Annotated in this window: 114 protein-coding genes and 1 pseudogene (2 of these 115 only partly in view); 61 read left to right on the top strand and 54 right to left on the bottom strand. The window is 61.8% G+C overall.

The annotated features are described in order from the left end of the window. Window positions 1-1074 carry the 3' portion of an AMP-binding protein gene (locus BLX89_RS13920; RefSeq protein ID WP_075291485.1) on the top strand. 564 nt of this gene lie to the left of the window's left edge, so the window shows 1074 of its 1638 coding nt (coding positions 565-1638); its start codon lies beyond the left edge, outside the window; its stop codon occupies window positions 1072-1074. Between the two features lie 269 nt (window positions 1075-1343). Continuing rightward, on the top strand, window positions 1344-2645 hold the full coding sequence (locus BLX89_RS13915; protein WP_143523616.1) for a calcium-binding protein: 1302 nt from the start codon (window positions 1344-1346) through the stop codon (window positions 2643-2645). 137 nt (window positions 2646-2782) lie between these two features. On the opposite strand, the gene BLX89_RS13910 is transcribed toward BLX89_RS13915, so the two are convergent. The 3 genes from BLX89_RS13910 to secA all read right to left on the bottom strand — a co-directional run bounded on the left by BLX89_RS13910 (window position 2783) and on the right by secA (window position 8569). After that, entirely contained in the window at window positions 2783-4054 is a 1272-nt protein-coding gene (locus BLX89_RS13910; RefSeq protein WP_075291483.1) for a GNAT family N-acetyltransferase, read from the bottom strand. A 1-nt stretch (window position 4055) separates the two neighbouring features. Further along, complete coding sequence (locus BLX89_RS13905) at window positions 4056-5444, bottom strand: lipopolysaccharide biosynthesis protein (protein WP_075291562.1); 1389 nt, start codon at window positions 5442-5444, stop codon at window positions 4056-4058. A 416-nt stretch (window positions 5445-5860) separates the two neighbouring features. Next, complete coding sequence (secA, locus tag BLX89_RS13900; RefSeq protein ID WP_075291482.1) at window positions 5861-8569, bottom strand: preprotein translocase subunit SecA; 2709 nt, start codon at window positions 8567-8569, stop codon at window positions 5861-5863. Between the two features lie 252 nt (window positions 8570-8821). Between secA and BLX89_RS13895 the strand changes: the two genes are divergently transcribed. The 6 genes from BLX89_RS13895 (at window position 8822) to BLX89_RS13870 (ending at window position 13195) form a co-directional block, all read left to right on the top strand. Beyond that, complete coding sequence (locus tag BLX89_RS13895; protein WP_075291481.1) at window positions 8822-9682, top strand: peptidylprolyl isomerase; 861 nt, start codon at window positions 8822-8824, stop codon at window positions 9680-9682. Between the two features lie 300 nt (window positions 9683-9982). Further along, window positions 9983-11224, top strand: coding sequence for a bifunctional glutamate N-acetyltransferase/amino-acid acetyltransferase ArgJ (argJ, locus tag BLX89_RS13890; protein WP_075291480.1), 1242 nt, complete (start codon window positions 9983-9985; stop codon window positions 11222-11224). Further along, entirely contained in the window at window positions 11224-12009 is a 786-nt protein-coding gene (locus tag BLX89_RS13885) for a GNAT family N-acetyltransferase (RefSeq protein ID WP_075291479.1), read from the top strand. The genes argJ and BLX89_RS13885 overlap by 1 nt, the downstream gene beginning before the upstream one ends. 1 nt (window position 12010) lies before the next feature. After that, the gene (gene mutT, locus BLX89_RS13880) at window positions 12011-12424 is read left to right on the top strand and encodes an 8-oxo-dGTP diphosphatase MutT (RefSeq protein WP_075291478.1); all 414 of its coding nucleotides are present in this window, start codon (window positions 12011-12013) and stop codon (window positions 12422-12424) included. Window positions 12425-12605: 181 nt separating this feature from the next. Beyond that, window positions 12606-12926 carry a hypothetical protein gene (locus BLX89_RS13875; RefSeq protein WP_075291477.1) on the top strand — a complete coding sequence of 107 codons (321 nt, stop codon included), beginning with the start codon at window positions 12606-12608 and terminating at the stop codon, window positions 12924-12926. 95 nt (window positions 12927-13021) lie between these two features. Continuing rightward, window positions 13022-13195: a Flp family type IVb pilin gene (locus tag BLX89_RS13870; RefSeq protein WP_075291476.1), complete on the top strand. Its 174-nt coding sequence runs from the start codon at window positions 13022-13024 to the stop codon at window positions 13193-13195. 20 nt (window positions 13196-13215) lie between these two features. Here BLX89_RS13870 and BLX89_RS13865 read toward each other — a convergent pair whose 3' ends face one another. Next, window positions 13216-14106, bottom strand: coding sequence for a methyltransferase domain-containing protein (locus BLX89_RS13865; protein WP_075291475.1), 891 nt, complete (start codon window positions 14104-14106; stop codon window positions 13216-13218). Between the two features lie 59 nt (window positions 14107-14165). On the opposite strand from BLX89_RS13865, the gene BLX89_RS13860 reads away from it, so the two are divergent. The 4 genes from BLX89_RS13860 to BLX89_RS13845 are packed head-to-tail and all read left to right on the top strand — an operon-like array spanning window position 14166 to window position 16555. Beyond that, window positions 14166-14960: a ComF family protein gene (locus BLX89_RS13860; protein ID WP_083637500.1), complete on the top strand. Its 795-nt coding sequence runs from the start codon at window positions 14166-14168 to the stop codon at window positions 14958-14960. 45 nt (window positions 14961-15005) lie between these two features. Continuing rightward, complete coding sequence (gene grxC, locus BLX89_RS13855) at window positions 15006-15263, top strand: glutaredoxin 3 (RefSeq protein WP_075291474.1); 258 nt, start codon at window positions 15006-15008, stop codon at window positions 15261-15263. A gap of 12 nt (window positions 15264-15275) precedes the next feature. Further along, on the top strand, window positions 15276-16130 hold the full coding sequence (locus BLX89_RS13850; RefSeq protein WP_075291560.1) for a carbon-nitrogen hydrolase family protein: 855 nt from the start codon (window positions 15276-15278) through the stop codon (window positions 16128-16130). Beyond that, window positions 16127-16555, top strand: coding sequence for a DUF1178 family protein (locus BLX89_RS13845; RefSeq protein ID WP_075291473.1), 429 nt, complete (start codon window positions 16127-16129; stop codon window positions 16553-16555). The genes BLX89_RS13850 and BLX89_RS13845 overlap by 4 nt, the downstream gene beginning before the upstream one ends. A 109-nt stretch (window positions 16556-16664) precedes the next feature. Here the strand turns inward: BLX89_RS13845 and BLX89_RS13840 are convergent, their stop codons facing one another. Together BLX89_RS13840 and BLX89_RS13835 are read right to left on the bottom strand one after the other, a co-directional pair. Continuing rightward, the gene (locus BLX89_RS13840) at window positions 16665-17222 is read right to left on the bottom strand and encodes an HNH endonuclease (RefSeq protein ID WP_075291472.1); all 558 of its coding nucleotides are present in this window, start codon (window positions 17220-17222) and stop codon (window positions 16665-16667) included. A gap of 95 nt (window positions 17223-17317) precedes the next feature. Beyond that, window positions 17318-17977, bottom strand: a complete 660-nt coding sequence (locus BLX89_RS13835; protein WP_075291471.1) for a DNA-3-methyladenine glycosylase family protein — start codon at window positions 17975-17977, stop codon at window positions 17318-17320. Between the two features lie 125 nt (window positions 17978-18102). Between BLX89_RS13835 and gluQRS the strand changes: the two genes are divergently transcribed. Then, the gene (gene gluQRS / locus BLX89_RS13830; protein WP_075291470.1) at window positions 18103-18990 is read left to right on the top strand and encodes a tRNA glutamyl-Q(34) synthetase GluQRS; all 888 of its coding nucleotides are present in this window, start codon (window positions 18103-18105) and stop codon (window positions 18988-18990) included. On the opposite strand, the gene BLX89_RS13825 is transcribed toward gluQRS, so the two are convergent. After that, a complete protein-coding gene (locus BLX89_RS13825; RefSeq protein ID WP_075291469.1) occupies window positions 18958-19878 on the bottom strand; it encodes a YihY/virulence factor BrkB family protein in 921 nt (306 codons plus the stop codon). The genes gluQRS and BLX89_RS13825 overlap by 33 nt on opposite strands. A 197-nt stretch (window positions 19879-20075) precedes the next feature. On the opposite strand from BLX89_RS13825, the gene BLX89_RS13820 reads away from it, so the two are divergent. The 9 genes from BLX89_RS13820 to BLX89_RS13780 all read left to right on the top strand — a co-directional run bounded on the left by BLX89_RS13820 (window position 20076) and on the right by BLX89_RS13780 (window position 26343). Then, window positions 20076-20912 (top strand): SDR family oxidoreductase, encoded by an 837-nt coding sequence (locus tag BLX89_RS13820; RefSeq protein ID WP_075291468.1) that lies wholly within the window; start codon window positions 20076-20078, stop codon window positions 20910-20912. Window positions 20913-20928: 16 nt separating this feature from the next. After that, window positions 20929-21132 carry a twin transmembrane helix small protein gene (locus BLX89_RS13815; RefSeq protein WP_075291467.1) on the top strand — a complete coding sequence of 68 codons (204 nt, stop codon included), beginning with the start codon at window positions 20929-20931 and terminating at the stop codon, window positions 21130-21132. Between the two features lie 13 nt (window positions 21133-21145). Beyond that, on the top strand, window positions 21146-21724 hold the full coding sequence (locus BLX89_RS13810) for a cob(I)yrinic acid a,c-diamide adenosyltransferase (RefSeq protein WP_075291466.1): 579 nt from the start codon (window positions 21146-21148) through the stop codon (window positions 21722-21724). Window positions 21725-21809: 85 nt separating this feature from the next. Further along, entirely contained in the window at window positions 21810-22145 is a 336-nt protein-coding gene (locus BLX89_RS13805; protein ID WP_075291465.1) for a type II toxin-antitoxin system RelE/ParE family toxin, read from the top strand. Further along, window positions 22142-22450 carry a helix-turn-helix domain-containing protein gene (locus BLX89_RS13800; RefSeq protein WP_075291464.1) on the top strand — a complete coding sequence of 103 codons (309 nt, stop codon included), beginning with the start codon at window positions 22142-22144 and terminating at the stop codon, window positions 22448-22450. The genes BLX89_RS13805 and BLX89_RS13800 overlap by 4 nt, the downstream gene beginning before the upstream one ends. Before the next feature lie 45 nt (window positions 22451-22495). Further along, the gene (locus BLX89_RS13795) at window positions 22496-23287 is read left to right on the top strand and encodes a rhomboid family intramembrane serine protease (protein ID WP_075291463.1); all 792 of its coding nucleotides are present in this window, start codon (window positions 22496-22498) and stop codon (window positions 23285-23287) included. A gap of 287 nt (window positions 23288-23574) precedes the next feature. Continuing rightward, window positions 23575-24321 (top strand): electron transfer flavoprotein subunit beta/FixA family protein, encoded by a 747-nt coding sequence (locus BLX89_RS13790; RefSeq protein WP_075291462.1) that lies wholly within the window; start codon window positions 23575-23577, stop codon window positions 24319-24321. A 26-nt stretch (window positions 24322-24347) separates the two neighbouring features. Next, complete coding sequence (locus tag BLX89_RS13785; protein WP_075291461.1) at window positions 24348-25271, top strand: electron transfer flavoprotein subunit alpha/FixB family protein; 924 nt, start codon at window positions 24348-24350, stop codon at window positions 25269-25271. A 199-nt stretch (window positions 25272-25470) separates the two neighbouring features. Beyond that, window positions 25471-26343, top strand: coding sequence for a 3-hydroxybutyryl-CoA dehydrogenase (locus tag BLX89_RS13780; protein WP_075291460.1), 873 nt, complete (start codon window positions 25471-25473; stop codon window positions 26341-26343). A gap of 3 nt (window positions 26344-26346) precedes the next feature. On the opposite strand, the gene BLX89_RS13775 is transcribed toward BLX89_RS13780, so the two are convergent. Beyond that, window positions 26347-26598 (bottom strand): type II toxin-antitoxin system VapB family antitoxin, encoded by a 252-nt coding sequence (locus BLX89_RS13775; protein ID WP_245292825.1) that lies wholly within the window; start codon window positions 26596-26598, stop codon window positions 26347-26349. Further along, window positions 26595-27263: a thiol:disulfide interchange protein TlpA gene (tlpA, locus tag BLX89_RS13770; protein ID WP_075291459.1), complete on the bottom strand. Its 669-nt coding sequence runs from the start codon at window positions 27261-27263 to the stop codon at window positions 26595-26597. Before tlpA ends, BLX89_RS13775 begins: the two co-directional genes overlap by 4 nt. 44 nt (window positions 27264-27307) lie before the next feature. On the opposite strand from tlpA, the gene argH reads away from it, so the two are divergent. From argH to BLX89_RS13750, 4 genes are all read left to right on the top strand, one after another. Continuing rightward, window positions 27308-28711 (top strand): argininosuccinate lyase, encoded by a 1404-nt coding sequence (gene argH, locus BLX89_RS13765; RefSeq protein WP_075291458.1) that lies wholly within the window; start codon window positions 27308-27310, stop codon window positions 28709-28711. 87 nt (window positions 28712-28798) lie between these two features. Further along, complete coding sequence (gene lptM, locus BLX89_RS13760) at window positions 28799-28993, top strand: LPS translocon maturation chaperone LptM (protein ID WP_075291457.1); 195 nt, start codon at window positions 28799-28801, stop codon at window positions 28991-28993. Window positions 28994-29009: 16 nt separating this feature from the next. Continuing rightward, window positions 29010-30278 (top strand): diaminopimelate decarboxylase, encoded by a 1269-nt coding sequence (gene lysA, locus BLX89_RS13755; protein WP_075291456.1) that lies wholly within the window; start codon window positions 29010-29012, stop codon window positions 30276-30278. Between the two features lie 196 nt (window positions 30279-30474). Beyond that, window positions 30475-33102, top strand: coding sequence for a TIGR02302 family protein (locus BLX89_RS13750; protein ID WP_075291455.1), 2628 nt, complete (start codon window positions 30475-30477; stop codon window positions 33100-33102). Between the two features lie 109 nt (window positions 33103-33211). Here BLX89_RS13750 and BLX89_RS13745 read toward each other — a convergent pair whose 3' ends face one another. From BLX89_RS13745 to BLX89_RS13735, 3 genes are all read right to left on the bottom strand, one after another. Continuing rightward, the gene (locus BLX89_RS13745; RefSeq protein WP_075291558.1) at window positions 33212-33571 is read right to left on the bottom strand and encodes a response regulator; all 360 of its coding nucleotides are present in this window, start codon (window positions 33569-33571) and stop codon (window positions 33212-33214) included. Between the two features lie 169 nt (window positions 33572-33740). Further along, on the bottom strand, window positions 33741-34286 hold the full coding sequence (gene hpt, locus BLX89_RS13740) for a hypoxanthine phosphoribosyltransferase (protein ID WP_075291454.1): 546 nt from the start codon (window positions 34284-34286) through the stop codon (window positions 33741-33743). A 169-nt stretch (window positions 34287-34455) separates the two neighbouring features. After that, window positions 34456-35151, bottom strand: a complete 696-nt coding sequence (locus BLX89_RS13735) for a hypothetical protein (RefSeq protein WP_075291453.1) — start codon at window positions 35149-35151, stop codon at window positions 34456-34458. 238 nt (window positions 35152-35389) lie between these two features. Between BLX89_RS13735 and ftsE the strand changes: the two genes are divergently transcribed. The 4 genes from ftsE (at window position 35390) to BLX89_RS13715 (ending at window position 38738) form a co-directional block, all read left to right on the top strand. Further along, on the top strand, window positions 35390-36049 hold the full coding sequence (gene ftsE, locus BLX89_RS13730) for a cell division ATP-binding protein FtsE (protein ID WP_075291452.1): 660 nt from the start codon (window positions 35390-35392) through the stop codon (window positions 36047-36049). Next, window positions 36042-37052 (top strand): cell division protein FtsX, encoded by a 1011-nt coding sequence (locus tag BLX89_RS13725; RefSeq protein WP_075291451.1) that lies wholly within the window; start codon window positions 36042-36044, stop codon window positions 37050-37052. The genes ftsE and BLX89_RS13725 overlap by 8 nt, the downstream gene beginning before the upstream one ends. Window positions 37053-37142: 90 nt before the next feature. Next, complete coding sequence (locus tag BLX89_RS13720) at window positions 37143-37835, top strand: YdcF family protein (protein ID WP_075291450.1); 693 nt, start codon at window positions 37143-37145, stop codon at window positions 37833-37835. 108 nt (window positions 37836-37943) lie between these two features. Next, on the top strand, window positions 37944-38738 hold the full coding sequence (locus tag BLX89_RS13715) for a lysophospholipid acyltransferase family protein (RefSeq protein WP_075291449.1): 795 nt from the start codon (window positions 37944-37946) through the stop codon (window positions 38736-38738). Between the two features lie 82 nt (window positions 38739-38820). On the opposite strand, the gene BLX89_RS13710 is transcribed toward BLX89_RS13715, so the two are convergent. Next, on the bottom strand, window positions 38821-39393 hold the full coding sequence (locus BLX89_RS13710) for a gamma-glutamylcyclotransferase (RefSeq protein ID WP_075291557.1): 573 nt from the start codon (window positions 39391-39393) through the stop codon (window positions 38821-38823). Window positions 39394-39547: 154 nt separating this feature from the next. On the opposite strand from BLX89_RS13710, the gene BLX89_RS13705 reads away from it, so the two are divergent. Beyond that, window positions 39548-40567, top strand: a complete 1020-nt coding sequence (locus BLX89_RS13705) for a DUF2125 domain-containing protein (RefSeq protein ID WP_083637498.1) — start codon at window positions 39548-39550, stop codon at window positions 40565-40567. 1 nt (window position 40568) lies between these two features. Here BLX89_RS13705 and BLX89_RS13700 read toward each other — a convergent pair whose 3' ends face one another. The 4 genes from BLX89_RS13700 to rpmB all read right to left on the bottom strand — a co-directional run bounded on the left by BLX89_RS13700 (window position 40569) and on the right by rpmB (window position 43834). Beyond that, window positions 40569-41495, bottom strand: a complete 927-nt coding sequence (locus BLX89_RS13700; RefSeq protein WP_245292831.1) for a prephenate/arogenate dehydrogenase family protein — start codon at window positions 41493-41495, stop codon at window positions 40569-40571. Next, window positions 41495-42595 carry a histidinol-phosphate transaminase gene (gene hisC / locus BLX89_RS13695; protein WP_075291448.1) on the bottom strand — a complete coding sequence of 367 codons (1101 nt, stop codon included), beginning with the start codon at window positions 42593-42595 and terminating at the stop codon, window positions 41495-41497. Before hisC ends, BLX89_RS13700 begins: the two co-directional genes overlap by 1 nt. Window positions 42596-42770: 175 nt before the next feature. Beyond that, window positions 42771-43409, bottom strand: coding sequence for a VUT family protein (locus tag BLX89_RS13690; RefSeq protein ID WP_075291447.1), 639 nt, complete (start codon window positions 43407-43409; stop codon window positions 42771-42773). Window positions 43410-43543: 134 nt separating this feature from the next. Beyond that, window positions 43544-43834: a 50S ribosomal protein L28 gene (gene rpmB, locus BLX89_RS13685; RefSeq protein ID WP_075291446.1), complete on the bottom strand. Its 291-nt coding sequence runs from the start codon at window positions 43832-43834 to the stop codon at window positions 43544-43546. A 338-nt stretch (window positions 43835-44172) separates the two neighbouring features. Here rpmB and BLX89_RS13680 point away from each other — a divergent pair, with 338 nt between their 5' ends. Next, entirely contained in the window at window positions 44173-44964 is a 792-nt protein-coding gene (locus tag BLX89_RS13680; RefSeq protein WP_075291445.1) for a DUF3108 domain-containing protein, read from the top strand. Window positions 44965-44991: 27 nt separating this feature from the next. Here the strand turns inward: BLX89_RS13680 and BLX89_RS13675 are convergent, their stop codons facing one another. Together BLX89_RS13675 and BLX89_RS13670 are read right to left on the bottom strand one after the other, a co-directional pair. Continuing rightward, window positions 44992-45558: an RloB domain-containing protein gene (locus BLX89_RS13675; RefSeq protein ID WP_075291444.1), complete on the bottom strand. Its 567-nt coding sequence runs from the start codon at window positions 45556-45558 to the stop codon at window positions 44992-44994. Further along, window positions 45555-46784, bottom strand: coding sequence for an AAA family ATPase (locus BLX89_RS13670; protein ID WP_075291443.1), 1230 nt, complete (start codon window positions 46782-46784; stop codon window positions 45555-45557). The genes BLX89_RS13675 and BLX89_RS13670 overlap by 4 nt, the downstream gene beginning before the upstream one ends. 126 nt (window positions 46785-46910) lie before the next feature. Here BLX89_RS13670 and BLX89_RS13665 point away from each other — a divergent pair. Continuing rightward, window positions 46911-47114, top strand: a pseudogene (locus BLX89_RS13665) (hypothetical protein); the annotation flags it as partial. A gap of 8 nt (window positions 47115-47122) precedes the next feature. Here BLX89_RS13665 and BLX89_RS13660 read toward each other — a convergent pair. From BLX89_RS13660 to BLX89_RS13645, 4 genes are all read right to left on the bottom strand, one after another. Then, complete coding sequence (locus tag BLX89_RS13660; protein WP_075291442.1) at window positions 47123-47398, bottom strand: hypothetical protein; 276 nt, start codon at window positions 47396-47398, stop codon at window positions 47123-47125. A 148-nt stretch (window positions 47399-47546) separates the two neighbouring features. Then, window positions 47547-47927: a DUF6481 family protein gene (locus BLX89_RS13655; RefSeq protein ID WP_075291441.1), complete on the bottom strand. Its 381-nt coding sequence runs from the start codon at window positions 47925-47927 to the stop codon at window positions 47547-47549. Window positions 47928-47956: 29 nt separating this feature from the next. Beyond that, entirely contained in the window at window positions 47957-48181 is a 225-nt protein-coding gene (locus tag BLX89_RS13650) for a hypothetical protein (protein ID WP_075291440.1), read from the bottom strand. Between the two features lie 123 nt (window positions 48182-48304). Beyond that, window positions 48305-48514, bottom strand: coding sequence for a cold-shock protein (locus BLX89_RS13645; protein WP_018902430.1), 210 nt, complete (start codon window positions 48512-48514; stop codon window positions 48305-48307). Between the two features lie 363 nt (window positions 48515-48877). On the opposite strand from BLX89_RS13645, the gene yddG reads away from it, so the two are divergent. Further along, on the top strand, window positions 48878-49768 hold the full coding sequence (yddG, locus tag BLX89_RS13640; protein ID WP_075291439.1) for an aromatic amino acid exporter YddG: 891 nt from the start codon (window positions 48878-48880) through the stop codon (window positions 49766-49768). On the opposite strand, the gene BLX89_RS13635 is transcribed toward yddG, so the two are convergent. Both BLX89_RS13635 and gloB read right to left on the bottom strand, forming a co-directional pair. Then, entirely contained in the window at window positions 49769-50206 is a 438-nt protein-coding gene (locus BLX89_RS13635; protein WP_075291438.1) for a cupin domain-containing protein, read from the bottom strand. It lies immediately after the preceding gene. Between the two features lies 1 nt (window position 50207). Beyond that, window positions 50208-50978 (bottom strand): hydroxyacylglutathione hydrolase, encoded by a 771-nt coding sequence (gene gloB / locus BLX89_RS13630; RefSeq protein ID WP_075291554.1) that lies wholly within the window; start codon window positions 50976-50978, stop codon window positions 50208-50210. Between the two features lie 185 nt (window positions 50979-51163). Here gloB and BLX89_RS13625 point away from each other — a divergent pair, with 185 nt between their 5' ends. Further along, the gene (locus tag BLX89_RS13625) at window positions 51164-51919 is read left to right on the top strand and encodes a class I SAM-dependent methyltransferase (RefSeq protein WP_075291553.1); all 756 of its coding nucleotides are present in this window, start codon (window positions 51164-51166) and stop codon (window positions 51917-51919) included. Between the two features lie 30 nt (window positions 51920-51949). Here the strand turns inward: BLX89_RS13625 and BLX89_RS13620 are convergent, their stop codons facing one another. The 4 genes from BLX89_RS13620 to BLX89_RS13605 form a co-directional block, all read right to left on the bottom strand. Continuing rightward, window positions 51950-52909, bottom strand: a complete 960-nt coding sequence (locus tag BLX89_RS13620) for an esterase-like activity of phytase family protein (protein WP_075291552.1) — start codon at window positions 52907-52909, stop codon at window positions 51950-51952. Between the two features lie 309 nt (window positions 52910-53218). Continuing rightward, window positions 53219-55123: a cobaltochelatase subunit CobT gene (gene cobT / locus BLX89_RS13615; protein ID WP_075291437.1), complete on the bottom strand. Its 1905-nt coding sequence runs from the start codon at window positions 55121-55123 to the stop codon at window positions 53219-53221. A 3-nt stretch (window positions 55124-55126) separates the two neighbouring features. After that, on the bottom strand, window positions 55127-56122 hold the full coding sequence (cobS, locus tag BLX89_RS13610) for a cobaltochelatase subunit CobS (protein ID WP_075291436.1): 996 nt from the start codon (window positions 56120-56122) through the stop codon (window positions 55127-55129). A gap of 77 nt (window positions 56123-56199) precedes the next feature. Next, window positions 56200-56838 (bottom strand): J domain-containing protein, encoded by a 639-nt coding sequence (locus tag BLX89_RS13605; protein ID WP_143523614.1) that lies wholly within the window; start codon window positions 56836-56838, stop codon window positions 56200-56202. 141 nt (window positions 56839-56979) lie between these two features. On the opposite strand from BLX89_RS13605, the gene BLX89_RS13600 reads away from it, so the two are divergent. Beyond that, window positions 56980-57261 carry a BolA family protein gene (locus BLX89_RS13600; protein WP_075291434.1) on the top strand — a complete coding sequence of 94 codons (282 nt, stop codon included), beginning with the start codon at window positions 56980-56982 and terminating at the stop codon, window positions 57259-57261. Window positions 57262-57504: 243 nt separating this feature from the next. On the opposite strand, the gene BLX89_RS13595 is transcribed toward BLX89_RS13600, so the two are convergent. Genes BLX89_RS13595 through BLX89_RS13585 form a run of 3 tightly spaced genes read right to left on the bottom strand, consistent with a single transcriptional unit; the run spans window position 57505 to window position 60505 of the window. After that, a complete protein-coding gene (locus BLX89_RS13595; protein WP_075291433.1) occupies window positions 57505-58812 on the bottom strand; it encodes an HlyC/CorC family transporter in 1308 nt (435 codons plus the stop codon). Next, window positions 58809-59921, bottom strand: a complete 1113-nt coding sequence (gene aroB, locus BLX89_RS13590) for a 3-dehydroquinate synthase (protein WP_075291432.1) — start codon at window positions 59919-59921, stop codon at window positions 58809-58811. Before aroB ends, BLX89_RS13595 begins: the two co-directional genes overlap by 4 nt. A gap of 5 nt (window positions 59922-59926) precedes the next feature. Further along, the gene (locus tag BLX89_RS13585; protein WP_075291431.1) at window positions 59927-60505 is read right to left on the bottom strand and encodes a shikimate kinase; all 579 of its coding nucleotides are present in this window, start codon (window positions 60503-60505) and stop codon (window positions 59927-59929) included. Between the two features lie 323 nt (window positions 60506-60828). On the opposite strand from BLX89_RS13585, the gene BLX89_RS13580 reads away from it, so the two are divergent. The 5 genes from BLX89_RS13580 (at window position 60829) to BLX89_RS13560 (ending at window position 64902) form a co-directional block, all read left to right on the top strand. Next, window positions 60829-60978: a hypothetical protein gene (locus BLX89_RS13580; RefSeq protein WP_143523612.1), complete on the top strand. Its 150-nt coding sequence runs from the start codon at window positions 60829-60831 to the stop codon at window positions 60976-60978. Beyond that, window positions 60975-61928 carry a site-specific tyrosine recombinase XerD gene (xerD, locus tag BLX89_RS13575; RefSeq protein ID WP_075291429.1) on the top strand — a complete coding sequence of 318 codons (954 nt, stop codon included), beginning with the start codon at window positions 60975-60977 and terminating at the stop codon, window positions 61926-61928. The genes BLX89_RS13580 and xerD overlap by 4 nt, the downstream gene beginning before the upstream one ends. Before the next feature lie 69 nt (window positions 61929-61997). Then, window positions 61998-62951: an acetyl-CoA carboxylase carboxyltransferase subunit alpha gene (locus BLX89_RS13570; protein ID WP_075291428.1), complete on the top strand. Its 954-nt coding sequence runs from the start codon at window positions 61998-62000 to the stop codon at window positions 62949-62951. A gap of 227 nt (window positions 62952-63178) precedes the next feature. Beyond that, window positions 63179-64663 carry a L,D-transpeptidase family protein gene (locus BLX89_RS13565; RefSeq protein ID WP_075291427.1) on the top strand — a complete coding sequence of 495 codons (1485 nt, stop codon included), beginning with the start codon at window positions 63179-63181 and terminating at the stop codon, window positions 64661-64663. Further along, a complete protein-coding gene (locus tag BLX89_RS13560) occupies window positions 64663-64902 on the top strand; it encodes a sulfurtransferase TusA family protein (protein WP_075291426.1) in 240 nt (79 codons plus the stop codon). Before BLX89_RS13565 ends, BLX89_RS13560 begins: the two co-directional genes overlap by 1 nt. Before the next feature lie 609 nt (window positions 64903-65511). On the opposite strand, the gene BLX89_RS13555 is transcribed toward BLX89_RS13560, so the two are convergent. From BLX89_RS13555 to BLX89_RS13545, 3 genes are all read right to left on the bottom strand, one after another. Continuing rightward, window positions 65512-66219: a DUF930 domain-containing protein gene (locus BLX89_RS13555; protein ID WP_075291425.1), complete on the bottom strand. Its 708-nt coding sequence runs from the start codon at window positions 66217-66219 to the stop codon at window positions 65512-65514. Window positions 66220-66280: 61 nt separating this feature from the next. After that, window positions 66281-67432 carry a CobW family GTP-binding protein gene (locus BLX89_RS13550; protein WP_075291424.1) on the bottom strand — a complete coding sequence of 384 codons (1152 nt, stop codon included), beginning with the start codon at window positions 67430-67432 and terminating at the stop codon, window positions 66281-66283. Between the two features lie 31 nt (window positions 67433-67463). After that, window positions 67464-68534, bottom strand: a complete 1071-nt coding sequence (locus BLX89_RS13545; RefSeq protein ID WP_075291551.1) for a D-alanyl-D-alanine carboxypeptidase family protein — start codon at window positions 68532-68534, stop codon at window positions 67464-67466. Between the two features lie 180 nt (window positions 68535-68714). On the opposite strand from BLX89_RS13545, the gene BLX89_RS13540 reads away from it, so the two are divergent. Continuing rightward, the gene (locus BLX89_RS13540) at window positions 68715-69878 is read left to right on the top strand and encodes a M20 aminoacylase family protein (protein WP_075291423.1); all 1164 of its coding nucleotides are present in this window, start codon (window positions 68715-68717) and stop codon (window positions 69876-69878) included. A 7-nt stretch (window positions 69879-69885) separates the two neighbouring features. After that, window positions 69886-70350: an Lrp/AsnC ligand binding domain-containing protein gene (locus BLX89_RS13535; RefSeq protein ID WP_143523625.1), complete on the top strand. Its 465-nt coding sequence runs from the start codon at window positions 69886-69888 to the stop codon at window positions 70348-70350. Between the two features lie 164 nt (window positions 70351-70514). Here the strand turns inward: BLX89_RS13535 and BLX89_RS13530 are convergent, their stop codons facing one another. Beyond that, complete coding sequence (locus tag BLX89_RS13530; RefSeq protein ID WP_075291421.1) at window positions 70515-71555, bottom strand: NAD(P)-dependent alcohol dehydrogenase; 1041 nt, start codon at window positions 71553-71555, stop codon at window positions 70515-70517. A 210-nt stretch (window positions 71556-71765) separates the two neighbouring features. Between BLX89_RS13530 and BLX89_RS13525 the strand changes: the two genes are divergently transcribed. Both BLX89_RS13525 and BLX89_RS13520 read left to right on the top strand, forming a co-directional pair. Beyond that, window positions 71766-72707: an AraC family transcriptional regulator gene (locus tag BLX89_RS13525; protein WP_075291420.1), complete on the top strand. Its 942-nt coding sequence runs from the start codon at window positions 71766-71768 to the stop codon at window positions 72705-72707. Window positions 72708-72880: 173 nt separating this feature from the next. Further along, on the top strand, window positions 72881-73141 hold the full coding sequence (locus BLX89_RS13520; protein WP_075291419.1) for a hypothetical protein: 261 nt from the start codon (window positions 72881-72883) through the stop codon (window positions 73139-73141). 18 nt (window positions 73142-73159) lie between these two features. Here BLX89_RS13520 and BLX89_RS13515 read toward each other — a convergent pair whose 3' ends face one another. The 3 genes from BLX89_RS13515 to BLX89_RS13505 form a co-directional block, all read right to left on the bottom strand. Further along, window positions 73160-73636, bottom strand: coding sequence for a transglutaminase-like cysteine peptidase (locus BLX89_RS13515; RefSeq protein ID WP_075291418.1), 477 nt, complete (start codon window positions 73634-73636; stop codon window positions 73160-73162). 219 nt (window positions 73637-73855) lie between these two features. Continuing rightward, complete coding sequence (locus BLX89_RS13510) at window positions 73856-76120, bottom strand: MHYT domain-containing protein (protein ID WP_083637496.1); 2265 nt, start codon at window positions 76118-76120, stop codon at window positions 73856-73858. 104 nt (window positions 76121-76224) lie between these two features. Further along, the gene (locus BLX89_RS13505) at window positions 76225-77037 is read right to left on the bottom strand and encodes a helix-turn-helix domain-containing protein (protein ID WP_075291416.1); all 813 of its coding nucleotides are present in this window, start codon (window positions 77035-77037) and stop codon (window positions 76225-76227) included. Window positions 77038-77430: 393 nt separating this feature from the next. Between BLX89_RS13505 and BLX89_RS13495 the strand changes: the two genes are divergently transcribed. The 5 genes from BLX89_RS13495 to BLX89_RS13475 all read left to right on the top strand — a co-directional run bounded on the left by BLX89_RS13495 (window position 77431) and on the right by BLX89_RS13475 (window position 82391). Further along, a complete protein-coding gene (locus tag BLX89_RS13495) occupies window positions 77431-78528 on the top strand; it encodes an ABC transporter ATP-binding protein (protein ID WP_075291414.1) in 1098 nt (365 codons plus the stop codon). A 24-nt stretch (window positions 78529-78552) separates the two neighbouring features. Then, the gene (locus tag BLX89_RS13490; RefSeq protein WP_075291413.1) at window positions 78553-79716 is read left to right on the top strand and encodes a polyamine ABC transporter substrate-binding protein; all 1164 of its coding nucleotides are present in this window, start codon (window positions 78553-78555) and stop codon (window positions 79714-79716) included. Between the two features lie 162 nt (window positions 79717-79878). Then, window positions 79879-80745 (top strand): ABC transporter permease, encoded by an 867-nt coding sequence (locus BLX89_RS13485; RefSeq protein WP_075291412.1) that lies wholly within the window; start codon window positions 79879-79881, stop codon window positions 80743-80745. After that, window positions 80745-81557 carry an ABC transporter permease gene (locus tag BLX89_RS13480; protein ID WP_075291411.1) on the top strand — a complete coding sequence of 271 codons (813 nt, stop codon included), beginning with the start codon at window positions 80745-80747 and terminating at the stop codon, window positions 81555-81557. The genes BLX89_RS13485 and BLX89_RS13480 overlap by 1 nt, the downstream gene beginning before the upstream one ends. 72 nt (window positions 81558-81629) lie before the next feature. Then, the gene (locus tag BLX89_RS13475; protein ID WP_075291410.1) at window positions 81630-82391 is read left to right on the top strand and encodes an SDR family NAD(P)-dependent oxidoreductase; all 762 of its coding nucleotides are present in this window, start codon (window positions 81630-81632) and stop codon (window positions 82389-82391) included. Here BLX89_RS13475 and hutC read toward each other — a convergent pair whose 3' ends face one another. Then, on the bottom strand, window positions 82392-83126 hold the full coding sequence (hutC, locus tag BLX89_RS13470; protein WP_075291409.1) for a histidine utilization transcriptional repressor HutC: 735 nt from the start codon (window positions 83124-83126) through the stop codon (window positions 82392-82394). Between the two features lie 182 nt (window positions 83127-83308). On the opposite strand from hutC, the gene hutF reads away from it, so the two are divergent. The 10 genes from hutF to BLX89_RS13420 all read left to right on the top strand — a co-directional run bounded on the left by hutF (window position 83309) and on the right by BLX89_RS13420 (window position 94857). After that, a complete protein-coding gene (gene hutF / locus BLX89_RS13465; RefSeq protein WP_075291408.1) occupies window positions 83309-84679 on the top strand; it encodes a formimidoylglutamate deiminase in 1371 nt (456 codons plus the stop codon). A 46-nt stretch (window positions 84680-84725) separates the two neighbouring features. Further along, a complete protein-coding gene (locus tag BLX89_RS13460; protein ID WP_075291407.1) occupies window positions 84726-85763 on the top strand; it encodes an ABC transporter substrate-binding protein in 1038 nt (345 codons plus the stop codon). An 87-nt stretch (window positions 85764-85850) separates the two neighbouring features. Then, complete coding sequence (locus BLX89_RS13455; protein WP_075291406.1) at window positions 85851-86708, top strand: ABC transporter permease; 858 nt, start codon at window positions 85851-85853, stop codon at window positions 86706-86708. Further along, complete coding sequence (locus BLX89_RS13450) at window positions 86701-87531, top strand: quaternary amine ABC transporter ATP-binding protein (protein WP_075291405.1); 831 nt, start codon at window positions 86701-86703, stop codon at window positions 87529-87531. The genes BLX89_RS13455 and BLX89_RS13450 overlap by 8 nt, the downstream gene beginning before the upstream one ends. Further along, window positions 87524-89032 carry an HAL/PAL/TAL family ammonia-lyase gene (locus tag BLX89_RS13445; RefSeq protein WP_075291404.1) on the top strand — a complete coding sequence of 503 codons (1509 nt, stop codon included), beginning with the start codon at window positions 87524-87526 and terminating at the stop codon, window positions 89030-89032. The genes BLX89_RS13450 and BLX89_RS13445 overlap by 8 nt, the downstream gene beginning before the upstream one ends. Beyond that, on the top strand, window positions 89029-90249 hold the full coding sequence (gene hutI / locus BLX89_RS13440) for an imidazolonepropionase (protein ID WP_075291403.1): 1221 nt from the start codon (window positions 89029-89031) through the stop codon (window positions 90247-90249). The genes BLX89_RS13445 and hutI overlap by 4 nt, the downstream gene beginning before the upstream one ends. Further along, window positions 90246-91781: a histidine ammonia-lyase gene (gene hutH / locus BLX89_RS13435; protein WP_075291402.1), complete on the top strand. Its 1536-nt coding sequence runs from the start codon at window positions 90246-90248 to the stop codon at window positions 91779-91781. Before hutI ends, hutH begins: the two co-directional genes overlap by 4 nt. Before the next feature lie 2 nt (window positions 91782-91783). After that, window positions 91784-92584, top strand: coding sequence for an N-formylglutamate deformylase (gene hutG / locus BLX89_RS13430; protein ID WP_075291401.1), 801 nt, complete (start codon window positions 91784-91786; stop codon window positions 92582-92584). Window positions 92585-92600: 16 nt separating this feature from the next. Further along, window positions 92601-94274, top strand: coding sequence for a urocanate hydratase (hutU, locus tag BLX89_RS13425; RefSeq protein ID WP_075291400.1), 1674 nt, complete (start codon window positions 92601-92603; stop codon window positions 94272-94274). A 19-nt stretch (window positions 94275-94293) separates the two neighbouring features. Then, window positions 94294-94857, top strand: coding sequence for a HutD/Ves family protein (locus BLX89_RS13420; RefSeq protein WP_075291399.1), 564 nt, complete (start codon window positions 94294-94296; stop codon window positions 94855-94857). A 9-nt stretch (window positions 94858-94866) separates the two neighbouring features. On the opposite strand, the gene cysG is transcribed toward BLX89_RS13420, so the two are convergent. The 12 genes from cysG to kduD all read right to left on the bottom strand — a co-directional run bounded on the left by cysG (window position 94867) and on the right by kduD (window position 108911). Continuing rightward, window positions 94867-96387 carry a siroheme synthase CysG gene (gene cysG, locus BLX89_RS13415; RefSeq protein WP_075291398.1) on the bottom strand — a complete coding sequence of 507 codons (1521 nt, stop codon included), beginning with the start codon at window positions 96385-96387 and terminating at the stop codon, window positions 94867-94869. Then, the gene (locus BLX89_RS13410) at window positions 96359-99010 is read right to left on the bottom strand and encodes a nitrate reductase (RefSeq protein ID WP_075291397.1); all 2652 of its coding nucleotides are present in this window, start codon (window positions 99008-99010) and stop codon (window positions 96359-96361) included. The genes cysG and BLX89_RS13410 overlap by 29 nt, the downstream gene beginning before the upstream one ends. 221 nt (window positions 99011-99231) lie before the next feature. Then, window positions 99232-99561, bottom strand: a complete 330-nt coding sequence (gene nirD, locus BLX89_RS13400; protein WP_075291395.1) for a nitrite reductase small subunit NirD — start codon at window positions 99559-99561, stop codon at window positions 99232-99234. Between the two features lie 19 nt (window positions 99562-99580). Next, window positions 99581-102031, bottom strand: coding sequence for a nitrite reductase large subunit NirB (nirB, locus tag BLX89_RS13395; RefSeq protein ID WP_075291394.1), 2451 nt, complete (start codon window positions 102029-102031; stop codon window positions 99581-99583). A gap of 14 nt (window positions 102032-102045) precedes the next feature. Then, window positions 102046-103302 (bottom strand): MFS transporter, encoded by a 1257-nt coding sequence (locus BLX89_RS13390; RefSeq protein ID WP_075291393.1) that lies wholly within the window; start codon window positions 103300-103302, stop codon window positions 102046-102048. 322 nt (window positions 103303-103624) lie between these two features. Then, a complete protein-coding gene (locus BLX89_RS13385) occupies window positions 103625-104836 on the bottom strand; it encodes a CmpA/NrtA family ABC transporter substrate-binding protein (protein ID WP_075291392.1) in 1212 nt (403 codons plus the stop codon). Continuing rightward, on the bottom strand, window positions 104833-105435 hold the full coding sequence (locus tag BLX89_RS13380) for an ANTAR domain-containing response regulator (protein ID WP_075291391.1): 603 nt from the start codon (window positions 105433-105435) through the stop codon (window positions 104833-104835). The genes BLX89_RS13385 and BLX89_RS13380 overlap by 4 nt, the downstream gene beginning before the upstream one ends. A gap of 123 nt (window positions 105436-105558) precedes the next feature. Further along, window positions 105559-105873, bottom strand: coding sequence for a hypothetical protein (locus BLX89_RS13375; protein WP_075291550.1), 315 nt, complete (start codon window positions 105871-105873; stop codon window positions 105559-105561). Further along, entirely contained in the window at window positions 105873-106556 is a 684-nt protein-coding gene (locus BLX89_RS13370) for a ParA family protein (protein WP_075291390.1), read from the bottom strand. Before BLX89_RS13370 ends, BLX89_RS13375 begins: the two co-directional genes overlap by 1 nt. 191 nt (window positions 106557-106747) lie before the next feature. Next, window positions 106748-107647, bottom strand: a complete 900-nt coding sequence (locus tag BLX89_RS13365) for an SMP-30/gluconolactonase/LRE family protein (protein WP_075291389.1) — start codon at window positions 107645-107647, stop codon at window positions 106748-106750. Between the two features lie 164 nt (window positions 107648-107811). Then, complete coding sequence (locus BLX89_RS13360) at window positions 107812-108144, bottom strand: cupin domain-containing protein (RefSeq protein ID WP_425348612.1); 333 nt, start codon at window positions 108142-108144, stop codon at window positions 107812-107814. A gap of 11 nt (window positions 108145-108155) precedes the next feature. Further along, window positions 108156-108911 (bottom strand): 2-dehydro-3-deoxy-D-gluconate 5-dehydrogenase KduD, encoded by a 756-nt coding sequence (gene kduD, locus BLX89_RS13355; protein ID WP_075291388.1) that lies wholly within the window; start codon window positions 108909-108911, stop codon window positions 108156-108158. Between the two features lie 281 nt (window positions 108912-109192). Here kduD and BLX89_RS13350 point away from each other — a divergent pair, with 281 nt between their 5' ends. Continuing rightward, window positions 109193-109894 (top strand): GntR family transcriptional regulator, encoded by a 702-nt coding sequence (locus BLX89_RS13350; protein ID WP_075291387.1) that lies wholly within the window; start codon window positions 109193-109195, stop codon window positions 109892-109894. A 120-nt stretch (window positions 109895-110014) separates the two neighbouring features. On the opposite strand, the gene BLX89_RS13345 is transcribed toward BLX89_RS13350, so the two are convergent. Together BLX89_RS13345 and BLX89_RS13340 are read right to left on the bottom strand one after the other, a co-directional pair. After that, window positions 110015-111448, bottom strand: a complete 1434-nt coding sequence (locus BLX89_RS13345) for an NAD(P)(+) transhydrogenase (Re/Si-specific) subunit beta (RefSeq protein ID WP_075291386.1) — start codon at window positions 111446-111448, stop codon at window positions 110015-110017. Between the two features lie 16 nt (window positions 111449-111464). Next, window positions 111465-112759, bottom strand: the 3' portion of a protein-coding gene (locus BLX89_RS13340; protein WP_075291385.1) for a Re/Si-specific NAD(P)(+) transhydrogenase subunit alpha. The gene runs 286 nt beyond the window's last position; 1295 of the gene's 1581 nt are visible here — the last part of the coding sequence; its start codon lies beyond the right edge, outside the window — the gene reads right to left on this strand; its stop codon occupies window positions 111465-111467.

Below are 112759 nucleotides of genomic sequence, written 5' to 3'. Positions count from 1 at the left end.
ATCTACACCTCTGGCACCACCGGGCCGCCGAAGGGCGCGCTGCACGGACATCGGGTGCTGCTCGGCCATATCCCCGGCTTCCAGTTCCATCACGCCAACCTGCCGCAGCCGGGCGACCGCATGTGGACGCCGGCGGACTGGGCCTGGGCGGGCGGGCTGCTGAACGCGCTCCTGCCCTCGCTGCTTCTCGGCGTGCCGGTCGTTTCGTCTCCGGGGCAGAAGTTCGATCCGCACATGGCCTTCCGCATCCTCTCCGACATGAAGGTGCGCAATGCCTTCATCCCGCCGACGGCGCTCAGGCTGATGCTTTCGGTGCCCCAGCCGAAATCGCTCTACGACTTCGAGCTGCGCACGGTCGGCTCGGCCGGGGAGGCGCTGGGCAAGGAGACCGGCGAGGCCTCGTCAAAGGCGCTCGGCGTGCCGGTCAATGAATTTTATGGCCAGACGGAGTGCAATATCGTGCTTTCCTCGGCGGCCCATCTGGGGGTTGCGAAACCCGGCTCGATGGGCAAGCCCGCGCCGGGACACGATGTCGCGATCATCGACGCGGAGGGAAACCCCGTTCCGGCCGGCGAGATCGGCCAGGTGGCCGTGCGCCGCCCGGACCCGGTGATGTTTCTGGGCTATTGGAAAAACGAGGCGGCGACGGAGGCCAAGTTCATCGGCGACTGGATGAAGACCGGCGATCAGGGCGTGATGGACCCGGAAGGCTACGTCACCTTCTTCGGTCGCGACGACGACGTCATCACCTCCTCCGGCTACCGCATCGGCCCGAGCGAGATCGAGGACTGCTTGGCCGGCCACCCGGCGGTGCGCATGGCAGCGGCGATCGGCAAGCCGGACGCGCTGCGCACCGAAATCGTCAAGGCCTATATCCTGCTGCGCGAGGAATACGCGGCCTCGCAGGCGCTGGCCGACCACATCCGCGACTGGGTGAAGACGCGGCTTTCGATGCACGAATATCCGCGCGAGATCGCGTTTGTCGACGAACTGCCGATGACGACGTCGGGCAAGATCATTCGCAGGCTGCTGCGGGACAGGGCGGCGATGGAAGGGAGCTTGTTGACGGAGTGACGGACGCTGCTGGCCGTTGATCAAGTGGATGAAGCATCAAATATCATAATCGCTTCTTCGAGTAAGAATGAACTGCTTATAGGTCGCACCTACAACAACCTTCAATGAAAATTGATTTCTCAGTTGATTTAACCGCCATACCATATAGGTGAGAATTCTCATTCTCGGAATCTGCCGTAGAATCAATGTAAAATCCAAATATCGACAATTGATGTTTTCCGAATGTGATAGATACTCTCTGAACTCAACGAAGAGAGGGAGTAAAAAACATGGCGTGGAGATTTCCACTATCAACCTCAGGTTCGGGAAGACAAATCGACCTCGGCGATGGATTTGATGATCTTTATGTCGCGGCGCAAGTGTTCATTGCATCGACGGACGATGATACCGTTCGGGGTTTCGGCAGCAACCATGATGTCCGCGTTTACGGAACCATAGCGTCAGCATTTAGCGCGGTTTTTTTAGGAAACGAGGCAACCGATAGCGGCAACCGCGTTTTTGTTGAAAAAGGTGCTCGCGTCGATTGCATAACCGTTGGCCAATCTGCGGCAGTTGTCATAGTAGGAACTGAGGCGGAAATCACGAACCGTGGTGCGTTGACGGGCTATTATGGAGCCTATTTGGATATATCTGGCGCAGGTCCTGTGGAATCCACTCTTTCCAACTCAGGTGTGATCGAGGCTACAAATTACGCGGTATATCATACCGGAAGCGAAACTCTGACCGCCTCAAATACTGGCCTTATAACAAGCGCGGATTTCGCCTTTTTCTCTAACAGCACCGCAATCGATAAGCTCACGAATACGGGCACCATAGTCGGCAAAGTAACCCTGGGGGATGGTGCCGATATTTTCGACAGCCGTGGCGGCGCCTTCACGGGTGTCGCGGATGGAGGACTTGGTGCAGACAAGCTTTACACCGGTACCGGCAACAACTCGCTTTCCGGAGGTGCGGGGAACGATATCCTCGCTGGAGGAGCCGGCGCGGACAGACTAAATGGTGGCGCAGACACCGACGCCGTGACGTACTTTTATGCTTCCGCAGGCGTGACCGTTAGCCTGACGTCGCCATCGACAAATAAGGGCGACGCTGCCGGCGACACCTTCCTTTCAATCGAGAATATCAGCGGCTCGGCGTTCAACGATAGCCTTGCCGGCAATTCAGTTGCGAATACGATCTACGGTAACAGCGGAAACGACGTCATCCGGGGTTACGCCGGAAACGATACACTGACGGGTGCGAGCGGGAAGGATACCTTCATATTTCATACCGCACTCAATCCCACGACCAACGTCGATAAGATTACCGACTTCAGCGCGATCGACGACACGATCCAGTTGGAGAACGGCATCTTTACCGCTCTGACCGCAACGGGAGCGCTCTCAGCAGCGGCTTTTCGAGCCAATGGAACAGGCGTTGCGGCAGATTCAACAGATCGCATCGTGTACGAAACGGACACAGGGAAAATCTTCTATGACCGGGACGGTTCGGGAACGTCATACGATGGCGTGCTGTTTGCGACGCTAGTGAACAAGCCCACGATCACGAGTTCAGATTTCGTCGTCATCTAAGATAAGCGGCGCCCCGTTATTCCGGCTTAACTTGGAATATGAAAAAAAGCCCGAGGGATTGGGCTCTTGGGTGGCATGCACCATCGCCTTGCTATTACCACCACAGAGGGATCGCAGCGGCAATCTATGCCGGCCCCCTACCGCGCCAGATGCCTGATCTTGTCGCGTAGCAGTTTGGCCATGTTGCGGGTGTTGCGGTAGAGGTGAAGTTGCGCGGCCACCTGACGCACGTCGCGGTCTCGGTTCTGGTGGAGGCCGACGATCAGGGTGCCCATCTCCTCGCGCTCTTCCCACATGCGGCCCATTACCGGATGATCCGGCACGGCGCAGCTGTCGGAGCGCATGATGTTGGCGTCGTCCAGATGCCACTCGGTCAGCTGTGCGAGCAGCAGCTTGCCGGGCGAGAAGCGGGCGAAGTTTTCGTCATAGGCGGTTTTCCAGGTATAGGCGTCGCCGGCCATCATCAGCACGATCATCGAGGCGATGGCCACGCCGTTTAAATCGAGCGTGTGGATGCGCACGCTGTCGGCTTCGGCAAGGTTGCTGATCGCTTCGCGGGCAAAGGCGGCGTGGTAGCGGTCGGTGACGAGGGCGGTGCGGCCCCTGCCCTTCCAGCCGCTTGCCTCCAGCGCCAGGAATTCCTCCATGCGCAGGCGGATCTCCTCGGGCTGGCGGGCGACGTTGTAGGTAAGGTTGCCTTCATCCTCCAGCTTCTTCCACTGGCGGCGCAGCTCCCGCAGATGGGCGCTGCTGATCGTCCGGCGAAGATAGCTATCGCCATCGAGCAGGCTTTCGAGCATCGGCCGGTTGAAGGTATCGGTGACCGTCAGCGGCAGGTTGCGGCCGATGGCGACAGCGCGGAAAAGCTGGGCGAACTTGCCTTTGAGCCTGAGGTCCGGAAGCACCAGGATCGGCGGCAGGCCGGCCGCCGGAAGGGCAAGGCCCTCCAGCAGGTTGTCGATGGTTTCGGCCGCATCTTCCGCATCGAGAAGCGGAACGCCGAGAGGGCCGAACGGGTTTGACCACGCGCGCATGATCGGGCTGCCGATCGAGAAGCCGGGCTTGTCGACGGAATACGGCATCAGGAAACGCAGGCGGCTGCGGCGGCTATCGTTGTCGCGGATGAGCGCGAGGCGCACCACCCGGTCTTCCAGCCGCGGCATGGCCGGCGCGAGGAACCGGCCGGTGAAGAACACATTCGGTTCCATCGCCCGGTTGGAGAGAAAATCCAGTTCCTGCTGCAGCTCGTAGCCGGTCTTGGCCGGATAGAGGCAAAGCTCGCGGCCGGGGCGGCCGATAGACACCGAGCGGTCGGCAGCGGGCCGGTCCAGCGGCGGCGGCGCCAGGCCGCTGATGTAGCGGGCGGTGCCGCTGTTGCTGTCGTCGGGCAGTTGCGGTCTACCAATCATGTTATGCGACCTCCGCACGGATTTTGCTGGCGTGCGGATCGGCAAGAGCAAACAGGCTGAAGCCGAAGGTGCGGCGCACCGCCAGATGAAGAAGGATCGCTTCGACGACCATGGCGCCGGCAGTGGCAAAGGCGGCGCCGGTGAGGCCGAAGAGCGGGATGAGCGTGACGTTGAGGGCGAGGTTCGAGAGCAGCGCCAGCGCATAGAGCACGACGCAGAGTTTTTGCCGCCCGGCCATGGTGAGGAAGGCTTCGGCAGGGCCGACGAAGGCCTTGGCCATCGCCCCGCCATAGAGGATCGCCATCAGCGGCCAGCCGGCAACGAAGACGGGGCCGAACAGCGACAGCAGAAAATTGCCGCAGGCGAGCACCAGCCCGCCGACGACAAGCGACGGCCAGAAGGTCCATTTGGCGCTTTCGATGGCGATGCTGGCGAGTTGCTGGCGATCCGGGTTCGCCATCGCGGCGGAGAAACGCGGACCGGCCGCGGCCTTTACCGAGAAGCTGACGAAATGCACCAGCGCGATGGTCTTGGCGGCGGCGAAATAGATCGCCACGCTTTCCGGATCGAGATAGAAGCCGACGATCACCACATCGGAATTGGTCAGCATGAAGCTGAAGCCCTCGATCAGGAAGATCGGCAGCGCCACCTTGATCCAGGTGCCGAACTCGATCCTGCGCGGGCCCGCGACATAGCGGCGCTTCAGCCGCCAGGTCAGGATGAAGAACTGGGTGATGCTGGTGAGATAGGTCGCGGCCATGGCCGTGATCATGCCGGTCTTCGCCGTCGCCTCAGCACCGCCGAAGACAGCGAGCACCATGAGGCCGAGCATGAGCAACGGGCGGACGAGATAGGTGGGGCTCAGCGCCGAAATCGCCCAGCTATGGGCGCGCGAGGTGCCATCCATCACGTCGTTCAGCGCAATCATCGGCAGGGTGAAGATGCCGAGATAGAGCGGCACCAGATAGTAGCTCTCGATCAAGTCGCCGAACAGCCAGACGCCGACAATGCCGAGAAACGCCAGCACGCTCGACGACACGAGCGCGAAGACGCGCACGGTGGTCGTCAGCCCGCGAATTTCCGGCAGGGCATCCTGCGCATGATACTGCGGCAGGAAGCGGATGATGGCGGTGTGGAAGCCGAGGCAGGAGAGATTGCCGAACAGCACGACAAGCACCCAGACGAAGACATAGATGCCGTATTCGAACTCGCCCATCAGCCGGGCAAGGATGATCTGCGACACGAAGGCGATGGCCGCGCTGATGATGCGGATGGCGAAGGCGACGAGCGCCATCCGCTGGGCGATATGCTTGGGGTCGTTCCGGGTCAGGATGGCGCGGAGCGTTGCGGCAATGGCCGCCAGCCGATCCCGGGCCGCCGGCGGAAGAATTCGCCCAGCCGTCTGACATGCCGCCGTAAACACAAGTCGTACCCGCATTGAACGCAAAACAGGATTCGAGTTTTGCCAGATCAGCGTTAACAAAGCGTGTGGCGGAGGGCGAAGATACCGAACATGTGCGGAGGTAAGGGATACAATCGCCCACTTGGAATTCGCCGCGCCCGCCCCCCTCTGTCACTTCGTGACATCTCCCCCTCAGGGGGGGGAGATCGTTCTTTTCCCTCATTCATCCGGCAAGAGACGAAGAGCGGGAGGCCGCCTCCTGCCGATCTCCCCCCTTGAGGGGGAGATGCCCGACAGGGCAGAGGGGGGTATGGCGACACGCTCCGAAGCTTCTTATCAGCTCTATACTACAACGAAAAATGCCGCCCGGAGGCGGCACTTTCTGAAGTCATCGAACACCTTTATCAGGCTTCGAAGGCGCCGTGGCAGTGCTTGTATTTCTTGCCGGAGCCGCAGGGGCAGGCTTCGTTGCGGGAGACGCGGCCCCAGGTCAGCGGGTTCTTCGGGTCGCGGTTCTGCGGGGCAACGACCTGCTGTGCGCCTTCGTTGAAATCATCCTCGCCCGTGACCGGATCGATATGATGGCCTTCCATGGCCGGCGGCACCGGCTGCGGGGCTTCGGCGGCCTCGCGCACCAGCTCGACGCGCATCATCTGGGCGGTCACGCCCTGGCGCAGGTTGCCAAGCAGCGCCTGGAACAGCTCGAAGGCTTCCGCCTTGTATTCCTGCAGCGGATCGCGCTGCGCATAGCCGCGGAAGCCGATGACCGAACGCAGGTGGTCGAGGTTGACGATATGCTCGCGCCACAGGTGGTCCAGCGTCTGAAGCAGAACCGAGCGCTCGACGTAACGCATGATTTCCGGGCCGAAACGCTCGGCGCGATCGGCGGCGGCGGCATCGGCGGCGGCGGTGATGCGCTCGCGGATATCGGCATCGTCGATGCCTTCTTCGCCGGCCCATTCCACGACCGGCAGGTCGAGGTTGAGCTGGCTCTGCACGTCCGCCTTCAGGCCTTCGACATCCCACTGTTCGGCATAGGCCTTTTCCGGAATGCGCTTGGCGACGATATCCTCGATGACCTCATGGCGCATGTCGGCGATGGTCTCTTCGAGATCGGTCGCATCCATCATCTCGATGCGCTGCTCGAAGATCACCTTGCGCTGGTCGTTCAGCACGTCGTCGTATTTCAGAAGGTTCTTGCGGGTGTCGAAGTTGCGGGCCTCGACCTTCTTCTGGGCGCGTTCCAGCGCCTTGTTGATCCACGGGTGAACGATGGCCTCGCCTTCCTTGAGACCGAGCTTCTGCAGCATCGAATCCATGCGGTCGGAGCCGAAGATGCGCATCAGGTCGTCCTGCAGCGACAGGAAGAACTTGGAGCGGCCCGGGTCGCCCTGACGACCGGAACGGCCGCGCAGCTGGTTGTCGATGCGGCGGCTTTCGTGGCGCTCGGTGGCGAGAACGTAAAGACCGCCGGCGGCCAGCGCCTCGTCCTTGAGCTTCTGGATCTCTTCCCGGATCGCCGCCTCGCGGGCATCGCGCTCCGGACCCGGCTCGATCTCGGCGAGTTCTGCAGCAAGACGCATATCGACGTTGCCGCCGAGCTGGATGTCGGTGCCGCGGCCGGCCATGTTAGTGGCGATCGTGACGGCGCCCGGCACACCGGCCTGGGACACGATATAGGCTTCCTGCTCGTGGTAACGGGCGTTCAGGACCTGGAATTTGGTAAAGCCCGACTTCTTCAGGAGTTCGGCCAGAAGCTCGGATTTTTCGATCGAGGTGGTGCCGACCAGAACCGGCTGGCCGCGCTTGTGCGCATCCTTGATCTCTTCGAGAATCGCCTTGTATTTTTCTTCCGCCGTCCGGTAGACCTCGTCATCCTCGTCGATACGCTGGATCGGCAGGTTGGTCGGAACCTCGACCACTTCGAGACCGTAGATGTTACCGAACTCTTCCGCTTCGGTGGACGCCGTGCCGGTCATGCCGCCGAGCTTCTTGTACATGCGGAAATAGTTCTGGAAGGTGATCGAGGCCAGCGTCTGGTTTTCCGGCTGGATCGTCACCTTTTCCTTGGCTTCCAGCGCCTGATGCTGGCCTTCCGAGTAACGGCGGCCCGGCATCATGCGGCCGGTGAATTCGTCGATGATGACGATCTCGTCGCCACGAACGATGTAGTCCTTGTCGCGCTGGAACAGCTTGTGGGCCTTCAGCGCATTGTTGACGTGGTGGACGATCGCAACGTTCTCGACGTCGTAGAGCGATTCACCCTTCAGGAGACCCGCTTCGCGCAGCAGGTTTTCGAGCTTTTCGGTGCCTTCTTCCGAGAAGTTGGCCGAGCGCTGCTTCTCGTCGATCTCGTAGTCTTCCGGGGTGAGCAGCGGAATGAAGCTGTCGATGCGGTTGTAGAGATCCGAGCGGTCGTCCAGCGGGCCGGAAATGATCAGCGGCGTGCGGGCTTCGTCGACAAGGATCGAGTCGACTTCGTCGACGATGGCAAAGAAGTGGCCGCGCTGGACCATCTGGCCGCGCTCGTACTTCATGTTGTCGCGCAGATAGTCGAAGCCGAGCTCGTTGTTGGTCGCGTAGGTGATGTCGCAGGCGTAAGCCGCGCGGCGCTGGTCGTCGGTCAGGCCATGGACGATAACGCCGGTGGAGAGTCCGAGGAAGCTGTAGATGCGGTTCATCGTCGCGCTATCGCGGGTCGCGAGATAGTCGTTCACGGTGACGACGTGCACGCCCTCGCCGGCGAGCGCATTGAGATAGACGGGAAGCGTCGCAACGAGCGTCTTGCCTTCACCGGTCTTCATTTCGGCGATGGCGCGCTCATGCAGGATCATGCCGCCGATCAGCTGAACATCGAACGGACGCAAGCCGAGCGTGCGGCGGGCCGCCTCGCGGGCGACTGCGAAGGCCGGCACCAGCAGATCGTCCAACGTCTTGCCTTCTGCCAGCTGCGCGCGGAACTCCACGGTCTTTGCCGCAAGCGCCTCGTTGGACAGTGCCTTCATCTCGGGTTCCAGCGCATTGATGGCATCGACCCGAGCCTTGTAACCTTTGACTCGCCGGTCGTTGGACGAGCCGAAAATCTTGCGGGCGAGACCGCCGAAGCTGACCATATGAATGGTCCTTTCTTGTTACTGGCCGGCAAGCCGGCATCCATGCCGCGTTCGAAAGCCCGCGAAATTAAGACGAAACGCCCGGATGTGTTCTGGACGCGAGGTTGCGTGACAGATAAGAGGGGGGTCGAATTATGTCAACGGGACTTCACGCGCGCAAAGGCTACAGAACCGCCACATTCTGGTGATGTGGAGCCTGTATGCCGATCCGTTCATCGCGGTTTCGGAAGACCACTCTCGAAAGGTTTCAGGATGTCGAAATACAAATTGCTTGCAGCCGTCGCTCTGGTTGCCTTGATGGCCGGCAAGGCTCCGGTGCTGGCTCAGGACGCGGCCGATCCGGTCATTGCCAAGGTCGGCGACGCTGAAATCGTCAAGTCCGAGCTGGATCTGGCCATCAGCGGCCTCGATCCGCAGCTCGGCCAACTGCCGGAAGACCAGAAGCGCGCGGCCGCCCTTTCGGGCCTGATCGACATCAAGCTGCTCGCCAAGGATGCCGACAAGGAAGGCCTGCAGAACGACGAAGCCTTCAAGAAGCGCCTCGCCTATCTGACCGAGCGCGAACTGCACAACGCCTTCTTCAAGAAGCACGTTGTCGATGCCGTCACGGCTGAAGAGGTCAAGGCCCGCTACGACGTGGAAATCGCCAAGATCACCCCGCCGGAAGAAGTGAAGGCCCGCCACATCCTCGTGAAGACCGAAGATGAAGCCAAGGCTATCATCAAGGAACTCGACGGCGGCAAGGATTTCGCGGAACTCGCCAAGGAAAAGTCCACCGACCCGAACAAGGCTGACGGCGGCGATCTCGGCTACTTCACCAAGGAGCGCATGGTTCCGGAATTCTCCGAAGCCGCCTTCAAGCTGGAGAAGGGCAAGTACACCGAAGCTCCCGTGAAGTCGCAGTTCGGCTACCACGTCATTCTCGTCGAGGACAAGCGCACCCAGGCTCCGCCGACGCTCGAGCAGGTCGAGCCGCAGGTCAAGCAGCTGGTGATGCGCGACAAGTACGTCGCCCTTCTCGAAGCCGCCAAGAAGGAATCGGCTGTCGATATCACCGACCCGGCGCTGAAGAAGGCTTACGACGACGCCAACAAGGCTGAAGCAGCGAACTGATATAACGAGGATACCCCCCTCTGCCCTGTCGGGCATCTCCCCCTCAAGGGGGGAGATCGCAGGCGGAAACCTCTCGCCTCTATCGCTGAATAAGCGAGGGAAAAGAACGATCTCCCCCTTGAGGGGGAGATGTCACGCAGTGACAGAGGGGGGTAATCCCCGCCCGCTGTCGTCATGACGCCTGACGCCTTTCCGGTGTAAGACGTTTCCGAATTCGACCGATCCCGAAGGCACCTCGCTTTTCGGGATTTCGTTTGTGGGCTCGCTTGCCGGGCCAAGGCGCTCAAGCAGGGTTTCATCATGTCCGGTTCCGTTTCTCCCCTCGCCCCGAAATCCTACCCCGACATGCCGGCCGTTCGCGGCGTGCGCATGGCGACCGCCGAGGCGGGCATCAAGTACAAGAACCGAACCGACGTGCTCTTGATGGTGTTCGACGAACCGGCAGCCGTCGCCGGTGTCTTCACCCGCTCGCGCTGCCCGTCCGCCCCGGTCGATCTTTGCCGTGAGCATCTGGCCGGCGGGTCCGCCCGCGCCGTCGTCGTCAATTCCGGCAATGCCAATGCCTTCACCGGCAAGAAGGGCAAGGCCGCCACGGAGCTGACAGCGCAGTCCGCCGCCGAAGCCGTCGGCTGCAAGCCCACCGAAGTTTTCCTTGCTTCCACCGGCGTCATCGGCGAGCCGCTCGATGCCACCAAGTTTGCCGGCGTTCTCGGCACGATGAACGAGCGCGCTACCAACGATTTCTGGCTCGAAGCCGCCAAGGCGATCATGACGACCGACACCTATCCGAAGGTCGCGACCCGCAGCGCCGAGATCAACGGCGTCACCGTCACCATCAACGGGATTGCCAAGGGCGCAGGCATGATCGCGCCGGATATGGCGACCATGCTTTCTTTCGTCGTCACCGACGCGGCAATCGCCCCTGCCGCCCTGCAGACGCTCTTGAGCGAGGGTGTCGGCCCGACATTCAATTCGGTAACCGTCGACAGCGACACCTCGACCTCCGACACGCTGATGTTGTTTGCCACCGGTGCAGCCGCCCATGACGGCCAGATTCCGATTTCGGATGCCGCCAGCGCGAACCTCACCGGCTTCCGCACCGCCCTCAACGATCTCCTGAAAGACCTCGCGTTGCAGGTCGTCCGCGACGGCGAAGGCGCCCGCAAGATGGTCGCGGTCACCGTCGAGGGCGCGGAAAGCGATGCGGCCGCCAAGCGCATCGGCCTGTCGATCGCCAATTCGCCGCTGGTGAAGACAGCGATTGCCGGCGAAGACGCCAACTGGGGCCGCGTCGTCATGGCCGTCGGCAAGTCCGGCGAAATGGCCGATCGCGACCGTCTCGCGATCTGGTTCGGCGATGTCCGCGTCGCCGTCGATGGCGAGCGTGATCCGTCCTATTCGGAAGCTGCAGCCTCAGCCGTGATGAAAGAACAGGACATCACCATTCGCGTCGAGATCGGCCTCGGTACCGGCACGGCGACCGTCTACACCTGCGATCTCACCAAGGAATATGTGGAGATCAACGGGGATTACCGGAGCTGATGGGTCAGCCGATGCAGGACGCAACGACGAGCCCGGAAATGCCGCTGGTGCGGCGGCTGGAGGCTGTCGGCTTCCGCGCATGGCCGGCAGAGCATGTCGCCTATGATGGAAGCTGGCTGATCCGCCTGACGTCGGGGCATTCGTCACGACGCCTCAACTCCATCAACCCGCTCGATCCTTCCGACAGCCGCGATATCGCCGGGCGCCTGGAAAAGGCCTCCGCCCGTTTTGCCGATTATGGCCGGCAGTTGACGGTGCGCCAGACGCCGCTCACGCCGCCGGCGCTGATTGCGCATATGGACGACAACGGCTGGCAGAGTTTCGCCGGCAGTATCGTGATGATCGCCGATATCCCGCGGAACGAAAGCAATGACGGCATCGAGCGCCTGCCGACCCGCGATATCGGCCGTTTCGTCGACGCGCGCGTGCAGATCTGCCCGGGCGAGCAGTCCGTCAAGGCGGGGCTTGCCGAGATCATCGCCGCGATCAAGCCGGAAATTGGGCTGTTCGTTTTCGAGGATGCGGAAACCGGGCCTGAGGCGGTTTCGCTCGCCGTTCATGACAACGATCTGGCAGGACTGCTGCAGCTTGCCGTCGCCGCCGACAAGCGCAAGCAGGGGATCGCGACGGCCGTCGCGCAGGCCTCGCTGCGCTGGGCGCGGTTGCGCGGCGCGCGACAGGCCTGGCTTGCGGTGGAAACCGAAAATCATGCGGCGCGTGCCCTTTACGCCAAGTTCGGTTTCCGGGAAGTCTATCGTTACGTCTATCGTCGCCCTGGAGAATGAGATGAGTTCCGCCGGTCAGAAAATCCTGCTCGTTGCCGCCTGCGCGCTTGTCGACAGCGACGGTCGTATTCTCCTTGCGCGGCGCCCCGAGGGGAAATCGCTCGCAGGGCTGTGGGAGTTTCCGGGCGGCAAGGTGGAGGCCGGCGAGACGCCGGAGGAAACCTTGATCCGCGAACTGGATGAGGAACTCGGCATAAAGACCAAGGTCGCGTGTCTCGCGCCGCTGACCTTTGCCAGCCACTCCTATGAGAGTTTCCACCTGCTGATGCCGCTTTATGTCTGCCGGCGCTATGAGGGCGTTGCCCACGGGCGGGAAGGACAGGCGGTGAAGTGGGTACGCCCGCAGGCCTTGCGCGACTATCCGATGCCGCCGGCCGACGAGCCGCTGATCCCCTACCTGATGGATCTTCTCTAATTTTTCCGGAAATTATCGCTTCGTTAATCGAACGTTTATCACCCCGGGGCAAAATCCAGCCTGAGTAAATGTCGGTGCAGTGTGATGGCGCGGTGATTCCCGTCATCGCGGCCGATTGTGTGCCGGGACAAGCCGGTGCTGCGATCCCTGACGGATCGCGAATACTTCTAAGAGGCAGGCAATGGCTGACGATGAATTCTGGAGAACCGTGCAGGACAAGGATCTGGCGACCGGCCAGTCCCGGCGCACCGGCGTCCTCAATCTGTCGCTGCTGTTCGGCACGGCGGTCATCGCCCTGACGCTGATCCTGACGCCGATGCTGTCGTCGAAGACGACCGGCAAGGTGCTGGCCAACGCGCCGCTCGACTACGACAATATTTCCACCGGCTCCATTCCCACCAGCAGCGGCAGCAAGCGTTACACCGTGCGCCGCAGCGTGCTGCAGGAAATGCCGGGCGCCGTCTGCATCATCGATGAGAACGGCGGAAAGAGCGGTTGCTGAAGCCTGGCTGGCGCAGCGCCGGCCTGGTTCGCAACGGCATGATCCCATGAAGCTTGGGCGTTTTGGCCCGGCATGACGAAGAGGCATCGAGACCCATGCGGACCTTCACCCGCTTCATGCAGGACAAGACCGGGGCAACCGCGATCGAATACGGGCTGATCGCAGCCCTGATCGCCGTATCGCTGATTGCCGGCTTCGGCGCTTTCGCGGACTCCCTGACGGCCGTCTTCGACGAGATCGTGCAAGCCATGGCGGACGCGCCGAACTGATAAAGAGGGCGGAGGCCGGCTTACGGCTCGCCCTTCAGCTTGCCTTCCCTGACACCCAGCGCATCCGCCAGCCGGGTGCGCGCCGATCCCGGCCTGAGCGGCTTCTGCTGGCTTTCATGCGGGGCCCAGCCCGAGATGTAGATAATCGAGAACGTGGCGCGGATGCGCCCGTCGGGATCGGAAAAACGCTCCGCATAGATTTCGGCAGCCCGCAGGAAAAACGCCTTCGACAGCGGCTTGCGGCTGCGCGCGGCCAGCGGATTGGTCATGCCCATGGCCCGCAGATCCTTCAACAGCGAAAAGAGCGAGCTGTAGCGAACGGTGTAGCTTTCGGTATCGGCGACCGGCAGGGTGAAGCCGGCGCGCTGCAACAGACCGCCCATATCCCGCACGTCTGCAAATGGAATGACCCTGGGGCTCGCGCCCCCAGTCATTTCCGCTTCCGCAGCCAAGAGGACCTCGCGCAGTTCCTGCAGGGTGCCGCTGCCGGGGATGGCCGCGAGGAAAAGTCCGTCCGGTTTCAGCGCCCGCCGGATCTGGATGAAGACGCCGGGCGTATCGTTAGTGAGGTGTAGCGACAGCGGAGAGACAACGAGGTTGACGCTTTCCGGTTCAAGCGGCACATGCTCGAGCGATGAAACGCTGAAATCCGTGGCGTCCCCGGCAAACGCCGGATCGGTTTCCACTCTCTTCAGCGCCGCAACCTTGCCCGTCGCCAGAAGTTCGCGGCCAGCCGCTCCCGTATAGCCATGCAGTTCGACGGCCGTCTCGAACGTGCGCTCGACGACATCGAGGCGCTCGGCAAGCTCCCTTGCCGCGATATCGAGCAGGAAGCCTGCCTTGTCGTCGGCATTCTTCAGCGCCCGCTTGCGCCTGACGGCGATGAGGTCCTGATCGAAAACGGTATCCACGGCATCGAACTCCAGATTGAGGCTCGCAAAAAGACCCGTGCGACCGTAATGTCAACCGCATGGACGGGGAGAGCGGGGAAATTCCAGGGTCGCTGCGCAGCCGGGCATCCGGCTGGGCCGGCAGCCTGCGACGGCTTGGCTCCGCCGCGGTGGACTTCGTCTACCCCCCGGTCTGCGCCGGCTGCGGCGTCATCGTCTCGCGCCATGGCGGGGTCTGCGCCGCCTGCTGGTGCGGCCTCAAGCTCATCGAGCGCCCCTATTGCGAAGTGCTCGGCATTCCCTTCAGCCACGATCTCGGCCGGGGCATCCTCTCAGCCGACGCCATCGCGGATCCACCGGTCTTCGATCGCCTGCGCTCGGTCGCCATCCACGACGGCATCGCCCGCGATCTCGTCCACGACCTCAAATACCGCGATCGCACGGATCTTGCCCAGATGATGGCCGAATGGATGATCCGCGCAAGTGACGGCGAGGTGGCCCGCGCCGAAGCCATCGTTGCCGTGCCGCTGCATGCGTTTCGCCTTTGGGGTCGGCGTTACAACCAGTCGGCGGAGCTTGCCCGCGCCATCGCCGGCATCTCGGGCAAGCCCTTCCTCGCAACCGCTCTTCTTCGCACGCGGCGCACCCGCCAGCAGGTGGGGCTCGGAAAAGCCGCCCGCCGGGACAATGTGCAGGGGGCATTTTCCGTGCCCGAAACCCAGCGGCCTGCCGTCTTCGGGCGGCGGATTGTTCTTGTCGACGATGTCTATACCACCGGGGCGACGGTGAGCGCCGCGACACGGGCCCTGAAGCGGGCAGGTGCCGCCGACGTCACGGTTTTGACCTTTGCAAGAGCCGTGAGCGGTCTTATATGACTGAGGAAAGCCGGCAAAGGGCCGGCGTCAGGATAGGTTTGACCCATGGCATCGGTTGTCATCTACACACGTCAGTTCTGCGGCTATTGCTCCGCCGCCAAGAAGCTCCTGGAAACCAAGGGCGTGAAATACGAGGAGCATGACGCAACCTATGCCCCGGACATCCGCCAGCAGATGATCGAGCGCTCCAATGGCGGCACAACCTTCCCGCAGATCTTCATCAACAACACCCATGTCGGCGGCTGCGACGACCTGCACGCGCTGGAGCGCGCCGGCAAGCTCGACGCGCTGCTCGCCGCATAAGGACGCATGAAAATGGTCTTCAAGGCTGCCGCCATCCAGATGTGCTCGGGCGTCGACACCGCCGCCAATGCCGATGCGATGGACCGCCTCGTGCGCGAGGCGGCGGGCCTTGGCGCGACCTATATCCAGACCCCGGAAATGACCGGCGCCATGCAGCGCGACCGAACCGCCCTTCGCGCCATGCTGAAGGGCGAAGAGGACGACCTCATCGTGCGTCGCGCCTCGGCGCTGGCCGCAAGCCTTGGCATCCATCTCCATGTCGGCTCGACCGCGATCGGCCTTGGCGACGGCAAGATCGCCAATCGCGGCTTCCTGTTCGGCCCGGACGGCACGAAAATCTGCCATTACGACAAGATCCATATGTTCGATGTCGATCTCGACAATGGCGAGAGTTTTCGCGAAAGCTCGGCCTATTCGCCGGGCGATACCGCCAGGATGGCCGATCTGCCCTTCGGCAAGCTCGGCTTTGCCATCTGCTACGACGTGCGTTTCCCCGATCTCTTTCGAAGGCAGGCTATGGCAGGCGCGGAGATCATGTCGGTGCCAGCGGCCTTCACCAAACAGACCGGCAAGGCGCATTGGGAAATCCTTCTGCGTGCCCGCGCCATCGAAAACGGCATGTTCGTGATCGCCGGCGCGCAGGGCGGGCTTCACGAAGACGGGCGCACGACCTATGGCCATTCGATGATCATCGATCCCTGGGGCAAGGTGCTCGGGCAAGCCGGTGGCGAGGGCGAGGCGATCGTGCTGGCTGAAATCGATCCGGCTCAGGTTGCCGCCACCCGCGCGAAAATCCCCAATCTCAGGAATGGCCGGGCCTTCACGCTTGCCGGTATCGCACCAGCCGCAGGAGATTTCGCGGCGTGATCAAATACGCCCTCGTTTGCGACAACGGCCACCCCTTCGAGGGCTGGTTCTCCTCCTCTGCCGATTTCGACGGCCAGCAGGCGCGCGGGCTTGTCACCTGTCCGTCCTGCAACTCCGCTTCCATCTCCAAGCAGCTGATGGCGCCTTCGGTGGCGACCGCCCGCAAAAAGGAAGAAACCCGCAGCCTGATGGTCAACGAGGTTCACCGCGAGGTGGCTTCCAAGATCCGCGAAATGGTGAAAACCATCCGCGAAAATTCCGAGGATGTAGGCGAAAAGTTTCCCGAGGAAGCCCGGAAGATTCACTATGGCGAAGCCGAGCAGCGCGGGTTGATCGGTCAGGCAACGCTGACGGAGGTCGAGGCATTGCTCGAAGAGGGCATCGAGATCGCTCCCCTGCCCGTGCTGCCGGATGATATCAACTAGACTCTGTCAGGTTCAGATTGAACCTGACAGAGTCTAGATTTCTTTGATTTCGTTTGTCTTTTCGGGAAAACCGGTTCCCACTTTTCCCTGACAAACTTAAGCAACCATCCTAAGGCTGCAGTTCCACATCCCAGTAGAGATAGTCCATCCAGCTTTCGTGCAGATGGTTGGGCGGGAACAGCCGGCCGTTGTTGTGCAGGTCCTGTACCGTCGGGTGATACGGCTTCTGGTGCGGGAACATGCCGGCCTTGCGGGGCATCTTGCCGCCCTTGCGCAGATTGCAGGGCGAGCAGGCCGCAACGACATTTTCCCACGTCGTCTGTCCGCCGCAGCAGCGGGGGATGACGTGATCGAAGGTCAAATCATCCGGCGAGCCGCAATACTGGCACTCGAACTTGTCGCGCAGGAAAACGTTGAAGCGCGTGAAAGCCGGATGACGCGACGGCTGCACGTAGCTCTTCAGGCACACCACGCTTGGCAAGCGCATGGCGAAGCTCGGCGAGGAAACCTGATGGTCGTATTCGGCGAGGATATGCACACGGTCAAGAAAAACGGCCTTGATCGCGTCCTGCCAGGACCAGAGCGACAAGGGATAATAACTCAATGGTCTGTAGTCGGCGTTCAAGACGAGCGCCGGTAGGCCCTGCGGAGAAACTGCAATCGTCAAGTACCTGTACTCCTGATCGATTCGGCATCTGCAAAATCTATATTAGGCGCGTTGCGTCAGGATTGTGAAGCCGAAAGCAAAAAGCCTGTGCAGATTCACTTTTTTGCCGAGATCGCCACCGGAATGGCATCCCGGTGCATCTCATGGGCATAATACGCCCAGAAAAGCCGGGCCGCTATACTGCGCCATGGCGACCACGCGGTCGTGAGGCTGTCGAGCTCGCGCGCCGACGGACGGACCTCCAGGGAGAGAGCGTGGCCGACAGCATTCTGAAGCGCGATATCGCCCACCGGGAACACGTCCGGATGGCCGGCGCAAAACAGAAGAAAGACTTCCGACGTCCAGCGGCCGACACCCCGGATCGCGCTCAATTCACGAATCGCCACATGGCCCTCGGCTTCGCAGAGCGCCTGAAGATCGATATCGCCGGAAAGCTCGGCGCGCGCCACCGCACGCAGCGCTTCAGCCTTGGCGCGCGAGAGACCGAAATAGCGGCAATCCTCATCGCTCGCAGCCAGCATCGCGGCGGCATCGATCCTCTCCATCCGCTCTTCCATGCGCCGCCAGATCGCAGCAGCGCTGGCTTTCGAGACCATCTGCGACACGATGATATTGGCAAGGCCGGCATAGCCCGGCTCGCTGCGACGCAGCGGCACCGGCCCTGCCCGCGCGACGACATGCTCAAGCCGCGCATCCAGCATTACCAGACCTTCAAGGCCCGCCAGAATATCCTCATGGGTACGTATGATGCGCATTGCTGCAATCCATTGCCCGGCGCCTGAAGCGCATGTCTTTTCGCAAAACCGCTATACACTTTTGCGAGACATGCGTTGGTCTTGCCGCTTGGCCGCCGGCATCCTCCGTGGCAAGAGAAGAAACCATGCCCGCCGATTTGTCAAAACAGCCCGTGTTTCGCTTCGCGCCCAGCCCCAACGGGCTGCTGCATCTCGGCCACGCGCTTTCGGCCATCATCAACCACGATATGACGAAAGAATGTAACGGACGCTTTCTGCTGCGCATCGAGGATATCGACACGACGCGCTGCCGGCCGGAATTCGAGGCGGCGATCTACGAGGACCTCAACTGGCTGGGGCTCAACTGGGAAAAACCCGTGAGGCGACAGTCGGAGCACTTTGCGCTGTACGGCGAGATGCTGGAGCGGCTGATCGCGCGGGGGCTCGCCTATCCCTCCTTCATGAGCCGCAGCGAGATCAAGGCGGCAGTCACAGCTTATGAGATCGACGGAAAAATCTGGCCGCGCGATCCCGACGGGGCACCGCACTATCCGGGCAACGAGCGGGAGTGGGATATCGGAAAACGGCGCGACATGCTCGCGACAGGCCGGCAGCATGCCTGGCGACTGGATATGGAAAGGGCGCTTAAGGAAATCGAGGGGCCGCTTTCGTGGCGGGAAACCGGTGCGGGTCCGGATGGCGAAACCGGCGAGATCGCGGCCGATCCGGCTGAATGGGGCGATATCGTGCTTTCCCGCTCGGATGCACCCTCCAGCTACCATCTCGCCGTGACTGTCGATGACGCGCTGCAGGGTATTACCCATGTGGTGCGTGGACATGATCTGTTTCACGCGACATCGGTGCATCGGCTGTTGCAGCAGTTGCTCGGCCTGACGGAACCCGTCTACCACCATCACCGGCTGGTGCTCGACAAGGATGGCAAGAAGCTTTCCAAGAGCGACGGATCAACGGGCATTGCCGCCTATCGGGCGGCCGGGCGCTCAGCGGCCGATATCCGCGCGCTTCTCCTTTAGCTCTTCAGGCGCTTCGACCCGAGGCTGACCGCGAAAATGGCTGATGACCATGCGCTTGACCTTGTATTTCATGATCGCCGCATTGATCTCCGCGCCGATGATGAAGATCGCGCCGATCATGTAGAGAAAGACCAGCACGATCATGATCGAGGCGAGCCCGGCATAGGTCGAGACATAATTCGCAAATGTCGAGAGATAGGACGCGAAGGCATAGGCGCCGATCGACCAGGCAATCAGGGTCAGCACGACCCCGGGCAGGACATCCATGATCTTGCGGCGGCCATCCGGCAGCCAGAGATGGGAGATGATCAGGCCTGCGGTCAGGGTAACCAGCGCCAGCGCAAGACCCCAATTGTCGACAGCGGCAAGCTGATCGGTCAACCACGGCACCCAGCGATCCGCATGGGCAAGCAGCAGGGGAACGGCGACGAGAAGCAGGCTGACGAAGGCCAGCACGATGACGCCGACCAGCACGAAGCCAAGGCTGGCAAGGCGGGTCTTGTACCAGGCCCGGCTTTCGGAGACCCTATAGGCGCGGTTGAGGGAAACCCTGAGCGCTTCCACCCCGTTGGAGGCGAAATAGGCGGCGGCGAGCACCGAAACCGTCAGCAGACCACCGCGCGGGATGGTCAGAACCTGCACGATTTCGTCGGCCACCGGCTTTGCGATGGATTCGGGCCACGCATCGAAGATCAGGTGCACGGCTGTCTCGGCAAAACGATCCGCGCCCAGGAAACTGCCGAGTGCCGTTCCGAAAATCAGGAAGGGGAAAACCGCCAGCAGCGACGACAGCGCCACATGGCTTGCCATCGCCCAGCCGTCATCCTCGCTGAAGTGCCAGAGCGCATCAAAGACGACCTTCCAGGCTATTTGTATGAAGGCCGGCATTCTTTCTCCAACAATCCCATCTTACCTCGTCCATCTTATGCGCCGGCGTTTGTGTTGGCGCCAGCCTCAATGCCGAAGCCACGGACTTTCTCCGGACAAAACAGCGTGTTCGCGCCTATACGCCGCAGCGCCGGCAATTGTCACCCGATCGCGAATATGGGAAACCGGACGGCAATTTCCACCGGGAACGACAAACAATGACGGATACGCGGCCCAGCATCATCGTGACCGGATGTTCTTCCGGCATCGGCGCATGGTGCGCACGGGCGCTGAAACGGGACGGCTGGCGGGTGTTCGCAACCGTGCGGCGCGAGGAGGATCGTGGCCCGCTGGAGGCTGACGGCATCGAGACGATCATCATGGATTACACCCGAGGCGACACTATATCTGTTCTGGTGGACGACGTTTTTGCCCGCACCGGCGGACGGCTCGATGCGCTCTTCAACAACGGCGCCTATGGCCAGGCCGGCGCGGTGGAGGACCTGCCGACGGAGGCATTGCGGCTGCAGCTGGAAACCAATGTCATCGGCTGGCACGACCTGACGCGGCGTGTGATCCCCGCGATGCGGGCTCAGGGTCACGGACGGATCGTGCAATGCTCGTCCATTCTCGGCATCGTGCCCTACAAATGGCGCGGGGCCTACAATGCCTCGAAATTCGCGCTGGAAGGCCTGTCGCTGACCATGCGCATGGAGCTTGAGGGCAGCGGCGTGCAGGTGAGCCTGATCGAACCCGGACCGATCGCCTCACGCTTTACCGCCAATGCGCTGACGCAGATCGAGCGCTTCATCGATCTCAAGGGCTCGGTTCACGCCGCCGAATACGAGCGGCAGTTGAAGCGCCTGAGAGGCGACAGCAAGCCGGCCCGCGGCAAGCTGGAGCCGGACGCCGTCTACAGCGTTCTGAAGCATGCCTTGACCGCCAAGGTGGCCAAGCCGCATTACATCGTCACCACGCCCGCAAAGCAGGGAGCGCTCCTGAAGAAGCTTCTGCCGGCGGGCCTCTTCTATCGCATCATCGGCCGGCTCGGCTGATCGGAAAGGCAAGGCAATGCATAGTTTTCTCACCGGACTGACCCTGCTGGTCATGGGTCTCGTGGTCATCGTTCTCCTGCGCGGCCTCATCAACATGGCCAAGGGCGGCAGCGGCAATATGTCGAACAAGCTGATGCAGGCGCGCGTGGTGCTGCAGGCCGTCGCCATCGCGCTGATCATGCTGACCCTCTGGCTTACCGGCGGCGGACGCCCGTCGTAAGGATGACAATCGCATGGTGAAGCTGAACAAGATCTACACGAAGACCGGCGACGACGGCACGACGGGACTGGCCGCCGGACCGCGCCGCCTGAAAAGCGATCTGCGCGTCGAGGCCTACGGCACGATCGACGAGGCGAATTCGGCGATCGGGCTGGCGCGGTTGCACACGACAGAACACGCCGATCTCGATCAGATGCTGATGCGCATCCAGAACGATCTCTTCGATCTTGGCGCCGATCTTTCGACGCCGGACACAGGTGAGGCGATGGCCTACGAGCCGCTCCGGATCATCGCCAGCCAGGTGGAGCGGCTGGAAACGGAGATCGACCGTCTGAATGCCGATCTTTCGCCGCTGCGCTCCTTCGTGCTGCCCGGCGGCAGCGCGGCCGCGGCCGCGCTGCATCTCGCCCGCACCATAACCCGGCGGGCGGAACGACTGATGGTGGCGCTGGCGCGGATCGAGGGCGAAGTGGTGAGCGCGGAAGCGATCGCCTATGCCAACCGTCTTTCGGACTTCCTGTTCGTTGCCGCCCGCTGGGTAAACGACAAGGGCGCCTCGGATGTGCTTTGGGTTCCGGGGAAGAACAGGTAGATCGGCTTACCACCTTCCTTCGATAGCAAAGACATCGAAGACAAAAGGCTTGTCAGTCTGTTGTCGTATGTGACAACATGCGCCTATGAGGGAGATTGCCTGGGTCAGAGCGGCGCTGAAGGATTTCGAGGCTTTTCCCAAAGCTGTTCAGGAGCGGATGAAGGATGCGCTCGCCATTGCAAGCATGGGCCAGAAGGCCGATATTGCGAAACCAATGAAAGGCTTAGGCGCAGGCGTACTCGAAATTGCCTTGCCCTACCGCACAGATGCCTATCGGGTCGTTTATGCAGTGCAGCTGGGCGACAAGCTCTGGGTCATCCATGCCTTTCAGAAAAAGTCCACCAAGGGCATAGCGACACCTCAGAAAGAGGTAGACCTGATCAGGTATCGGTTGAAGCGAATTGAGGAGATGCTGCGATGATCGATGATGACTTCGCCGTCGTTCACGGAAGCGGCAATATCTATGCCGACCTCGGCGACCCGGATGCCGACACCAAGATGATGAAGGCGCAGCTGGCGGCAGAAATTATTGCCGCGCTGGACCGCAGGAAACTGACATTGCGGGAGGGTGAAAAGCTGGCCACCGTGACGGCCGCCGATCTGTCCCGCATTCGCAATGCCGATCTCGGTCGTTTTACGATCGATCGACTGGTACGCGTTTTGAATGCTCTCGACCGTCGGGTGACGGTCAAGGTCAGCAAGGCGCACAGATCTGCTGCAGCCTGACGACAAAAACGGCCCTATCCACACGCACCGCCTTCAGGACACGCCATGTTCATACCGCTGCATGACACGAACTCCCTGAAGCACATCAAGGTGCAGTATGTGACGATCGGGCTGATCGCCATCAACATTGTAATCTGGCTGATGACGGGGCCGCTGGCCTCGCAGAACTTCGCCAATGCGACGGTGCTGGGGCTCGGTTATATCCCGGCACTCGCCTTCGACTATGCCCAGCTGGAGCCGAGCCTCGTGCTGGTGCCGGAGAGCGCGACCTATGTGACCTATGCCTTCCTGCACACCGATTTCTGGCATCTGGCCTCGAACATGCTGTTTCTCTGGGTGTTCGGCGACAATGTCGAGGATGCGCTCGGGCATTTTCGCTATCTTGTGTTTTATCTGCTCTGTGCCGCCGCCGGCGCCCTCACCCATGGCCTTGTCGAAACGTCCTCCGAGGCGCCGCTGATCGGGGCGTCCGGGGCAATCTCCGGCGTGGTCGCCGCCTATCTCATGCTGCATCCAAAGGTCAGGGTCTGGGTCCTGGTGTTCTTCCGAATCCCGCTGCCGCTGCCCGCCTTCATTCCGCTGGTTCTTTGGATCCTGCAGCAATTCGTGATGTTCGCGCTCGAGCCGCGCGGGGCGATCTCCTGGGGCGCGCATGTCGGCGGCATCCTTGCAGGTCTGATCCTTGTTGTCGTTTTGCGACGTCGAGGTGTTCCGCTTTTCGATCGTACCCTCGTCACACCCAAGGCCGTTGTGCCCGTGACTGCGCCGGTGACGACGCTCGAACAGCAGAAACCGCCCCCGCGGCGACCGCCGACACCGTGGGGCCGCCCTTCCTGACGAAAGATTGTGGAAAATCATGGCCCGTAGCGAAACATCGGGTTTCCAGGGGTTTTCCGCCATCCGGGCAAGCGTTCACCGACACGAACCGATTTATCCGGAAAATTCCGCGCCCAAATATTGACTTGAACGTAAACGTAATACAACGTCGCGGCCGGCAATCGCGCCCTGGAGGGGGCGGCGGCAATTGTATTTGGAGAAAAAATGCGTATCGATGTCGCCAATCGACAATCAGGACGCTGCGTTAAGGCGCATTTTCTCGGCAAAAGTCTCGAAGGAAGGATTCCATGAAAATCTTGGTCACCGTCAAACGTGTCGTCGACTACAACGTGAAGATCCGGGTGAAGCCGGATGGCACGGGTGTCGAGCTTGCCAATGTGAAGATGTCGATGAACCCGTTCGACGAGATTTCCGTTGAAGAGGCTCTGCGGCTGAAGGAAGCCGGCAAGGCCGAGGAAGTGGTGGTCGTCTCCGTCGGCCCGGCCAAGGCGGAAGAAACGCTGCGCACGGCGCTCGCCATGGGTGCCGACCGCGCCATTCTGGTGGAGACGGACGATGCCGTCGAGCCGCTCGCCGTCGCCAAGATCGTCAAGGGCGTGGCGGAAGCCGAACAGCCGGGCCTGATCATCGTCGGCAAGCAGGCGATCGATGACGATTCGAACCAGACCGGCCAGATGCTGTCGGCTCTGCTTGGCTGGGCACAGGGCACCTTTGCCTCGAAGGTCGAGATCGGTGACGGCAAGGCAACCGTGACCCGCGAAGTCGATGGCGGCCTGCAGACCATCGACATCAAGCTGCCGGCCGTCGTCACCACCGACCTGCGCCTCAACGAGCCGCGCTACGCCTCGCTGCCGAACATCATGAAGGCGAAGAAGAAGCCGCTCGACAAGAAGACCCCGGCCGATTTTGGCGTCGACACGACGGCCCGGCTGAAGGTTCTGAAGACCGAGGAGCCGGAAGGCCGCAAGGCCGGCGTCAAGGTGAAGAGCGTCGCAGAGCTGGTTTCCAGCCTGAAGACGGCTGGCGTCCTGTAAACCGGAAGATTTGAGGAGATTACATCATGGCCATTCTTCTTCTGGCTGACCACGACAATACCCACCTGTCCGACCAGACCGCAAAAGCGCTGTCGGCGGCCTCGAAAATCGGCGGCGACGTGCATGTGCTGGTTGCCGGCTCGAAGGCCGTTGCCGAGCAGGCCGCCAAGCTTTCCGGCGTTTCCAAGGTTCTCGTCGCCGAGGATGCAAGCCTCGCCAACAATCTGGCGGAGCCCTTGGCGGCCCTCATCGTCTCGCTCGCCGGAAACTACGACACGATCATCGCGGCCGCCACTTCGGTCGGCAAGAACGTGGCTCCGCGTGTGGCAGCCCTTCTGGATGTCGCGCAGATCTCCGAGATCACAGAGGTCGTCTCTGCCGACACCTTCAAGCGTCCGATCTACGCCGGCAATGCCATCCAGACGGTCCAGTCCTCGGATGCAAAGAAGGTGATTACGGTTCGTACCGCCTCCTTCGCTTCGGCTGGCGATGGTGGCTCCGCTTCGGTCGAGAGTGTTTCAGCAGCGGCTGATCCGGGCCTCTCCACCTTCGTCAAGGACGCACTGTCCTCGTCGGATCGTCCGGAACTGACTTCTGCCAAGATCATCATCTCGGGTGGTCGTGCACTGGGGTCTTCGGAGAAGTTCCAGGAAGTCATTCTTCCGGTCGCCGACAAGCTCGGGGCTGCCGTTGGTGCGTCTCGCGCGGCGGTGGATGCCGGCTATGCGCCGAACGACTGGCAGGTCGGGCAGACGGGCAAGGTGGTTGCACCACAGCTCTACATCGCCTGCGGCATCTCCGGTGCGATCCAGCACCTGGCCGGCATGAAGGACTCGAAGGTCATCGTCGCCATTAACAAGGACGAGGAAGCCCCGATCTTCCAGGTGGCCGACTACGGCCTCGTCGGCGATCTCTTCGACATTCTGCCGGAGCTCGAGAAGGCGCTTTAAAAGTCTTGTCGAACCAATCCAAAGGCGGCCAGCAGATTTCATGCCGGCCGCCTTTTTCTTTGGCGATATCCGACCAAAGGCGCCTCATTGAGGCATCAAAAGGGCTGGAAACTTCCTCCGGATGGCTTTATCACTGGCACCCGGACCCAACGCCATGCGAACCCCGACATGGCGGTTGCAATGATGGAAGCCCGGCTCAATGATCAAGACAATCGGAATCGTAGGCGCAGGACAGATGGGCTGCGGTATTGCCCAGGTATCGGCGACGGCCGGATACAAGGTTCAGCTGTACGATATCGCGCCCGACCGCATAGAGCAGGGCCTTGCCACAATCAACGGCAACATGGCCCGCGTTGTGACCGCCGGAAAGCTCTCCGACGAGGACCGCAAGAAAGCCCTCTCGATGATCAAGGGCTCCTCCGACCTCAACGATCTTTCCCAGGCGGACCTTGTGATCGAGGCGGCGACGGAAGACGAAAGCGTCAAGCGCAAGATCTATGGCCAGGTCTGCCCGGTGCTGAAGGCCGACGCCATTCTCGCCACCAACACGTCCTCGCTTTCGATCACCCGGCTTGCCTCCGCGACCGACCGCCCGGAGCGCTTCATGGGCATCCACTTCATGAACCCCGTTCCGGTGATGAAGCTGGTGGAACTCGTGCGCGGCATCGCCACCGAAGAAGGGACCTTCGCAACGGCCAAGACCTTCGTCACCTCGCTCGACAAGACGATCACGGTGGCCGAGGACTTCCCGGCCTTTATCGTCAACCGCATCCTGCTGCCGATGATCAACGAGGCGATCTACACGCTCTATGAAGGCGTCGGCACGGTCGATGCCATCGATACCGCCATGAAACTTGGCGCCAACCATCCGATGGGCCCGCTGCAGCTTGCCGATTTCATCGGTCTCGACACCTGTCTCTCGATCATGCAGGTGCTGCATGACGGGCTGGCGGACTCGAAATATCGCCCCTGCCCGCTGCTGGTCAAATATGTCGAGGCCGGCTGGCTAGGCCGCAAATCGGGCCGCGGGTTCTATGACTATCGCGGCGAGACGCCGGTTCCGACGCGGTAAGCGTCAGGCGTTCGGATAGAACCAGAGGTTATCAATCTCTTCCTTGTCGACAGGCCTGCCGTTAGGCCCAGCCTGTTGCGCAAGATCGTCGGCGATAAGCGCTATACGATCTGCAAGGCTTGCCTTTTCGCTTTCCCGGCGCAACTCCGCTTCCAATGCCTGAATGACCACGGCGGTCATGGTCAGACCTCGCTTGCCTGCCAGTTGCGCCGCAAGATCACGGGCACGTTTGCTTCTGACATGGAGCCTCATCATACCCCGCCCGTCGCCGCCTTGATCAGCGCCTTCGCATCCTCACTATCCCATGCGGCCGGGCCGTTCATGGAGGAGATGAGGCAACCCTTGTCGTCCATCAGAAGCGTGACCGGCAGGCCGAAGGCGAGGCCTTCCTTCTTCAGCGTGTTGAAGACGCCCATGGAGGCGTCGCGGTAGTAGCCGAGGTCGTGCACGCCGGTTTCGTCGAGAAACGCCCTGGGCTTTTCATCGTCGCCGTTGTCGATGTTGACGGCGACGACTTCGAAGCGGTCGCTGCCGGCGGACTTCTGCAGCGCGTTCAAGGCCGGCATTTCCTCGCGGCAGGGAACGCACCATGTTGCCCAGAGATTGAGAAGCACAGTCTTGCCGGCAAAATCGGCAAGCGTCAGGTCCTTCCCGTCGGCGCCCTTGAAGACGAGGCCCGGCAGCGGGCGCGGCTCGGGGACGGGAGACATGGCAGCCACCTGACCCTTCAGGAACGGCGTGATCGCGGCGACCTTGCCGGAAGCCAGCGGACAGCTCTGCGAAGCCGCAGTTTCAGCGCCTGCGCCATTGCCAGACCCGGTTTCCTTCACGTATACCACCGCCGCACCGGCGATCAGCCCCGCAAGGGCGGCGAGCGCCACGATCCTGGCAGCGGGAAGGCTTTTCTTCTGGTCTGTCATGTCAATTTCCAGGGCAACGGTTCATTTCAGGGCGGGCATATTTCATGAGCGACGGCGCATCCGAAGGCAAATCCTCCAACCAGATGTGGGGCGGACGTTTCGCTTCGGGTCCGGACGCGATCATGGAGGAGATAAATGCCTCGATCGGCTTCGACAAGAAGCTTTTCGCGCAGGATATCCGCGGCTCAAAGGCGCATGCGACGATGCTGGCGCATCAAGGCATCATTTCCACCGACGATAAAGACAAGATCCTTCACGGGCTGGACACGATCCTGTCAGAGATCGAAAGCGGACAGTTCGAATTCTCCCGCCGGCTCGAAGACATCCACATGAACATCGAGGCGCGGCTCGCGACCCTGATCGGCCCTGCTGCCGGCCGCCTGCACACCGCCCGCTCGCGCAACGACCAGGTGGCGCTCGATTTCCGCCTCTGGGTGAAGGAAGAGCTGGCCAAGACCGAAACCATGCTGACGGCGCTGATCGCAGCCTTCCTCGACCGCGCCGAAGAGCATGCCGAAACCGTCATGCCCGGCTTCACCCATCTGCAGACCGCGCAGCCCGTCACCTTCGGCCACCATTGCATGGCCTATGTCGAGATGTTCGGCCGCGACCGCCAGCGCGTGCGCCATGCGATCGAGCATCTGGACGAAAGCCCGATCGGGGCGGCGGCGCTCGCCGGCACCGGCTTTCCGATCGACCGCCACATGACGGCGAAGGCGCTCGGCTTCCGCGAACCGACCCGCAACTCGATCGACACCGTTTCCGACCGCGATTTCGCGCTGGAATTTCTCTCCATTGCCTCGATCTGCGCCGTGCATCTGTCGCGGCTGGCCGAAGAGATCGTCATCTGGTCGACGCCGCAGTTCGGTTTCGTGCGCCTGTCGGATGCGTTTTCGACCGGCTCCTCGATCATGCCGCAGAAGAAGAACCCGGATGCGGCCGAGTTGGTACGCGCCAAGACCGGCCGCATCAACGGCTCGCTGATCGCGCTCCTTACTGTCATGAAGGGCCTGCCGCTCGCCTATTCCAAGGACATGCAGGAAGACAAGGAACAGGTCTTCGACGCCGCCGAGAGCCTGGAACTGGCGATCGCCGCCATGACCGGCATGGTCAGGGACATGGCCATCCGCACCGACAGGATGAAGGCGGCGGCCGGTTCCGGCTTCTCCACCGCCACCGATCTTGCCGACTGGCTGGTGCGCGAGGCGGGCCTGCCCTTCCGCGACGCCCACCATGTCACCGGCCGCGCCGTGGCGCTGGCGGAGCAGAAAGGCTGCGAGCTTGCCGAACTTTCGCTGGCCGACCTCAAGGCGATCCATCCGGATATCACCGACAAGGTGTTCAGCGTGCTGACCGTCGAAGCCTCGGTCGCAAGCCGCACCTCCTTTGGCGGCACCGCGCCGAGCGAAGTCAGGAAGCAGATCGCCTGGTGGCGCGCGAGAAACTGAGATCAACAAAGAGGGTGCACAACGCCCTCGAAAATCGATATGGCTGTTTGGAATTGATCCGGCAGAGGCCGGCACCGGGAAAACGACATGCTTTCGCGTAAGACGACTTACTTCATCCTTGCCATCGCCGCTGCCGGCATCGTTCTTTCGGGCTGCGGCCGCAAGGGTGATCTTGAACGTCCCGGCGCCAGCACCGACATGAACAGAAAGGCGCCCGCCGGCGAAAAGGAGAAAAAAGCTCCTGTTCCGGAACGGCCTTTCCTTCTCGATCCCCTTCTCTAAGCACTAGAGCAAACCTGTGAACCACTTCGAATATCGCGACGGCATTCTCTATGCCGAAGACGTTTCCGTCATCGACATCGCCAAGGCCGTCGGAACGCCGTTTTACTGCTATTCCACGGCGACGCTCGAACGGCACTACAAGGTCTTCGCCAAGGCCTTCCATGATGTAGATGCGCTGGTCTGCTACGCGATGAAGGCCAATTCGAACCAGGCCGTGTTGAAGACGCTCGCCCGGCTTGGCGCCGGCGTCGATGTGGTTTCCGGTGGCGAGCTTAGGCGCGCGCTGGCGGCCGGCATTCCGGCAAGCCGCATCATGTTCTCTGGCGTCGGCAAGACCGTGCAGGAGATGGATCTGGCGTTAGAGGCCGGTATCTATTGCTTCAACGTGGAATCCGAGCCGGAACTGGAAGTCCTGAACCTGCGCGCCATTCGTCTTGGCAAAAAGGCGCATGTTTCCTTCCGCATCAATCCCGATGTGGATGCCAAGACCCACGCCAAGATTTCGACCGGCAAGAAGGAAAACAAGTTCGGCATCGCCTATGAGCGTGCCCGCGCCGTCTATGCCCATGCCGCGACGCTTGACGGCATCAAGGTCACCGGCATCGACATGCACATCGGCAGCCAGATCACGGCGCTGCAGCCGTTCGAGGATGCCTTCAAGCTGCTGCGCGAACTGGTCGACACGCTGCGCGGCGATGGCCATGCGATCGATCACGTCGATGTCGGCGGCGGTCTCGGCGTTCCCTACAAGGAAGACAACAACCCGCCGCCTTTGCCGGATGCCTATGCCGAAATCGTCAAGAACCAGCTGCGCGACCTCGGCTGCAAGATCGTCACCGAGCCCGGCCGGCTGATCGTCGGCAATGCCGGCATCCTCGTGACCGAGGTGATCTATGTGAAGGACGGCGGCTCGAAGACCTTCGTCATCGTCGATGGCGCGATGAACGACCTGATCCGGCCGACGCTGTACGAGGCCTATCACGAGATCCGTCCGGTCAGGATTTCCGCGGCCAATGCGCCGCGCATCACGGCCGATATCGTCGGCCCCGTCTGCGAGACCGGCGATTATCTGGCGCTGGACCGCGAGATGGCAATGCCGAAGCCGGGCGACCTGATCGCCATCGGAACCGCAGGCGCCTATGGCGCGGTGCAGGCCGGCACCTACAATTCCCGCCTGCTGGTGCCGGAAGTGCTGGTGAAGGGCGATCGCTTCCATGTGATTCGGCCACGCGGGACCTATGAAGAGCTGATCGGTCTCGATTCCGTTCCCGACTGGCTCGACTGAGCCGACGCCAAAAGGATTGCGCTCACAATCATGCGCAATCCCATCACGTTTTCCGGATCGCCCTCGTCTTCGCCACAAACAATGGTATCTTCCTCTTATGGTGTAAAATCCATCGCGAACGTATGGGCGCGAACCAAGGGAACGTGACCGGATGGCGCAAGGGCCGCAACGGCGACCGATCGAGGAAAAACCGGCTATGGGAAAAGGCGAACTCGCCAGGACGCTCGGCTATAAGCGTGCGCTGGCTCGCATGGTGATTGTGGCCGAAAACATCGCGCCCCGACTTCTTCTGCCCCTCTCTGTCCTTCTGATCTTCGTCTCCCTTGCATGGTTCGGCGCTTTCCGCGCCATGCCCTTCTGGCTGCACATGAGCGTGCTTATCGCAAGCGGTCTGATATTCCTCGCCCTTCTCATCCCCCTCGCCCGGCTGCGCCTGCCCGACACCGTCGAGGCCGATCGCCTGCTGGAAGAGCGCAACGCGCTGCCGCATCAGGCGATCCGCGTGCAGGACGACAAGCCGGCAACGGAGGGTGCTTTCGGCGAGGCGCTGTGGCAGGAGCATCAGTCGCGCATGGCGCGCATGATCGGCGCGCTGCAGACCGGCCTGCCCCGTCCCGACATTGCCCGCAAGGACGTTTACGGCCTTCGTGCCGTGCCGGTGCTTCTGGCGTGCGTCGCCTTCGCTTTTTCCTTTTCCAACCGGGCCGGCAGTCTGGCCGATGCCTTTCACTTTCCGGAGACGCCGGTATCCCTGCCGGATGTGCGCATCGATGCCTGGGTGACACCGCCGGCCTACACCGGCCGGGCGCCGGTGTTCCTGACGGGACGGGAAGATGTCGCTTCAGCCGACGTGCTCGACATTCCGCAGTTCAGTGAACTGACCGTTCGCATCGTCAGCGGCGACAACACGAGCGTTACCTTCCAGGAAAAGGGGCAAGACGCGGCCATCACGATCCCCAAACAGGAGGCTGCCGAAAAGAAGGCGGCCGCCGCCGACAAGCCCGCGGCGACGCAGCCACAGCCGCCGGCGCAACAAAAGGTCGCCGCAGCCGGCGCGCCGACGGGGAGCGAAACCTATCTCTACAAGATCAACCGCGACGGCGCGCTTTCCGTCGGTGGCCGGAGCTGGAACTTTACCGTCATTCCGGACCGGGTGCCGGAGATCGCCTTCGACGGCCTGCCGAAGACAACCGTGAATGCCGCGCTCGAAATCGGCTTTGTCGGCAAGGACGATTACGGGCTTCAGGATGCGTGGGCAGAGATCAAGCCGCTCGATCCGCAGGCGGAGGATGCCCGCCCGCTCTATCCCCTGCCCGAATACCGGCTGGACCTGCCGCGACGCAACGCCCGTGACGCCAAGGGGCTGACGAGCCGCAATATTTCCGAACATCCGCTGGCCGGCAAAAGGGTGCGCATCACGCTCGTTGCGCGCGATGCCGCGGGCCAGGAAGGCCGCAGCGTGCCGCAGGACATGATCCTGCCGGCCCGTCAATTCTTCGAGCCGCTGGCCGGCGCCGTGGCCGAGGAACGGCAGGTCTTTGCGCTCGACACCAAGGCCATGCCCCGCGCCATAGACCTCAACGATGCCGTGACGGCCCTTGCGGAAGAGACGATCCCGAACCTCACGCACTTCCTTATGATGAAATCGGCCCGCGCCCGGATGGAGCTGGCCCGCGACGATGAAATGATGCGGGATGCCGCCGATCACCTCTGGGAAATCGCGCTCGGGATCGAGGACGGCGATCTGGCATTGGCCGACCGCAGGCTGCGGGACGCACAACAGAAACTGTCCGACGCGCTGGAGCGCAATGCCTCCGACGAGGAAATCGCCAAGCTGATGCAGGAACTGCGTCAGGCCATGCAGGAATACATGGAAGCGCTGGCGAAAGAGGCGATGAAGAACCCGCGCATGGCCGCCAATCCCAATCAGGACAACATGGTCAGCCAGCGGGACCTGCAGAAGATGATGGACCAGATCGAGAACCTGGCAAAATCCGGAGCCAAGGATCAGGCCCGCCAGATGCTCTCTGAAATGCAGCGCATGATGAACAACATGCAGGCCGGCCGGCCCCAGCAAATGCAGCAGGGCCAAGACAACAGCGAGATGCGCAAGCAGATGGACAAGCTCGGCCAGTTGATGCAGGACCAGCAGAGGCTGATGGAAGAGACTTTCCGCTACGATCAGGCGCTGCGCGACCGCATGCAGCGCGGCGATCCGCTCGATGGCGAGGATTCCGAACTGTTCGACCAGGACATGCCGCCGCAGCCGGGACAACAGCAGCAGGGTGAAAACTCCGGCGAACCCAATCCCATGGAGCAGATGACCGAGGAACAGCTGCGGCAGGCGTTGAAAGACATGAAGAGCCAGCAGGAGGCGCTGTCCAAGCAGCTCGGTGAACTCCAGAAGGGCCTGGAAGGCATGGGCATCAAGCCCGGCAAGGGCTTCGGCGAGGCAGGCCGCGAGATGAAAGGCGCCTCAGGCGCGCTCGGGGAAGGCCAGGGCGAGCGGGCGGTCGGCAATCAGGGCCGCGCGTTGCAGGCCCTGCGCGACGGCGCGCAGGACATGATGAACCAGATGCAGGGTCAGGGCCAAGGACCGGGCCAGGGACAGGGCATCCCGCAATACGGCCAGAACGGCCGCGATCCGCTCGGGCGCCGGCAGCAGAATGCCGGGCCGGATTTCGGCGATCAGGTGAAGGTGCCCGACGAGATCGACACCCAGCGGGCCCGCGAAATTCTGGAAGAAATCCGCCGGCGGCTGGGGACGAACAGTTCGCCGGAGCTGGAGAAGCAATATCTGGAGCGACTGCTGGATATTCGGTAGTGTCACCCGACCGCACGCAGCAAACAGCGAAAAGCTTGTGAACAAAATAAAGGGCGAGGCATGGGAAGTGCCTCGCCCTTTGTTTGGTATGGGAACGTTTTTCTTCTTTTTATGCAGCCAGCGCCACGGCGACGGCCTTGCGGATATCGGGCAGGGTAAACGGCTTCGACACGACGTCGATCACCTTGCCGTTCAGGTTGTCGGCGCGTTCCCGCTGCTCGGCATAACCGGTCATCAGCAGGATCTTCAGGGTCGGGAAAGCCTCGGATGCCTGAAGCGCGAGATCGATGCCATCCATCACCGGCATGCGGATATCCGACAGCAAGAGATCGAAATTCTCGTCCTTCAGGCAGGCAAGTCCCTCGGCGCCGTCAGCTGCCTCGACGGTCTGGTGACCATCGAGCTGCAGGGCACGCGCCACGAAACGGCGCAAGCTATCCTCATCTTCAGTAATCAGGATTTTCGCCATCATGGCCTCCATGGGTTCAAAATGACCGCTATCCGGCGCCGGAACTCATCTCCGTCGAATCACCGCTACAACGGTGCGGTTGTACCCGCACCCACAAAACACCAGACTTTTCTTTGCTTTCAGTAAACGCCCAAAGGCCAGATCACAGGGGTCGGCGTGCCAAATTGGCTCACTCAGCGTCGCCGGTGACGATGCCGACGAACGGCAGCTCGCGAAACGCATAGGCCACGTCCATGCCATAGCCCACGACGAAATAATCCGGGCATTCGAAACCGACATAGTCGGCTTCAAGTTCTGTCTGGCGCTTGACCTTCTTGTCGAGCAGCACGGCAAGCGAGACAGAGTTAGCGCCACGCTCGTACATGAGTTCCTTGGCGAAACGCAGCGTGCGGCCGGATTCAAGGATATCGTCGATCAGCAGCACGTCGCGACCGTGCACGTCGCTGTCGATGTCCTTGATGATCTTGACGCCCTGGGAAACGGTACCGGTGCCGTAGCTCGAAAGGGTGATGAACTCCACCTCCGGCGCGAGCCCGGCCGAATGCATGGCGCGGATCAGGTCGGCGGCGAAGATGAATGAGCCCTTGAGGACGGAAATGACCAGGAGATCATTGGTCTTGCCCTTGACGATCTCTTCGGCCATCTCCTTGTTTCGGCTTGCGATCACTTCGGCGCTGAACAGCTGCTCGATATTTTTCCCACGAACGACGGGCATAGGATGGTCTCCAGAAAAGCGGCGGAGGGCATCTGGCGTGCCTCCGCGGATGAGATGCGCATGGGAACCGTTCAGGTCTTTTCCAGCGCCTCGGATTGTGTTTCCACGCACGCTGTCGGCACACAAACTGCCCTACACCTTACGTAACATGCCCTGCCGCTTAGCACAGTCAGCGCAGGGATGCATCCGGCTTGCCGAAGGAAACCTCGACGTTCGGCAGTTTTCCCCCGGCATGCGGCAGACGCGCCGCAAAGGGGCGGCTTTCGCCGGGGGCGAGGATAGTTGCGCCGGAGATAACGCGCGCCACCGTCCTGCGCTGCCCGCTGGCATCGACGGCGATTTCGATGACGGGAACGGCCTGCAGTTCGCTTCCGTGATTTTTAACCACCCCGTAAACCGAAATGACCTTCATGCCGCTTGCATCGCCAAGCCGGGTGGTGACGTCGCCGATCGCGAGACCGGCAGGTATAGCGGTGGAGCTGGCACCGGCCATGCCGGATGCCACGAAGAAGGCGACCGCGCAGAGGCTGGCGACAAGACCGAGAAAGGCAGCAGGCGAAATGCGTCGCAACACCTGTTCGATGAGAACGGTGGCCTCCGCCAGCATGGCCAGAAGAAGCATGCTGACCGGCATCTGCTGCGTGCTTGCCGCAGGCTTCCGATCTTGGGAAAGTGTGCTGCGGTTGTCGTTGAAGACCGCATGGGCAGGCTTGCGCGCCGGGAAGGCGACCGTTTCGAAGTCCGCATCGACGATATCAGCGCGGCAAGATGCGGCTGCGGGCCGTTGAGCTTGCCGGGCGTTCCGCTCCGGCGGAATGAAATCCATGCGCGCTGCGCCCTGCTGCTGCGAGCGAAAAGCCTGCATCGTCTCTCCTTTCGCGGCAAGGCCGCGCCGGAAGGCCCGACCTCGCCGCGAAAGGGCTAAATCCGGGCATTGAAACAAATCTTTCCGAGACGTAAACCGAAATGGTTAATTGTTCGAAAAGAACGCCCTCAAAGCGGCGGGTTTTCATGGAAAATTAACCGGTGTTTAACCATGTTGATCCGGCCCGGATGGCGATCTCAGCCAAGGCGGCGATGCGTGACGAGAGCTGGACTGACCCTTGATTCACTTTGAAAATGTCGGATTGCGCTATGGCATGGGCCCGGAAATCCTCCGTGACCTGACCTTCGACATTCCGCGCAAGTCGTTTCAATTCCTGACAGGCCCCTCGGGCGCCGGCAAGACGACGCTGCTGCGCCTGCTGTTCCTGTCGCTGAAGCCGACGCGCGGGCTGATCCGCATGTTCGACCGCAATATCTCCGCCATACCCCATGACGAGTTTCCGATGCTGCGGCGTCGCGTCGGCATCGTGTTCCAGGATTTCCAGCTGCTCGACCATCTGACGACCTATGAGAACGTCGCCCTGCCGCTGCGCGTCCGCGGCAAGGAAGAAAGCTCCTACCGCGCCGATGTCATCGAACTCCTGAACTGGGTCGGGCTAGGCGAGCGCATCAACGTTTTGCCTCCGGTGCTCTCCGGCGGGGAAAAGCAGCGTGTGGCGATCGCGCGCGCCCTGATCGACCGGCCGGAAATCCTGCTTGCGGACGAGCCGACCGGCAATGTCGATCCGCCAATGGCCCGCCGCCTGCTCAATCTGTTCCTCGAGCTCAACCGGCTCGGCACCGCCGTCGTCATCGCCACCCACGATCTGTCGCTGATGGATCAGGTCGAGGCACGGCGCATGATCCTGTCCGAAGGGCGGCTCGACATTTATGAGTGACGCGCCCGTGAAAACGCCGCCGGCACAGGCCGGACAGCCGGCGCGCAGGCCGCCGCTCAAGGTGCGCCCCACCGCGCCGATCGTGCCGTCGGCCAATGTCTCCGGCAATGCGCTGATGCTGGTGATCGCCATCATGGCGTTTCTCGCCTGCCTGACGCTCGGCGCCGTCAGCATGGTGCGCGCCACGGCGCAAAGCTGGCAGAGCCAGATCTCCCGCGAGGTCACCATCCAGATCAAGCCGGACGAGAATTTCGACATGGACAAGGCGCTTGCCGATGCGCGCGACCTTGCCCTGACCTTCGACGGAACGGTCGAGGGCAACATCGTCGATCGCGATGCGACGGCGCGGCTGCTGGAGCCCTGGCTTGGCGAGGGCCTCGATCTCGACGAGTTGCCCGTGCCGCGCCTTGTCATCATCACCATCGACGAGCAAAACCCGCCGGATTTTGCGGCGATGCGCGCAGCACTCTCCGAGGCGATCCCGCAGGCTTATCTCGACGACCACCGCACCTGGGTCGACAGGCTCGTTGCCATGGCCCGCACGACGGCGCTGATTGGCACCGGCGTTCTGGTTCTCGTGTTCTCCGCCATGGTGCTGACGGTGGTCTTTGCCACGCGCGGCACGCTTTCCGGCAATCGCCATATCGTGGAGGTGCTGCATTTCGTGGGTGCGGAGGCCGGTTTCGTCGCCTCGGAATTCCAGAAGCATTTCCTGAAGATCAGCCTGAAGGGGGCCGGCGCGGGCGGCTTGCTCGCCGCACTTTGCTTCGCCGTTGCCGGCTTCTGGCAATCGCGCTCGCTGGCAACGCCGGAAAGCGACCAGGCAACCGCCCTCTTCGGCACCTTCACGATCGGCTACACCGGCTATGTCGGCATTGCCGCGATCATGATCGTGATTTCACTGCTGACAACGCTGACGGCCCGTTTCACCATCATGCGCACGATCTACGAGATCGACCAGATCCGGTCGGACCCCGCGCGCATAGACACCTATCAGAATTAACCGCATGATGACCTTCACCCCCATCCCTTCCTCGCCGCAATCTGCAGCTATGGACGAATCATGATGGCTGGGGAACTCCTGAAGCGGAACATGGAAGACGACGGCTCCACGAGACAGAAGCGAACCTTCGTGCGCAGGCATATCAGCTTTCGCCGTCGGGTCGTGCGCGTGACCTTCTATGTGCTGCTGCTGCTCGCCGGCGCGATGGTTGCCGGCTTCCTCTATTTCGCCGATCAGGTCGCTTCCCTGCAACCGCCGGCAAACCCCAAGGCCGACGCCATCGTGGTGCTGACCGGGGGTTTCCAGAGGATCGACCAGGCGGTTGAACTTCTCAAGACAGGGGCTGGCGACAGATTGCTGATTTCCGGCGTTCACCCGTCAACCACCGGGGGACAGATCCGCCGCAACACACAAAGCTCGGCCGATCTTTTCAAATGCTGCGTCGATATCGGCCATGATGCGATCGACACCATCGGCAATGCCAACGAGACGGCGAACTGGATACGCGACAATCGCTATCAGAGCATTCTGGTGGTGACTAACAACTACCACATGCCGCGCAGCCTGCTGGAGCTGCGCCGCGCCAATCCGGGCATCGCGTTCATTCCCTACCCCGTGGTCAACTCCGATCTCAAGAGCACGAACTGGCTGACCAACCCGATGGTCATCAAGACCATCCTGCTGGAATATGCGAAATTCTCGGCGGCTTCCGTGCGCGACGCGCTGGGTGCCCATACATCGAGCGGATTGCGCGGTCTCGAAAAGCCGCACGCCAATCCGTAGCGCTTCCGGCCAAGCTGTTTTCCTTTCGCCAATAATCGTGTACGCAGCCTGTCGAGTTATCAGCCGGCGGCGCTGCCGCCGGTCATCCGTTTCCGCGAAAGCCCTTTGATGATCGTCCTCCGCTCAGTCCTGTTCAACATCCTGTTCTACACAAACCTGATCGTCCGGATGATCATCTTCACGCCCATCTATTTTCTCGTTTCACGCAAGACCTCGTGGTTCGTGCCGAAAAACTGGGCCCGAAGCAACAACTGGCTGTTCGACAAGGTCGTCGGCACAACCTTCGATATCGAGGGGCTGGAGAACCTGCCGAAGGGCGGCTACATCTTCGCACCCAAGCACCAGTCGTTCTGGGATGTTTACGCGCTCCTGCCTTGGCTTTCCGATCCGTTCTACATCCTCAAGCGCGAGCTGATGTGGATTCCGCTGTTTGGCTGGTATGTGATGAAACAACGCATGGTACCGGTGAACCGCGCCGCCCGCGGCAAGGAAATGGCTGCCGTGATGGAGCGCACCCGCCAGGAGATGGCGACCGGACGCCAGCTCATCATCTATCCCGAGGGCACGCGCCGGCCGCCGGGCGCGGAGCCGGCCTATAAATACGGCATCGCCCGCCTCTACCGCGATCTCGGTGTGCCCGTCGTACCGGTCGTCATGCATCCGGGGCTCTTCTGGCCGCGGCGCAAGTTCCTGCGCTTTCCCGGCCATTTCAAGGTCCGCATCCTGCCGCCGATCGCGCCGGGAGACGATCCCGATCATTTCCACGCCCATCTGATTGAGGTGATGGAGAAAGCAAGCGATGCGCTGCTGGTGGAAACCATCCAGGCCAATCCGCACCTGCCGCTGCCGCCAACGGCTGCCGAGCGGTACAGGGCGCTGACGGGGGATACGAGCCGGGGGTGACGCAGTCTGCGGCGGGCTTCGTGCCTGCCGCAACTTACCCCCCTCTCCCCTGTCGGGCATCTCCCCCTCAAGGGGGGAGATGTCACGGAGTGACAGAGGGGGGTGGAACTGCATACTCCGATGCAGCGGCCGCCAACCGTCCCGCCACCTCTTCCAGCCAAGGGTCGCGGATACCCATGTCGTGGAGATGGGCGAGCGTGTTGACGACATAATCCAGGTTGGGCCCTGACTTTCCACGCGCCGTGACAACGATACCGGCTGCTTCTTCCGCCTTGAGCCGCCCGGCATATTGCCGGTGCCCCCGGTCGACGACATAGGCGAGTGCGCCGACGCGATCTCCACCCGCCAGCATCACCGGCAGCGTTCGTTCCCGGTACACATGATTGAAAAGCTCGCGCTCGCGCAGATAAGCAAGCACCGGCTCGCGCTGATCCCCCGGCACCTTGAAGGCGACGCCCAGGCAGGACCCGCCACGATCGAGGCCGAGCACGAGGCCGGGCTTTTGCGGCGTGCCGCGATGGTCGAAGGAGCGGACGCAGAGCGCGCGGCGATAGCCGAAGGTGCGGGCCGCCACTCTCTCCTTAAACAGGAAGCCGGGATTCCACATCAGCGACCCGTAGCCAAAGACCCAAAAATCGTCCATATCCGATGCCATCAGCATTTCACTGCATCCGCGATGCGACCATTATTCCGAACTTTTCCTAGCGCATAATTCCCGTCATCGGAATCAGTTTCAAAGGCCCGGGACGGCGAAACCGTGCGGGGTGCACCAAGACCCGGCCAGAAAGCGGCGGCCAGAGGAGACAGACGTGACAGCAGCAGACATAACCGGCGATTCGGGTACGACGAGAAAATTCCGCCGCCTGACGATTGCCGTGATCGCTGTCGCGATCGTCTACAGCGCCGCCTGGTTCATTGCGGCCCAGCAGATCGAGAGCCGCTTGCAGGCATTCTTCGACAGCGGCAGGGCAAACGGCTTTTCCGCCGATTGCAGCGACATGGATGTGCGCGGCTTTCCCTTCCGCATCGGCGTCTTCTGCAACAGGGTGCAGCTGGACGACAACACGCTTGCGGCGTCCGCATCCTTCGGCGAACTGAGATCGGCAGCCCAGGTTTACCGGCCCGGCCACGGCGTGCTGGAACTCGATGGCCCGGCGGAAATCCGCGTCTCGCCCGATCTCACCGTCTCCGCCGACTGGTCGCTGCTGCATGCCAGCGTCAATGCCGGCTTTTCCGGGCTCAACCGCCTGTCGCTCGCCTATGACCGGATGAAGGCAACTGCCATGCTGCCGCTGACCGGCGACCGACTGGACCTCGCGGCAAACCACGGCGAAACGCATCTGCGCCGCAATGGCGCCGATCTCGACGTTGCCGCCAATGTGGAAGCGCTCGATCTGCGTCCCGACAGCGGCGAGAGCCTGTTGCCGCCGCTGGCCGCCGCCGTGGATCTCACGCTGGTTGATCGCGCCGATCTTGTCGAGATGAAGCCGGTCAGCCCGCATTTCCTGCGCGGTTCTAGGGGCGAGTTGCGCAACCTTACGCTCGACTTCGGAAACGGCATGGTGGGAACCGCATCCGGTCCGTTCAGTGTCGATGACGAGGGCCTGATCTCCGGCACATTCAAGGTGACGATCAGAGAGATCGCCAATCTTCGCCCTATTCTCGTCAGGGCTTTTCCGGACGAACAAGCGGTTGCCAATATCAACAACACGGCCAACATGCTGCGCGCCCTCAACGGCGGCGGCAACGAGGCAACCGTGACCATCGATGTGCGCGACGGCAATGCCTCGCTTGCCTTCTTCCCGCTCGGCGAATTGCCCGCGCTGTGAGCTACTTCTGATCCTTGGCATGGCGACCGAAATCGGCCATGTCCGTATCCTGACCGGCCTGGACGATGGAGCGGCGGATGGCGCGGGTGCGGGTGAAGAGATCGAACAGCTTGTCGCCATCGCCCCAGCGGATCGCCCGCTGCAGATAGGCGAGGTCTTCGGAAAACCGCGCCAGCATCTCAAGGATCGCGTCCTTGTTGTGCAGGCATACGTCCCGCCACATGGTCGGGTCGGAGGCGGCGAGACGGGTGAAATCGCGGAAACCCGAGGCCGAATATTTGATGACTTCCGATTCCGTCACCGCTTCGAGATCATCCGCCGTGCCGACGATGTTGTAGGCGATGATGTGCGGCAGGTGGGAGACGATCGCCAGAACCTTGTCGTGATGCTCCGGGTCCATGTCATCGACCATCGAGCCCAGCGTTTCCCAGAAATGGCGCAGCTTCGCCTTGGCGTCCGCATCCGTCTCCGGCAGCGGCGTGAGGATGCACCAGCGGCCCTTGAAGAGGCCGATGAAACCGGCATCCGGGCCGGAATACTCCGTGCCGGCGATGGGGTGGCCGGGGATGAAATGCGCATGATCCGGCATATGCGGTTTCATCTGGGCGATGACCGAGCCCTTGGTGGACCCCACGTCCGTAACAATGGCGCCGTGCTTCAGATGGGGGGCAATAGCCTCCGCCACCGTGCCGGAGGCACCGACGGGCACCGAGACGATCACCAGATCGGCATCCTTCACCGCCTCGGCGGCGCTCAGCATGTAGCGATCGCCAAGGCCGAGCTCTTCGGCACGCTTGAGGGTTTCCGGGCTGCGCGACGAGATGACGACGGTACCGGCAAGGCCCTTGTCCTTGATCTCGCGCGCCAGCGACGAGCCGATGAGGCCGATGCCGATCAGCGTGATGGTTTCGAACTGCGTGGCCATGATCACCGGCCCATGAATTCGGTGAGCGCGGCGATCACGCCCTCATTGGCCTCTTGCGAGCCGATGGTCATGCGCAGCGCATTGGGGAAGCCATAACCGCGCACGGCGCGCAGGATATAGCCGCGGCTCGTCAGAAATTCATCGGCATCCGATGCCCGCTTGCCGTCGACATCCGGAAAGTGGATGAGCACGAAGTTCGTGACGGACGGGGTAACCTTGAGCTCGAGCGAGGACAGCGCGCCGGTGACGCGGCCGAGCCATTCGTTGTTGAACTCGACGGCGCTCGCGACGAAGGTCTGATCGCGCATGGCGGCAGCACCCGCGGCAATGGCTGGGGCATTCATGTTGAACGGTCCGCGCACCCGGTTCAGCGCATCGACGATCGCGAGCGGCCCGTACATCCAGCCGATGCGCAGCGCCGCCAGACCATAGATCTTGGAGAAGGTGCGGGTCATCACGACATTCTGGTTGGACGAGACGAGCTCGACGCCGGCCTCGTAATCGTTGCGGCGAACGTATTCGGCATAGGCAGCGTCGAGAACGAGGATGACGCTCTTCGGCAGGCCGGCCTGCAGGCGGCGAACTTCCTCGACCGGGATATAGGTGCCGGTCGGGTTTGCCGGGTTGGCAAGGAAGACGATCTTCGTCTTGTCCGTCACGGCGGCGAGGATGGCGTCGACATCGACGCGGCAATCCTTTTCCTTGACGACGACCGGGGTAGCACCGGCTGCCTGGATCTGGATCTTGTAGACGAGGAAGCCGTGCTCGGTGATGATGCCTTCGTCGCCGGGGCCGAGATAGACGTGGCAGAGCAGGCCAAGCAGTTCGTCCGAACCATTGCCGCAGATGAGGTTGGCGACGTTCAGCCCATAGGTGGAGGCGATCGCCTCGCGCAGCTCGACAGCCTGTCCATCCGGGTAGCGCTCAAGGCTGGCGGCGGCCTTCTGGAAGGCTTCGATGGCCTTCGGGCTCGCACCGAGCGGGGTCTCGTTGGAGGAAAGCTTGTAGACCTTGGCGACGCCCGGAGCATGCTCCTTGCCCGGCACGTAAGCGGCGATATCGAGAATACCGGGGCGCGGCGCGGGGGCGTTTGCAGTCGTCATGGGATCGGGCCTTCAAGGACGGTTAAACAAGGCCTTTGGCAATAACGATCCCATGGGATTTTGTCGAGGGTTTCAGGGGACTTCCCCTTCTCCACGCGAGAGAAGGGGTAATACCAAGGATCGATGATAGGAACCTATAGGCTCCTATCATCGATCCTTGGTATAAGATCAGCCCTTACGCCGAAGCCTTGAGGCCCGGCATCGGCTTGATCACGCTCATCAGCGCCCCGTAGGGCAACAGCATCACCAGACCGACGAGGATCTTGACGCCGAGGTCGCCCAGCGCCCAGGAGATCCAGCGCGGCGCTTCCGCCGACATCAGGCCGAGGATCGGGGCATTTTCCAGCGCAAAGCCATCGTTCGGGCCGAAGAACACGAAGAACGGCGCGAAGGCGAACGAGAAGAAGATCGCGGTATCGAGGGCCGAGCCGACCAGCGAGCCGATGAGCGGCGCGCGCCACCAGCTCTGGCGGCGCAGGCGGTTGAACACCGAGATATCGAGGAACTGCCCGAGCAGGAAGGCCGAACCCGAGGCAATCGCGATACGCGGCGTGGCAAGGAAGATCGAAAAGCCGATCGCCACGACAAAACCGGCGACGACGACGCGGCGCGCGATGGCCGGGCCGAACTGGCGGTTGGTGAGGTCGGTGACGAGGAAGGCGATGGGGTAGCTGAAAGCGCCCCAGGTCAGGAGATCGCCGAGCTGCATGCCGGCGATGCTGCCGGGGAGCGGATACTGGACGAGGATGTTGGAGGCGATGACCACCAGGGTCATCATCGCGACATAAAGTGCAAACGTGCGTGCTTGAAGCATTTTTTTATCCTGGGGTATGCCACCAGTTGGAGGGACGGTCGCCTGCGGCCAGAGCCGAAGACGGGTGAGTGTTCACGCGAAAAAGGCTCGCCTTGGAAAAGGCAAGCCTTTTGTCAAAAACCTGAAAGCGGCGATTAAGCGGCTTCAGCGGTCTTCTTGACGATCTGGCGGCGCAGCAGACGAGCGCGCATGGACAGTTCGGTTTCCGAAGACTTGATGAGGAAGGCATCGAGGCCGCCACGGTGTTCGACGGAGCGCAGGGCTGCAGCCGAAACGCGCAGACGGTAACGCTGGCCGAGCGCGTCGGAGATCAGCGTGACGTTGCACAGGTTCGGAAGGAACTTGCGCTTGGTCTTGTTGTTAGCGTGGCTGACATTGTTGCCCGACTGGACGCCCTTGCCGGTCAATTCGCAACTACGGGACATTGTGCACCTATTTTCTTTTCGCCGTCGTACAATGCGTTTGCGGGCCCAGAGCCCAGGCCGCATTCCCACTGGCCATGATTGGAAAGTTGCGGTTCTATAGTCAGAGAAGCCCGGCGCGTCAAGCCAAACCTTCCATTTCAGGGAAAACTCTTCAAACCGCGGCCGCGTTTACCGGCATTTCGCGCGATTAACTGCCCGAATATGGTTGGCTCATGCCATAGACCGGCAATTCCACTTTTGAAAGGCCTGCGCTAAGGATAGGCACCAGGGCTGCGGCGCAGAAATGCCGCAAAGCCGCCCTATCTGCTGTTATCATGCGGATCTTGAAAGGTGATGGAATGAACTGGCGGAAGAACGGGGCCGTGTTGACGGCATTGGTTTCCCTGACCGTTTTCACAACGACCTTATCCACAGGCAGGCTCGAAGCCGCCGAGATCAGGCACAACACCGACTACAGCATTTCGCTGGCCGGCCTGCCGATTGCGAAGGCCTCGTTCCGCACAAAACTCGATTCGGGCCGCTACAGGATTTCCGGCACGCTGAAATCCGCAGGCATCGCCGATATCCTTTCCAGCACCTCCGGCCAGACCTCCGTCTCCGGCACCATCGGCCGCGACCGGCTGAATGCGTCGGAATATTCCATGCGCTACAAGAGCGGCAAGAAAGGCCGGGCGATTGACGTGCAGTTCCGCAACGGAACCGTCACCTCCGCGACGATGACCCCACCCCGCCGCATCCCGAAAAACTGGGTGCCGGTGACCAAGGGCGACATGCGCAACGTCGTTGATCCGCTCTCGGGCCTGATCTTCCCCGCCAAGGCCCGCGTCTGCCCAAAGACGCTGCCTATCTTCGACGGCGAATCGCGCCTCGACCTGAAACTTTCGCCCAAGGGCACCAAGCCCTTCAAGACCGAAGGCTTTTCCGGCGACGTCATCGTCTGCGGCGTGAAGTTCGTGCCCAAATCCGGCTACCGCAAGGGCCGCGAGGACGTCGAATATCTGCGCAAGCTGGAATCGATGGAAATCTGGTTTGCCATGGCCGAAACGGTCAATGTCTATGCGCCCGTATATGTGCGCATCCCGACGAGCCTGGGGCCGGTGACGGTGTGGGCTACGAAGTTCGGGGGGTGATGGGAAACTTTACGCGCCCGCTTATTTTCAAAGCAGCCCAATGCAGCGTAACAGTGCTTGCAAATCGACCTCAACGTTGGCTGCTCGCATGACAGCGTCACGATCAATTCGGCGCGCCAAATTCGCACGTGTCATGGGCTTTTGATATTCCGGCCATTCCTTTCGCAGGGCCTTGATCGCGCCCGGCGTATCAGGTGGGCGTTTAGCCGCTCTGCCAATCAAATGGCGAAGCAATAATGCTTCGAAACACGGCCTTTGCCAGAGGATGTTGATTTTGTTGGCTGCAGCGAGCTGACTTGCTCGCTCGGCGCGCCGCGGATCGCGTTCGGCTTGGTCAAAATCCAAAAGCGCGAAACGTTCTTCCGGTGCACTGCGCTTCCTTTGAAGTTGGCTTAGACGAAACACTGCCATCTCGATACGAGACAACGGATCACCGGCTCCCGGCCCCAGTTCGTCAACATGCAAGTGCACGGGCAAGTTGGCATCGCGGATTATATCCTGCAGAAAGCCGATATAGCCAACCTCCGACGCGCCTTCGCAACCGACATACACCGGACGGCGAAGTTCGATGTGTGGCGCGCGACGACGGGTCATCCGATGTGCGGGACTCCGCCATACGCGCCACTCAGATATTTGCGGTAGTGGTTTTCATCTCGGCGCACCTTCACATCCATCAAGCTGTAAAATTGGCTACGGCCCTGCCGGTCTTTCTCGCAGATCACGATTTCCTCCTTGTTGAGGTCATCGAGTAACGAGGCCGAATGGCATGACAGCCAGAGCTGTGCATTTAGCTTGTTGCGCCCCGACACTGCATAGAACCAGCGTACAAGTTCAGGCAGCGTGTTCGGATGAATAGCGGCGTCCATTTCATCGACCACAGTGATCCCACCCGTGTCGAGTGCACCCGTCAGGAACGGAAACATTTTGATAAAGGCTCGAGTGCCGTGACTTTCCATCAGCCAAGGCATTTCGATGGCGAGACCCGCGTGCTTGAATAATAATAGCGGTCCGCTGTCGGTATTCTGAAAACGCACCCCTTCCACTCCGACGTCGATGCGACTTAGCTCCTCTTTCAATCGCAAGACGACGTTGGGTTGGTTTTTTAGATAGTCAATTATTCCGTGATCGCCGAAGGAATGCACGGGCTCAATTTGGAAGAAGGCTCTGCGTGCGGCCTCCACAAAAATTTGCGCTGCCGGGTGCTGAAATTTCGCGAATGACGATAGCACAGTATGGTTGCCGGCGAGCGTTTTGACCAAGTGCTGGAAGCCAGAAAGGCTGAAAGTCTTCGAATCCTTTACCTTGCCTTCTGCATCGCGTTCATAAACACGCTGCCATTTTCCTTGGCCGTTAGGCTTTTGGCGCAAAGCTTCAGACGCAATTCGTACCGCGAGTCCCTCCTTAAGTTCAATTTCTAGCTCATAGCGGTAAGTGCCTTGCTCAACTTTTTCGCCAGCTGAGCCGCGCTGGTGAACCTCCGGTGTGAGGTTCATGATGCCGCCCAGCTCTATCGCGAACCGGATTGGTCGGTTGGCGGATTCTTCGTCGTTGAAGCGCTCGATGCCAGCAAAACCAGGTACCGTGCGTACCACGCTGTCACGGATCATTGTCACAACAAATTCAAGTGCACGCAGCACTGTCGTTTTACCGGAGGCGTTTGCACCATACAGTGCAACGACCTTCGGCGCTCGCACGTCTGAGTCTTCGAAAATGGGCGCGTAACGACCTTCAGGATCAGGAACTTTTCCATCCACCGTCAGGTCTAGCACCTGCGGGTCACGGATGGAGAAAAAATTTTCGATCTCTAGCCTGTAGAGCATGGGGCACCTCGTTTTGAGGTAAAATATAGTATTTAACGAAATTTCGTCAATATTCGAATTTCACGAGAATTTTTCCAAGCTAACGGACTTGGAAATGATGGGATTAAGTTGCTATTCCTGAATAGGATAGGTTGTACCGTTCCAACACTCCCGAGGACCACCGCGAACTTCAAAGCAACGCTTACCGGCTTTTCCGCCCTTCTCACATGGTCGCCGCTGGCGCTGTTCACGGCAGCCTCCGGCACCATGCCGCCCTTCCCGCTCAGCGCCATCTGCTTTGGCAGCCTGCCGGGCATTGTCGTGCTGGCGCTCAAGCCCTGGCGGAGGGCGGCGTCTTTTCAGGCGCGATCGTAGGTGAATGACGTCAAAAGGGTTGTTACGAAGTTGCTGGCCCGTTCCTTGACCAGAACCTCGGTCCACTCGTCGGTTCCGCGAAGCCGCAGATCCGTTTGAATACTGTCAACCGCCGCCTCTTCAATCCGCTTGATATGGGCCTTGAAGGCTGCCTCGCCGCCGGCGTGATACACGTCACGGATGACCATGCGCAGGATCTCCTGGATGGCAATTTGCCAGGCGGTATTGATGGCCTGTAACTCGTTTGTGTCCGGTGCCATTGGATGCTCCTGCTGCGCGCGTCTGTCGAGACAAATCGGCGGGACACCTCAAGCGTGTCACGATCTTTCGATTCGTCTGCACGCTTCAGGTCTTTGTATTCAAGCATGTCTTTTCGCAAAACCGCGGCACAGTTTTGCGAGACGTGCGTTAGGCCTGCCGGGCCTTGCGGGCGGCGTAACGCCGATCTCGTTCGGCCTTGCGCGCGGCTTCGTCCTCGATGACCCGCGCGATGGATGCGTCCTGGGCTTTCTGGCGCGCCTCTGTTATGGCCAACGCCGCAGCCTCGGCGGCCGCACTCTCTTCGGATGCCTTGGCTTCCAGACGGGTGCGCTCTTCGAGCTTCACGCGGTCGCGCTCGGCACGACGCGCTTCACGCGCTTCCACAAGCGAGATGCGCTCAGCCTGTCTGGCAAGACGCGTCGGCTCGGCACTTTTCTTCGCCGCACGGTAGGCTTCAAGAAGGGCTGCCTTGGCGTCCGCGGCAGCGGAGCGACGGTCGGCGAGTACGTTGTTTCGAAGGTCTCTCAAATGTGTATCCTTGTAGATGCGGCAGGCGATCAGCCTGCCTTTGAGCGTTTGGCGAGCAGGCTGGAGATTGCAATCGCCCGCTCCGATTGTTCCTTGGCGAGGCGCGCCTCCCGAAGGCGCAAGGTCTTCGCGTCACGCAACTGCGCCGCCGACACGAGTTCTTCCACCGCGTTGCTCTTGGAAAAGAACTCGACCTGGATATTGCCGAAGGCAATCTCAGCCTGCTGGCGCGATTTGCTGTGTGTCTCTGTCACTGGATTCCCCGATTTCGATCATGAGGCCGAAATGAAAAAGGCCAGGCGGACTGCCTGGCCTCAAACTGATAACGTGCTTCCGGCAATGCCAGTACATCCGTGGTCAATGGGAAGCAGATATCTTTAAGCGGACTGCAGATTGCAGGCCGACATCTTGCCCGACTTCATGTCGCGCTCGAGCTCGAAGCCGATCTTCTGGCCTTCGACGAGTTCGCGCATTCCGGCGCGCTCGACAGCGGAGATATGAACGAAGGCGTCAGCGCCGCCGTTGTCAGGCTGAATGAAGCCGAAGCCCTTGGTGGAATTGAACCATTTAACTGTGCCAGTGGTCATGATGAACCCTTTCAAAGCATAGAGTGAGGAGCCGCGCAGCAGATGCCACGCAGATGAAACCGACTATTTTTGAGAGAGAAGATCGCTTAAAACGCGGTGCCAATCGCGAAGTAGACAAAGCTCGGCAAGCAAAAGATCGATGACAGACATATACGGGCTACCAACCGGCAAGTCAACGTTTAGTTTTCGATTTTGGTATTTTACATCTTATGCGCGTATCGACGTCATGATTTCAAAGACTCCCCCCGGTGGCGGGACGCTGCCTTTCAACGCCAAGGCCACAGGTGACAGCAGCAGTGTTTTGAGGCAAAAGCGATGCTTCGCCCGTAACCCGCCGCCCGGCCGCGGCTCATGAGGACCACCGTGAACTTCAAAGCAACGCTGATCGGCTTTTCCGCCATTCTCATGTGGTCGCTCCTGGCGCTGTTCACCGCCGCGTCCGGCACCATGCCGCCTTTCCAGCTCAGCGCCATCTGCTTTGCGATCGGCAGCCTGCCGGGCATCGTCGTGCTGGCCTTGAAGCCCGCGCGGCTGGCGCTGTTGAAGCAGCCGGCCAAGGTCTGGGTCGTCGGTATCGCCGGGCTGTTCGGCTATCATTTTCTCTATTTCACCGCGCTCAGGAACGCGCCGGCCGTTGAGGCCGGGCTGATTGCCTATCTCTGGCCGCTGCTGATCGTCGTCGGCTCGGCGCTGCTGCCGGGCGAGAGGTTGCGCTGGTATCATGTGCTCGGCGCGCTTCTCGGCCTCTGCGGCACGATCCTGATCGTTGCCCGCAATGGGGTGGCGTTCGATGAGGCCTATACGCTGGGCTATGGCGCGGCACTCGCCTGCGCCTTCACATGGTCGGCCTATTCGCTGCTCAGCCGCCGCTTCGATGCGGTATCGACCGATGTCGTCACGGGCTTTTGCCTTGCGACGTCGATCCTCTCGCTCGTCTGCCATCTCGGGCTGGAGCAGACCGTCTGGCCGGAAACGGCCTCCCAATGGCTCGCCGTTCTGGGCCTTGGCCTTTTGCCGGTGGGGGCCGCCTTCTATGCCTGGGATTACGGCGTCAAGAATGGCGATATCCAGCTTCTCGGCGTGGCAAGCTATGCCGCGCCGGTGCTCTCCACGCTCATTCTCGTGCTGTTCGGCTTTGCCGAGCCGTCGTGGCGCATCGCGCTTGCCTGCCTGTTCGTCACCGGCGGCGCGGTTCTCGCCGCTCGCGACGTGATCTTCGGCAGGGGCCGGGCGAAGGTTCAAGCGGCGGAATAATCAGCCCTTCGGCGGTTGCCAGTTATCCGCCGCCATCTCGAAGGCGGAAAAGGCAAAGCCGGGCGACACCGTGCAGCCGACCAGCGTCCAACTCCCAAGCGACACCGCCGATTGCCACCAGTTGGCCGGCACGACAGCCTGCGGCCGTTCGCCGGCCGGGATATCCTTGCCAAGCGTGAGCGTCTGCGCCGGCTTGCCCTCCTCGGCAAAACTTAAGGACAGCGGCGCGCCGGCATAATGATGCCAGACTTCGGCCGCATCGCGCACCCGGTGCCAGTGGGAGCGATCGCCGGCTTCCAGCAGATAATAGATCGCGGTGGAATGGCCGCGCGAACCGCCTTCCTGATCGCGAAAGGTCTGCGTGTACCAGCCGCCTTCCGGGTGGCGCTCCAGCTTCAGCGTGCGAATGATATCGGCGGCCTGCAATGCGTCGCTCATCTCAGAAATTGTCCTTGCGCTTACGGATTTCGGCAAAAACCTCCGTGTCCGACGCGGCTTCCAGCCCCAGATGCCCGCGGATGGCGGCGTCGCCGGCGCGGAGGAAAGGATTGGTGCGTTTCTCAAGCCCGAGCGTCGTCGGCGCAGTAAATTCGCCCCGCGCACGCTTGGCTTCGATCTCCTTGGCGCGTTCCGCCAGTTCGCTGTTTTCGGGATCGACGGTCACGGCAAAGCGGGCGTTGGAGAGCGTGTATTCATGGCCGAAATAGACGGTCGTTTCGTCCGGCAGCGCCATCAGCTTCGTGAGCGAGGCCCACATATCGGCCGGCGTGCCTTCGAAGAGGCGGCCGCAGCCGAGCGCAAACAGGGTATCTGCGGCAAAGAGCAGCTTGTCATCGGCCAAGTAGAAGCAGATGTGGCCGGCGGTATGGCCGGGCGTTTCGATGACCTCGACCCGGTGGCCGGCGAAATCGAAATCGCCGCCGCCGGCAATGGTCATGTCGATGGCAGGAATTTTCGAGGCTTCGCCGGCCGGGCCGATGATCGTGCACTCGAAGCGCGTCTTCAGCGCCAGATTGGCCTCCACATGGTCGTTGTGGTGATGGGTGGTGAAGATATGCGTCAGCGTCCAGCCGCGGCGCTTCAGCGCATCGAGGATCGGCTGTTCTTCAGGCGCATCGATCGAAGCCGTCATGCCGCTTGCGGGATCGTGGATCAGTACGCCGAAATTATCGGTGCGGCAGGGAAAGAGTTCGATTTCGAGCGCGGCCATGGCTTTATCCTGATCATGAGACGAGCCGCGAATGTAGTGGCATACGGCTTGAAGTCCAGCCGTAGCGACCAAAAGCGCGTCGCGATCTTGCAGATTCGCTATGCGCTTCCGGTCTTCTTTTTTGTGCATGTCGTTATCGCAAAACCGCTGTGCACTTTTGCGCGACATGCTCTAACATGACACGTATGCACGCCGATATCGTCGATCTCCGCCAGTTCTATCATTCCCGCCTTGGGCGGTTTGCCGAGCAGTCCATTGCCATGGCGCTGTCGTCGCTCTGGGCGCGGCTGCCGGAAGAACGGCTGGTCGGCCTTGGCTATACGATCCCCTATCTCGACCGGTTTCGCGCCGACACCGAGCGCACCTTCGCCTTCATGCCGGCAGGGCAAGGGGCGGTGAACTGGCCGCTCGCGGAAATGTCCTCCACGGCGCTGGTCTTCGATGAGGAACTGCCGCTGCCCGACAGCTCCATAGACCGGGTGCTCATGGTGCATTCGCTGGAGTTTGCCGAAAACCCGCGGGAGACGATGAAGGAACTGTGGCGGGTGATTGCCCCCGGCGGCCGCCTCGTCATCGTCGTGCCCAACCGGCGCGGCGTCTGGGCACGCATGGAACACACGCCTTTCGGCTCCGGCCGGCCCTATTCGCGCGGGCAGCTGACATCCTTGCTGCGCGAAACCAATTTCACGCCCGGCGCCTCAGCCGAGGCGCTGTTCTTTCCGCCCTCCAAGCACAAGAGCATCCTGAAGCTGAGGAGCGGGTTCGAGAAGATGGGGCGGTCGCTCTGGCCGGTGTTTTCAGGGGTGATCATCGTCGAGGCGCAGAAGCGGCTTTATCAGGGGCTGCCGGTCGCCGCGCGGGCGTCACGCCGGGTGTTCGTGCCGGTGCTGGCGCCGCAGGGTGTTCCGACGACCCGTGAAAGCGTGCCGCGGCAGAGGTAAAGTTCCCTCCCCCACGGCGCCGTTCCGGGATTATTGACGCAGCCGGAATTCCAGCATCAGGTTCCGCTCCAGAATGGAGTGATTGTCGTCTGAGACGACGATGACGCGGATATCGCCGTCGGGCATGGCGATGACATCCATGCCTTCCATATTGTCGATCTGGTAGCCCATATCCGCCTCGAGCAGCACCTCGCCCTCGACCACGGCGCCCGGTTTGATCGTATCGCCGGGGATACGGCGGATCTCCATGCCGATGCCCTGGGAAAAGCCAAAGCGACGCTCGAGAATCAGGAGATCGCCATTGGGCAGGAATGCGCCATCGGTGATGGCAAAGGGCTCTTTCTCCCTGACACCGAACACACCCTTCAAAGGTCCTTCGAGGACTGCGGCATAAAGGTTGTCATTCTTGTCGAAGCTTGCCTCCGCAATCAGCACCGGAGCGCCGGCGAGCGGGCTCGATTTCGGCGCGACGACCAGCGTTTCGAAGGATCGGTTGTCCTTCAGCTCGTTTTTCGGGATCAGGAAGGGAATGCTGCGCAGCGGCTTCGATTGCGAAAACCCGGGATCGGGATAGACATCGACGCGGTGATGGCCCTCATAGCTCACCAGCACTTCGCCATCGTGAAACGCAAGCCCCTCGGCGTCCATGCGGCTCTTGACCTGTTCGGAGCGACCTTTGTTGTCCATCATCGATGTGCCGATGAGATCGCTGACCCCGGACAGGCGGCCCTTGGCATCCCGCTCGATGCGACCTTCAAGCCAGTGGCCCGTATCCATGATGGCCACGAAGGAGCGGCCATCGGGCCGGAAGCGGATGGCGGAGATGGCACCGAGCAGCGCATTGGAGGACGACATCTCGATGCCGCCGACAAATTCCAGCTTGCCGAACACCTTCTGGTCGGAGCCGACCTTGAAATTCTCGATCTGCCGGGTCTTGACCGGGATGGCCTCCTGCGGCGGAAGCGACTGGGCTTGGGCAGTCGCCGACATCAGCAGCGCGGCGAAAAGGGCAATCGCTTTCAAATGAAGTCCTTCCGGAAAGGCTTAATAAAAATTGCTTCAGTCATATCGATGCAAGCCAGTTTTCGAGCCAGCCGCTTCACCCCCTTCTGCCCTGACGGGCATCTCCCCCTCAAGGGGGGAGATCAGATGGGGCTGGCTCCTCGGCCCAATCTCCGCCCAGGGGAAGATGTCAGCAAAGCTGACAGAGGGGGTAAAGCGGTAGGCTCTGAAGCCCGTGGCCTCCCCTCATCCGGCCCTTCGGGCCACCTTCTCCCACAAGGGGAGAAGGAAACCTCATCAAGCCCTGCGGCGCATCGCACCGGCGGAGCGGCGTCGCGTGCTTTCGTCGTCGAAGAGCGAGGCCAGCTGCTCGGTCATGGCGCCGGCCAGTTCGTCCGCATCGACGATCGTCACGGCGCGGCGATAATACCGCGTGACGTCGTGGCCGATGCCGATGGCCAGGAGCTCGACCGGCGAGCGGGTCTCGATCTGCTCGATGACGGCGCGCAGGTGGCGTTCCAGATAGTTGCCGGGGTTTACCGACAGGGTCGAATCGTCGACCGGGGCACCATCCGAAATCATCATCAGGATGCGGCGCTGTTCGGGGCGTCCGAGCAGACGGTTGTGCGCCCAGATCAGCGCCTCGCCGTCGATGTTTTCCTTGAGTAGGCCTTCGCGCATCATCAGGCCGAGATTGCGGCGGGCACGGCGCCACGGGGCATCGGCCGACTTGTAGATGATGTGGCGCAAATCATTGAGACGGCCGGGCGTCTGCGGTTTGCCGCTTGCCAGCCACTTTTCACGCGACTGGCCGCCCTTCCACGCCTTGGTGGTGAAGCCGAGGATTTCGACCTTGACGCCGCAGCGCTCCAGCGTGCGTGCCAGAATATCGGCGCAAGTGGCGGCAACGGTGATCGGGCGGCCGCGCATCGAGCCGGAATTGTCGATCAGCAGCGTCACCACCGTATCGCGGAAGTTGGTGTCCTTCTCGCGCTTGAAGGAGAGCGGCTGCATCGGGTCGATGATCAGGCGCGTCAGCCGGGCCGGATCGAGATAGCCCTCTTCGAGATCGAATTCCCACGAGCGGTTCTGCTGGGCCATCAGGCGACGCTGCAGGCGGTTCGCCAAACGGCCGACCGCGCCCTGAAGATGGGCAAGCTGCTTGTCGAGGAAAGCGCGCAGACGGTCCAGCTCTGCCTCGTCGCAGAGCTCTTCCGACGCGATGGTCTCGTCAAACTCCTCGGTGAAGACGGCGTAATCCACCTTCTCGTTGAAATCGTCGAAGGGCGTTGCCGGGCGCTTGACCTCGCCGGGGGTCTCGCTGTCGTCTTCTCCGTCGTCGGACATTTCGTCCTCGGAGATTTCGGCGCCGTCCATCTCGCCTTCTTCCATCTGCTCTTCGGCAGCCTGGTTTTCCTCGGCGGGGGCGGCTTCGTCGCCGGCATCCTCGTCGGAGCTGTTTTCGTCCTGCTCCTGGCTGCGCGGCTGGTCTTCGTCGCTCTGGGTGTCCTGATCGTCCGGCTCGACCTCGTCGTCACCGTATTTCTCGGCGATATCCATGGAGGTCAGCATGTCGCGCACGACGCGGCTGAAGGCCTGTTGATCGGTGACGGTGGCGGCCAGATTGCCGATGTCCCCGGCGGCCTTCTCCTCGATGAAATCGCGCCAGAGATCCACAACCTTGCCGGCGCTCTTCGGCACCGGGCGGCCCGTCAGCTTTTCGCGCACGAGAAGCGCCAGCGCTTCGGCGAGCGGCGCATCGGCCTGACGATCGACGGCGGCAAAGTTCGACTTCGAATATTTCTCCTCGAGCATCGAGGAGAGGTTGTCGGCAACGCCTTCCATGCGGATGGCGCCGATCGCTTCCACGCGTGCCTGCTCGACAGCATCGAAGATGACGCGGGCATCCGCCCCCTGCGGCGACATAACGGCATGGATGCGGCCATCATGGCAGGCCTTGCGCAGCGCCATGGCGTCGCCAAGCCCGCGGGTGACCGCGAGTTCATGGCGCGTCGGGCGCTTGGAGATTTCCGGCAGGCGGATGCGCTCGCCGGCAAGGCCGGGGCGCTCGTTGGCAAACGCCACCTCGACCTGCGGATCGCCCGCGATGGCGCGGACACAGCCGGTCAGCGCCCTGCGGAACGGTTCGACATCCACGGTTCCGGTGGGTCTGGCTTTTGAATTGTCGCCCCGCCCCGCCATGGATCAGGCCGTGGCTTCGAGCACGATATTGGCGGCGCTTTCCTTCAGCTCGACGCCGAAAGCGCGCTGATAATGCTCGGCCACGAGCGCACGCTCGAGTTCGTCGCACTTGTTGAGGAAGGTGACGCGGAAGGCGAAGGCGACATCACCGAAGATATAGGCGTTTTCCGCCCAGGTGATGACCGTGCGCGGGCTCATGACGGTCGACAGATCGCCGTTGATGAACGAGGCACGGGTGAGATCGGCGACGCGCACCATCTTCGAGACCGTGTCGCGGCCGCGCGCCTCGGTGAAGCCCTTGACCTTGGCGGCAACGATATCGACTTCGTTGTCATGCGGCAGGTAATTCAGCGTGGTGACGATCGACCAGCGGTCCATCTGCGCCTGGTTGATCTGCTGCGTGCCGTGGTAGAGGCCGGTCGTATCGCCGAGACCAACGGTGTTTGCGGTTGCAAACAGGCGGAAGGCCGGGTGAGGACGGATGACGCGGCTCTGGTCGAGCAGCGTCAGGCGGCCGGACGATTCCAGAACGCGCTGGATCACGAACATGACGTCCGGGCGGCCGGCATCGTATTCGTCGAAGACGAGAGCGACATTGTGCTGGTAGGCCCAGGGCAGGATGCCGTCCTTGAACTCGGTGACCTGCATCCCGTCCTTGACGACGATCGCATCCTTGCCGACGAGATCGATACGGCTGACATGGCTGTCGAGGTTGACGCGCACGCAGGGCCAGTTCAGCCGGGCTGCGACCTGCTCGATATGGGTGGACTTACCCGTGCCGTGATAGCCGGACACCATGACGCGGCGGTTATGGGCAAAGCCTGCGAGAATGGCGAGCGTGGTTTCGCGATCGAAGAGGTAGTCCGGATCGGCGTCCGGCACGTAGGCATCGGCCTTCGAATAGGCCGGCACGCGCAGATCGCTGTCGATGCCGAAGGCTTCCCGGACGGAAACGGTCGTATCGGGAAGGTTGGAAATATCGAGGTCTACCTTGCTCATCATGTCTCCAGCACGGAAACAGACAAACGTTCCCGTATATCGTCTTCAGAATGTCGCGACTGTAATAGAACGGGTTCCTAGCAGAAGCCAGCCTGTTTTAACAACTGGTAGGCCTGGATAACGGCCCGAAAACGCTCTTCGGAACCTCTATCTCCGCCATTGGCATCGGGGTGATGTTTTTTCACCAGTTCCTTGTAGGCCGACTTGATCTCGGCGGCCGTGGCATTGGCATGAACGCCGAGCGTTTCGAAGGCCTTGGCCTCCAGCGTCTTCAGCTTGCGCTGGCGCGGCTCCTGCTTTGGCGCACGCGCTCTCGCCTGCTCGACGAAGCCGAACGGATCGCGCATGCGCGCCTGGGCGCCCGCCGAACCGGAGCGCATCTGCGACTGTTGCGGCGCGTTCTTGGCATTCTTGTTGACGCCGACCGTCCAGGTGGGGCGATGGCCGGTGAGCGCCTCCTTCTGGTAGCGGGCGATCTCGGTGTCGGAGAGGCCGGAGAAGTAGTTGTAGCCCTTGTTGTATTCCTTCACATGCTCGAAGCAGAACATGAAGAACTCGTTTTCGGCATTGCGGCCGACCGGCGCGCGATGCACGCCGTTTTCCTCGCAGCCATCCCACTGGCAGCGCGGCGCCATCGGCTCCGGCTTCTGGGTCGAGCGGCGGCGACTGGTGCGAATCCCGTCGAAATATTTTGAATCGAGTTTCATGGCGCTAATTATGGGGTGTCGGCGGGATCACAACAAGAATTGACAAATCGGAATGTTGCAGGCTCTTTGCGACTATTTTGCACCGGCTGGAACCACCCGCCGCACGCGAAGCGCAACCCTGCGGTAAAGCCAGAAGAACGGGGCCAAATCATGTCGTTTCAACAGATTATCGAAGCAAAACTGACCGAGGCTTTCGCCCCGGAGCGGCTGATGGTGATCAACGAAAGCCACCTGCATGCCGGGCATCAGGAAAGTTTCGACGGAAGCGGCGAAACCCATATGCGGGTGCGGATCGTTTCAGCGGCATTTGCGGGCATGAGCCGGGTGGCGCGACACCGGGCGATCAACGAGCTTTTGAAGCCGGAACTGGATGCCGGATTGCATGCGCTGGCGGTGGAGCCGTCGGCACCGGGGGAAGCGACACGGTGGTAAGGGTGCTTCTTCCGCTTCCTTTGGAACTCGCGGCTTTCACCCCCCTCTGTCACTTCGTGACATCTCCCCCTCAAGGGGGGAGATCAGATGCCGCACTGATCTCGTGACATAAAAAACTTCGGCATTCGCTGAAATTATGGTTGAGCCGGAAAATGCCGCACGGCCCGATCTCCACCCTTGAGGGGGAGATGTCACGAAGTGACAGAGGGGGGTTGAGCGGCAAACTCCAACAGCACCACTACGTCACTCCCCAGCCGGCAAATCTTCCGCCGGTCTGATCCGCAACCGCGTGATCCGGTTTTTCACCCGCTTCATGACGATGAAGCGCTTGCCGTAGAACGTAAACGCCTGCCGCTCCTCCGGAATGCTGCGGGATTCGTGGATGACCAGGCCGGCGACGGTGGTGGCTTCTTCGTCCGGCAGCGACCAGTCGAGCGCGCGGTTCAGGTCGCGGATCGGCACGCTGCCGTCGACGACGATCGAGCCGTCGGCTTCCGTGCGCACGCCCTGGATGGCGATGTCGTGCTCATCGGCGATATCGCCGACGATCTCTTCCAGGATATCTTCCAGCGTTACCAGCCCCTGCATCTCGCCATATTCGTCGACGACGATGGCAAAGTGCATCTTGCGCTTCAGGAAGGCGTTGAGCTGGTCCTTGAGATTGGTCGTATCGGGCACGAACCACGGCTTTTGCGCGATCTTGACGATATCGATGTTTTCCGGCTCGGCATCGGGCTCCGCCAAGGCACGCAGCAGGTCCTTGGCGTGCACGACACCGATGATGTTATCCGACGAGCCGCGCCAGACGGGCATGCGGGTGTAGGGGCTTTCCAGCACGGCGCGCACGGCCAGTTCCGGGGGCTCATCGGCATTGATTGCCCGCATCGACGTGCGGTGGATCATGATGTCGGAGACTTCGAGTTCCCCGAGATCGAGCACGCCGCCCAGCCGATCACGGTCAGCCTTGATGAACGAGCCTTCCCGATGCAGGAAATCGACCGCACCGCGAAGCTCTTCATGGGCAGTCAGCATCGATGTTTCGCGGGACAGACTGATGCCGAACAGGGAAAGAAGCCGGCGCACGATGCCGTTGACGAGACTGGACAACGGGCCAATCACCAGCACCACCCACCGCACAGGGCGCGCAACGGTCAAGGCAAAGCGGTCGGGCGCAGAAATCGCCCAGCTTTTCGGCAGAACTTCCGCGAAAATCACCAAAATGACCGTCATGCCAAGCGTTGCATAGGCAACGCCGGTCGCCCCGAAAACCCGCAACAAGACACTCGTTGCGATCGAAGACGAGAGAATGTTGACGAGATTATTGCCGATCAGCAGCGCGCCGATTAACCGGTCGCGCCGCTGGATAAGGTGGGTCACAATGCCTGCCCGCTCGTCGCCATTGACTTCGAGCACATGCAGACGAGCCCGCGAAGCCGCCGTCAACGCCGTCTCCGAACCGGAGAAGAAAGCCGACAACAGGATCAACACCACGATGACCGCGATGCTCACACCATTGTCGACGAAGAAGCCGAGGAAGGCATCGATTGTCATACCGGGTGCTTCTCTTTGAGGAACGACAGGACTTCCGAGGCCGGCACATCATCGGCGACGAAGGATTGTCCGAGGCCGCGCGTCAGGATGAAGGTGAGCTTGCCGCCCTTGACCTTCTTGTCCTGGGCGATGGCATCCATCAGCACTTCGGCCGGCGGCAGGGTGCCCGGGATTTCATCCATCCGGGTCGGCAGACCAACCTCCCGCAAATGGGCCTCGACGCGCTTGGCGACGTCCGGGCTTGCAAGGTTCATGCGCGAAGAAAACTGGTGGGCGAGCACCATGCCGATCGACACGCCCTCGCCATGCACCAGCCGGCTGCCGTCATAGGCGGTGGCGGCTTCGAGCGCATGACCGAAGGTATGGCCAAGATTAAGCAGCGCCCGCTGACCGTTTTCGCGCTCGTCGGCGGCGACGACATCGGCCTTTGCCTGACAGCTGATCGCAACGGCCTCGATGCGGGCCTCGCCGCCGGAGAAGACCGCCTTCCAATTCTTTTCCAGCCACTCGAAGAAATCCGGCTTGTCGATCAGGCCGTATTTGGCGACTTCCGCATACCCGGCGCGGAATTCGCGCGGGCTCAGCGTGTCCAGCACATCGGTATCGGCAAGCACAAGATCGGGCTGGTGGAAAACGCCGATCAGGTTCTTGCCATGGGGCGAATTGATGCCGGTCTTGCCGCCGACGGAGGAATCGACTTGCGCCAGCAGCGAGGTCGGGATCTGGATGAAGCGCGAACCGCGACGGACGATGCCGGCGGCAAAGCCGGTGAGGTCGCCGATGACGCCGCCGCCGAGCGCGATGACGGCATCATTGCGCTCGATGCGGGCGCCGAGAATGGTTTCGCAGACGGGGATCACGTGCTCGAAGCTCTTGGTCTTCTCGCCGGCCGGAAGAACCGCACTGACGGCCTCGATGCCGGCGGCGGCCAGTCCATCCATGACGCTGCCGAGATAAAGCGGCGCGACATGCTCATCGGTAATCACGGCCATGCGGCGACCCTTGAGGCGCTTGGTGATCTCTGCGGCGGCGGCCGCGATCAGGCCGGGGCCGATCAGGATATCATAAGAACGATCGCCGAGTTCGACGCGAACGGTACGATGGGTCATTGCACTCACTTCTTCTGCAGGGAGGAGATGGCCTTCAGCACCTCCTCGACCATGACTTCTTTCCTGACATCACGCGAGAGCACGGTGAGATCGGCTTCGGCATAGATCGGGTAGCGGGCCTTCATCAGGTTTTCGAGCGTCTGCCTGGGATTTTCGGTCTTCAGCAACGGCCGGGTATCGCGCTTGTTGACCCGCTCCCAGAGCGTATCGAGATCGGCATTCAGCCACAGCGACAGGCCGTTTCTCTTGATGTGCCGGCGGGTGCGCTCGTTGATATAGGCGCCGCCACCGGTGGAGACGACACGCGGGCCGGTGTTCAAAAGACGCTTGATCACGCGGGCTTCGAGCGCCCGGAACTCCTCTTCGCCGTAGGCCGCGAAAAGCTCCGATATCGTCATGCGCGAGACGCGTTCGATCTCATGGTCGGAATCGACGAAGGGAATGCCGAGCATCTGCGCCGTCAGCCGGCCGATTGCCGATTTTCCCGCACCCATCAGCCCCACGAAGACGAGATTGCGCTTGCCAAGAGCGGCCTTGGCCTGCCCCACGAGCTCCTCGGAAACCGGTTCGATCACGTCGTTCATGGAAGTCACATTTCCCCGTTCCGCTCCGGTATCGACAAAACGGTGGAAAGCGTCAAGGGACTGGGTCCCGTGAACCGGCAAAGTGCCTTCTTCTTGCACTTCAAAAGCGGCATGATCATATAGACTTGCCATGGTAGACATACGTGACTGCGGCTTTACCCCCCTCTGTCACTTCGTGACATCTCCCCCTCAAGGGGGGGAGATCGGGAGCGAGAGGCTAGCCCCGGCCAATCTCCCCCCTTGAGGGGGAGATGCCCGACAGGGCAGAGGGGGGTGAGCCACAATCGCCTGCCATGATGAATGCGCATACCAAGGAGTTTGAAATGCCCACCCTGTTCCGCTTCCTGTCCATCTGCGCGGTCATTGCGGGCGTAATCTATGGCACGATGTGGGCTTTGGTGACCTTCGTGAACCCCGTGGAACGGGATGTCACGATCCGTATTCCCTCGGAACGGATCAACAAACCGCAATGAGCGATTTTTCCGGTCTCCACGTCGAATCCTTCCTGGAAATGATGAGCGCCGAGCGTGGCGCTGCCGTCAACACGCTGGCCTCCTATGAGCGCGACCTGGAGGATGCCTGCTCGTTCCTGAAGACGCGCGGCGTCAAGGCGATCGAGGCGAGTTCCGAAGACCTGCGCGCCTATCTCGGCCATCTCTCGCAACAGGGTTTCATGGCCTCGTCACAGGCGCGGCGGCTTTCGGCGCTCCGGCAATTCTACAAGTTCCTCTATGCCGAAGGCCTGCGCGGCGACGATCCGACCGGCGTGCTCGACGCACCGAAGAAGGCGCGGTCCCTGCCGAAAGTCTTGAGCATCGACGATGTTTCGAAGCTGATCACGCTCGCCGAAACCGAGGCGCAGGCGCCCGGTCCCAACCAGCTTGCCCGGCAGCGCATGCACGCGCTGATCGAACTTTTGTATGCGACAGGCATGCGCGTCAGCGAACTCGTATCCCTGCCGGCAAGCGTGCTCGCCCAGAACGGGCGATTCCTTGTCATCAAGGGCAAGGGTAACAAGGAGCGGCTGGTGCCGCTGTCGCGGTCCGCGATAAGCGCCGTTGCCACTTATCGCGCGTCCCTTGCGGCGGAAACGGCAGCGAACGAGAAGGCGGAAGAGAGCCCTTGGCTGTTCCCCTCTTCCGGCAAGGCCGGCTATCTGCCACGACAGGTCTTCGCCCGAGACCTGAAAGATCTGGCGGCGCGCGCCGGCATCCGGGTGGCGACGATCTCGCCGCATGTCCTGCGCCATGCCTTTGCGAGCCATCTTCTCGCCAATGGCGCTGACCTTCGCGCCGTGCAGGAACTGCTTGGCCATTCAGACATTTCAACGACACAAATCTATACGCATGTGCTGGAAGAGCGGCTTCACCAGCTCGTCCAGAATCATCACCCCCTTGCCAAACAGGCGAAAAAACGGGATTAGGACCGCCAGAACCCTTGGGTAACTCGATCATCCGCGACCAAGGGAGCAAAACGATCGGAAACGTATCTCATGCACAACTACCTCGATTTCGAAAAACCCATCTCGGATCTCGAAGGCAAAATCCACGAGCTGAAGAAGCTCGCCGGCGAAGACGAGAGCATCGACACGAGCGATGAGGTCGGCCGGTTGGAAGTGCGTGCGCGCGAAGCGATGGTCGACATCTATTCCAAGCTCAACCCGTGGCAGAAGACGCAGGTCGCGCGGCATCCGCAGCGTCCGCATTTCGTCGACTATGCCGCCGGCCTCTTCACCGAATTCACGCCGCTGGCCGGCGACCGCAAGTTTTCCAACGACGAAGCCATCCAGGCCGGTCTCGCCCGTTTCCGCGGCACGCCGGTCGCCGTTATCGGCCAGGAAAAGGGCAACGACACCAAGTCGCGGATCAAGCACAATTTCGGCAGCGCCCGTCCGGAAGGCTACCGCAAGGCAATCCGCGTGATGGAAATGGCCGACCGTTTCGGCCTGCCGCTGGTGACCCTGATCGACACGGCCGGCGCCTATCCGGGCATCGGCGCGGAAGAGCGCGGCCAGGCGGAAGCCATCGCCCGCTCCACGGAAATGTGTCTCAACGTGAAGGTGCCGATCATCTCCGTCGTCATCGGCGAAGGCGGCTCGGGCGGTGCGATCGCGATCGCGACCGGCAACCGCGTCTATATGCTGGAGCATGCGATCTACAGCGTGATCTCGCCGGAAGGTGCGGCCTCGATCCTCTGGCGCGATTCCACCCGCGCCAAGGAAGCCGCGACCAACATGAAGATCACGGCGGAAGACCTGAAGTCGCTGGGCATCATCGACGGCATCATTACCGAACCGGTGGGCGGCGCCCATCGCGATCCGGATGCCGTGATCGAGCGCACCGGCACGGTCATCGCCGATGCGCTGAACGAGCTTTCCGGCCGCAATGGCGAGCAGCTGCGCTCGGACCGCCGGCAGAAATATCTCAATATCGGCCGTCACCTCTGAGGGTCTTGCGATGCACGTCGGCAACGCAGCCCGCGGAACTGTGGGAAAAGACGGCCTGAAGTAGAGTTGTAGTCAAATCTTGGCCATATTCGTCAGGTCAGGCCATGACGGGGCATGAGGCGGGCCTGCATAGTTAATAAGTTGTGAAGAATAAGCACGTATTGATTCGGGTGCTTCGCCTGCCGTGATCGTGGCGTTTGATTGTAATTCATAATGGGCTTTTGCCGATGCGTCTGAGAAATCTCTTCGTCACCGCCGCCGTTGCCGCCCTGCTTGCAGGCTGCACGAACGAGACGCTCGATTCCTTCGACAAGGCGGAAGTCGATCTTCGCAACGTCAAGAACAAGACGACCTACGAACTTTCCGGCCGCATCGTTTCCAACATGCAGGCGGCGAACATGCCCAAGACGTCGCCGATCATGATCCGCATCTTCAAGGAAGAAGGCGCGCTCGAGATCTGGAAGGCCGACGCGACCAACCGTTTTGCCAAGCTACGCGAATACAAGATCTGCGCCTGGTCCGGCAAGCTCGGCCCGAAGGTGAAGGAAGGCGACCGACAGGCGCCGGAAGGTTTCTACCCGATCAGCCCCGGCCAGATGAACCCCAATTCCAGCTACTATCTCGCGATCAACACCGGCTTCCCGAACCGCTATGACGCCGCCAATGGCCGCCATGGCACCAACCTGATGATCCATGGCGCCTGCTCGTCTTCCGGCTGCTACTCGATGACCGACGAGCAGATGCAGGAAATCTTCGCGCTGGCGCGCGACGCCTACAAGGGCGGCCAGAAAACCATCCAGTTGCAGGCCCTGCCCTTCCGCATGACGGCCGAAAACATGGCGCGTCACAAGAACAGCCCGCATATCGAATTCTGGAAGATGCTGAAGGAAGGCTACGACCAGTTCGAGATCACCAAGCGGCCGCCGGAAGTCAACATCTGCGAGAAGAAGTACGTCTTCAACCAGCAGACCGACGGCAAGTTCAATCCGGCCGGCCAATGCCCCGCGATGTCGACGCCGCCCGCCATGCAGGTGGCGCTCGCCAACTACAACAAGAAATACGACGAGGAATACGCCAAGGCGCTCAAAAAATATGAGGGCATGGTGTGGTACGAGCCGAGCGAGGCCGAGCGCAAGGCGATCGTCGCCAAGGAGCGCGTCGGCAAGGAGCTCGCCTATGCGCCGACCGGTCGCTCGATCGACGCCGGCAAGCTGATGAAGGCTGAAGACCTCGCCGAACTCGAAGCAAAACGCGCCGAGCTCGCCGAAGCCAAGAAGGCAATCGAAATCCAGACAGCCGCACTCGAAAAGGCGACGCGCGGCGGCAAGAGCGTGCCGGTTCCGGCCGAAAACCCGATGCCGCGCCCGGTCGAGCAGGCTTCTGTCGAGACGGCAACGGCCAAGAAGGGTTTCTGGGGTCTGTTTGGCGCGAAGGACGTGGCCGAACCGCAACCGGCTCCGGTTTCGAACAGCCTGACGGAAGCAGACGGCGCAGATGCCGGGAACCCGGCAGAGCAGACGGCGGCGGCGTCTCCCGAGGCTGCCGGGACGCCTGCCGCAGAGACAAAGCCGGTCGATCCCCAGACGGCAGCACCCTCGCCTGCGCTACAGGGCGAAGCGGCAGCGGGAGCCAATGTCCCGCAACAAGCCGCTGTGGAACAGACCGGCGAAGCGCCGCAGAAGAAGCCTTTCTGGAAATTCTGGGCCAAGTGATGCCGGAGGCCGAGACGGCGGTGGTCTATGACCTCAAGGGGCTAAAATGCCCTTTGCCGGTCTTGAGGACCCGCAAGCGCATGCGCCTGCTCGCGCCCGGCGCGCTGATCGCGGTCGAGACGACCGATCCGCTGGCGGTGATCGATATCCCGCATTTTTGCCACGAGGACGGGCATACGCTGGTAGAGAGCAGTGCGATCATAGGCGGTCATCGCTTTCTGATCCGCAAGAAGGCCTGATCAGCTTGACCGGCGGTGAAGTGCTTGACCTCGCCGGAAACGTTCCGACGAGGGAAAATCGCTCAGGCGGACATTACTTCTTGCCGCTGTCCTTGACCTGAGATCCCAAAGCGGGCGCGGAAGGCTTGGCAGCTGCCTTGTCCTTCTTCGGCTTTCTGGTTTCCTTGTTGCTTCGTACCTGACCCTTGGCCATGTGAGCTTCCTCCTGTTGACCAGAAATCCTAAAGCGCTTCGTTGTTAAATGGAAGCGTTCTAACGAGCCCAACTGCGATGCGGGCCGGCGAAGCAGCGCCGAAGAAGCTCTTCTGGAAATTCCGGGCCAAGTGATGCCAGAGGCCGAAATCACTGACCCGCTGGCCTTGATCGATACTCCCCATTTTGTCATGAGGACGGGCGTACGCTGGTGGAGAGCGATGTAGCTTCCGGCGTGCATTGGCTTCTGATCCGCGAGAAGGCTTCACACCATTTGCCCCGCCTAAAGCATGTCTCGCAAAAATGTGCCGCGGTTTGCTAAAAGACATGCGTAAAAACAAAAACCTAAAGCGGACGAGCAAATCTGAAAGATCGCAACACGCTTTCGAAGCGCTTCCCGGAACTTCGGTAGAAACCTCAGTCCGCAGGTCCATCGTCGACGGAAAGCTGGTGGCTCGCCCATTCGGCTTCGGGGATTGCGTCTCCCACCTTGAAGGCGAAGGAAACAACCGTCTGGTAATCTGGTGAAACCGTGCAGCGGAAAGTGATCCCGTACCATCGACGCTTGCTACGGAAGGCCGCTCCTTCCGCAGCCAGACTGTACTCCCCGAGTTTCATCTCAGCCATTGCATAAGCCACAACGAAATCAGGCTGAAGGATAGCGTTCGTGGCATGAATTTGCTCCATAGCCTCGATATTGCAGAGCTGAACGATCCGCTCCGATGGAGCAAGCTCACCCATCGCCTTGCGCGCTTTCGCACTTCTTGGATCATTCAGAACTTTTGTGGAAAGGAAATGCCTTGCCTCGATCATGTCGGCACTTCGATCCTGTTCCTTCATCAGAGGCTGAAAAGTCGGCTGTCGTGGTATTGCCTCGGGCACTTCAGAAGACTTCAGCGGCTTCGCCGTGGCTTTGGCATCCGATTGCACAACATTCCGGAATTCCTGCGCCGAAATAATGGATACAGCGACTGCGTCTTCCACCCGAGGATGCGGAAACGGCCCGGCCAAGAGAAAAAGAAGCAGCGTTAAGAGCAGGACGTGGAGGACAAGAGAAACGACAAGCGCCGTGCGGCATGAGCCACGATCCTGCTGCTTGTTTCTCTGCATGGGCTCGGTGATCATCACGGATGGGGCTTGACTACCATCCGATATGATCCCTCGCCCCGCCGCGCCCAAGCCCGACCTACAATTTCATTCCCGGCACCGCCAGCGGATTGTCTTCCAGTGCCTGCCGATCAGCCCGATCGACAGACGGCTTGCCGGTGAACGCATCGAACAGGTCGCGAACGAAAGCCTCTTCCAGGCCCTTGGTGATGATCACCATGCGGGTGCGGCGATCGTTCGGGTCCGGCCAGGCGGCAAGTCTCTGCGGCGGGTGAAAGACGCTCTGCACGCCATGCAGGATCAGGGGCCTGTCCGGCCGGTCCGACATCGCAACGATCGCCTTCATGCGCAAAAGTTTTTCGCCATGGGCCGAACGCAGGAGATCGATAAACATCTCCAGTGCCATCGGCTCGATAGGGCGATCATGCACGATGCTGAAGGAGCGGATATCCGCGCCGTGGCGGTTGGCTTCGTGGTGGTGATGGCCTTCATGATCATGACTGCAATGGTCGTGGTGTTCATGGTCATGGTGTTCATGATCTTGGTGATCATGATGCGCCTCGTCCTGCAGCCAGCGACCGACATCGGCGCTCTTCGTGCCCGGATCGTAAAGACCGCAGTTGAAAAGCTCGGCCTTCCCCGCCTCCGGCAGATCGCCGTCAATAAACTCGGCTCGCGGATTAAGCGTCGCAAGACGCGCCTTGAGGGCAGCGACGCCCTCAGCCGACGCAAGCGTCGATTTCGAGATCACCAGCCGGTCGGCCATGGCCACCTGCTTGGCCGCCTCTTCATGATTGTCGAGCGTCGAGAAGCCGTTGACAGCATCGACGACGGTGACCACGCCATCCAGACCGTAGCTCTGGGCGATGATCGGATTGCCCATCACCGATTGCAGCACGGGCGCCGGATCGGCAAGGCCGGTGGTCTCGATCACGACGCGTTTGAGCGGGCGGATGCGGCCGCTCTGCATGCGGTCCATCAGATCTGCCAGCGTATCGACCAGCTCGCCGCGCACGGTGCAGCAGAGGCAGCCATCGGACAGCTCGATGATGCCGTCGCTCGACGCCTCGACCAGAAGATGATCGAGCGACACATCGCCGAACTCATTGATGATCACGGCGGTATCGGAAAGATCCGGATCCTTCAGCAGCCGGTTCAGCAGCGTCGTCTTGCCGGCACCGAGAAAGCCGGTGAGGATCGACACCGGCACCGCGTTCGAAGATGCAGTCATGGAAAATCCGATCGGAGATTATGGATGCGCTTTAAAAGGTCGGGCGCGGGACCGGGATCGGCACGTTGGCAACATCACCTTGCCCGCCGGCAACCTGACCCTTGGCATTCGTCGTGCCGCTGCCCGGCAGAAGTTCCGCCGAGACAAGGCGCAGCGGCCGGTCGATCTCGTGGATGAAGGGCGACAGCAGCTTCTGGCGACCCGCCTCGTCGCGGCCTTCGCTGCGCACCTTTGCTGCATGGGCCGAGCAGATTTCCTTGCTGATATCGGTCACCGTATCGCGGTTTTCGCCATAGGGCGCGATCTGGCCGAGGCCCGGCTTGCCGGCGCTGCTTTCCGTGAGCGCCATCTGCAGAAGCCGCGCGGATTCATCGGCACGGGCACCGAGGCTATCCGAACCGAGCACCACGGAAACGACGCTGCGGCCGTTGCGGGTCGCGGACGAGACCTGATTGAAGCCGGACGCGCAGATGAAGCCGGTCTTCATGCCATCGGCACCATCGAAACGGCCGATCAGCATGTTGTAGTTCGGGTATTTCTTCTTGCCGGTCTGAAAGCCCTCATAGGCGAAGTACGGCGCATATTCCGGGAATTCCCGCTTCAGGGTAATCGCCAGAACCGCAAGATCGCGGGCCGTGGTGTACTGGCCGGGACCGGGCAGCCCATTCGGGTTGACGAAATGCGAGGAGGTCATGCCGATACGGCGGGCTTCGGCATTCATCATGTCGACGAAAGCGGGCTCCGAACCGGCAACGGTTTCGCCGATGGCGACCGCGATGTCGTTGGCCGACTTGATCAGCATCATCTTGAGAGCGCTGTCGAGCGGCATGGCCTGGCCGGGTTTCAGGTACATCTTGCTGGCCGGCTCGGCAGCGGAATGCTTGCTCATGACAACAGGGGTTTGAAGCGTCAGTCGGCCTGCCTTGATGGCGCGGAAGGTCGTGTAAGCGGTCATCAGCTTGGTCAGCGAAGCCGGATACCAGCGCTGGAAGATATCCTGCTGCTCATAGACCTTCAGCGAATTCACATCGACGACCAGGCGCGGATTTGCCATTGCCGGCAGGACACTCGACAGGGCGATGGCGCAACTCGCCGCCAAAATGGCGAGTTTCTTGCTTCCAATCGAAATTGCACTGTTGACCACTATCGAACCTCGAAATCGGGAATTGCCTCGTGTCGCCCGGCTATTTAACCTATATGGCAAGGTGATGGCAAAGCCCTTTCTTTCACAACCTGCCATCCCCGCGCCTGAAGCGCATGCCCGCAAGCACAGGAAAGACAAATGCCCATTCTGAACCGCGCCGCCGAACTCCAGAACGAAGTGACCGAATGGCGCCGCTACCTGCACACGAAACCGGAGCTTCTGTTCGCGGTGGAAAATACGGCGAGCTTCGTCGAAAAGAAACTCCGGGACTTCGGCGTTGACGAAATCGTGACCGGCATCGGCCGCACCGGCGTCGTCGGCATCATCCGCGGCAATCTCGGCGAAGGCCGCACCATTGGCCTGCGCGCCGACATGGACGCGCTGCCGATGACGGAGACCAGCGGCAAGGCCTGGGCATCGACCACGCCCGGCAAGATGCACGCCTGCGGCCATGACGGCCACACCGCCATGCTGCTGGGCGCGGCGAAATATCTTTCCGAAACCCGCAACTTCAAGGGCGCGGTCGCGGTGATCTTCCAGCCGGCCGAAGAGGGCGGCGGCGGCGGCAACGAGATGGTCAAGGACGGCATGATGGAGCGCTTCTCCATCGCGGAAGTCTACGGCATGCACAATATGCCGGGGATGCCGGTCGGCGAGTTCGGCAGCCGCGTGGGTCCGATCATGGCCTCCACCGACGAATTCACCATCACCATCGACGGCCGCGGCGGCCATGCGGCCCAGCCGCACAAGACTATCGACCCGATCGTCATCGGCTCGCAGATCGTCAACGCGCTGCAGACCATCGCATCACGTACGGCCGATCCGCTGGCTTCGGTCGTGGTTTCCGTGACCAAGTTCAATGCCGGCTTTGCCCACAACATCATCCCCGAGCAGGCCATTCTCGCCGGCACCGTGCGCACGCTGATGCCCGACATGCGCGATATCGCCGAAAAACGTATCGGCCAGATCGCCGAGAGCCTCTGCGCCGCCTATGGCGCGAAAGCCACCGTGCGCTACGCCCGCAACTATCCGGTGACAGTCAACCATGCCGCCGAGACGGCCTATGCGCTGGAGGCTGCGCGGGGCATCGCCGGCGACAGCAAGGTGTCCGACGGCCTCGACCCGATGATGGGGGGCGAGGATTTTTCCTATATGCTGCTGGCTCGCCCCGGCGCCTTCGTCTTCATCGGCAATGGCGACACGGCCGGCTTGCACAATCCGGCCTATGACTTCAACGACGACGTCATTCCCCACGGGATCTCCTATTGGGTGAAACTCACCGAAACCCGGCTGGCCGCCTGACATGGCCATCCAGGATATCGACAAGATCGATCGCAAGATCCTGAACATCCTTCAGGGCGACGGACGCATCACCAATCTGGAACTGGCCGAGCGTATCGGCCTCTCCCCCACGGCCACCAGCGAACGGTTGCGGCGGCTCTTGAAGGACGGCTACGTCTCTGGCTTCGGCGCGCGGCTTGACCCGCACAAGCTGGGTTTCGGCCTGCTCGTGTTCATCGAGGTCATGCTCGACAAGACGACGCCGGAGGTGTTCGACAATTTTGCCGAAGCCGTGCGCAAGGCGCCGGCCGTGCTGGAATGTCATATGGTGGCGGGCGGTTTCGATTATCTCGTCAAGACCCGCTTCGAGGACATGAACGCCTATCGCAGTTTTCTCGGCCAAGTGCTCTGGACCCTGCCAGGGGTAAAGGAAACGCGGACCTATGCGGTGATGGAAGAGATCAAGAACGACGGGCCGCTGCAGCTTTTGTGAGGTTTTTGCCGGAAGTTCGGAGAAGTATTGCCCCTCATCCGGCCTGTCGGCCACCTTCTCCCCGTTATGACGGGGAGAAGGGACAAGCGGCAAACTCCGTCGTCCCCTCTCCCCGCCTGCGGGGAGAGGGCTAGGGTGAGGGGCAATACCTCGAAGGTAGGCTCTTACAGCGTCGCCATATCAATCACGAAGCGATAGCGCACGTCGCTTTTCACGACGCGGTCATAGGCTTCGTTGACCTGATCCATGCGGATCATTTCGATTTCCGAGACGATGTTGTGCTCGCCGCAGAAATCCAGCATTTCCTGGGTTTCCTTGATCGAGCCGATCATCGAACCGGAAATGCTGCGGCGGGCCGGAACCAGCGAGAACGCATGGACCGGAACCGGCTTTTCCGGGATGCCGAGAAGAACCAGCGTGCCGTCGACCTTCAACAGGCTCGCATAGGCATTCCAGTCAAGCTCGGCCGAGACCGTGCAGAGGATCAGGTCGAAGCTGCTCGCCAGCGACTTGAAGGTTTCCGGGTCGGACGTGGCGTAATAATGATCCGCACCGAGCTTCAGGCCGTCTTCCTTCTTGGAAAGCGACTGGCTGAGCACCGTTACATCGGCGCCCATTGCGTGCGCCAGCTTGACGCCCATGTGGCCAAGGCCGCCCATGCCGACGATTGCGACCTTCTTGCCCGGACCGGCATTCCAGTGACGCAGCGGCGAATAAAGCGTGATGCCGGCGCACAGCAGCGGTGCGGTTGCCGCAAAATCGAGGTTTGCCGGCAGCGAAAGCACATAGCCTTCCTTGACCACGATGCTATCGGAATAACCGCCATAGGTCGGCGTCACGCCATCGGCTTCGAAGGCATTGTAGGTGCCGACGAGGCCCGGCAGGTACTGCTCGATATCAAGATCGCGGCTTGCGCAGGCCGTGCAGGAATCGACGAAGCAACCGACGCCGACGCGGTCGCCGACCTTGAACTTCGTAACACCGGAGCCGACCTCGGTGACGATGCCGGCGATCTCGTGTCCGGGCACCATCGGAAAATTGGAATTGCCCCATTCACCACGGGCCTGGTGAATGTCGGAATGGCAGATGCCGGAATATTTGATGCTGATGACGACGTCGTCCGCATTCGGCGCGCGTCGTTCGAAAGTGAAAGGTTCAAGCGGCTTGGACGCATCGGTCGCCGCATATCCTCTTGCCAGGGCCATGGATTGCTCCTTAAATTTCTTGAGGCGGGGAAAGGAAACGCGAATGGCTTCTCCCGCGCGCACTATGGCCCCGAACCAAAACAAGCGTTAGAGCGATCCTGCAAAATTTTTGCACAATCCTGCAAAACATGACCGCGACAATCTGCTAGATGATGCGTATTTCCTAAATTCGGGAAACGAAAACGACGACGTACCGGGGAGGTGCTTCACATGAAGAACGGAACGCTTTTACGCCAGCAGGAATTGATCGACCTTATCGCTTCCTATGCGACGGAAGACGGCGAACACCTGACGCCGATCAAGGGGCTGATGATCAACCGGCTCTCTACGGTGGGAATGCCGGTCTGCTCTGCCTTCAAGGCGAGTTTCGGCCTCGTGGCGCAGGGTACGAAGGAAGTCGTTCTCGGCAACGAGATCTATCGCTATGGCGGCAGCGATTTTCTGCTGACCTCGCTCGATCTGCCGGTGACCAGCCGCGTGGTCGATGCGACGCTGGAAAAGCCCTATCTCAGCGTCGGCTTCGAAATCGATTTCGGCAAGGTGGCAAGCCTTGTGCAGACGCTGGGCCCCGCTCCGGCAGAGGTCGAGACCAGCGAACGCGGCATGGTCGTGTCGCAGGTGACCGAAGAACTGGTTGATGCCATCATCCGGTTGCTGCGGTTGCTGGAGCGTCCGCAGGAAGCGGCAATGATGGCGCCGCTCCTCGAACAGGAAATACTGTACCGGCTGCTGGCCGGACCCCAAGGCGCGCGCCTGCGGCGGATGGCGGTGACGGAAAGCCAGTCTCACCAGATCAGCAAAGCCTGCGCCTGGCTGAAGGAATACTATGCCCTGCCGCTTCGCATTGAAGAACTGGCGCACCGCGTCAGCATGAGCGTTTCTTCGTTGCACCATCATTTCAAGGCGGTCACCGCCATGAGTCCGATGCAATACCAGAAGCGTCTGCGGCTGCAGGAAGCACGACGCCTGATGCTGGAGGAAAAGCTGGATGCGGGTTCCGCCGGACATCAGGTCGGGTACGAAAGCCAGTCGCAGTTCAGCCGCGAATATGCACGCCAATATGGCGAACCGCCGTTGCGGGATGTTGGTCGGGCCCGGCGCTCGCTTTTCGAGCGCCTTGCAGGCGATGGCGAAATCTTAAGCGAGGCCTGATACAGACGATACTCATAAATACAACCATTGGTAGATAGTGGTTACTTACAAAACCCCAGCAACGCAGGGAGCCGGTCTTTTTTTGGGTGCGTCGTGCCATATTGCACCGCAGCACTTTACAACTCTTGGCGTGTGGCATTTGATTGCGACGCATTCGAAGCGGGGGCTTTGCCATGCTTTGCTGGGACTTGCAGTCAAGATCGATCAAGAGAATTTATTACGACGCCACGGAGCATCTCCTTGGCATCGTTTCGGCGCGCGGCAACCTGCGAGTGTTCGATTGCCCCGACCGCATGCTCGTGGACAAGATGGTCGAGGCGGAGAAACCGGGCACGTTTTTTGAACTGGTCATTGCGCCGGAGGTGAGGCAGTTGCCGACGTTCTCGCTTCGGCGCCTGCGGTTCAGCAGGCGCGTGAGGCAGGACGCCGAGTGATGCCGTCCCTACCGGTGGTCAGAAGCGCCGGATAACGCTTTTGCGCAGATTGTCCAGTTCGTAAGTGCCTTCCGTGGTTCGCACCAGCAAAGTAACGTGCCCTTCGCCGTCGGCCAGACGCTTCAAGCGCAGGCCCATCGCCGTAGGCGGGATACCGGCCTCGATAAGCCTCCGCCTCTTGGTCATCACGTAGTCATCGCAATCGCCGGAGGCGACGTCGGCCTGCCAGACATCGTCGGCCTCGCTCTGGGGCCTGATTTCCGCATTCACCTGATAATGCACATAGGCGATCGTCGAACGCAGTTGCGCGGTCATCGCCACTTTCTTCGGCCCTTTCGTCGGGCATTCGTCGATGTTGCGCAGGCAGTAGAGGGAAAAGGCGACCGGCTGCGGCTTTGCAGGTTTCGTCGCGGCGGGCACGTCGAGGGAGTAGGCCTGCCATCCTGCGATGGCGAGCGCGGAGATGACCGCTGACATACAGAAGCCCTTGCCCATGTGCTGCCCCTCATGAACACCCCGGCCGGGTCACGGCTTTTACACCGCCGCCCAGCGCCGCATGATTTCACCCCGATCATGCTCAATGAGATGTAAAGAAAATGGCAATCACGAGGCTGCAAGCGGCATGCACGCAAAATTGTGCGTGCCGGATACTTCTATTTCCCGGCAGTTCACCACGTTTTGAAGCTCCTCGCCAGAGGCGCTCGACCTTCGCGATCAAGCCTGCAGTTCACGTTCAACGATCGCGGCCGCAATGGTATTCACCAGCAGATCCACCGAGTACGGCTTCTGGAGCGTCCTGTAGCCGGCGATTTCCTCCGGCACTTCCGCATAACCCGTCGCGATGACGATGGGCAAAGCGGGGTTGCGAACACGCAGGGCCGCCGCAAGCTGGGCGCCGGTCATGCCCGGCATTGCATAATCGGTGACAAGGCAGGCGATTTCAGGATGGCGATTATAGAGTTCTAGCGCCTCGATCGCCGTGCTGGCCGCTATGACGTTGACCCCTTGATCCTGGAGAATGGCTTCCGTGCCGAGCAGGATCAGGATTTCGTCATCCACCACCATCACGGTCCTTCCGTTCAGGCTGCGGGAATGATCGACCGCGACCGGGCCGGGCTCGGTGCCGACAGCTGGTGACGGTGCGGCTGCGGCGACGGGAAGCCAGACCTCGATGGTCGTTCCGGCTCCCTTCTGGCTCGAAATGACAAGAGTGCCGCCCGATTGCTCGGCAAATCCGTTTGCCATCGAAAGTCCAAGGCCGGTGCCCCGTCCGACGCCCTTGGTCGTGAAGAAGGGCTCGCGTGCACGCGCCAACGTTTCCTCATCCATGCCTTGGCCATCATCCGAAACGGAAATACAGACGTAATTTCCCGCTTCGAGGGGCGGCGGGGGCTGGGTTGATTCCAACGCCGTGAAGGCGATCGTCCCTTGATCCATGGCATCTCTGGCGTTGACCGCAAGATTGAGTAAAGCCATTTCCAGCTGATGCGGATCGGCGTTGACTGCGGGAAGAGACTGCGGAAACTGGAAGACCAGCGACACCCTGGGCCCGAGCGAGCGGTCAAGCAGGTCGCGCATGCCCTCAACGAGCGCACCGACATCGACGGCTTCGGAACTCAGATGCTGCTTTCGCGCAAAGGACAGCATGCGCTGCGTAAGGCTTGCGCCCTTCCTTGCGCCTTCCATGGCATTGTCGGCAAAACGCAATATCCGTTCGTCGTCCCCGACCCGCTTGCGCAGCATTTCGAGGTTGCCGAGGATGACGGCCAGAATGTTGTTGAAATCGTGGGCGACGCCGCCGGTGAGCTGACCGATGGCCTCCATCTTCTGGGCCTGCAGCAGGGCCTCTTCCGCGCGCCGGCGTGCCGTCACATCGACCAGACCGCCAATCGCGCGGACGAAGTTGCCATCGTCGTCCCGTTCCACCTTCGACGTCGAAAGCACATCGATGAATTCACCTTCACGGGTCACCAGCCGGTACTCCCGCTCGCGAAGCTCGCCCGTCGACAGCAGCGTCTTCCAGTCCTGCAGCCTCTGCCGCGCCGATTCCTCCGTCATGAAATTGATCAGGGGGCGACCTATCACAGCCTCACGCTCGTAGCCGAGCAGCGCCAGCCAGGCATCGCTGATCTCCTCGATCCTGCCGTCCGCACCCAGGGCGTGAAGCGGAAGCGGCGTGCGGCGATAAAGCGAACGGAACTGCTCCTCGCTCCGCTTGAGAGCCATCGCCTCTCTTGTGGCAAGCGCTGCGAACCGGCGATCGAACATGGCGGCGATGATCGCCGCAAGCAGGATCAGAAACGCGATCGCCGACACGGCAAGGGCCAGATTGCCCTGATCGACGCTGCCGGCAACAGGCTGCATGGCATCCACACCGTCATGCATATGAAAGGAGGCGGCCCGCATGCCGGCAAAATGCATACCCGAGATGGCGAGCCCCATGGCCAGGGCCGACAAAGACTTTTGCAGGAAACCGGCGCGTCGAAACGCCAGCCATAGCGCCGCGATCGATGCTCCGATGGCGATGAGGACGGAGATCACCACCCACGCGATATCGTAGACCAGTGCCGCCTGCATGCGCATCGCGGCCATGCCGAGGTAATGCATGGCCAGAATGCCGCTGCCCATGAAAAGGCCGGCGAAAATCAGGGCCGTGTGCCCACTCCCCTCCCTGACAACGAGCGCGAAGCCGACACCGGTGACGACAATTGCCGTCACCAGCGAGATGGCCGTCAGCCAGGGGTCATAGGCCACCTGCATATCCGGCAGCGCATAAGCAAGCATGGCGACGAAATGCATTGCCCAGATGCCGCCACCCATGCAGACGGCAGCCGTGACCAGCCATGCCAGGGCGCCGAGCCGGCTTTCAGCCGCGCTGATCCGCGCGCCGAGATCGAGGGCGGTATAGGACGCCGCAACGGCAATCATCACGGCAAGAACCACAAGAAAGCTGTCGTGCGATCCGACCATTGCGTCCATGTTCCTGTGCTCCTTAGAATCCCCCCGTGAAACTAGCCGCTTTGCAGCCCGGGTAAAGCCATGAAAACAATGTATCGGGAGTAGCCCACGACCTTCGCCGACGATCAGGCGAGACTGCGCAGATAGAGCGACAGAAGCTGGGTCTGGGAGGAGATGCCGAGCTTGCGATAAACGTTGCGGCGGTGGACCTTTACGGTGCCGGTGGAGATGTTGAGCTTCAGGCCGATCGATTCCGACGAATGGCCCTGAAGCACGAGATCGACGATCGCCGTTTCGCGGCTGGTGAGGTTGAGATCGCGCCAGACGGCATCGGCGGGCTGCAGCGCCTTGTCCTGCCCGCTCCGCTTTCCGCCACGAGACCCCGATTTTCGCTGCGCATCGAAACGGCTGCCGAGGCCGGACCAGTAGTAGCGGACCATAGCCGATACCAGCGGCTCGGCCTGTTTCAGCACGGCAAAATCGGCAGCGGGAAAAGCGCCGGTCTCCTCGCGCCGCATCAGAGAGAGCGCGATGGTGATGTCATCTTCCGTGGTGACGAAGAAACCGATCTCTTCCGCAAGGCCGGTCTGGACGTAATAGGTCCGGTAATATTCGCTGGAGAAGAAGCGATCCGGGGCGAGTTCCCGCATGCGAAAAACGCCGGAGCGGCGGGCCTGCGCGGTGTGATAGAAGGGATCAAGCAGGTACGGCCCCGCCTGATAGAGCGTCACGAAGATGATGTGCTCCTTCGCATTGAAGGTGCTGTAGAGATCGATCGGCCGCTCCTGCCCGCGATAGGCAAAGACGACGATGTAATCGAACCGCACCAGCGCCGACATCATCTGGCGGAAGGTCTCGCCGAAGGTCGCATCGTCCATGGCGGGCTTGCCGATGGTGGCGCCGAAGGCCTGGAAGAGTGCCTCCAGATTTATGCTCATCGTTCAGCCTCCCCTCTGGCGATTGCGATTTCACCCTCCTCGGCAGGGAGAGTGACGGGTGAAAGCGCGGCATATCCCTTCTCCCCGCGCGCGGGGAGAAGGTGGCCGACAGGCCGGATGAGGGGCATCGTCGCCGCGCTCTCGAGGACGAGAGCTTTGCCCCTCACCCTAGCCCTCTCCCCGCTCGCGGGGAGAGGGGACGACAGCGCACACCGACATGCGTCGCCCAACAAATCCATACCCTCGGTATATACCTTCCACGAAGCTTTTCGAGCTGAAATACCTCTTTCGGGGTATATACCGTCCGAGACCGCCGGGCTTACTCTTTTCCTAACGACGGTGGCATAAGGCAGCGATAGACTGCCCTTCACAAATCAGCCGCGGGGAACAGATTTGACATCCGCTTCGACGAACGACATCGAGTTCCGTTCGGTCACGAAAAACTATGGCGCCGTGACCGCCGTGACGGACATCAACCTCACCGTGCCGAAGGGCGCCTTCCTGGCCCTGCTCGGTCCGTCCGGCTGCGGCAAGACCACATGCCTGCGCATGATCGGCGGGTTCGAGCAGCCGAGCGAAGGCACCGTCCTGATCGACGGGCGCGAGATGAACGGCATTCCGGCCTATCGCCGCCCGGTCAACATGGTGTTTCAGCACTATGCGCTGTTTCCCCATTTCGACGTCGAGCAGAACGTCGCCTATGGCCTGAAACAGATGCGGCCGAAGCTTCCGTCCGCCGAAATCAGCCGCCGCGTGGCGGAAGCGCTGGAAATGGTCCGGCTCGGCGGCTTCGCCAAGCGCCGGATCCATGAAATGTCCGGCGGCCAGCAGCAGCGCGTGGCGCTCGCCCGCGCCATCGTCAATCGCCCCTCCGTGCTGCTTCTCGACGAACCACTCGCCGCCCTCGACAAGAAGCTGCGCTCGGCCATGCAGATCGAACTGCAGACGTTGCAGCGTGAACTCGGCATTACCTTCGTGCTCGTCACCCACGATCAGGAAGAGGCATTGTCCATGGCCGATGTCGTTTGTGTGATGAGCGCCGGGCGCATCCGCCAACTCGGCTCGCCACAGGAGGTCTATGACCGTCCCGCCGATCTCTTCGTGGCCGATTTCGTTGGCAAGACCAACCGCATCGACGCCACGCTGGAAGCCGGCGGCATCACGCTGCGGCTCAGAAACGGCTCGGCGATCCCGGCAGCTAACCGTGCGGTCGCGTCCGGCGATGCGATTGTCGCGATCCGCCCCGAGGCCATTCGCCTGACCCGGGCAGCAACAGCCGATCTCGCCTCGTTCCAGGGCACGGTTACTCACCGCATCTTCCTCGGCTCGTCGGCGGAATATGCCGTCAGCGTTCCCGGCCTTGGCGATTTTCTCGTGACGGCGGATCGTCGCGGCCTTGCCGACAGCGAACTGGTCGAGCCTGGCGAAGCGGTCTTCCTCGGCTTCGATCCGAAAGCCGCCCACATTTTTCCAGCATCAAGTGCAGCCTAAAATCAAAACAAAGGGAACAGCATCATGAGCAAGGACTACAAGGATAATCTTCCCATCTCGGCATCGGGCTTCATGGACGAGTTCATGCGCCTGAAGCGTGGCTCGGTCTCGCGCCGTCACTTTCTCGGCATCACCGGCCTCGGCCTTGCGACCGCCGTCATGACCCGCTTCCCCGGCGCACTGTCGACCCCGGCATACGCCGCCGAAGACCTCGGCACGCAGATGTCGATCGCCACCTGGCCGAACTACCACGACCCCGCGACCTTCGAGAACTTCACCGCCGCGACCGGGGTTGCCGTCGAGGTCAACGTCTTCGGCTCAAACGAGGAAATGCTGGCGAAGCTGCAGGCCGGCGCCTCCGGCTGGTCGCTGTTCGTGCCGACCAACTACACGATCTCCACCTACCAGAAGCTCGGCCTGATCGATGAACTTGACATGTCGAAGGTGCCGAACTTCTCGTCCACCACCCAGAACACCCGCTTCACCTCGGAGGGTCAGATCGACGGCAAGACCTTTGCCGTGCCGAAGAACTGGGGCACGACGGGCTTTGCGGTCAACACCGACAAGCTCAAGACGCCGCTGAAGAGCTGGAAGGATTTCTTCGAGATCGCCCAGACCGAGGCCGACGGTCGCGCCATGGTGCACGACTACCAGCTGACCACCATCGGCAGCGCGCTGGTCTCGCTCGGCTACGGCTTCAACTCCATCGACGCCGGCGAACTCGCCAAGGCCGAGGAACTGCTGATCAAGGTCAAGCCGCATCTCTACGCCATCAACTCCGACTACCAGCCGTCGATGCGCTCCACCGATGCCTGGATGACCATGTGCTGGACCAATGACGGCGCGCAGCTCAACCGCGACATGCCGGAAATCGCTTACATCCTCGGCACCGACGGCGGCGAAATCTGGACCGACTTCTACGCCATCCCCAAGGATGCACCGAACAAGGCGGCCGGCTATGCCCTGCTCAACTACCTGATGGACCCGACGAACGCCGTGAAGGAGCACATCGCCAACGGCGCGCCCGCGACCGACAGCCGCGTGATCGAGCTTCTGCCGAAGGAGATCACCTCCAACAAGATCGTCTATCCGGACGAAGCCTCGCTGACCCCGCTGGAATTCGGCGCCGCCGTGACGCTGACCGATCCGGCCCGTGCGGAACTGATGGCGCGGTTCAAGTCGGCTTGATCTTTCCCTTCTCCCCGCCCGCGGGGAGAAGGTGCCCGAAGGGCGGATGAGGGGCAGAACCGCAAAATCCGAGTTCGCGGTATTGCCCCTCACCCTAGCCCTCTCCCCGCACGCGGGGAGAGGGGACGACCGTAGACCCCATTCACCAACAGAAAACATCCAATGGCCACCTCGCCTGAAACCAAAAAACGCCTGGTCACAGCAGCGCTGCTGGCGCCGGCAAGCCTGTGGTTGTTCGTGTTTCTGGTGCTGCCGTTCATCGCCATCGTCGTCTTCGCCTTTGGCGAGCGCGCCCCGGAAGGCGGCTATCAGCCGTCCTTCACTCTCGAGCAGTTCGCCAATCTCGGCGCCCGCGCGGCCGCCTTCAAGAACACGCTGCTGCTCGCGCCTGTCGGCGCTTTCCTCTGCCTCGTGGTCGCCTACCCCGTCGCCTATTATCTCGCCGTGAAGGCCAGCCCGCGATACCGCCTCGTGCTGGTCTCGCTGGTGGTCGTGCCGTTCTGGACGAGCCTTCTCGTGCGCGTTTATGCCTGGATGTACATTCTCGGCGCCCGCGGCATCCCGCATCTCCTTGAGATGATCGGCATCGAGAATGTGCGGTTGCTCAATACGCCGGGCGCCGTGCTGCTCGGCATCGTCTATGGCTATCTGCCGCTGATGATCATGCCCATCTATGTGAGCCTCGAAAAGCTTGATCGCCGCCTGCTTGAGGCCTCCGCCGATCTCGGCGCAAAACCGCTCTCCACCTTCTTCGGCATCACCCTGCCGCTGTCGCTGCCGGGCGTCATGACCGGGGTCGCGCTCGTCACCATCCTGCTTCTCGGCGAATATCTGATCCCGCAGCTGCTGGGCGGCGGCAAGGTGTTTTTCATCGGCAATGCGCTGGTCGATCTCTTCCTGCAATCGCGCAACTGGCCCTTCGGCTCGGCCATCGCCGTGACCCTTGTCGTGGTTGTCGTCTTTATCCTGCTGATTGCCATGCGCATCGCCTGGCGCTTTGCCGGCACCCGACAGGTGGATCTCGTCTGATGCGCGCTTTGATCACCGCCGTTTATCTGTTCCTTTACGCGCCGATCGCGCTGGTCGTGCTGTTCTCGTTCAACTCCGGCCGCAGCGCCAGCGAGTTCGTCGGCTTTTCGACCCAGTGGTATGCCAAGGCGCTCTCTAATACGTTCCTGATGGACGCGCTGCAAAACAGCCTGGTCATCGCCTTTACCAGCGCCGTGCTGGCCGCCGTCTTCGGCACCATGGCGGCGCTCGGTATGGAGCGGCTCGGTGGCCGGATGCGGGCCGTCTTCGACGGCCTCTTCGCCGCCGCCATCGTCGTTCCCGGCGTCGTCATCGGCATCGCCACGCTTGTTGCACTCGTGCAGGTCTTCGGCTTCCTCAACCCGCTGCTGGCGGCCGCGTGGCCGGGCGAACAGCCGCCGAAACTGTCGCTCGGCTTCGGCTCGATCATCGCAGCCCATGGACTGTTTTCGATGGCGCTGGTGACGATGATCGTTAAAGCCCGCATCGCAAGCCTCGGTCGCGATATCGTCGAGGCCTCCAACGATCTCTACGCGACGCCGCTCACCACCTTCCGTGAGATCGTGCTGCCGCAGATCATGCCGTCGATCCTTGCCGGCTTTCTGCTCGCTTTCACCTTCTCCTTCGACGATTTCATCATCGCCTTCTTCGTCGCCGGCTCCAACACGACGCTGCCGATCTACGTCTTCGCCTCGATCCGCCGGGGCGTCACGCCCGAGATCAACGCGATCGCGACGATGGTGCTGGTGGCATCGCTCTGCATGATCCTGATCGCGCGTTTCCTGATGCGCGAAAAGAAAACAAATAACTAGAGTTTGTCGGGCAAAAGTGGGAACCGGTTTTCCAAAAAAGACAAACGAAAACAGAAGAAACGGGAGGCCGCCATGATCCTCAGCAACCGGGTCGCAATCGTCACCGGCGCGGGTTCCGGCATCGGCCGGGCCGGCGCGCTCGCGATGGCCCGCGAAGGCGCCCATGTGGTGGTCGTCGATATCGATTTCATCAATGCCGGCGAGACTGTAGACCTCATCCACGAGGCCGGCGGCAGCGGCGAAAGCCTCGTGCTTGACGTCACCGACGACATGGCTTTGGAAGCCGGCATCGCCGCCGTCTACGAGCATCACGGCCGCATCGATATCCTGCACAATCATGCCGGCGCGCAGGTGGCGGGCGATCTCGAACAGGTCGCGATCGATGGTTTCGACAGGTCGTGGTCGCTGAATGTGCGGGCGCATTTCATGGCGTCGCGTTTCGTCATGCCGATCATGAAAAAGGCGGGCCGGGGCGTGATCCTCAACACCTCATCCTCCTCCGGCGTGCTCTACGACCGCGAGATGATCGCCTATACGACGACGAAACACGCCGTGATCGCCATGACCCGGCAGATGGCCGGCGACTACGCGAAATTCGGCATCCGCGTGAATGCGCTCTGCCCCGGCTGGGTGGATACCCCCTTCAACGAGCCGTTCATCGCCCAAATGGGCGGCCGCGACGCGATCGAGGCCTATGTCGCCAAGCAAGTGCCGCTCGGCCGCTGGGCGGATGTTTCGGAGATTGCCGAACCGATCCTCTTCCTCGTCTCGGATCGCTCGTCCTACATGACCGGCCAGATCCTCGTCGTCGATGGTGGCGAGACGGTGGTGTGACTACGAACTGCTTTCAAGCCGATAGCGGCTGCCGGGATAAAGAAGCCGAACGGATGTGACGATCCGGCCGGATGACCAGGTGCGGCGGCGGATCAGCAGGCAGGGCTCGGAACGCACGATGGCGAGATGCTTGCACTCCCAGGGCTGCGGCAAGACCGCCTCGACGAACTGCTCCGTGTGCGAAATCGGCGCGATGCTGGTGAGGTAGGCATTGGGCGTGATCTTGGTGAAATCCTGCGCGAGATAATCCGGCGCCACGGACGGATTGACGAAACGGTCTTCCAGCTGGATCGGCAGGTCGTCCTCGTGATGAAGAATGACGGAATGAAAGGCGGGCCGGCCAACCTCCACCTCCAACGCTTCGGCCAGATCGTGGCCGCAGATTTCCGTCTGGGCCAGAATGACCTGCGGCATGTGCAGCGAGCCACGCTCCTTGATCTCGTCGGCGATGTTGCGAACGCCCATAAAAGGAGCACTGCGCTTCTTGCTGGCAACGAATGACCCGCTGCCCTGAACCCGCACGATGACGCCCTCACTCGCCAGTTCCCGCAGCGCGCGGTTGGCGGTCATGCGGCTCACATTCATCGTCTCGGACATCTCGTTTTCGGAAGGAACGCGGTGATGCGCCGGCCATTCGCCGGTCTCGATCCGCTGCTTGATATCCGCCTTGAGACGCTCGTAGAGCGGCATCTCCCGCCCCGTCGCGGCTTGGCTGGTCTGTTCGCCCTCGGACATCGTCACTTTCCTTTATGGCACCCACGAGATCAGGCGATGCTTTGTGCACGCCGAATGTCGCCTGATCCTAATGTGCTTACAAAATATGCATCGAAAATAAAGTCCAAAGTTTCCGCAAGCCCCACTTGTCGGCTCAAAAAAACTCTGTCATGTTCCCTATACAACTTTTGAAGGCCACGCAAATGACTGCTGCTCAGACGCTGCATTGCCAACAGATATTGCTGCCTGAGGGATGGGCTTCCGACGTTGCCGTCACCATAGACGGAAACGGGATCATCACGGCAATCGAAGCAGGCGCTGCGCGTTCTGCGGCAAGCGCATCTACAGCGGGTCCTGTCGTTCCCGCCCTGCATAACCTGCATTCCCACGCTTTCCAGCGCGCCATGGCCGGCCTCGCCGAAGTTGCGGGATCGACCGACGACAGTTTCTGGACCTGGCGCGACATGATGTACCGTCTGGTCGGCCGCATGTCGCCGGACGACATCGAGGCAACCGCCGCAAAGTTGTATAGTGAATTACTCAAAGGCGGCTTTGGCCACATCGTCGAGTTCCACTATTTCCATCATGCCCTTGGTGGCGTGCGTTACGAAAATCCTGCGGAAACCTCGCTGCGCATTCTTCGCGCCGCGCAGACGACGGGGATCGGTCTCACCCATCTGCCGGTGTTCTACGCCCATGCCGGCTTTGGCGCCACGGCGCCGGGCGAAGGGCAGAAGCCATTCATCCACAGCGTCGACGAATTTCTAACGCTGCTTGAAGCGCTCCACCCCGAAACCGCTGCAGCCGGTGCCAAGCTCGGCCTCGCGATCCATTCGCTCAGAGCCGCAACGCCGGACGAAATGCGCGCCGTGCTTGCAGCCGAAAAGACCGGCGGCCCAATCCATATCCATGTGGCCGAGCAGGAACGGGAAGTCGAAGACTGCCTCGCCTGGAGCAGTCGCCGGCCGGTGGAATTCCTGCTGGACGAGATACCGGTGGACAGCCGCTGGTGCGCGATCCATGCAACGCACATGACGGCCGGCGAGACGCAGCAACTGGCCCGCTCCGGTGCCGTCGCGGGCCTCTGCCCGGCAACCGAAGCCAATCTGGGCGACGGCATTTTCCCGGTAACGGATTTCATGAGCCATGGCGGCGCGATCGGCATCGGCACCGACAGCCATGTGGCAACCACGGTCTCGGAAGAATTGCGCCTCTTGGAATACGGCCAGCGCCTGCGCGACCGCCGCCGCAACCGGATCGCCTCCGGCGCCGGCGCCTCCGTCGGTCGCACCCTGTTCGACGCGGCGCTGAAGGGCGGCGCCCAGGCGGCGGGTCTTGAGACAATGGGTATCCGCGTTGGCGCAAGAGCCGATCTGGTCGTGCTCGACGGCAACAATCCTTTCATCGGCACCGCCTCCGGCGACCAGATCCTTGGGCGCTGGCTTTTCGCTCTCGGGAACGAAGCCGTTCGCGACGTCATGGCCGCTGGCCGGTGGGTCGTCCGTGACGGCCGCCACGAACGGGAAGAAGAGATCGACCGCGCATTCCGGGAGGTTCTTCGGAAACTCGCCTGAACCCGAAAATTCACCTTCGTTTCAACAGCACAAAAAGGGGAACCACATGCTGAACTCGAAACTGAAATACACGCTGCTCGCCACCGCCCTGATGCTCGGCGGCTCGATGACCGGCGCCAATGCAGCCTCCTATTGCGGCGACGGCAAGACCGTTACCTTTGCCGGCATCGACTGGGAAAGCGGCGCTCTTATCACCGAGGTCATGAAGACCATTCTTGCCAACGGCTATGACTGCCAGGTGGATTCGATCCCCGGCAACTCGGTGACGCTCGAACAGGCGACCGCCAACAATGACGTGCAGATCTTCGCCGAAGAATGGATCGGCCGTTCCGACGTCTGGAACAATGCCGCCGCTGCCGGTCAGGTCGTCTCCGTCGGCAAGACCTTCGTTGGCGCCTCCGAAGGCTGGTTCGTGCCGGAATATCTCGTCAAGGGCGACGAAGCCCGCGGCATCAAGCCGGCAGCGCCCGACCTGAAGAGTGTTTCCCAGCTCACGGACCCGAAGATCGTTGAACTCTTCAAGGACCCGGAAGAGCCTTCCAAGGGCCGCTTCCTGAACTGCCCGTCGGGCTGGACCTGCGAAGGCGTCAACACCGCCAAGCTCGAAGCCTACAAGCTTACGGATAACTACGTGAACTTCCGCCCGGGCACGGGCACCGCGCTCGACGCCGGCATCAGCGCCGCCTATCTGCAGGGCGAACCGGTGCTCTTCTACTACTGGAACCCGACGGCCATCATGGGCAAGTTCAAGCTCGTTCAGCTGGAAGAGCCGGCCTATAACGATGCCTGCTGGAAGGAACTGACGAGCGCCACCGGCAAGCGCGAGGAGGCTTGCGCCTTCCCGGGTGTCGAAGTGGCGTACGGCGTCAACAGCACCTTTGCCAAGGAGGCGCCGGAGATCATCGAGATCCTTGAAAAGGCGACCTTCCCGCTTGCAGACATCAATGCAAGCCTCGCCTACATGGTCGACCAGAAGGTTGATGCCGCGACGGCTGCAGCAGAATTCCTGAAGACCAAGGGCGACGTCTGGGGTGCGTGGGTTTCGCAGGAAGCCAAGACCAAGATCGAATCCTCGCTGAAGTAACCTGAACCGGCCGCGCGTCCACCGCGCGGCCGTTTTCACCGTCGGACAATCGACGGTGGCTTTTCAGCCATTCCAAGGACGTGAGCGATGTTTCCCGATGCCCTCCATATCTCCATCCGCGAGCCGATCAACACGGCGGTCCAGGCGCTGGTGGTCAATTACGGTTTTGTCTTCAAGGCGATCTCCCACACCATCCTGCAGGCGATCCTGTTCATCGAATGGATTTTGCGCGGCCTGCCCTGGTGGGTGATGATCATCGCCTTTATGGTCCTGACATGGCAGGCGACCCGCAAGGTTTCGCTGGTGATCGTCGTGGCCGTGCTGCTGTTTGCGATCGGGGCGCTCGGGCTCTGGGACCTCGCCATGCAGACGCTGGCGCTGATGCTTATGGCGACGCTGATCTCGGTGGCGATCGGCGTTCCCATGGGCATCTGGCTTGCCAAGAGCCGGCTGATGCGCAGCATCACCCTGCCGGTACTCGACGTAATGCAGACCATGCCGAGCTTCGTCTATCTTATCCCGGCGATCATGCTCTTCGGCCTCGGCAAGGTCCCGGCCGTTCTCGCAACCATCGTCTACGCGGTGCCGCCGCTCATTCGCCTGACCGACCTTGGCATCCGGCAGGTCGATGGCGAAGTCGTTGAAGCCGCCACGGCCTTTGGCGGAAGCCCGCGACAGATCCTGTTCGGCGTCGAGCTACCGCTGGCAACGCCCACCATTATGGCCGGGCTCAACCAGACGATCATGATGGCGCTCTCCATGGTCGTCGTCGCCTCGATGATCGGTGCCCGCGGCCTCGGCGAGCAGGTGTTGAACGGCATCCAGACGCTGGATGTCGGCAAGGGCCTCGAAGCCGGCCTCGGCATCGTCATTCTGGCGATCGTGCTCGATCGCATCACCCAGGGCTTCGGCCGCTCCAAGCTTGAGGATGGCCAGAATGGCTGAGATCGAAATCCGCAACGTCTTCAAGATCTTTGGCAAGAACGCCGGCGAGGCCATGGCCATGGCCCGCAACGGCGCCCAAAAACCCGAAATCCTCGAGCGCACCGGTTGCAGCATCGGGCTCAACGATATCAGCCTCAAGATCGGCGCATCCCGCATCTTCGTGATCATGGGGCTTTCCGGTTCCGGAAAATCGACCCTGGTGCGCCACATCAACCGGCTGATCGAGCCGACATCGGGCGAAATCCTGATCGACGGCAAGAATGTGCTCGACCTCAAACCCAGGGATTTGCGCGACTTCCGCACCCATCGGGTCAGCATGGTCTTCCAGAGCTTTGGCCTCATGCCACACCGCACGGTGCTGCAGAATGTCGTCTATGGCCAGCGGGTGCGGGGCTTGAGCAAGGCGGATGCCAATCCGATCGGCATGAAGTGGATCGAGACCGTTGGTCTTGCCGGCTACGAAAACAAGTATCCGCACCAGTTGTCCGGCGGCATGAAACAGCGCGTCGGCCTTGCACGGGCACTCGCCGCCGATACCGATGTCATCCTCATGGACGAAGCCTTCTCGGCGCTCGACCCGCTGATCCGCACCGATATGCAGGACCAGTTGCTGCAGCTCGAAAAGAACCTCTCCAAGACGATCGTCTTCATCACCCACGATCTCGACGAGGCCCTGCGCATCGGTGCCGAGATCGCCATCCTCAAGGATGGCAAGCTGGTGCAGGTGGGCACGCCAAGCCAGATCCTCAACACGCCGGCGGACGACTACGTCGCCCGCTTCGTGCAGCGCCGTGCCGGTGCGGAGGTTGGCCATCATGGCTGATACGGTTACGATCGACGGTCCGCTCGGCTGGAAGGACATCGCTGCTATCGCCAACGGCGCGAAGCTTTCGCTTTCGGAAAACACACGCCGCCGAATCGTGGAGGCACGAGCGATCGTCGATGCGCTCGTGGAGCGGGAAATCCGTGGCTACGGAATCAATACCGGCGTTGGCGCGCTCTGCGACGTGATCATCAGCCGGGAAAACCAGCAGGCACTGTCGCGCAACATCATCCTGAGCCACGCCTGCGGCGTCGGGGCACCGCTCGAGAGGCAAGAAACGCGCGCCGTCGTGGCCGCGCAGATCGCCAACTTCTCGCACGGCTTTTCCGGCGTGAGCCTGGAGGTCATCGAAACGCTGACGGCGCTGCTCAATGCAGATTTGCTGCCGCTCATTCCTTCGCGCGGTTCGGTGGGCTACCTGACCCATGCCGCCGCCATCGGCCTTGTGTTGATCGGCGAAGGCGAGTGCCGTGATGGCGCGAATGTCATCCCGGGGGCCGAGGCGCTGAAGCGGATCGGTCTTGCGCCTCTGACGCTAAAGGCCAAGGAAGGCCTGAGCCTCGTCAACGGTACGCCGTGTGCGACCGGTCTCGGCGCTCTCGCCGTCGCGCGTCTCGCTCATCTCGTTGAATGGGCCGATGCTGCAGCGGCCATGACCTATGAAAACCTGGGCGCCCAGGCCGATCCTTTCGCGGAAATGCCGCTGGCCCTGCGCCAGTCTCCGGGCCTGCAGCAGGTCGGCCGCAATCTGCGTCGCTGGCTCGAAGGCAGCGCGTTGCTGGCGCAATCGGCCGGCAGCCGCACGCAGGACCCCCTCAGCCTGCGTGCCGTGCCGCAAATCCACGGTGCCATCAGGGATGCGCTGGAACAGGTGCGTGTCGTCGTCGATCGCGAACTGGCGAGCGTCACGGACAATCCGGTCGTGGCCGGCACACCCACCGAGCCTGAAGTTCATTCCCAGGCCCATGCCGTGGGTGCGGCCCTCGGGCTGGCACTCGACAGCCTTGCGACTGCCGCCGCCGGACTGGCTGCGATTGCGGAACGGCGGATCGACCGGCTGGTCAACCCGCTGGTGAGCGGCCTGCCCGCCTTCCTTGCCGAAGGAAGCGGTGTCTCTTCAGGTTTCATGATCATCCAGTACACGGCAGCAGCCCTTGTTGCCGAGAACCGGCGCCTGGCGGCACCGGCAAGCCTTGATGGCGGCATCACTTCGGCGCTTCAGGAAGATATCCTGACGCATGCGACACCGGCTGCCGAAAAAGCGCTCGCCATCCTTAGCAATCTGCAGACCGTGCTCGCCATCGAAGTGGTGGCGGCAGCGCAGGCTTACGACCTGCAAGGCAAGTCTGTGGCCAAAGCAACCCGGACTGCCGCGCTCTACGGCCGCGTTCGCAACACGGTAGCCTTCTATCGCGACGACCGGCCGCTGAACCGCGAGGTTGCCAAAGTCAGCGCCATGATCGGCGGGACGCATCCCGACACCGAAAGCGAGGGCGCATGAAAACGCTGCTGCGCAATGCACGGCTGGCAACGCTGTCCCCGATGTTTGAAGGCCTCGGCGTCATCGAGAACGGTGCGATCCTGATCGATGGCGAGCGCATTGCCTATGCCGGAGAAGAACGCGACCTCTCCGTGCCGGCGGATGCGGATGTCATCGATTGCGAGGGACGCTGGATCACGCCGGGGCTGATCGACTGCCACACCCATATCGTTCACGCCGGAAACCGCGCGCGCGAATTTGAAATGCGGCTCGCTGGCGCCTCCTATGAAGAGATTGCCCGGGCCGGTGGCGGCATTGTCTCCTCCGTCAGCCAGGTCCGCGCCGCAAGCGAAGACGATCTTGTTGCGCAGAGCCTGCCGCGGCTGGACGCACTGATCGCGGAAGGAACGACGACGGTCGAAGTGAAATCCGGCTATGGCCTGACAGTCGCCGACGAGGCCAAGATGCTGCGGGCGGCCCGTGCGCTTGGCGGCCAGCGGTCTGTCAACCTCACCACCACCTATCTCGGCGCCCATGCGACACCCGCCGACTACAAGGGCCGCCATGGCGACTTCATTCGCGACGTCGTGCTGCCGGGGCTGAAGGCCGCCCATGCCGAAAGGCTGGTCGATGCCGTCGACGGGTTCTGCGAAGGCATCGCCTTTTCGCCGGAAGAGATGCGGATCGTCTTCGACGCGGCAAAGGCATTGGGCCTGCCGGTGAAGCTGCATGCCGACCAGCTTTCCAACCTGCATGGTGCGGCCCTTGCGGCAGAGTACAGCGCGCTCTCGGCAGACCATCTTGAATACACCGATGACGAAGGCGCCGCCGCCATGACCAAGGCTGGCACTGTCGCCGTGCTGCTGCCCGGCGCCTATTATTTCATTCGCGAAACCAAGAAGCCGCCTGTCGATCTCTTCCGCAAGCACGCGACGAAGATGGCGCTTGCGACGGACTGCAACCCCGGCACCTCGCCGCTGACGTCGCTGCTCCTGACGATGAACATGGGCGCGACGCTCTTTCATATGACCGTCGAGGAATGCTTGGCGGGCGTGACCCGCGAAGCGGCGCGCGCACTGGGCAAGCTCGCAGATATCGGAACAATCGAGGCCGGCAAACAGGCCGACCTCGCAATCTGGAACATCGAAAGCCCGGCCGAGCTGGTCTACCGCTTCGGCTACAACCCGCTGCACAAGCGGGTGTTCAAGGGCACGATGGATGGAGGAAAACAACCATGACCATAACGCTCCGCCCCGGCAACGTCTCGCTTGCCGAGCTTTCCCGGATCTACTGGAACGCTGAAACCGTCGCCCTCGACCGCAGCTTCGATGCCGGCATCGAACGTGCCGCCGCCCGCATCGCGGCGATCGCCGCCGGCAACGAGCCCGTCTACGGCATCAACACCGGCTTTGGAAAGCTGGCCTCGATCAAGATCGAGGCGGCCGACACGGCAACGCTCCAGCGTAACCTGATCCTCTCCCATTGCTGCGGCGTCGGCCAGCCGCTGGCCGAAAACATCGTGCGCCTGATCATGGCGCTGAAGTTGATCTCGCTCGGCCGCGGCGCTTCCGGTGTGCGGCTCGACCTCGTTCGGCTGATCGAGGGCATGCTGGAAAAAGGCGTGACGCCGCTGATCCCGGGAAAGGGTTCCGTCGGCGCATCCGGCGATCTCGCGCCGCTTGCCCATATGGCTGCCGTGATGATGGGCGAGGCGGAAGCCTTCTATCAAGGCGAACGCCTGCCCGGTGCAGCAGCGCTCGAAAAGGCCGGCCTGACACCTGTCGTGCTGGCCGCGAAGGAAGGCCTGGCCCTGATCAACGGCACGCAGGCTTCGACGGCGCTGGCCTTGGCCGGCCTGTTCCGTGCCCATCGTGCAGCGCAGGCGGCGTTGATCACCGGTGCGCTTTCGACCGATGCCGCCATGGGCTCCTCCGCACCGTTCACGGCCGATATCCACACCCTGCGCGGCCATCAGGGCCAGATCGATACGGCGGCTGCGCTTCGCGGCCTACTCGCCGGCTCCGTCATCCGCGAAAGCCATTTGCAGGGCGACGAGCGCGTGCAGGACCCTTACTGCATCCGCTGCCAGCCGCAGGTCGATGGCGCCTGCCTCGATCTTCTGCGCATGGCCGGCCGCACCTTGGAGATCGAAGCCAATGCGGTGACAGACAATCCGCTGGTGCTGTCCGACGATAGCGTCGTTTCCGGCGGCAACTTCCACGCCGAGCCCGTTGCCTTCGCGGCCGACCAGATCGCCATCGCGGTGTGCGAGATCGGTGCGATTGCCCAGCGTCGTATCGCGCTGCTCGTCGATCCGGCCCTCTCCTACGGCCTGCCGGCCTTTCTTGCGAAAAAGCCCGGCCTCAACTCCGGGCTGATGATCGCCGAAGTTACTTCGGCCGCACTGATGAGCGAGAACAAGCAGATGGCGCACCCGGCCTCGGTGGATTCGACCCCCACCTCGGCCAATCAGGAAGATCATGTTTCCATGGCCTGCCATGGCGCACGCCGCCTGCTGCAGATGACGGAAAACCTCTTCTCGATCATCGGCATCGAGGCGCTGACCGCGGCACAGGGCGTTGAATTCCGCGCGCCGCTGGCAACGAGCTCCGAACTCCGCAAGGCGATTGCTGCCCTGCGCAAGGTCGTGGCGACGCTGGAAGAAGATCGCTTCATGGCGCCCGATCTCGCTGCGGCGACATCGCTTGTGGCCGACGGCACGTTGACGGCCAGTGTCTCCGCCGGTCTGCTGCCGGCGCTGGAGGGCTGAGCATGGCCGTGTTCGAAGTTAAACAAGGCTCATCGCCGGTCATCCTCGCCTTCCCGCATACGGGAACGGAGATTCCGGCTGATATTTCCCAGCGCCTCAACGACAACGGCCGGCTGCTTGCCGATGCCGACTGGCACATTCACGATCTTTACGCCGGCTTGCTGGCGAATGCGACGACCGTGCGCGCTACCTTCCATCGCTATGTCATCGACGCCAATCGTGATCCGGACGGCGTCAGCCTCTATCCCGGCCAGAACACAACCGGCCTCGTTCCATCGACGGATTTCGATGGCGTTCCGATCTGGAAGGACGGCGAAGAACCGACCGAGGCGGATATCGCTGCCCGTCTCGCTGATTTCCACGCGCCGTATCACGCAGCCCTCCTGGCCGAGATCGAACGCGTGAAAGCGATCCACGGTGTCGCGGTGCTCTACGACTGCCACTCGATCCGCTCGGACATCCCCTTCCTGTTCGAAGGCATCCTGCCCGATTTCAACATCGGCACGGATGGCGGCAAGACCTGCGATGTCGCGATACAGAACGCCGCCGTCGATGTCGCGCTCAACGCGAACGGCTATACCAGCATTCTCAACGGCCGCTTCAAGGGCGGCTGGACGACCCGTCACTACGGCAAACCTGAGACGGGCGTGCATGCCATCCAGATGGAGCTGGCGCAATCCACCCATCTTGCCACCGAAGCGCCGCCCTTCGCCTACGACACCGCCAAGGCCGAACGGCTCCGCCCTTATCTCAAAACCATTCTCCAGCGCATCGAAGAGACAGCGCTTGGCCTGACACACTGATCCGGAGGAACACACAATGAGCAATCCCCGTCACAACATCCGCGACGTGCGCGCCGCAAAGGGCACCGAACTCACCGCCAAGAGCTGGATGACCGAAGCGCCGCTGCGCATGCTGATGAACAATCTCGACCCCGACGTCGCGGAAAACCCGCATGAGCTGGTGGTTTATGGCGGTATCGGCCGCGCCGCGCGTACCTGGGCCGATTTCGACAAGATCGTCGAGACGCTGCGCAGCCTCAACGAGGACGAAACGCTGCTCGTCCAGTCCGGCAAGCCGGTCGGCGTGTTCCGCACCCATAAGGATGCGCCGCGCGTGCTGATCGCCAACTCAAACCTCGTGCCGCACTGGGCAACCTGGGATCACTTCAACGAGCTGGATAAGAAGGGTCTCGCCATGTACGGCCAGATGACCGCCGGCTCGTGGATCTACATCGGCACGCAGGGCATCGTGCAGGGCACCTACGAAACCTTCGTCGAGGCCGGCAACCAGCACTATAACGGCGATCTAAAAGGTAAGTGGATCCTGACCGGAGGCCTCGGCGGCATGGGCGGCGCCCAGCCGCTCGCAGCCGTCATGGCCGGCGCGTCCTGCCTTGCCGTCGAGTGCAACCCGGATTCGATCGATTTCCGTCTGCGCACCCGCTATCTCGATGAAAAGGCCGAGACGCTGGACGAAGCGATGGAGATGATCGCCCGCTGGACCAGGAACGGCGAGGCGAAATCCGTCGGCCTGCTCGGCAACTGCGCCGACATCCTGCCCGAGATGGTCCGCCGCGGCATCCGTCCGGACATGGTCACCGACCAGACCTCGGCGCACGACCCGATCAACGGCTATCTGCCGAAGGGCTGGACGATGGGTGAATGGAAGGACAAGCGCGTCAGCGATCCGAAGTCGGTGGAAAAGGCCGCACGCGCCTCGATGCGAGACCATGTCGAAGCGATGATCGCCTTCCAGGACATGGGCATCCCGACCTTCGATTATGGCAACAACATCCGCCAGATGGCCAAGGACGAAGGCCTCGAAAATGCCTTTGCCTTCCCGGGCTTCGTTCCGGCCTACATCCGCCCGCTGTTCTGCAAGGGCATCGGCCCGTTCCGCTGGGCGGCCCTCTCCGGCGATCCGGAAGACATCTACAAGACCGACGCCAAGGTCAAGGAACTGCTGCCGGACAACAAGCACCTGCACAACTGGCTGGACATGGCGCGCGAGCGCATCGCCTTCCAGGGTGTTCCGGCTCGCATTTGCTGGGTCGGCCTCGGCGATCGCCACAGGCTGGCACTGGCCTTCAACGAAATGGTTAGGAACGGCGAACTGAAGGCGCCGATCGTCATCGGCCGCGACCATCTCGACAGCGGCTCGGTCGCCTCGCCGAACCGCGAAACCGAAGCGATGAAGGACGGTTCGGACGCCGTATCGGACTGGCCGCTGCTCAACGCCCTGCTCAACACTGCATCAGGTGCGACCTGGGTGTCGCTGCATCATGGTGGCGGCGTCGGCATGGGCTTCTCGCAGCATTCGGGCGTCGTCATCTGCGCCGACGGTTCGGACGATGCCGCCAAGCGTCTCGAGCGTGTTCTCTGGAACGACCCGGCAACCGGCGTCATGCGCCACGCCGACGCGGGCTACGACATCGCCATCGAATGTGCCAAGGATAAGGGCCTGCGTTTGCCCGGGATCCTCGGCAACTAAAACGAACGGCCCGGACATCATGCGGATATTGCGCGCGGCAGATCATAAAGCCATGCCATGGAAAAACGGCGGGGGCGTCACCCGGGAGGTGGCGCTGATGCCGGGGCAGGATGTGCCTTTTCTCTGGCGCATCAGCCTTGCCACGATCCGCTCCTCCGGCCCCTTCTCCCGCTTTCCAGGCATTGACCGCACCATCGTGGCGCTGCGCGGCAATCCAGTCCGGCTGATATCGGAGGGCAAGGACCTTGCCCGCCTCACCGCGCTCGGCGACCCTTTTGCCTTTGCGGGCGAAGTGGACATCGACGCAGAAATCGAGGGCGGGGAAACGACCGATCTCAACATCATGACGGCGCGCGGCCATGCCAGCCATGAAATGAAACGGCTGCAATGGTCCGGAACGCTTTCGATTTCAGGTCGGCAGACGCTTAACGCGGTGGTTTTCACGGGCGCGGCAACAGTCACCATAGGCGAGGCCCGCCATGCGCTCGCAGCCGACGATGTGATCCTCGACCTTGCCGCTGGCGAGGAGCTGATCGTCGATAGCACCGGCGAGACGACTGCCTACATCATCGAAATCGCATAAGGCTCGGCATCAAACAGCCGCCGTCGCCCGATAGAAATCCGTCTCGCCGTCGCCTGCGCTTGCGGCTTTCCCGGCCTCTCCGGGGATAGCAAGGGGAGCAAGCCGCCCTTCCGCAAAGGCATTGCCAACGGCGATCAGCACCGGCTGTTCGTAACCGATGTCACGAACACCTTCGCCAAGGCTGCCCAAGGTGCCGGACCAGCACCGCTCATTGGCCCGGCTGACATTGTTGACGACGACGGCCGGCGTTTCCGGCGAAAGTCCTTCTTCCATAAGGCGCCGGGCGATGAGGGGCGCCGTGCGGCCTCCCATGTAGAAGACGTTCGTCGTTTTGGGATCGGCCAGAGAGCGCCAGTCCATATCATCGGGCAGGCCGCCGTGGCGGGAATGGCCGGTGGTAAAGCGAACGGACTGGGCATGATCGCGATGGGTGAGCGATATGCCGAGACGCGATGCCATGGCACTTGCGGCGGTGATGCCGGGAATGACATCGACAGGGATGCCCTCTTGCCTCAAATGGGCGATTTCCTCGCCGGCCCGCCCGAAAATCATCGGATCGCCGGATTTCAGCCGCACCACGCGCTTGCCCGCCTTGGCGAGCTTCACCATCATGGCATTGATATCCTCCTGCTTGCAGCTTTCGCGGCCGCCGCGCTTGCCGACCAGCATGCGCTTGGCCTCCCGGCGTGCGAGTTCCAGCACCTCATCGGAGACCAGATCGTCGAACAGGATGACATCGGCTGCCTGCAGCGCGCGCACCGCCTTCAAAGTCAGGAGTTCGGCGTCGCCCGGACCTGCGCCAACCAGCGTTACGCGACCGCGCTCGGTGGTGGTGGAAAGCGCTTCCGCTTCACGGATCAACTCTACGGTGGCCTCCTCATCGGGTGCACCCGCACTTGTGAAAGCGGCTTCGACGAATTTTTCCCAGAAGGCGCGGCGCTGCGGACCCGGCTCCAGCCAGAGATTGACACTTTCGCGCACGGATTGCGCAAGGGCCGCCCAGGCCTTCAGGCTGCGCGGCAGCAGCGTCTCGATCCGGCGACGGATGGCCTGCGCGAGTATCGGCGCCGCACCATCCGTCGAGATCGCGATGATGGCCGGTGAACGGTTGACGATGGAGCCGAACTGGAACTGGCAATAGGCCGGCTTGTCGATGACATTGACCGGCACGCCTGCGGCGCGGGCCGCCGCGAAGAAAACCGCGGCGTCGTCTGTGTCCTCGAAGTCGCCGATCGTAAGGGTCGCACCTGCGAGAACCTGTTCGTTCCAGGGCTCCGGCCTGTGGGTCAGCTTGGCGGACGCATGGGCCGGTGGGCGAGTGAGCAGGGCCCCGAAGGTCTCGCTGAGTGTTTCCGCGAACACCTCGACATGGGCGCCGCAGGAGGCGAGCAGTTCCGCCTTCCAAGCCGCCGCATCGGAGCCGCCGACGATAACGCAGCGTTTGTTCTCCAAAGCCCAGAAGACCGGCAGTTTTGCCAAAGCCTCCATGCGGGCGGGTGCTTCATTCCGCGGCTGCTGCAAGACATCCATCGATGATCCCCCTGATTTCCGCGCGGCAGGAGCCGCAATTGGTTCCGGCATTGAGTTGCCTGCCGAGGGCCTCGACGCTGTGGCAACCGCCACGCACGGCCCCGACGATCTGATTGACGCCGACGCTGAAGCAGGAACAGACGGTGGCGCCGGGATCGGCACGGCCGGCGCCCGGACGCCCGGCGACCAGCGTGAAGCGCTTGCGCAGATTGCCGTGTTCGGCTGTGAGCTGCGAAACCGCCCAGTTGCGGGCCACAGCCACGGGCTCACGCGCCAGAAACAGGGCGGCAAGCAGCCTTTCGCCATCGAAGAACGCGAGTCTCAGGTCTCCGGTCTGGTAATCGGCGTAGCCCAAAGGCTCGACGGTGCCATCGATACCGAAGGTGGCTCGGCACCATGCTGTCCAGTCGGCAGGGGCTTCGGCAAAGGCAAGCTCGATCCGCCATCCGCCATCGGCCTTCGCCAAAGCCCAGTAGTCTGCCTGCGGCTGCGCCGGCTTTGCGACGGAAACGGCGAAACCATAGAAGGAAGCCACAAAGGGCCGCGCTGCGATGGCGACATTCTTGGAGGCAGGCTGGCCTGATACGGGATCCGTCAGCGGCGGCACGACGGCATCGATGCGGGCCTTTGCGGCAAACTGGTCGTTCCAGTGCATGGGCACGAAGATGCTGCCGCGAGCCTGCCGCTCGGTGATCAGGGCGCGAGCTATGCTTTTGCCGTGGGGGCTTTCGATCTCGACCAGTCCAGCGCTGCCGATGCCGATGGTCTGCGCATCGCGGGGATGGATTTCGGCAAAGGGCTCGGCGATATGGGCGGAAAGTCGGGCGCTTTTTCCCGTCCGGGTCATCGTATGCCACTGATCGCGGATGCGGCCGGTGTTGAGCGTTAAAGGAAAATCCGTTGTCGTGCGATCCGTTTCCGGCGGATAGACGGCAATGAAACGGGCGCGTCCGTCCGGATGATAGAAGCCGCCGGTTGCGAAAAACCGGGTCGTGTCACGGCCTTTTCCTGCCGGCTGCGGCCATTGAAAGGGCTTCAGAGCATCATAATAGGCTTCTTCAAGAGCGGCATAGGCGCCGATATCGAAATCGCGCGTGCCACCATTTTCAAAGGCGGAAAGAGCGGCGTGCTCGGAAAATATCTCTGCAGGCGTTGCATAGTCGAAACCGTCATAGCCCATGCGATAGGCAACTTCGCAAAGCTGCCACCAGTCGGCTTTCGCTTTCTCGGGTGCGGCCAAGAAGGGGCGCTGGCGGGAGATGCGGCGCTCCGAATTGGTCACCGTACCATCCTTTTCGCCCCAGCCGAGCGAAGGCAGAAGCACATGGGCGTGGCGGGCGGTATCGGTCGTCTTCAGCACATCCGAGACGACGACGAAGGGACAGGCGGCAATCGCCGCCTCGACGGCATCCGCATCCGGCATCGAAACGACCGGATTGGTCGCCATGATCCAGAGCGCCTTGATGCGTCCATCGGCAACGGCGCGGAACATATCGACTGCCTTCAGGCCGGCGTGATCAGCCATGGTCGGCGACTGCCAGAAACGCTGGACACGATCGCGATCCTCCGCATTTTCGATGGCCATATGGGCCGCAAGCATATTGGCAAGGCCACCGACCTCGCGGCCGCCCATGGCGTTTGGTTGGCCCGTCAGCGAAAACGGCCCCATGCCCGACCGGCCGATGCGGCCGGTCGCCAGATGACAGTTGATGATGGCATTGACCTTGTCCGTGCCGGAGGTGGACTGGTTGACGCCCTGGCTGTAGCAGGTGACGACCCGCTCGGTCCGTTCGAACAGGCTGAAGAACTGGCGCAATTCGCTGGCGCCGAGCCCGGTGCGCTCCATCAGTTCGGGAAACCGCAGGGTCCCTGCGGCGGCAAAGGCATCGGCAGAGCCGTTGGTGTGGGCGGCTACATAGTTTTCGTCGATGGCGCTGGTCTTGGCGAGGTGGGAGAGCAGGCCGTTGAACAGGGCGACGTCACCATCGGGCCGCACCGCCAGATGCAGGTCGGCAATATCGGCCGTCATCGTCCGGCGCGGATCGATCACCACCACCTTCATGCCCGGCCGGGCGGCCTTTGCGGCGGCAAGCCGCTGGTAGACGACGGGGTGGCACCAGGCGAGATTGGAGCCGGTGAGGATGACGAGATCGGCAAGCTCAAGGTCTTCATAGGTGCCGGGCACCGTATCGGCCCCAAAGGCGCGGCGATGTCCGGCCACCGAAGACGACATGCAAAGTCTTGAATTGGTGTCGATATTGGCGGAACCGATATAGCCCTTCATCAGCTTGTTGGCGATGTAGTAGTCTTCGGTCAGAAGCTGGCCGGAAACGTAGAAGGCAACGGAATCCGGTCCATGTTCGGCGATGGCTGCGGAGAAACGCTCGGCGACGAGATCGAGCGCCTCGTTCCACTCTGCCGGCTTGCCGTTGATTTCGGGCTCGAGCAGGCGGCCGTCGAGATCGATGGTCTCGGCCAGTGCCGATCCCTTAGAGCAGAGGCGGCCGAAATTGGCGGGGTGATCGGGATCGCCCTTCACCGAAACCTTGCCCTCCTCATCGACCTTGGCGATCACCCCGCAGCCGACGCCGCAATAGGGACAGGTGGTTTTCGTTTCAGCCATGACGATAGGCTCCCAGCAGGTGTGGATCGGGTAACGCCACCACTACCGAGATTGCCGCTTTATCCCCCTCTGCCCTGTCGGGCATCTCCCCCTCAAAGGGGGAGATCGGCTGGGGGCCGCCTCTCGCTCCAATCTCCCCCCTTGAGGGGGAGATGCCCGACAGGGCAGAGGGGGGTAAAAGCGGCTGGTTCAGAACCTGCATGGCAACGCCTCCCATCCCCCTACTCCGCCGCCATCATAAGGCTTTCCAGCGCGATGAAGAGTTCGCCGTCCTCGTTACGCAGAGGGATGGTCCGGACCTCACCTTCATCGGCCCCCAGCGCCTTGCCGGTTTCGAGCGAAATCACCCAGTTGTGCAGCGGGCAGGTCACGGCCTTGCCGTGAACGATGCCCTGCGTCAGCGGCCCGCCCTTGTGCGGGCAGTGGTCCTCTATGGCGAAGACCTCGTTTTCGGCCGTGCGGAAAACGCCGATCTTACCTTGCGGCGTCTTCACGCAGCGTGCGCCCCGGAGCGGAATGTCGGTGATGTTGCCGATGGGATGCCAGTTCATGTCTCTTTCCTTTCCCGGATCACTCGGCGGCCTGGCTGAAGCCGACGGATGCCATCGGCCGGAACTCGTGCTTGTCCTTGCCGGAGACACGCTCCGACCACGGATCGACCTGGGCGAACTGTTGGCTGAAGACGAAGCGGTCGTAATAGGCCTTGCGCTTGTCGGCATCGTCCATGATCTGGCGGCGGATTTCATCGAGACCGATGCGCTTTGCCCATTTGTAGATGCGCTCGAGATAGCGGGCCTGCTCGCGGTACATCTGGGTCAGCGCCACGATATGCTCCAGCGCCTCGTCCTCGCTCTTCACGAGACCGAGAACCTCGGTGCCCTTGATGTCGAGGCCGGCGGCACCTGCGAAATGGATTTCGAAGCCACTATCGACGCAGATCACGCCGATATCCTTGCAGGTCGCTTCCGCGCAGTTTCGCGGACAGCCGGAAACCGCCATCTTCAGCTTGGCCGGCGTCCAGGAGCCCCACATGAATTTCTCGATGCGGATGCCGAGACCGGTTGAATCCTGCGTGCCGAAACGGCACCAGTCGGAACCGACGCAGGTCTTCACCGTGCGCAGGCCCTTGGCATAGGCCTGACCGGAGATGAAGCCGGCCTTGCCGAGATCGGCCCAGACGGCGGGCAGGTCTTCCTTCTCGATGCCGAGCAGATCGATGCGCTGACCGCCGGTGACCTTCACCAGCGGTATCTCGAACTTGTCGACGACATCGGCGATGGCGCGCAACTCGCCTGCGTTAGTCACGCCGCCCCACATGCGCGGCACGACGGAATAGGTGCCGTCCTTCTGGATGTTGGCGTGCACACGCTCGTTGATGAAACGCGACTGGTAGTCGTCGGCATATTCATCCGGCCAGTCGCAGACGAGATAGTAGTTGAGCGCCGGGCGGCACTTGGCGCAGCCGCAGGAGGTCTTCCACTCCAGTTCCTGCATCACCGCCGGAATGGTTTTCAGGCCCTTGGCCTTGATCAGCCGGCGCACCTCGTCGTGGCCGAATTCCGTGCAGCCGCACATCGGCTGGACGGCGGCGGGGTTGTAGCTGTCGCCGAGCGTGATCGTCATCAGCTTTTCGACCAGCCCCGTGCAGGAGCCGCAGGACGCGGAGGCCTTGGTGTGAGCGCGCACGTCGTCGAGCGACGTCAGGCCCTTGGAGGTTATGGTCGAGGTGATCTTGCCCTTGCAGACGCCGTTGCAGCCACAGATTTCCGCGTCATCCGGCAAGGCTGCAACGGCCGCCATAGGGTCCAGCGGAGACCCTCCCTGATAGGCCTGGCCGAAGATCAGCGTCTCGCGCATCTGCGAAATGTCGGTCGCCTTCTTCTTCAGGTCGTTGAACCATGCGCCATCTGATGTTTCGCCGTAGAGCACCGTGCCGATGATGCGGTTTTCCTTCAGCACCACCCGCTTGTAGACGCCGGCTGAAGCGTCGCGCAGCACGATCTCTTCGCGATCGTCTCCATCTGTGAAATCGCCAAGCGAGAACAGTTCGATGCCGGTGACCTTGAGCTTGGTCGGCGTATCGGAGTGGACGAAGGCCGGCGAACGGTCGCCTGCGAGATGAGATGCCGCGATACGGGCCATCTCGTAGAGCGGCGCGACGAGGCCATAGACCATGCCGCCGACTTCGGCGCATTCGCCAAGCGCCCAGATATTGCCATCCGACGTCTGCATGCCGTCATCGACGACGATGCCGCGGTTGACGGCAAGGCCGGCTTCCTTGGCAAGACCGACGCTCGGGCGGATGCCGACCGCCATCACCACCAGCGTTGCGGGGATGATGCGACCGTCGTCGAGCTCGATGCCCTCGACCTTGCCATTGCCGATGATCGCCTTGGTGTTGGCTTTGCAGATGATCTTGATGCCCCGGCCTTCCAGCTCCTTCTGGAGGAGATAGCCGGCCGCGGGATCGAGCTGCCGGTCCATCAGGGACGGCATGACGTGTAGCACGGTCACATCCATGCCACGGCCGGCAAGACCGGCGGCGGCTTCGAGACCGAGCAGGCCGCCACCGATGACGACAGCCTTTTCGCGGGACTGGGCGGCGAGCAGCATGGCCTGCACGTCGTCCAGATCGCGATAAGTGATGACGCCGGGCAAATCATTGCCCGGAACCGGGATGATGAAGGGCACCGAACCGGTGGCGATCACCAGCTTGTCGTAGCTTTCGGTGACGCCGTGGTCGGACGTGACCGTCTTTGCCGTCCGGTCGATCGCGATGATCTTGTGGCCCTTGTAGAGGGTGATGTCGTGCTTGATGTACCAGCCGTCACCGTGGATGACGATCTCTTCGAATTCCTTCTCGCCGGAGAGAACCGGCGAGAGCATGATGCGGTCGTAGTTGACGCGCGGCTCGGCGTTGAAAATCGTGACCTGATACTGGTCCGGCGCCTTGTCGAGCAGATGCTCCAGCATGCGTCCCGGCGCCATGCCGTTGCCGATGATGACGAGTTTTTCTGTCATTTTCGTTTCCCGGTTCAGGCTGCAGCGACGGCCGAGACGGAGAGCGCGTTACGCTCCATCTGGCGGATCGACAGGTGCATCCAGATGAGCGACACGGCGACGACGGCAAAGAGCAGCATGAAGCAGCTCGACCAGAGGCCGGTGATATCCTTCAGGAAGCCGAAGGCGATCGGAAGGATGAACCCGCCGAGACCGCCGACCATGCCGACGACACCGCCGACGGCGCCGACGCTATCGGGATAATAGGCCGGGATGTGCTTGTAGACGGCGGCCTTGCCGAGGCTCATGAAGAAACCGAGCACGAAGATCACGACGATGAACACGGCCGGCGTGATGCCGAAGGCCGGGCCGTCCGTCGCCGCCGGCAGCGACAGGATGAGGGTTGCGAGCGCCGAGACGCCGAGCACCCAGTACATAACAGTGCGGGCACCCTTGCGATCGGAAAGAACGCCGCCAAAAGCGCGGAAAATGCTGCCGGGGATGGAATAGGCGGCGGCGATCATGCCGGCGAGCGCGATATCGAAGCCATAGACGCCGACGAGATAACGCGGCAGCCAGAGGGCGAGCGCGACGAAGCCGCCGAAGACGAAGAAGTAATAGAGCGAGAAGCGCCAGACCTGCACGTTCTTGAGCGGTGCAAACTCCTGGGCGAGGCTGCGGGGTGCGGCACCGCGCTCGCGGCGTGCCTTGAACGACGGATCATCGGTCGTGCTGAACCAGAAAATCACGGCCATGACGACGAGCCCGAGCGCCCAGATCTGGGCAACGGCCTGCCAGCCCCAGGCGAGAAGCACGAAGGGCGCGAGGAACTTGGTGACAGCCGCGCCGACATTGCCGGCGCCGAAGATGCCGAGTGCGGTGCCCTGCTTGTCAGCCGAGAAGAACGGCGAGACATAGGCAACGCCAACGGCAAAGGAACCGCCGGCGAGGCCAACACCGAGACCGGCCAGCAGCATCTGCGGGAACGTCGTGGCGTAGGAGAGCAGGAAGGTCGAAAGGGCTGCGGCAAGCATGGTGAGCGTATAGACGAGACGGCCGCCGTAACGGCCGGTCCAGATGCCGAGCACGATGCGAACGAGAGAACCCGACAGGATCGGCGTGCCGATGAGCAGGCCGAACTGGGCTTCGCTCAAGCCAAGGTCCTGCTTGATGCGAATGCCGATGATCGCAAAGATCGTCCAGACGGCGAAACAGATGGTGAAGGCCAGCGTGGACATCCACAGGGCTTTGGCTGGTTCACCGGGAGACATGGCTTTCGTATTTTCAGACATAGCTTCTCCGAGGCCCGACAAGGTCGTGCCGCTCCAATCTAGGGGGTGAAAAACAAAAAGCCGCTGAGCAGGTGAGCGATCACGCGGATGCGTGCGCATTTCCTGATCAGCGGCTTTGCTGGAGGCGCCCGTCGTTGGACGCCGATATCGTGGCCTCGTGGCCTGCTATTAGAAATGCAAGAGGCGTGCCAGTTTTTGTCGTTCTATATTTTTCAAAGACTTGCGTGATATCATTCGAATGGATCGAAGAGGCTTGTGCCGCGAACGCGCAAACAAAGTGCCAAATTTTGTGCACTGCGCATAAATTAGGCTCAAGTGAAACTCAACGTTTCGTCTGAGCCGCGATGTAGTCATCGACCGCATCCGGATCAAAAAGTCCGCCATCGAAGAAACCATCTGGCCCAAGGCTTAAGTTTCCGGAAGAGCCGACCGGCGTCTCGACCGTGAGTGCCCCTTCCACCTTGGCGCTGGCGGACGGCAGGGCAACGCCCCGGGATTTCAAAGCGGTTCGGTAAAGATCGGGCCGATATGTCTCGGCGGCTATCTCCTGATGGGCGGCAGAATGCTTCGTCTGCCCCCAGCGAACCATTTGCGTGTAGAACCAGAGAGCATGGCTCTTCCAGGGGAACGTCGCCGCCTTGGCATGCGGCACAAAGAAATCACGGACAAAGCGGGTCTCGCCGCCGACAGAGAGCATGCCGGTCAGCGCCGGCAGCAGCAGCGCCGCGTCGCCCCCGACATAGGCCGGGCTTGACAGGATGTCTGCCAGTTCGGCGTGGTTCTCCGGCCGTCCGCACCAGCGCGACGCCTCATCGAGCGCGGCGATCAGCGCCGAAAGCGCCTCCGGGTGGGCCGCCGCCCAGCCCGCATTGACGCCCAGAACTTTTTCCGGACTTGATCTCCAGATCGCAGCCTTTGTTGTTGCGAGATGCGCGCCACGATGCACGACGCCGAACGTGTTCCAGGGTTCGCCCGCGCAATAGCCATCGATGAGCCCCTGGGCAAGCGCATCGCCCATGTCCGGCGGCGGCAGGACGAGAATCTCGATATCGCGATCCGGATCGATGCCGCTGGCCGCCAGCCAGTATCGCAGCTCATAGTTATGGCCGGAAAAGGGATGCACGACCCCGAAGCGGAGCGGGACGCCCCGCCGTTCCGCAATGACATGCTGCAGGGCCTCGCCATTGCGGCGAGCATCGAGATCGGGCGTGGCGCCATGACCCGCCATCGCCCACCAGAGCGCAGCCGAAACCGTCACGGCATTGCCGCCCAGCCCCAGCGCCATCGGCACGATCATCTTCTGGGCGGGCGCGCTGAGGCCGAGATTGCAGGCAATCGGCATGGGCCCGAGGATATGGGCGACGTCGACATGGCTGACGGCCAGCCGGTCACGGATCGAAGCCCAGGAGCGCTCGCGCACCAGCGAGAGCGTTATGTCGTTTTTTTCGGCGAACCCTTTTTCCCGCGCGGCAACAAGGAGCGCGCTGTCCAGCAGCGGAACGAAACCGGCGGTAATCTCGTGTCTGGTCGTCATTCGCTGGCTCCCGGGTCAAGAAGGCTTGCGGCGGTGACAAGACTTTGGGCGATCTCGACGATCTTGCGGTTCTGGTTCATGGCCGTCTTGCGCAGGAGCGCATAGGCCGCTTCCTCCGACAGCCCGCGCGAGCGCATCAGCAGGCCCTTGGCGCGACCGATGATCTTGCGGTTCTCCAGTTCGCCGCGGGTTTCCTCAAGCTCGCGCGACAGGCGCGAGAAGGCATTGAAACGGCTGATCGCCATCTTGAGGATCGGCCGCACCCGCTCCTGCTTCAGCCCGTCGACGATATAGGCGGAGACCCCTGCATCGACGGCGGCCTCGATCGAGGCTTCATCGGACTTGTCGACAAACATCGCGATCGGCCGCCGTACCGCACGGGAAATCTGGAAGAAACTTTCCAGCATGTCGCGATTGGGGTTTTCCAGATCGATGACGATCACATCCGGGTTTATCTCGGCGATACGTCGCGCAAGGCCGTGCATGTCGTCAATGACGGTAACCTGATCATAGCCACCCTCGCGCAGGCCCTCCTCGATGATCGAGGCACGGATACGATTTTCGTCGATAACCAGAACGTTAAGGCGCGTGGGGCTCATGAAATTTCGACGTTGGGGCTCAATGCTGCCGCTGCTCCATCTGATGTCTCTGCGGGATTAACAGCAGAAGCGGGGCTTGGCATCAAGCCATGTTCGCACGCGCACAAGGAAAAGCGGTCGCCGTCAGACTCCGGAGCGCCGCATCAGTTCGTCCAAAGCCTCGCCGTAGGAAAGCCCGGTGTTGTTGCAGAAAAGCTTGAAGCGGTTGATCACATCCACCGGCGCGCGCACGAATGCCTGATCGAAAGGCTGCGAGGGCTTGCGGACCCGCGCCACACGCTCGACGGGCGACCGGCTGTGGAAGCCGGCCCGCTCGGCGCTTTGCTCCGCGATACTCTCCTCCCGGGGTGGGGTGGTGTTTTCCACCGCTGGCCTCGGCGCAAAACCCGAAAGGTCGAGCTTGCCGTCTTTTCCGCTGAACCCGAAATCTCTCGACATCATGCCGCCCTTTCGCGTGTGGCGCCGCGAAGCACTTCGAGAACCTCACCGGTAAAATGCATGGCATTCTCGATCGCCGCCGCAACACCGTTGACCCTGGACGGGCTGAGCTCATGGAGGCTCAGCCGCTCCATGAACATGGCATTGAACGCTTCCCGGCGGTGAAGATGGGACTTCAGAATCGGCAGATCGTTCTTGTGCATCTGGGTGGCGATCTCGCGTTCGATACGCCGCACGAATGGCGGCGGGTTCGTCCGGTTGAAGGCGAGAATGAAATTCAGCTTCCGGCCGATATCCTCCTCGCTTTCCCTGACGAGGTTGACGGCGCGTGCGGCCTGCTGCGCATCGAGCGCGCTGCCGCCCAGGGGAATCAGCGTCAGATCGCTGCGGATGATGGCACGCGATGTCAGCCGGCTGGCGGTGCCTTCAAGATCGACAAACACGAACTGTGCCTGACTGGCGGTCTCGTTGATCACATCCCGGATGTTGGCTTCCGTCGCGTCGGAGCGGACCTGGATCGGCAGCTTGCTGTTGCCTGATCGCCAGTCGGTGATGGGGCGGTTGGGATCGGCGTCGATGATGACGACGGATGCGCCCTGTTGGGACAGGCATGTGGCGAGCGCCAGCACGCTTGTCGATTTACCCGCTCCCCCTTTGGGATTGGCCGCAGAAATAACCGGCATGACCGAACTCCAACTGATTCTAACGGCATTTCTAGCAAGCAATCTCTGAAGGTTGCAACCTTGATTGATTGATTTCAAGCTTGATTGCAGGAATGATATCAACACTGCAATCAAGCATGACCTGAATCATGATTTCAGCTCTAAGCTATTGAAACGATGAGAAGGAGAAAAGGATCAGCCTCTCCTTGGCATCACCTGCGGTCCGCGCCGCGAATGGCGAGCGACACCGCATAGACCGATGTGGTCGCCGTAATGAACAGGCGATGGCCGTGGCGGCCGCCGAAGCAGACGTTGGAGACGGTTTCCGGCACGAGGATCTTGCCCCGCCGATGACCATCGGGCGCGATGCAATGCACGCCGTCGCGAGCGGAAGACCAGAGATTACCGGCTTCATCCACCCGCATACCATCGGCGCAGCCGGGCTCGATCACATGGAAGACATCGCCGCCGGTGAGCTTGTAATTCGTACCGACATCGAACGCCCGGATATGCTGGGCATCGCGTGAGAACATACGGCCGGTATCGGCAACATAGAGACGCTTCTCATCCGGGCTGAAGACGAGACCGTTCGGGCAATTGAAATCGGTGAGCACGGCGCGGATTTCGCCGGACTTTGCATCGACGCGGTAGACATTGCAGGGCAGTTCCTGCCCGGAGCGCGTGCCTTCGTAATCGGATGCGATGCCGTAATGCGGGTCGGTAAACCAGATGGCGTCATCCGAGGCGACGATCACGTCGTTGGGTGAGTTCAGCCGCTTGCCTTCGTAGCTGTCGGCTATGACCGTTATCGAGCCGTCATGTTCGCTGCGGGTCACACGGCGACTGCCATGCTCGCAACTGACGAGACGACCCTGTCGATCGCGGGTGTGACCGTTGGAAAAATTCGATGGCTCGCGAAAGGTGCTGAGCCCCGTTTCCGGGCTCCAGCGCAGAATGCGATTGTTTGGAATATCGGAAAACAGCAGGCAGTTGTGATCGCCGAACCAGACAGGGCCTTCGACCCAGTCGAATCCATCGACAAGCTTTTTCAGCGGGGCGTTCCCCAGGACGTATGTGGAGAACTCCTTGTCCTCCGCCACGAAAAACGACATGCCGCTTCCTCCCGACCGATTGCGTCTGCGGCAAGATAACGATCAGCCCGCGTCGGGCAAGGGTGAAACACGCCCTTGACCAGAACCTGCCGCCGAGCCCGGAACCCGACTGTCATCAGTCCTCGACAAGACAGCGGCATCCTCGCAGTGGCGAGAAAGGGAAGCTATTTTTGCAGAAAATCGTCCCGGCGCGGCGTGAAGGTGTCGATCAGCAAGCCTTTTGTCAGCGCCACCACACCGTGAACCAGGTTCGGGGCAACGATGAAGCTGCTGCCGGGACCAAGGCGGGTGGTGACACCGTCAACGGTGACGTCGAAAGTCCCCTCCGCCACGTAGCTCACCTGCGTATGCGGATGGGAGTGGAGCGCGCCGATGGCATCCTTCTCGAAGCTGAAGGCAACCAGCATCATCTCCGGTCGTTCGCTGAGGACGGCACGACGGTTTCCGGGCGCGACTTCGGTCCAGACCGTGTTTTCGGGCAGGGAATAGTATTGCAATGTCAGTCCTTTCAACGGGCAAGCCAGCCGCCGTCGACCGGCAGGATGGCGCCATGCACATAATCGGATGCCGATGACGCTAGAAAGACGGCAGCGCCGGCCATATCGTCCGCCCGCGCCCAGCGCCCGGCGGGGATGCGTTTCAGGATATCGGCGTTGCGTTCGGCATCGGCGCGAAGCGCGGTGGTGTTGTTCGTTTCCACATAACCCGGAGCGATGGCATTGACGTTGATGCCCTTGGCAGCCCACTCGTTTGCCATCAGCTTTGTGAGCCCAGCAAGGCCACTTTTGGCGGCCGTGTAGGACGCCACGCGAATGCCGCCCTGAAAGGAGAGCATCGAGGCAATATTGATGATCTTGGCTGGTTTACCCGCCGCAACCGCCGCCTTTGCAAACGCCTGACTGAGAAAGAATGCCGACTTAAGATTGGTGTCGAGCACCGCATCCCAGTCTTCCTCCGTAAAGTCCAGGGCGTCGCCGCGGCGGATGATGCCGGCATTGTTGACGAGAATATCCGGCTTGGCGCCCAAGGCCAGTGCTTCGCCGATCACGTCCGCGGCTTTGTTGGCCTGAGACAGATCCGCGGTGATGGGGAAAAATCGCCGACCCTTCGCCACGACGCTTTCCTGCGTTTGCGTCATCGCCGATCGACCGACGCCGACGATGTCGGCACCGGCCTGCGCCAAGCCGACCGCAATGGCCTGACCGATGCCGGTATTGGCACCGGTTACGATCGCGAAGCGGCCGGTCAGGTCAAAAAGGCTCATCGAAACTGCTCCCTCACGTAATCAAAGCTGCAGACACCCGGAAATTGCCGCCGGCCATGCTGCCAACCCGGTAAAAAGTTCTCCAGCCAGCGTCGCGAAAAGCCGCCCAAGGCTCGGACTGCATCTGTGCAATCGGGCACAGTGAAACTCGACCGCACTATCTCTCCAAAGCCGAACAAGATGCCCGACCCCTCTCAACTGATCCGGCGTTGTGCGTACCGGATTTCTAATAGACTTGAATTGTATGGTACTGTATGGTGGCCTAATCTCGATGTCAACGCATGACGGCGGCGAAAGATATGAACCTGGCATCCCTGAAGATCGAAACGGGCGAGACGGCAGCCGCACAGGTCGAACGGGAGCTGCGCGAACAGATCGTGCGGCTGGAGCTTGCACCCGGCACGCGGCTTTCGGAACAGGAAATCGCAACGCGCATGGGCGTTTCGCGCCAGCCTGTTCGGGAGGCGCTGATTGCGCTTGGAAAGTCCAAGCTGGTCGACATCCGCCCGAACCGCGGCACGGTCGTCGTGCGCATCTCAGCCCGGCAGATGATGGAAGCACGCTTCGTGCGCGAAGCGATCGAGACCGCCGTTGCCCGCCGCGCGAGCGAAGGTTTCGACGGCTGGACGCGCCGCCGGATCGATACCATCCTCGCACGCCAGACTGCGGCGATGGAGGCGCATGATCACAATGCCTTTCGCCGCGAGGACGAGCAGTTTCATATCGCGATTGCCGAAGGCGCCGGCTGCAGCCTCGCCTGGAACGCCATCTCGGATATCAAGGCGCACATGGACAGGGTCTGCAACCTCCAGCTCCGCAAGCCGGATTCCATGAGCCGTCTGATCACCGAGCATGAGGCGATCATCACGGCCATCGACAGCCGGGACGCCGACGCCTCCGAAGCCGCCATGCGACGCCATCTCAACGGCATTCTGGCCGACCTTCCGCAGATCGAGGCCAACAATCCGGATTTGTTCGAGTAAGCGGTATCGCTCGCGTGCAGAAAAGTATCAGGCCCATCTGACCAGCGGGCGAGCCAAAATGAGAGCCAGTCCCGGATTCCCTGATCTGGAAACAAGAAAATCCGGGGCCGGCATCTGCCGTCACGCAATCATCGGCAGCAATGCCGAGACCGAGACCTTGGCATCGCCGTAGAACATGCGGGTGTTGTCCTTGTAGAACAGCGGGTTTTCGATGCCGGAATAGCCGGTGCCCTGCCCGCGCTTGGAGACAAACACCTGCTTGGCCTTCCAGACCTCGAGCACCGGCATGCCGGCGATAGGCGAGTTCGGGTCCTCCTGGGCCGCCGGATTGACGATGTCGTTGGAGCCGATGACGATGACGACGTCGGTCTCGGGGAAATCGTCATTGATCTCGTCCATCTCCAACACGATGTCGTAGGGCACCTTGGCCTCGGCCAGCAGCACGTTCATGTGGCCCGGCAGACGGCCGGCGACGGGATGAATGGCAAAACGCACCGTCTTGCCGGCGGCCCTCAGCTTGCGGGTGAGTTCGGAGACCGCAGCCTGCGCCTGCGCGACCGCCATGCCGTAGCCCGGCACGATGATGACGCTGTCGGCATCGTTGAGGGCGGCCGCAACCCCTTCGGAATCGATGGCGATCTGCTCGCCCGATATCTCCATCGCCGGCCCGGTCGTCGCACCGAAACCGCCGAGAATGACCGAGATGAAGGAGCGGTTCATCGCCTTGCACATGATGTAGGAGAGGATCGCACCGGAAGAGCCTACCAGCGCGCCTGTGACGATCAACAGGTCATTGCCGAGCGTAAATCCGATGGCAGCCGCCGCCCAGCCGGAATAGGAGTTCAGCATCGACACGACGACCGGCATGTCGGCACCGCCGATGCCCATGATTAGGTGATAGCCGATGAAGAAGGCGGCAAGCGTCATCAGGACGAGGGTCCACACGCCGGCGCCGTTCACATACAGGATGAGCAGGATCAGCGACAGTATGGCGGCGGAAGCGTTGAGGACATGGCCGCCCGGCAGTTTCTTCGCCTTGCCATCGACCTTGCCGGCCAGTTTGCCGAAAGCGATGACCGAGCCGGTAAAGGTGACGGCGCCGATGAACACGCCGAGGAACACCTCGACCTTCATGATGGCAAGCTCGACCGGCGTCTTGTGGGCGAGGATGGCGGCAAAGCCGGTCAGCGCCGAGCGTGCGGCCTCATCGAGGCCCGCGACTTCACCCGCCTCGATATGGGCGTTGAAACCGATGAACACGGCGGCAAGCCCGACGAAGGAATGCAGCGCTGCGACAAGCTGCGGCATCTCCGTCATCTGCACGCGCGAGGCGACGATGTAACCGGCAGCCGAGCCGCCGACGATCATCAGGAGAATGATGGCCCAACTGTCGACACCGGGGGAAAAGACCGTGGCGATGACCGCCAGCGCCATGCCGACAATGCCATACCAGACGGCGCGCTTGGCGCTTTCCTGGCCCGAAAGCCCGCCGAGCGAGAGGATGAAAAGGACTGCTGCCGCAACATAGGCGGCCGAAACGATACCGATGGTCATGCTGTGATCCCCCCGATCACGACTTCTGGAACATGGCGAGCATGCGGCGGGTCACGAGAAAACCGCCGACGATGTTGACCGTGGCGATCAAAACCGACAGTGCGGCAAGCGTCGTCACCAGCCAATGGCTCGAGCCGATCTGCAACAATGCGCCGAGGATGACGATGCCGGAGACGGCATTGGTCACGGCCATCAGCGGCGTGTGCAGCGAGTGGGAGACATTCCAGATGACCTGGAAGCCGATGAAGCAGGACAGCACGAACACGATGAAGTGGTTCATGAAGCTTGCGGGCGCAAAGGCCCCGACGAGCAGCAGCAGCGCCGTGCCGATCAGAAGCAGCAGGCCCTGGCTGCGGGTCTGCGCCTTGAAGGCGGCGACCTCCCTCGCCCGCTTCTCCTCTGGCGTCGGCTCCTTCACCTTTTCCTTGGGCTTCTGCGCCGCGATCGCCTGGATCTTCGGCGGCGGCGGCGGGTAGGTGATCTCTCCCTGATAGGCGACAGTCGCGCCGCGGATGACATCGTCTTCCATGTTGTGGACGAGGACGCCGTCCTTGGCCGGCGTGAGATCGCTGATCATGTGGCGAATGTTGGTCGCATAGAGCGTCGAGGCCTGCGCGGCCATGCGGCTCGGGAAATCGGTGTAGCCGATGACGGTGACGCCATTGTCCGAAACGATCTTCTCGTCCGGCACGGTCAGATCGCAATTGCCGCCGCGCTCGGCCGCAAGGTCGATCACGACCGAGCCCGGCTTCATTGCAGCAACCATGTCGGCAAGCCACAGCTTTGGCGCATCGCGGCCCGGAATCAGCGCCGTGGTGATGACGATGTCGATCTCCGGCGCCAGTTCGCGAAACTTGGCCAGCTGCTTCTCGCGGAACTCCGGCGAGGACGGCGCGGCATAACCGCCCGTGGCGGCGCCATCCTGTTGCTGATCGGCAAAATCGAGGTAGACGAACTCCGCGCCCATGCTCTCGATCTGCTCGGCAACTTCGGGCCGCACGTCGAAGGCATAGGTAATCGCGCCGAGCGAGGTTGCCGTGCCGATCGCGGCAAGGCCGGCGACACCGGCGCCGATAACCAGCACTTTAGCCGGCGGTACTTTACCGGCGGCCGTCACCTGGCCGGTGAAGAAGCGGCCGAAATTGTTGCCGGCTTCGATGACCGCGCGGTAGCCGGCGATGTTGGCCATCGAAGACAGGGCATCCATCTTCTGGGCGCGCGAGATGCGCGGCACCATGTCCATGGCAATCACGTTGGCGCCGGTGGCGCGGACCTGCTCCAGAAGGGCTGCATTCTGACCGGGATAGAAGA

Origin of the sequence: Pararhizobium arenae (genome assembly GCF_001931685.1) — a bacterium.
Taxonomy (GTDB): domain Bacteria; phylum Pseudomonadota; class Alphaproteobacteria; order Rhizobiales; family Rhizobiaceae; genus Pararhizobium; species Pararhizobium arenae.
This window is presented reverse-complemented; position numbering and strand designations above follow the sequence as displayed.

Coding starts and splice junctions, on each gene's coding strand:
- BLX89_RS13915 (WP_143523616.1), top strand. CDS start 1,344: ATGGCGTGGAGATTTCCACTATCAACCTCAGGTTCGGGAAGACAAATC.
- BLX89_RS13910 (WP_075291483.1), bottom strand. CDS start 4,054: ATGATTGGTAGACCGCAACTGCCCGACGACAGCAACAGCGGCACCGCC.
- secA (WP_075291482.1), bottom strand. CDS start 8,569: ATGGTCAGCTTCGGCGGTCTCGCCCGCAAGATTTTCGGCTCGTCCAAC.
- BLX89_RS13895 (WP_075291481.1), top strand. CDS start 8,822: ATGTCGAAATACAAATTGCTTGCAGCCGTCGCTCTGGTTGCCTTGATG.
- argJ (WP_075291480.1), top strand. CDS start 9,983: ATGTCCGGTTCCGTTTCTCCCCTCGCCCCGAAATCCTACCCCGACATG.
- BLX89_RS13885 (WP_075291479.1), top strand. CDS start 11,224: ATGGGTCAGCCGATGCAGGACGCAACGACGAGCCCGGAAATGCCGCTG.
- mutT (WP_075291478.1), top strand. CDS start 12,011: ATGAGTTCCGCCGGTCAGAAAATCCTGCTCGTTGCCGCCTGCGCGCTT.
- BLX89_RS13875 (WP_075291477.1), top strand. CDS start 12,606: ATGGCTGACGATGAATTCTGGAGAACCGTGCAGGACAAGGATCTGGCG.
- BLX89_RS13870 (WP_075291476.1), top strand. CDS start 13,022: ATGCGGACCTTCACCCGCTTCATGCAGGACAAGACCGGGGCAACCGCG.
- BLX89_RS13860 (WP_083637500.1), top strand. CDS start 14,166: ATGGACGGGGAGAGCGGGGAAATTCCAGGGTCGCTGCGCAGCCGGGCA.
- grxC (WP_075291474.1), top strand. CDS start 15,006: ATGGCATCGGTTGTCATCTACACACGTCAGTTCTGCGGCTATTGCTCC.
- BLX89_RS13850 (WP_075291560.1), top strand. CDS start 15,276: ATGGTCTTCAAGGCTGCCGCCATCCAGATGTGCTCGGGCGTCGACACC.
- BLX89_RS13835 (WP_075291471.1), bottom strand. CDS start 17,977: ATGCGCATCATACGTACCCATGAGGATATTCTGGCGGGCCTTGAAGGT.
- gluQRS (WP_075291470.1), top strand. CDS start 18,103: ATGCCCGCCGATTTGTCAAAACAGCCCGTGTTTCGCTTCGCGCCCAGC.
- BLX89_RS13825 (WP_075291469.1), bottom strand. CDS start 19,878: ATGCCGGCCTTCATACAAATAGCCTGGAAGGTCGTCTTTGATGCGCTC.
- BLX89_RS13820 (WP_075291468.1), top strand. CDS start 20,076: ATGACGGATACGCGGCCCAGCATCATCGTGACCGGATGTTCTTCCGGC.
- BLX89_RS13815 (WP_075291467.1), top strand. CDS start 20,929: ATGCATAGTTTTCTCACCGGACTGACCCTGCTGGTCATGGGTCTCGTG.
- BLX89_RS13810 (WP_075291466.1), top strand. CDS start 21,146: ATGGTGAAGCTGAACAAGATCTACACGAAGACCGGCGACGACGGCACG.
- BLX89_RS13805 (WP_075291465.1), top strand. CDS start 21,810: ATGAGGGAGATTGCCTGGGTCAGAGCGGCGCTGAAGGATTTCGAGGCT.
- BLX89_RS13800 (WP_075291464.1), top strand. CDS start 22,142: ATGATCGATGATGACTTCGCCGTCGTTCACGGAAGCGGCAATATCTAT.
- BLX89_RS13795 (WP_075291463.1), top strand. CDS start 22,496: ATGTTCATACCGCTGCATGACACGAACTCCCTGAAGCACATCAAGGTG.
- BLX89_RS13790 (WP_075291462.1), top strand. CDS start 23,575: ATGAAAATCTTGGTCACCGTCAAACGTGTCGTCGACTACAACGTGAAG.
- BLX89_RS13785 (WP_075291461.1), top strand. CDS start 24,348: ATGGCCATTCTTCTTCTGGCTGACCACGACAATACCCACCTGTCCGAC.
- BLX89_RS13780 (WP_075291460.1), top strand. CDS start 25,471: ATGATCAAGACAATCGGAATCGTAGGCGCAGGACAGATGGGCTGCGGT.
- BLX89_RS13775 (WP_245292825.1), bottom strand. CDS start 26,598: ATGATGAGGCTCCATGTCAGAAGCAAACGTGCCCGTGATCTTGCGGCG.
- tlpA (WP_075291459.1), bottom strand. CDS start 27,263: ATGACAGACCAGAAGAAAAGCCTTCCCGCTGCCAGGATCGTGGCGCTC.
- argH (WP_075291458.1), top strand. CDS start 27,308: ATGAGCGACGGCGCATCCGAAGGCAAATCCTCCAACCAGATGTGGGGC.
- lptM (WP_075291457.1), top strand. CDS start 28,799: ATGCTTTCGCGTAAGACGACTTACTTCATCCTTGCCATCGCCGCTGCC.
- BLX89_RS13750 (WP_075291455.1), top strand. CDS start 30,475: ATGGGAAAAGGCGAACTCGCCAGGACGCTCGGCTATAAGCGTGCGCTG.
- BLX89_RS13745 (WP_075291558.1), bottom strand. CDS start 33,571: ATGGCGAAAATCCTGATTACTGAAGATGAGGATAGCTTGCGCCGTTTC.
- hpt (WP_075291454.1), bottom strand. CDS start 34,286: ATGCCCGTCGTTCGTGGGAAAAATATCGAGCAGCTGTTCAGCGCCGAA.
- BLX89_RS13735 (WP_075291453.1), bottom strand. CDS start 35,151: ATGCAGGCTTTTCGCTCGCAGCAGCAGGGCGCAGCGCGCATGGATTTC.
- BLX89_RS13725 (WP_075291451.1), top strand. CDS start 36,042: ATGAGTGACGCGCCCGTGAAAACGCCGCCGGCACAGGCCGGACAGCCG.
- BLX89_RS13720 (WP_075291450.1), top strand. CDS start 37,143: ATGGAAGACGACGGCTCCACGAGACAGAAGCGAACCTTCGTGCGCAGG.
- BLX89_RS13715 (WP_075291449.1), top strand. CDS start 37,944: ATGATCGTCCTCCGCTCAGTCCTGTTCAACATCCTGTTCTACACAAAC.
- BLX89_RS13710 (WP_075291557.1), bottom strand. CDS start 39,393: ATGGCATCGGATATGGACGATTTTTGGGTCTTTGGCTACGGGTCGCTG.
- hisC (WP_075291448.1), bottom strand. CDS start 42,595: ATGACGACTGCAAACGCCCCCGCGCCGCGCCCCGGTATTCTCGATATC.
- BLX89_RS13690 (WP_075291447.1), bottom strand. CDS start 43,409: ATGCTTCAAGCACGCACGTTTGCACTTTATGTCGCGATGATGACCCTG.
- rpmB (WP_075291446.1), bottom strand. CDS start 43,834: ATGTCCCGTAGTTGCGAATTGACCGGCAAGGGCGTCCAGTCGGGCAAC.
- BLX89_RS13680 (WP_075291445.1), top strand. CDS start 44,173: ATGAACTGGCGGAAGAACGGGGCCGTGTTGACGGCATTGGTTTCCCTG.
- BLX89_RS13675 (WP_075291444.1), bottom strand. CDS start 45,558: ATGACCCGTCGTCGCGCGCCACACATCGAACTTCGCCGTCCGGTGTAT.
- BLX89_RS13670 (WP_075291443.1), bottom strand. CDS start 46,784: ATGCTCTACAGGCTAGAGATCGAAAATTTTTTCTCCATCCGTGACCCG.
- BLX89_RS13660 (WP_075291442.1), bottom strand. CDS start 47,398: ATGGCACCGGACACAAACGAGTTACAGGCCATCAATACCGCCTGGCAA.
- BLX89_RS13645 (WP_018902430.1), bottom strand. CDS start 48,514: ATGACCACTGGCACAGTTAAATGGTTCAATTCCACCAAGGGCTTCGGC.
- BLX89_RS13635 (WP_075291438.1), bottom strand. CDS start 50,206: ATGAGCGACGCATTGCAGGCCGCCGATATCATTCGCACGCTGAAGCTG.
- gloB (WP_075291554.1), bottom strand. CDS start 50,978: ATGGCCGCGCTCGAAATCGAACTCTTTCCCTGCCGCACCGATAATTTC.
- BLX89_RS13625 (WP_075291553.1), top strand. CDS start 51,164: ATGCACGCCGATATCGTCGATCTCCGCCAGTTCTATCATTCCCGCCTT.
- BLX89_RS13620 (WP_075291552.1), bottom strand. CDS start 52,909: ATGTCGGCGACTGCCCAAGCCCAGTCGCTTCCGCCGCAGGAGGCCATC.
- cobT (WP_075291437.1), bottom strand. CDS start 55,123: ATGGCGGGGCGGGGCGACAATTCAAAAGCCAGACCCACCGGAACCGTG.
- cobS (WP_075291436.1), bottom strand. CDS start 56,122: ATGAGCAAGGTAGACCTCGATATTTCCAACCTTCCCGATACGACCGTT.
- BLX89_RS13600 (WP_075291434.1), top strand. CDS start 56,980: ATGTCGTTTCAACAGATTATCGAAGCAAAACTGACCGAGGCTTTCGCC.
- BLX89_RS13595 (WP_075291433.1), bottom strand. CDS start 58,812: ATGACAATCGATGCCTTCCTCGGCTTCTTCGTCGACAATGGTGTGAGC.
- aroB (WP_075291432.1), bottom strand. CDS start 59,921: ATGACCCATCGTACCGTTCGCGTCGAACTCGGCGATCGTTCTTATGAT.
- BLX89_RS13585 (WP_075291431.1), bottom strand. CDS start 60,505: ATGAACGACGTGATCGAACCGGTTTCCGAGGAGCTCGTGGGGCAGGCC.
- BLX89_RS13580 (WP_143523612.1), top strand. CDS start 60,829: ATGCCCACCCTGTTCCGCTTCCTGTCCATCTGCGCGGTCATTGCGGGC.
- xerD (WP_075291429.1), top strand. CDS start 60,975: ATGAGCGATTTTTCCGGTCTCCACGTCGAATCCTTCCTGGAAATGATG.
- BLX89_RS13570 (WP_075291428.1), top strand. CDS start 61,998: ATGCACAACTACCTCGATTTCGAAAAACCCATCTCGGATCTCGAAGGC.
- BLX89_RS13565 (WP_075291427.1), top strand. CDS start 63,179: ATGCGTCTGAGAAATCTCTTCGTCACCGCCGCCGTTGCCGCCCTGCTT.
- BLX89_RS13560 (WP_075291426.1), top strand. CDS start 64,663: ATGCCGGAGGCCGAGACGGCGGTGGTCTATGACCTCAAGGGGCTAAAA.
- BLX89_RS13555 (WP_075291425.1), bottom strand. CDS start 66,219: ATGATCACCGAGCCCATGCAGAGAAACAAGCAGCAGGATCGTGGCTCA.
- BLX89_RS13550 (WP_075291424.1), bottom strand. CDS start 67,432: ATGACTGCATCTTCGAACGCGGTGCCGGTGTCGATCCTCACCGGCTTT.
- BLX89_RS13540 (WP_075291423.1), top strand. CDS start 68,715: ATGCCCATTCTGAACCGCGCCGCCGAACTCCAGAACGAAGTGACCGAA.
- BLX89_RS13530 (WP_075291421.1), bottom strand. CDS start 71,555: ATGGCCCTGGCAAGAGGATATGCGGCGACCGATGCGTCCAAGCCGCTT.
- BLX89_RS13525 (WP_075291420.1), top strand. CDS start 71,766: ATGAAGAACGGAACGCTTTTACGCCAGCAGGAATTGATCGACCTTATC.
- BLX89_RS13520 (WP_075291419.1), top strand. CDS start 72,881: ATGCTTTGCTGGGACTTGCAGTCAAGATCGATCAAGAGAATTTATTAC.
- BLX89_RS13515 (WP_075291418.1), bottom strand. CDS start 73,636: ATGGGCAAGGGCTTCTGTATGTCAGCGGTCATCTCCGCGCTCGCCATC.
- BLX89_RS13510 (WP_083637496.1), bottom strand. CDS start 76,120: ATGGACGCAATGGTCGGATCGCACGACAGCTTTCTTGTGGTTCTTGCC.
- BLX89_RS13505 (WP_075291416.1), bottom strand. CDS start 77,037: ATGAGCATAAATCTGGAGGCACTCTTCCAGGCCTTCGGCGCCACCATC.
- BLX89_RS13490 (WP_075291413.1), top strand. CDS start 78,553: ATGAGCAAGGACTACAAGGATAATCTTCCCATCTCGGCATCGGGCTTC.
- BLX89_RS13485 (WP_075291412.1), top strand. CDS start 79,879: ATGGCCACCTCGCCTGAAACCAAAAAACGCCTGGTCACAGCAGCGCTG.
- BLX89_RS13480 (WP_075291411.1), top strand. CDS start 80,745: ATGCGCGCTTTGATCACCGCCGTTTATCTGTTCCTTTACGCGCCGATC.
- BLX89_RS13475 (WP_075291410.1), top strand. CDS start 81,630: ATGATCCTCAGCAACCGGGTCGCAATCGTCACCGGCGCGGGTTCCGGC.
- hutC (WP_075291409.1), bottom strand. CDS start 83,126: ATGTCCGAGGGCGAACAGACCAGCCAAGCCGCGACGGGGCGGGAGATG.
- hutF (WP_075291408.1), top strand. CDS start 83,309: ATGACTGCTGCTCAGACGCTGCATTGCCAACAGATATTGCTGCCTGAG.
- BLX89_RS13460 (WP_075291407.1), top strand. CDS start 84,726: ATGCTGAACTCGAAACTGAAATACACGCTGCTCGCCACCGCCCTGATG.
- BLX89_RS13455 (WP_075291406.1), top strand. CDS start 85,851: ATGTTTCCCGATGCCCTCCATATCTCCATCCGCGAGCCGATCAACACG.
- BLX89_RS13450 (WP_075291405.1), top strand. CDS start 86,701: ATGGCTGAGATCGAAATCCGCAACGTCTTCAAGATCTTTGGCAAGAAC.
- BLX89_RS13445 (WP_075291404.1), top strand. CDS start 87,524: ATGGCTGATACGGTTACGATCGACGGTCCGCTCGGCTGGAAGGACATC.
- hutI (WP_075291403.1), top strand. CDS start 89,029: ATGAAAACGCTGCTGCGCAATGCACGGCTGGCAACGCTGTCCCCGATG.
- hutH (WP_075291402.1), top strand. CDS start 90,246: ATGACCATAACGCTCCGCCCCGGCAACGTCTCGCTTGCCGAGCTTTCC.
- hutG (WP_075291401.1), top strand. CDS start 91,784: ATGGCCGTGTTCGAAGTTAAACAAGGCTCATCGCCGGTCATCCTCGCC.
- hutU (WP_075291400.1), top strand. CDS start 92,601: ATGAGCAATCCCCGTCACAACATCCGCGACGTGCGCGCCGCAAAGGGC.
- BLX89_RS13420 (WP_075291399.1), top strand. CDS start 94,294: ATGCGGATATTGCGCGCGGCAGATCATAAAGCCATGCCATGGAAAAAC.
- cysG (WP_075291398.1), bottom strand. CDS start 96,387: ATGGATGTCTTGCAGCAGCCGCGGAATGAAGCACCCGCCCGCATGGAG.
- BLX89_RS13410 (WP_075291397.1), bottom strand. CDS start 99,010: ATGGCTGAAACGAAAACCACCTGTCCCTATTGCGGCGTCGGCTGCGGG.
- nirD (WP_075291395.1), bottom strand. CDS start 99,561: ATGAACTGGCATCCCATCGGCAACATCACCGACATTCCGCTCCGGGGC.
- nirB (WP_075291394.1), bottom strand. CDS start 102,031: ATGACAGAAAAACTCGTCATCATCGGCAACGGCATGGCGCCGGGACGC.
- BLX89_RS13390 (WP_075291393.1), bottom strand. CDS start 103,302: ATGTCTGAAAATACGAAAGCCATGTCTCCCGGTGAACCAGCCAAAGCC.
- BLX89_RS13385 (WP_075291392.1), bottom strand. CDS start 104,836: ATGACGACCAGACACGAGATTACCGCCGGTTTCGTTCCGCTGCTGGAC.
- BLX89_RS13380 (WP_075291391.1), bottom strand. CDS start 105,435: ATGAGCCCCACGCGCCTTAACGTTCTGGTTATCGACGAAAATCGTATC.
- BLX89_RS13375 (WP_075291550.1), bottom strand. CDS start 105,873: ATGTCGAGAGATTTCGGGTTCAGCGGAAAAGACGGCAAGCTCGACCTT.
- BLX89_RS13370 (WP_075291390.1), bottom strand. CDS start 106,556: ATGCCGGTTATTTCTGCGGCCAATCCCAAAGGGGGAGCGGGTAAATCG.
- BLX89_RS13365 (WP_075291389.1), bottom strand. CDS start 107,647: ATGTCGTTTTTCGTGGCGGAGGACAAGGAGTTCTCCACATACGTCCTG.
- kduD (WP_075291388.1), bottom strand. CDS start 108,911: ATGAGCCTTTTTGACCTGACCGGCCGCTTCGCGATCGTAACCGGTGCC.
- BLX89_RS13350 (WP_075291387.1), top strand. CDS start 109,193: ATGACGGCGGCGAAAGATATGAACCTGGCATCCCTGAAGATCGAAACG.
- BLX89_RS13345 (WP_075291386.1), bottom strand. CDS start 111,448: ATGACCATCGGTATCGTTTCGGCCGCCTATGTTGCGGCAGCAGTCCTT.